The sequence below is a fragment of the Nocardia sp. NPDC005366 genome, assembly GCF_040606855.1.
Classification (GTDB): Bacteria; Actinomycetota; Actinomycetes; order Mycobacteriales; family Mycobacteriaceae; genus Nocardia.
In genome coordinates this window covers 286,559-401,901 of sequence record NZ_JBEXFQ010000001.1, presented here as the reverse complement: position 1 = coordinate 401,901, position 115,343 = coordinate 286,559, and the positions used below count along the sequence as shown (strand labels likewise).

Sequence of the window (115,343 nt, the reverse complement as noted above, 5' to 3'; positions counted from 1 at the left end):
CATACGTTCGATCCTAACGAAAGATAATGCCGTGCAACACAAACGACACGCACACCTCTCCCTCCCCGCCGTGAACGACGGGGTATCCGAGGCGGATTCCTGATGACCGGAACCATCAGCGAACGTTCTCTCGGCATCAGCGATTTCGACACCCTGGCCGCGCTCGAATCCGAATCCATCCATATTTTCCGTGAGGTGGCCGGTGAATTCGAGCGGCCGGTGATCCTGTTCTCCGGCGGCAAGGATTCCACGGTGCTACTGCACCTGGCCCTCAAGGCATTCTGGCCCGCGCCGCTGCCCTTCGCGCTGCTGCACGTCGACACCGGCCACAACCTGCCCGAAGTCCTGGACTTCCGGGACAAGGTGGTCGAGAAGTACGGCCTGCGACTGCATGTCGCCAAGGTCGAGGACTACCTCGCCGACGGCCGGCTCACCGAGCGTCCCGATGGCATTCGCAATCCGCTGCAGACCGTCCCGCTGCTCGACGCCATCTCCGAGCACCGCTTCGACGCGGTCTTCGGCGGTGGCCGCCGCGACGAGGAACGCTCCCGCGCCAAGGAGCGGATCTTCTCGCTGCGCAACGCCTTCGGCCAGTGGGATCCCAAGCGGCAGCGCCCGGAGCTGTGGAATCTGTACAACGGCAGGCACGCGCCCGGTGAGCACGTTCGGGTCTTCCCGCTGAGCAACTGGACCGAACTCGATATCTGGCGCTACATCGCCCGCGAGGATGTCGATCTGGCCAGCATCTATTACGCGCACGAGCGCCCGGTCTACCAGCGCGACGGCATGTGGATGACCCCCGGCGTCTGGGGCGGTCCCGGCGACGGCGAGGAACTCCAGACCCGCTCGGTGCGCTACCGCACCGTCGGCGACGGATCTTCCACCGGCGCCATCCTTTCCGACGCGACGGACAACGAGGCGATTCTCGCCGAGGTCGCCGCGTCCCGACTGACCGAGCGCGGCGCGACCCGTGGTGACGACCGGGTTTCCGAGGCCGCGATGGAAGACCGTAAGCGAGAGGGTTATTTCTGAGATGTCCGACCTATTGAGACTGGCCACCGCCGGTTCTGTCGACGACGGCAAGTCCACCTTGGTCGGACGGCTGCTCTACGACACGAAATCCGTACTCGCCGACCAGATCGACGCCGTCACCCGCGCGTCGGTGGACAAGGGTCTGGCCACCCCGGATCTCTCGTTGCTCGTGGACGGGTTGCGCGCGGAGCGGGAACAGGGCATCACCATCGATGTCGCCTACCGCTACTTCGCTACTCCCGCAAGGTCTTTCGTGCTCGCGGATACTCCGGGGCATGTGCAGTACACCCGCAATACGGTCTCCGGGGCATCCACCGCGCAATTGGTGATCCTGCTCGTCGACGCCCGCAAGGGCGTCATCGAGCAGACCCGCCGCCACGCGGCGGTGCTCGCGCTGCTCGGCGTGCCCAAACTGGTTCTCGCGGTCAACAAGATCGACCTGGTCGACAACCCCGCCGAGGTTTTCGCCGCGATCTCCGCCGAATTCAACACCCTCACCACGGCGCTGGGCTGGGCTCAGGAGGATGTGCTGGAAATCCCGGTCTCGGCGCTGCACGGCGACAATGTCGCCTCGCGTTCGACGAATACCCCGTACTACGACGGGCCCTCGCTGATCGAGCATCTGGAATCGGTGCCCGCCGACGCCGACAGCACCGGCGCGCATTCCATCGGATTGCGTTTCCCGGTGCAGTACGTCATCCGTCCGCGCACCGCCGAATACCCGGATTACCGTGGATACGCCGGGCAGATCGCCGCCGGTTCGGTGTCCCCCGGTGACGAAGTCGTGGTGCTGCCCTCGGGTATTCGCACCACCGTCGAGCGTATCGACACCCCCGACGGCGAGCTGGCGGTGGCCCAGCCCGGTCGCAGTGTCACGCTGATCCTGGCCGACGATGTCGATATCTCCCGTGGCGACGTCATCGCCTCGGTCACCGACGCGCCCGAGCCCATCGACACCTTCGACGCCACGGTCTGCTGGCTCGGGGACAAGCCGCTGCGCCCCGGCGCGCGGCTGCTGCTCAAGCACGGTACCCGGACCACCCAGGCCATCGTCGGCACCTTGGTCGAGCGCTTCGACGAGCAGCGTCTGGCCGCGGAACCGAATCCGGAAGCGTTGTCGCTCAACGATATCGGTCGGATCTCGGTCCGGGTCGCCGAACCGATCGCGGCCGACGACTACCGGGTGAACCGGCACACGGGCAGCTTCCTGCTCATCGATCCCGCGGGCGGCAACACCCTCGGCGCCGGACTCGTCGGTGATGTGCTCAGCGCCGTCGAGGTCGGCGCCGGAGTCTGAGATGACCGCCTCGATCGGCATCTCGGCGCCGACGCCCGCGCGGGCGTCGGGCGGCCCGGCGCTGATCGCGGTGGCGCACGGCAGCCGTGACCCGCGCTCGGCGGCGACGATGGCGGCCGTGGTCGCCGATATCGCCGACGCCCGCCCCGGTGTCGACGTCCGCCCCGCCTTCCTCGACCTGAGCGCGCCTTCGGTCGATCAGGTCATCGATGCCGTTGCCGCACAGGGGCATACACGCGCGATCGTCGCACCGCTGCTTCTCGGGAGCGCTTTCCACGCCCGCGTCGACCTGCCCGGACTGCTGGAAGCGGCCCGCGCACGCCACCCGCGTCTGCGCCTCACCCAGGCCGATGTCCTCGGCCCGGACGCCCGCCTGATCGGCGCGCTGCGCGAACGGGTGCGAGAGGCGCACGCCGCCAGCGATATCACCGAGGGGCCCCGGGTCGGCATCGCCGTCGCGGCGGTGGGATCGTCCAGCGTCACCGCCAATACGCGCACCGCCGAGGTGGCCCGCCGTCTCGCCGCCGCCACCGGCCTGCGCACCGAAATCTGCTTCGCCACCACCGAACCCACACTTCCCGAGGCGGTTTCGCGCCTGCGCGCCCGTGGCAGCGAGCACATCCTCGTCGCCACCTGGTTCCTGGCCCCCGGCCTCCTGACCGACCGCCTGGCCGCCGCCGCACCGGATCTGGTGCACGCCGACGTCATCGGCCCCGATCCGGCCCTCACCGACATCGTCTGGGACCGTTACGACGCGGCGCGGGCGGACATGCTGGCGCTCACCGCCTGAGATGACCGCGCCGACGTAGGCATCTTCAGCCCTCACTCCGGCCGAGCAGGCGATCCGCGATCGAGCGCGCGGTGGCCACCTTGGCATCGGCGCCCAGTTGGCGGGCGAGGTTGGCGGCGCTGACCACGGCATCCAATTCGAACGCGAGGGCGTCCGCGTCACCGGACGGGAGTTCGCCCAGGCCTTGTGCCTTGCGGATTTCCGTGGCCAGGAAGGTGAGCCATTCGTCGTGGTCGGCCGCGAGAGCGTCGCGAACCGGGCCGGGCCTGCTGTCGAATTCGATCAGGGCCGCGCTGCGGAAGCAGCCGCCGGGAAAGGCGGGCTCGGTGATGTGGTCGAACCAGCGGTCGACCAGCGCGCGCAAGCGGGTGACACCGCGCGGCTCGCGGAGGCTGGGGGTGATGATCTGCTCGACGAAGACATCGCGGGCGGCGTGCACCGCCGCCAGTTGCAGGGCCTCCTTGCTGCCGAACAGGGTGGCGATACCGCTTTTGCTGATGCCGAGGTCGGTGGCGAGCCTGCCGATACTCACTCCGTTCAGCCCTTCCACCGACGCCACGTCCGCGGCATGCCTGGCGATGGACGCTCGGGAGCGGGCCCCTTTGACCAGACGCTGATCGGTGAGGTGCGGCGCGGAAGCTGATGTCGTCTCGGCCATGAGCCCCATTGTTCCACCGATCTCTTGCCAATACGAACGAACGGACGTACTTTATTGCACGAACGATCGTACTTTTTGTTAACGGTGCACGAAGGGCAGACCCATGACCGAAGTGTCCACGCGGACCGCTCCCCCGGCGACGAAGGCAGCCAAGACCACGCTGCTGATCGCCTGCGGCGCCGCATTCATCGCCTTCCTCGATCTCTCCGTGGTCAATATCGCCTTCCCCTCGATCGCCCGCGACTATCCCGGCACCGCGACGACCACCCTGACCTGGGTTGTCAGCGGGTACGCCGTGGCCTTCGCGGCACTGCTCACCCCGGCGGGCCGTATCGCCGACACGCTCGGCCGCCGCCGCGTATTCCTCACCGCCCTCGCCGGTTTCGCACTCACCTCCCTGCTGTGCGCGCTCGCTCCCACGGCGGGCTGGCTCATCGCCGGTCGGCTCCTACAGGGGGCGACGGCGGCGCTGATGATGCCGTCGGCACTCGGTCTTGTCCTCGATGTCACCCCTCGGGAACGCATCGGCGCGGCGATCGGGGCGTGGACGGCGGCGGGCGGTTTCGCCGCCGTGGTCGGACCCGCCATCGGCGGCGCACTGGTCGAGGTATTCGGCTGGCGCTCGGTTTTCGTCATCAACGTCCCGGTCGCGTTGGCACTGATCCTGCCCGGCCTGCGCATTCCGGTCTCCGACGCCAGGCAGCCCGGCAGTTCACTACCCGATCCGCTCGGCACCCTCGCGGTGGCGCTCGGCCTCGGCGGACTGGTCGCCGGAGTCACCGAGGGGCAACGCTGGGGCTGGACGTCGGTGGGCACGGTGGCCGCCCTCGGCGTGGGCGCGCTACTGCTGCTCGTCGCCCTTGTCCGTTCCACGCGCCACCGTAACCCGGCCATCGCGGTGGAGTTGTGGCGCAGCAGACCATACGCGCTGGCGAATGCGGCGTCGTTCGTATTCGGCGCGGCGATGTTCGCCTGGCTGCTGACCGGACCGCTGTTCCTGGACGCGATCTGGGGCTATTCGGTACTCGCTTCGGCGGGGGCGCTCACCGTCGGCGCGGTCGCGTCCATGGTCACCGCCACGGTGGCGGGCCGGATCACCGATCCGGGGCCGAGGCGCTGGGTAGGTGTAGTCGGGACGCTGATGTTCGCCGCATCGACGATCTGGATGAGTACCGACGCCCTCGGTCCGGACGCGGCGTTGTGGTCGGCGTGGATACCGGCGGGCCTGCTCGGCGGCGGCGGTGTCGGCATCGTGGTGACCGTCCTCGGCACCGCCGCCGCGAGCGCCCTTCCGCCACAGCAGTTCGCGGCGGGCATCGGCATGAATCTCACCGCACGTCAGGTCGGCGGCGCGCTCGGCGTCGCCGTGCTCGCGGCGATCTTCGCGGCGAATCCGGGCGATCAACTCGCCGCATTCCATGTCGTCTTCGCGGTGTGCGCCGGTATCGCCCTGGCGGCGGCGGTCATCACCGCGATCCCGTCCCGCGTACGCGCCACCACGGAATAAGGAGCACATAATGACCGACAGCACTTTTCCCGCCGAGACCGATGACCCGATGCTGCTGCCCACCGGCACGGCCCGCGATCTGCTCGCGGGAGCACCGTGGCAACGCTTCGCCGTACTCGGCGATTCCGTCGCACTGGGTGTGGGTGATCCCAGCCCGGGCTACGACGCCGCCGGGTGGTCCGATCGGGTAGCGACCGTGCTCGGCTCGGTGAATCCCGATCTGGCCTATCTCAATACCGGCCGCGTAGGCGCCACTATCGAACAGGTCATCGCCGAACAGGTTGGCCCCGTGCTGGATTTCCGGCCCGACCTGGTACACGCGACCTGCGGCGGGAACGATCTGTTCCTTCGTGGCGATATGGACGAGCTGCGGACGAATCTGGATGCCCTCTACGCCGTACTGTCCCGAAGCGGGGCACAGATATTCACATTCGCTCTGGCCGATGTCTGGGAGACCGAGCGGATGGCGCCGATGCGGCCGATGCGAGACCGGATGGCCGAGTTGAACGAGATCGTGCGCGAAACGGCCGCGCGCTACGACGTCCTGGTGGTGGACTTCTGGAATCACCCATTGCGACTGCGCCCGGATCTGATGAGTGCGGATCTGATCCACTTCACCTCGAGTGGACACGCGGTGGTGGCCGTCGAAACAGTGCGTGCGCTGAGCGAGCTCATCCCGGCCCGGACCACCGGAGCATGACGGTCGGGCGGTGCCAGGGGGATTCGCCCCGGACACCGCCCGATCCCGCAGGGCTCAGCCCTCGATCAGGGCAGTACCTGCGGCACCGCGCCCGGTGCCACCAGGCCGACGATGACGCCGATCGCGGTACCCCACAGCGCGCCGTTGATCGCGCCGATGATCGCGCACGGAATCGCCGCCACGATGAAACCCGGCAGGCACGAGACGCCCGAAAGAATGCCCGACCCCGCCGCGCCCGCCATCGCACCCGTCACGGCGCCGTTGGCCACCGGATCGGAGTTCTGCGCCCCCGGATTCGTCGCGACCTCCTGAAGCGGGAGTCCGCCCGCGACCGGCTCAACGACCTGCTGCACCACCGGCGCCGGAGCCTGGGCCACCTGGCCCGGTTCGGCGGCGGCGACCCCCGCGAAGGCGACAGCGGCCGCGATCGGCAGCACTCCCGCGATCAGCTTGCGACCTGCTTTTCTGAAAGTCCCACGGACCATGTTGTTTTCTATCCTCCCCGACCCCCGATACGGAATCCGCGCGCTCGATGAATCATCCGAGCAGTACGGAACGAAACGTTTTCGATTCATACCGAGGAGCCGATTCGATGATGTGTGGAGTGCCCGGACGATGTCCGCGATCGACACTCTATCGCACCGATTTTCCTTTCACCGAGGTATTCGCGTGGCCGGTCGGCCGACTACACGGTCGTCGCATTCACCGGAATTAACTGGCTCGGCCGCAAGGTATTTGAGGATTCCCGTGTCAGCTCTGATAGCGCTCGATCAACTGCGCGCCGAGCATCGCGAGTTCGTCGCGCACCGACTGCGGAGCGAGCACCTCGATCTCGGCGCCCCATCCGGCCAATTGCTGGGCGATCATGCGCGGGGTCGGCGCGGTGACGCGCACCATGATCCGTCCGTCCTCGACCGGTCCGTCGACCTCGCAGTGCCTGCCCTGCTGATTGCGCAGCACCGGAAGCAATTCGGCGGCGATGAGCGCGGTGGCCGAGACGGTGGACCTACGCTGTTCCATCTCGCCGACCACTTCCTCCCACACGGTCGATAGGTCGAAATCAGCGGGGCGAGTGGTAATTTCGTCGGTGAGTGCGGCTTCGACGATGCGGTCGACCCGGAAGGTGCGTCTGCCGCGTTCGGTGCCCGCGATCAGGTACCAGATGGCGTCCTTGTCGACCAGACCCCACGGGTCGCCCAGCCGCTCCGAACGCAGGCCCGCGCGCTCGTAGACCAACCGCACCCGGCGCCGTTCCACCACGGCGCGCTGCAAGAGGGTGACCACACCGGGGCGGGTGCGGTCGTGCTGACCCCAGCGCGCGGGATCGATGACCACCGCGTCGGCCGCGGCCTCGGCATCGGCGCGGAATGTCTGCGGCAGTGCGCGCACCAGTTTGCGCAGCGCCGACTTCACCTCGGGCACCGCACCCGCCGATGATCCGGCCAGCAGGAACAGCGCCCGCGCCTCCGGTTCGTTCAGCCCGGTCAAATCGGTGCGGGCGCCGCCGACCAGCGACCAGCCGCCGCCTCGGCCCTGTTGCGGGTATACCGGGACGCCCGCAGCGGACAACGCCTCGAGGTCGCGGCGGGCGGTGGCCACGGAGATCTCCAATTCGGCGGCGACTTCCGCGGCCGTCACCCGGCCGCGCGCCTGCATCAACAACAGGGTCGCCACCAATCGGTCTGCTCGCACAGGTCGATTCTTCCGGTAAAAGTGCTCATTCGGTGAGCACTTTGGATGGGATCGTTATCTCACCAGCAGGAACACATCGACCGAAGGAGCACGACATGCTTCGTGGAATGGCTACCACCACCTACTACGCCGACGATCTCGAGGCCGCCAAGGAGTGGTACAGCGAATTCCTCGGCACCGCGCCCTACTACCACGTCCCGAACGGGTACTACGAATTCCGCATCGGCGACTACCAGCACGAATTCGGCATCATCAATCGCGCCTACGCGCCGCCGAGCGCCCGCAACGAGCCGGGCGCGGGCGGGATCGTGTACTGGCACGTCGACGATCTGGCGGCTACTTTCGCGCGTTTGCTCGCCATGGGCGCGAAGGAATACCAGCCGATCACCGCCCAGGGCGACGGCGAAGGTTTCGTCACCGCCTGCGTGGTCGATCCGTTCGGCAACACGCTCGGCATCATGACCAATCCGCACTACCTGGAGGTGGTCGCGAAAACCGGCGGGGTGTAGCGGCGCCCGCCGCGGCGGATCCGGGGCGGGATCAGCTCGGGAACCAGCGCTCCAGCACCTTCGCGACGCCGTCGTCGAGTACGTCGTCGGCGACTTCGTCCGCCAATTCCTTGATCTCGTCGGACGCGTTGCCCATCGCGACCGAATGTCGGGCCCAGCCCAGCATGTCGCGATCGTTGTAACCGTCACCGATGGCGAGGGTGGCCTCGTGCGGGACGCCGAGGGCGGTGCGCAACCGTTCCAGCGCCCAGCCTTTGGAGACACCGCGGCGCGAAACCGTCAGCCACGGACCGAATTCACCGTGTACCCAGCTCGCTCCGGGGACGTAGAGCGTTTTCAGCTGTCGCAGCATCTCTTCCAGCGATCCGTCCGGCCACCACCCGTTCAGGCGCGGGGTCGGCTCCCGGCTGAGTTCACCGTGATCGACGAGCAGATAATCGCCGATGGAGAATTCACCGGGGCTGATTCCGGTGGCCCATGTTCCGACGCCGACCTTCTCCACCGCGAAGATCATGTCCGGGAACAACTCCCGCAATGCCGCCACGGCCGGGGCCGGATCGAAGGATTGCACCGCGACCGGCTCACCGCGTGCCACATCGATGTGCACCGCACCGTTCGAACACAGCGCATGCCCTTCGACCAGCCCCAATTCCTTCAGCACCGGACGGGTCGTCAGCAATGTCCGCCCGGTCGTCACCACCACGTGCGCCCCCGCGACCACGGCAGAGCGGACCGCGCGGGCCACCCGCTCGCTGATCGGCGAACCGGTCTCCAGCAGGGTTCCGTCCACGTCCAGTGCGATCAGGCGAGGCCCTCCCCCGAGAACATCCACGAGCCCATTGTGCAACGCCGGTTCCCGTAACGTCACCGATACGACCGCACATCCGGTGACGGCCGAACTCGCGCACCGACGGCGAAGAGCGCCGTCGGCCAGGGGCTCCGACAATCGCCGACGGCCGGTCGATTCGTCCGGATTCGGCGGGCCGCATCAGCCCGCGCCCGGACGTGCCGCCGCGGCGCACCTCTGCGACGCACCTCTGCGGCTCGCGTCACCTCGGCGGTCACCTGCCGCGCGGTCCGCCGCCCATGCCCCCGCCCATCCCGCCGGTTCCGCCCATCCCGCCCCTCGATCCACCGGGGGACGAGGAGGAATGGCCGCCGCCGGCGCCGCCGATGGACGAGTGACTCGAGGGACCACCCGGGGAAGCGCCGCCTCCCGGGATACCGCCGCCGACAGACGTTCCCGGCCTGGAGCCCCCGGTATTCGTGCCGCCCGCCGTCCCTCCGTGTGAAGTGCCCGCGGACGAAGCCCCCGGCGACGATCCGCCGACCGAAGCGCCAGTGCCCGAACCCGCACCGCCCGAACCGGCGCCGTGCGAGCCGCCCGACGCGGAACCACCGCCATGTGGGGAAGCGCCGCCGGAGGATTCACCGCCACCCGGCGTGTCCGTCTTCGAACCACCGCCGACGCCCGCGGACGATCCCCCGGTACCCGATGACGTCGCGCCGCCCGTGGTTTCGTCACCTCCGGTCCCACCGCCCGGTGTGGTCGCACCGCCCGATGTTTCACCGGCCACGCCGCCGGGCGCACTGCCGCCGACGCCTCCGCTCGTCGACGTCCCGGTACCCGTACCGGGGGCCGATGGCAGCGAATGGCCCGGTGCGGCCGGGACATCCGGATTCTCGCCGGACGTGGGCAGACTCACCCGCGGAATCTCGGGCGGGGCAGGCCAGGAGATCGGCTTTCCCGATGTCGAACCCGGTGTGGGCAGGGAAGTGAAGGGCAGCGGATTGATGAAGTGCGCTGGGTCCGCGTACAGCGTGCCGGTGCGCGGGTGTTCACAGCAGGCGCGGGGATCCGGGTGTGCGGTCCGGCCGGATTCGGCGATGGAGGGGCCCATCGTGGCACTACTCGTGATCGGGGCGACCAGGCTGTTGCGTGCGGGCGTCGTGGCCAACGCCGCGGGCATCCCCTGCCTGATGACACGGTCGAGGGCGGATTCGCCCTGCGGGTCGTAGAGCAGATTCTCGGTGAGCGCTTCCGCTCCGGGCACGATCTCGAGTACCGGGGATGGTCCCTGCTCGCCGGTGCCGCCGAAAACCGTCGCCGCCGACATGGCCAGCGCGGATGCCACCGCGGCGCTGGAGAATACCGCGACCCTCGGGGCACGGGCGCCGGTGTCGGCCGGTGCGAACATCCGCGCGGCGAAATGAGCCGCACCCGCCGCGCAGCACTGGCCGGGATCGGCCGACATCACGATCGGCCTGCCGAGTTCGGTGAGGGTCCGGGCGACCTCGGCGGGTCTGGCGGCCCCGCCGACGACGAGGACATGGTCGATATCGGCCAGGGTCCGTCCACTGGAACGGATACACGATCGCACCAGGTCGAAGGATTTCCTGATGTGCGCGATGCGCAGGTTCTCGATATCGCGGGGCGCTACCGAGGAGACCAGCCCGTCCGACGTGGCGCCGCGCGCGTAGCGCGCGATGATCGCGCCGAGCGGACGCCCACCGAATTCATGTGAGCGCAGCGGCTTTCCGACGATCGGGTGGTCGGTCCAGTCCGGTCCGACGCGAGCGACGGCGAGATCGAGACTGTTACCACCGAGGTCGTAGACGAGGACGAATCCGGATTCGAGCGGACCGCGCTCGAATTCCAGCCACTCCGTGGCGGCCACGGCTTCGGGTACGAGGAGTACATCGCGCGCACCGGATAGGTCGAGCGCCTGTCGCAGCAGTGCCACCTGCTTATCGGAATACGCGGCGGGATAGGTCGTCACGACCCCGGCACTCGGTTCCGCCGCCGCGATGAGCTCCGCGGTCACCACCGCGACGAGATTCGCGGGCGAGTAGATACGGCCGACGACGGTCACCGGCTCGGGATCGCGGCTCAGATCCGCGAAGTCGGTGACAGCCGTGCCGGATCCGGAAACGCCCGCCTCGCCGACGTCGTCGTATATCAACGCCGTACGCCGGGTACGGATCGACGGCCGTAGCCCTTCTCCGCTCACCGCAGCGGTTACGGAGTTCACTGAACCAATGCTGAAACCCAGCCCTGTAGTCATCGCTATCCCGTCAACGCACCGTGACCACGTCCAGCACATGTCCAGCCATGTGGCCGCGGTCGTCTTCCAAACAGCCACCACAGATTAGCTGTCACTCGACGGATTCGTATGCGGTTTTGATATGGATTGTGCGAATCATGGTGATGCCATGGCGAAGAAGCTGGTGAATCGACCCGAAGCGGTCATGCCGCCCATCTCGGCGCGAGGCAGAACGGCTGTGGCGTACCGGATTCCGCTATTGTTCAGCGATCAGCGGACCGCCCTCCGCAAGGTTCACCGGCTCGACGGATCAGCCTTCAGAAAAGGGATAGCGCACACCGACTGGTCGGTAACCAGACCATTGCGGCCTGCCAGTTTCGCGCGGGAGCTCGAACGCCTCGTGCTGCGGGCGGCGATCAGGCGCGAGCCAGCGCCAGCAGCCGCCGCAGACCACGTGCGGGGCGAAGGGTCGCGCCGCCCGCGCGCACCGAGGGACGACGCGCACGAACCAAACTGTCGAAATCCGCCGCGCTGCCGATGGGTTCACGCAGCCGCCCGGCATTGAAGTCCTCGGCCAGCCCGCGGACGGTCTCCTGCGCGCAGGACTTGTTGGTGCCGATGAAACCGGTGGGACCGCGCTTGATCCACCCGGTGACGTAATTTCCGGGAAGTACCGCGCCGCCGGGATATTCGAGTACCCGACCGCCCGAATTCGGGATGACGCCCGCCGTGTCGTCGAACGGCAATCCGGCCGACGGCACGCCCCGGTACCCCACCGAGGTCAGGACGAGTCCTGCCGCGATCCGCTCGATGTCGCCGGTGGCGACCGCATTGGGTCGCCCGTCCGCACCGAGGACGAGTTCGTTGCGGCCGACGTCGATACCCGTCACCGCGTCGACGCCGAGGATCTCGATCGGCGAGGACAGGTACCGGAAGACGACCCGCTTGCGCGCGCCGAAGGGCCGGGTTCGCACGCTGTGCAACAGTTTCAGTTTCTGCTCGACCTGGTAGGGCAATTCCGCCCCGTAGTCGGGCAGCTCGCCCTCGATCGCGATATCCACATCGGCGCCGAGCAGACCGACGAATTCCGGCACGGTGAAAGCGGATTCGGCCGGGCCGCGGCGTCCGAGGATCACAACCTCCTCGATCCCGCTCTCCCGCAGGGCCCGCAGCGCGTGGGGCGCGATATCTGTCTCGGCCAGCGCCTCGGGGTCGCTGGTCAGGATCCTGGCCACATCCAGGGCCACATTGCCGTTGCCGATGATGACGGCGCGCGGCTGCGAGAGGTCGAACACGGCGTTCGTGTGGTCCGGGTGACCGTTGTACCAGGCGACGAAATCGGTGGCGGAGACATTGCCGGGCAGTCCTTCACCGGGGATGTCCAGTTTCCGGTCCGAGGACGCGCCGACCGCGTAGATCACCGCGTGGAAATGTCCGAGCAGCTCGTCATGGGAAATATGCTCGCCCACTTCGATATTCAGGTACGACCCGAATCCGGGCTGCGCCGAGATCGTGTCGAAGAGGTCGCTCACCCGACGGGTGTGACCGTGGTCGGGCGCCACACCGAACCTGGCCAGGCCGTACGGCACCGGCAGCCGATCCAAGACGGTCACCGACACGTCGGGCTGGGTCAGCAGTTCGTCGGCGGCGTACATGGCCGACGGCCCTGAGCCGACGATCGCCACCCGCAGCGGTTGCCGCTCGGTCCGGATCTCGGCAGCCGGCACCGGTTTCGCGAGCAGCGGACGCGGGCGCGACTGCCGGTAGAAATCGGCGTTGATCTCGATGAACGGCTTCTGCTCTTCGGTCAGCTTCTTCGACGAGGTGATGGCGTCGACGGGACACGCGCTGGCGCAGGCGCCGCAGTCGACGCATGCCTGCGGATCCACGTACAGCATGTCCGCGGTCAGGAAATCGGGCTCGTCTGGCGTGGGATGGATGCAGTTGACCGGGCACGCGTAGACGCAGGACGCGTCGCTGCAACACGATTGGGTGACGACGTAGGGCATCTTCGGGCGCCGCTCAGGCCGTCTTGCCGCGCTGCGGCTCCGAGCGGTATCGGGTGGTGGGGCCGTCGATCTTCAACAGCTTCCACACACCGCGCGCGATCGGGTTCATGAGGCCGATATCCTTGGCCAGGGTCCGCACATCGCCGAAGAAATCGGCGAATTCCCGCTTCGATTGCTCGCTGCCGTAGAACAGCTCCTTGCGGACGTGATCCGGAATATCGAATTCCTTCCAGAACGACCGCGGCGGAGTGTAGATCGAGCGGCCGAGAATCCACATGACGAGCGGCATCGCGAGGGACAGCACGAATTTATTGGCGGCGTTCTGTTCCGGCACGTGCTGCTCGAGGAATTCGTGCGCGAACGAGATGTGGCGCGCTTCCTCGGCGACATGGATGGCCATCACCCCGCGCATGATGGGATGCACTTCCTCACCCGAACGCAGAATGGCCTTCTGGATGTGGTCGATCGGCTCCTCGCCCGCGAGGACGGCCATGAAGAACAGGTTCGGGAACAGCGCGGCCACCGGAGCGCCGATGTACTTGAATTTCGAGACCAGCGGCCCCATGCCGGGAACGTCGAGCCCGATGCGGTTCACCATCTCCTGGAACATCAGGGTGTGGTTGTGCTCCTCGATCATCTCGTGGGAGCAGTAGCGGAATTCGGGAGAACCGTTGGGCAGGCCGAAATTATGCGTCGCCATGCCGCTGATCAGGATCGACTCGAATTGCAGACCCACCTTGGCGACATTGGCCTGGCGGTATTTGCCGATGGCGATCTTCTGCTCTTGCGGCAGCGCCTGGTACCAGGGGTGGCGGCCGAGCGCGTCACCGGAGACCGGAAGGATCCAGCGCTCCGGTCCGGCATTCACGTCGAAGTCGGGGTGATCCCAGTCGATATCTTCGAAGGGGTCGAAATGCCTGTTGACGGAGCCCTCCGACAACAGCAGCAGTTTGGATGCGTATTCCTGAGCCCTCGCCAGATCGGGATCGATGGCGGACGTCACGGCTGCGGACATCGTCGTCACTGCCTCTCCTCATAGGACCAATTGCCTGTGTCCAATAGTTACACCAATACTGAGTGACGTCAACCCGCCCTCGCGCATCGGCGGCTATCACGAGACATTCCCCGGCCACGGGCGGAATAACCCGTGCTCGCGCGGCGCTCGGAGTCCGGTGCGGACGGTGTGATCGGACGATCGTCACATCGGCGGGCACCCCGACGGCGACCCGAGCCATCGGCACTCCACCGCCGCGGAGATATCGGGGCCATCCAGGCCGTGAATGGATCGAGCCCGCACGCGGGGATTGCGCCGGGCTCGAGTCGACAGCGCGCCGAGGCCGATCTACGGCCCGACGCGCTCCCCCACTACGCGGGCAACTCCGGAATACGGGTGGCGCGCGCGTAGACGGTCTCCCCCTCGGCCAAACGCAATGCCGCGGCGTCACCACGGGTGACCTGGGCCGCGAACAGATCGCCGGTGGCGCCGTTGCGCAGTTCCACGCGCACCTCGAAGCCGAGGTGCACGACCCGTTCCACGGTGGCGCGGGTGACCCCCGCCGAATCCGCGGTGCCCTCGTGTTCGGCCTGCGCCATACTCGGATCGCGGCCGACGCGAATATCGTGCGGGCGCACCAGATGTCCGTTGAGGCGGGCCACCGCCCCGAGGAACGACATCACGAATTCGTTGGCCGGGCGGTCGTAGACATCCTCCGGGCTGCCGACCTGCTCGATGCGGCCCTTGTTCATCACCGCGATCCGGTCGGCGACGTCGAGCGCCTCCTCCTGGTCGTGGGTGACGAGCACGGTGGTCACGTGGACCTCCTCGTGCAGCCTGCGCAGCCAGGTGCGCAGATCCGCGCGCACTTTGGCGTCGAGAGCGCCGAAGGGCTCGTCCAGCAGCAGCACCTGCGGGTCGACCGCCAGCGCCCGCGCCAGGGCCATGCGCTGGCGCTGACCGCCGGAGAGCTGGGCCGGATAGCGGTGCTGGAAACCGTCGAGTCCGACGATGCCGAGCAATTCGTCGACCCTTTTGGCGATCTCGTTCTTGGGCCGCTTACGGATCTTCAGGCCGAACGCGACGTTATCGCGCACGGTCATATGTTTGAACGCGGCGTAATGCTGGAAGACGAAACCGATATCGCGCTTCTGCGGCGACACATGGGTGACATCGCGGTCGGCGATGACGACCGTGCCCGAATCCAGCGACTCGAGGCCTGCGATGGAACGCAGCAGCGTCGACTTGCCCGAACCCGACGGCCCGAGCAGCGCGGTCAGTTCGCCGGAAGGGATCTCCAGGGAGACGTCGTCGAGGGCGGCGAAAGAACCGTAATTCTTCTTCGCGCTTGTCACGGTAATCATTTGGCGCCCCGCTTACGTTCGAGGAGGGTCATGAACAGAAGGACTACGAGTGCGATGGCCATCAGCAAGGTGGCGGCGGCGTAGGCGCCGAAGGTGTTGTGGTCGTTGATGTAGCGGCCGTGCACCAGCAGCGTCAGGGTCTGCGACTGGCCGGGCAGCGCGGAAGAGACCATGATCACCGCGCCGAATTCGCCGAGTGCGCGGGCCACTGTCAGCACAACGCCGTAGGTCAGGCCCCAGCGGATCGCGGGCAGCGTGATCCGCCAGAAGGTCTGCCACCGCGATGCGCCGAGGGTCGCCGCGGCCTGCTCCTGATCGTCGCCGATCTCGTGCAGCACGGGTTCCACCTCGCGCACCACGAACGGCAACGTGACGAAAATAGTCGCGATCACCATGCCTGGCAGGTTGAAGATCACCTTGACGCCGAGATCCTCCAGGCCGCCGAACCAGCCGCCCGCGCCCCACAGCAGGATGAGCGCGACACCCACCACCACCGGTGACACCGCGAACGGCAGGTCGACGATGCCCTGAACCAGAGTGCGGCCCGGGAACCGCCCGCGGACGAGGGCTATCGCGGTGACGATGCCGAACACCACGTTCACCGGAACCACGATCACCACGATGAGCAGTGAGAGCTGGAAGGCGGAAATGGCCGCCGGTGTGGTGATCGAATCGAAGAACGCGACGATACCGTCTTCGAAGGTGCGCCACAGGATGATGACCAGCGGCAGCACCAACAGGATGAACAGGTAGACGAGCGCTACCGTGCGCAGCGAGATACGCGTCAGCGCGGACAGTTTCATCGGCTCGCCTGTTCCTTTCGCGCGCTGCGGTCCGCGAGCAGCCGCAGCGCGAGCAGACTCACGAACGAAATCGCCAGCAGCGCCACCGAAACCGCGGCGGCGTTGATCGGCCGGTCGATCTCGATCTGCTTCTGGATGTACTGCGAGGCCATCTCGGTCTTACGGGGGATGGCGCCGCCGATCAGCACCACCGAGCCGTATTCGCCGATGGCGCGGGCGAAGGCGAGACCGCCGCCGCTGATGATCGCCGGGGTCAGTGTCGGCAGAACGATACGACGGAAGGTCGTCCAATTGTTCGCGCCGAGCGAGAGCGCCGCCTGTTCGACCTCGCGGTCGACCTCGATCAGCACCGGCTGCACCGAGCGCACCACGAACGGCAGCGTGACGAATGCCAGTGCCACCACCAGACCCGGCTGGGTCGCGTTGAGGTGGATGTCGACCGGGCTCTGCGGGCCGTAGAGCGAGAGCAGCACGATGCTCGCCACGATGGTCGGCAGCGCGAAGGGCAGGTCGATCAGCGCGTTGACGATGCTCTTGCCCGGGAATTCGTCACGCACGAGCACCCAGGCGATGAGCGTGCCCATCACCACATTGATGAGCGCGACGATCACGGAAACGAAGATGGTGATGCGCAGCGAGTCCAGTGCCGCGGGTGCGGTGATCGCGTCCCAGAAGCCGGACCAGCCGTCTTCGAAGGAGGTCACGGTCAGCGCGGCCAGCGGCAGCAACACGATGACGCTGAGCCAGAGCACCGCGGTGGCGATGCCGAGCGGACCCACCGAACCGCTGACACGCAGCCAGGACGACAACCGCGACCTGGAACGGCCGGATGAGGCTCTGCCTGCGGCGGATCCGCTCGCTTTCTCGGGGCTGCCTGGACCGGGCGCAGGCTCGGTCGCGGCGGTGCTGCTGTCAGTCACAGTCGTCCAGTATCCCGTGTTCGTCGGTGACGTTCCCGGGGCTCGCGTTCATCACGCGAGCCCCGGTGCGTCACTCACTCCGCTGGTGGCTCGGATCGCCGAGCTACTTGGTCGCCTTGTCGTAGATGACCGCGACGGAGCCGGTGTTGGCCGCGAACAGTTCCTTGTCCACGGTCTTCCAGCCGCCGAGATCGGCGATGGTCCACAACTTCTGCGGGGTGGGGAAATCCTTGGCGAAGTCGGAGGCGACCTTCGGGTCGACCGGACGGAAACCGGCCTCGGCCCATGCCTTCTGGCCGGCCGGGGTGTACAGGAAGTCGCGGAAGGCGACGGCCTTCTCCGGGTTCTTGGCGTTCTTCAGTACCGCGACGGGATTCTCGATCTTGAAGGTCTGCGGCGGGATCACATGTTCGATCTTGTCGCCCTTGCGCTCGGAGAACAGTGCTTCGTTCTCGTAGCTCAACAGCACGTCACCGGTGCCCTGCAGGAAGGTTTCGGTGGCTTCGCGACCCGACTTGGGCTGCACCTTGATGTGCTCGGGCGAGACCAGCTGACCCAGGTAGTCCAGACCGGCCTGTGGGTTCTTGCCGCCTTCGGACTTGGCCGCGTAGGGGGCGAGCAGGTTCCACTTGGCCGAACCCGAGCTGAACGGGTTCGGGGTGACGACCTCGACACCGGGCTTCAGCAGATCGTCCCAGTCCTTGATGCCCTTCGGGTTGCCGGGACGGACCACGATCGCGACGACGGACCCGAACGGAATACCCTTGTTGGCGTCGGCATTCCAGTTCGCGTCGACGAGGCCCGCGTCGACGAGGCGGGTGATGTCCGGCTCGACCGAGAAGTTGACCACGTCGGCCTCGGCGCCGTCCTTGACCTTGCGGGACTGATCGCCCGACGCGCCGTAGGAGCCGTTGACCACGACGCCCTTACCCGCATCGGTCTTGTTGAACTCGGGGACGACCTTGTCGAAGCCGGGCTTCGGCACGGCGTAGGCGTACAGGTTCAGGGTGCCACCGCTGCCGTCGGCCCCACCTCCGCCCACGGTGTCGCTGGCTCCACCGCCGCATGCGGTGAGGGCTACTGCCGCGATCGCGGTGAGCGCGGCGACACCGTAGCGGCGGCGCGAGCGGAGCCAAGATTTGCGAGACATGGGGTGGACCCTTCCTGCGGATCGTCGCCGGGAAAACTGCGGCGACGGACAAAAGATGTGTCGGGTAGACGTTCCGCGCGAACGGCGGCAGTGGCGCGACTCGGCCCCGGCGGGCCGTCGGAAACGAACAGGTCTGCGAAAAGGTGCACGCCAGTCTACGGAGCAGAGGGGCGCAGACCTGCTCGGTCGCCGATCAACGACAGAGAATGTCCGCGACCGCGAGGTTACCGACAGCGATCAACGCCAATTCATGGCGGACCAGCGGGACGGCACTCGGAGACACCGGCTGACTGTAGCAGAGCCTCAGGGTCGAGTTCGAATCGAAAAGATCTCCGCATCAGAGTTCGATTTCATCCCATGACCTGCGCCGCTGTCATTTTTCCTGCAGCGGACGACGCAACTCGGTGACGGCGATTCGAGCGGCCTCGGCGATCGCGGCATCCACCACGGGCAGGACCGGATCCGCCCGCGCCGCACGGGTGAACACGGCGACCGCGACCGGAAATTCTCCTGGAAATTCCACCACGGCAACCTCGTTGCGGATCACCCCGATGGTTCCTGTCTTGCCGGCCACCGATACCCCTCGATGCGGGAATGCCGAAGCGATCCGATGCGACCACGGCTGCCTGCGCATGACGTACCTCACGAAATCGGTTCGCGCGGGCGAGAGCACCGCGCCGGTCCATATCGCGCGCAGCAGCCGCGTCATCTCCTCCGGCGTGGTCGCGCTCGTATACGAAGGGTCGTAGGCCGAGACCGACCACGCCTCGTCGTTATCGGCCAACGCGGCGAACGCCTCGGCGGTGGTGTGCGTATCGGTGTCGCGGACGAGGCCGCGGTACTGGTCGGCCGTGCCGCCGACCACTCGCGTCTCGGTGAGACCGAGCTCGGCGAGCAGATCCTCGACCGCACCGAGGCCGACCTCGCCGAGCAGCACATCCGCGGCCGCGTTATCGGAGACGGTCATCATCGACGTCGCCAGATCGCGACGGCTCATCGTCACCGGATCATGGAGGACGGCGATACCGGTCGGCCCCGGCGTGCAGTCCGACGGCAGCACCGTGAGCCGGGCGGTCGGATCGATCCGCCCCGCGTCGACGCCGCGGCAGAAAGCGACGAACAGCGGCAGTTTGTAGACGGAGGCGGTCACCACCCGCGAGCGTCCTTCGATCGAGACCTCACCGGCGGAGTCGTCGCACCGGCGGGCATGCAGCCAGCCGGAGCAGCCCGCGTCCGCGAAGACCGCGCGAATCCGGTCCTCGGCCCCGCTCACCGCAGACGCTCCCGGTACAGCACCCGATCCACCGCGTCGGCGAGCGCGTCGGCCCCGTGTTTGCGCACCACACGAACCCGCAGCGCGATCGCCTGCGGGGCCATCCGCAGCCAGCTCACCCCCGGTGTGGCCGCGGGCGGTGCGGTCGTGAGCCCGAATGCGGAACCCGCGGCGACGGCGGCGAGCAGGGCGCGATCGTCGCGTACCGTGACGATCGGCGCGTCGAGGCCGCGTTCACGCAGTAGGTCGACCACCGTGTCGAAAGCGGGCGGGTTCGCCGCGCGTGGAGCGTGCGCGAAGGCGAGTCCGGCGAGCATCGGGAAGTTCGGACGTTCGACGAGGGCGCTGCGATGATCAGCGGGCGCGACCAGCCAACGCGGCAGTTTCACCACCGGCCCGACCTCGACGCCTTCCACGAGGGCGGGATGTTCGATCACCGCCACATCGCACAGTCCCCCGCGCACCCGCACGACCAGATCGACCGAGGCATCCACGGTGGTGGCGACCGTCGCGCCCGCACCGACCATCGTGCGAAGCGCCGTCACACCGGCGGTGACCACCCGATCGGGCAGCGCCGCGGTCGCGCCCCAGTGCACGGCGCCGCGCGCGTGGGCGATCCGTTGCGATTCGGCGAGCAACCGCGCCGCGTCGTCCACGAGCAACCGGGCGCGCGGCAGCAATTGCAGTCCCGCCGGGGTGAGTACCGCGCCCTGGCGGGTGCGATGAATGAGGTCGACGCCCAGATGACGTTCCAAGCGCCGCAACCCCTGTGACAGCGGCGGCTGGGTCATCTCGAGTGCCACCGCCGCCCTGCCGAAATGCCTCTCGTCCGCGACGGCGACGAAGAAGCGGAGGTGGCGGATCAGATCCATGCGGCCATTGAACCAAGGCGGCCGGACGCGGCCGGATCATCGCGGCGAGTATCGACCAGCGCGGTGGCCGATCGAGGGGCACGGGCCTGCGACGATAGCGAGGTCGACTCGTACGGACCCGGATGCGATATTGGCCCCGCGTCGCGTCGCGATGGTGTCCTGCGGCGGTGACTTCCTCAGCAACGACCCGAAACCGGCCACACCGTAAACGCCTGTTCGCCGCCGCGCTCGCGGTGTCGGCGATGGCCGTGACCACCGCGTGCGGTTCGGCCGCCGATCCGGCGACACCCGCGAGCACATCCGTGCCGACGGCACCGTCCTTCGCCGAACTCGAATCGAAATCTGTTGCACGACTAGGGGTTTACGCGGTTGACACCGGCGACGGCCGCGTCGTCTCCTACCGCGACGGCGAGCGATTCCCGATGGCATCCACTTTCAAGGGCCTCGCCTGCGGAGCCCTGCTGCGCGACCATCCCCTGTCCTCGGGCTACTTCGACCAGGTGATCCGCTACTCCGCGAATGACATCGTCGACGCCTCACCGGAGACCGCGAAACACGTCGATACCGGCATGACCGTCGCCGCACTGTGCGAGGCGGCCATCACCCTGTCCGACAACACCGCGGGTAACCAATTGCTGAAACTCCTCGGTGGGCCGGAGGGCTTCACCGCGTTCCTGCGCTCCCTCGGCGATTCGACCTCGCGGCTTGATCGCTGGGAGACGGAATTGAATACCGCGATCCCCGGCGACGAACGCGACACCACCACCCCCGCCGCACTCACCGCCGACTATCGCAGGCTCGTGGTGGGCGACACTCTCGCCGAACCAGAACGCGCCCGGTTGACATCGTGGCTCGTCGCCAACACCACCGGCGGCAAACGCATCCGCGCGGGCCTTCCCGCCGACTGGACCGTCGGCGACAAAACCGGTTCTCCCGCCTACGGTTCCGCGCTCGACGTCGCCGTGGCCTGGCCGCCGGGCCGCTCCCCGCTGGTCATCGCGGTGCTGACCACCAAAACCGAGCAGCAGGCCGCGCCCGACAACGCGCTGGTCGCCGAGGCGGCCCGGATCGCCGTACAGACCCTGGGGTATCCGTCGAGCGGCCGATGAACGGAGTCGCTCCGGCGGCCGATGAACGGAGCCGCTCCGGCGGCAGATGAACGGAGTCGCTCCGGCGGCAGATGAGCTGAGCCGCTCCGGCGGCCAGGCCACGGCGACGTCGAGCGCGTAACCCGGCCGCGCGGAGAACTTTCCGGCTCCGCGCGCCAACGGCCTACCGCGACAGCGAGTTCAGATCACCGAGCCGACATCGCGGACCACCAGATTATCCAGCGCCCGTTCGGCCACCGCGGCGATCGTCATCGACGGATTGCAGGCGGCGGTATTACCCGGCATGAGCGCACCGTCGAGGACGTACAGACCGCGCTGGCCGAATACCCGGCCGTCGAGATCGCAGACGGTGCCGATACTCGCGCCGCCCAGCGGGTGCCAGGTGGACGGGAACAGGGCGTTGGTGTCGAGCAGCACACTGCCGGGGCCCGCGATCTTGTGCGCGGCGGGCCCGATGTGCTTTTCCTGGATCTCGTGGTCGCCTTCGTGGGGCCAGTGCAGGACCGCGTCGTCGGCGGCCGAATCGTAGACGAAAGTGCCGCGACCGGTGCTGACGCCGTAGCCGACCATCATCGTGCTCTTCGGATCCACCTGCAACGGCGGGATCGACGCCTGGATGATGGTGTGCGCCGCGTAGGGATCGTCATCCCAGTTCTTGCTGCCGTAGACCACCGGCCCGCCCTGCGCGGTGCCGAAATCCTCGGTGAGGTTGTTCCAGACGTAGATCCGGTCGGCGTTGGAACCCCAGTTCTGTCCGAGCCCGTCGGGTAGATCCGGGATCGCGCCCTTGGCCGAGGCGCGCATCAGCAGTCGGGTGGTGTTCATCGTTCCGGCCGCCATCACCAGCGTGCCCGCGGTGATGATCTTGTTCTCCAGCACCGTTCCGGTGGTGTCGAGCCGTTCCACATGCACGGTCCAGCGGCCGTCTGGTGCGCGTTCGACATCGGTGACCTGATGCAGGGTTTCCACCCGCACCCGTCCCGTCGCCTCGGCGGCGGCGATATAGGTGACGTCGACCGAATGCTTGCCGCCGTTGTTCACACCCATGGCGCCGTCGCCGTTGGTGTAGGACGCCCGCATCTCGCCGCGCAATTCGGCCAGGGCGTAGTTCCAGTCGATGGGCATGGGGATCTTCTCCAGCGGCATCCCCGCCCTGCGCACGTGTTCGGCGAAGATGCGCGCCGCCGCGTACTGCGGGCTGGCGACGAGTTCGTCGGGAGCCACCGCCAAGCCGAGCATCTTCGACACCCGCGGGTAGTGGATCCGGTCCATCCGCTGCCAGTCCAGTTCCTGCGGGAAGTGCGTGTTGAACACCGCTTCGCTCGGTTGCAGCGACATCCCCTGGTAGACCAGCGATCCGCCGCCGACGCCCGAGGCGCACAGCGTGGTCATGTTCTCGCCGGGAACCGCCTCGATCAGCCCGGTGTACGGCTCGAACAACAGCGGCGTGCCGAAGAGATTCGGGCTGGACTTGTACCACAGCAGACGCTTGTCCAGGGCCGATGCGCGCGGGAAGGTATCGGCGTTCGGCCCCGTCGGCCAGCGCATACCGCGTTCGAGCACCAGGACCTGGACACCGGCCTCGGCCAGGCGCAGCGCGGTCACGCCACCGCCGAAGCCCGACCCGATGACGACGACGCGATGCTCCTCGCGCGTGAGCGGGACGCTGTTGACCCGCGCGGCGATCCCGTTCGCCCGATCGGAATTGCGCGAGGCGACCATCAGGACACCGGCTGCGGCGGCCCCGGTCAGCAGTGACCGGCGCGTAATTGAAGGCATAGACACACTTTCGTGAGTGGGGCAGCTGCCCGGAGTGGACAGGCCCGGCCAGACCGGAATCAGTTCCGGCGTCTGAGACCGCACCAGACTGTGCGACTCGGGTCGGCCGACGCGGAATCCGGCACATCTTGTCCGTCATCGCCGTCGGGGGTGACCCGGGGATCTTCGTAGAGCCCGCGGCAGCGGATCCACCAGCGATAACGCGCGGCGAAATCATTGCTGGCCATGCGGATTCCTTCCACACCGACGAATATCCGAACTCCTTACCGGACAGTAATGTCCGGTCGGTTCGGTTAGTCTGCGCGAAGATAACGATTGAGTCAAGAGGGAGACCTACCGGTCCGCACCTCGCGCGGGGCGACGGCGCAGCGGTCCTCGATGCGCCAGCGGCCAGAACTGGGTCCGAAGTATCCAAAATGTCTGTGCGCGTGCACTATCGGCGGTACCGTAAGCCGAGAGAACTTCGGGACAGCGGTGAGGGTATGCCGACCTACTTCCACCTCGACAGAGGAAAGTCCCTGTCCCGGGGAGCCGTACTCGGGCTCGGCCGCCACGCGGCAACGTATAAGGCATTCCCGGCGGGCATCTCCCCGCACGGCGAGCGCTACCTCACCCGGATCTTCCGCGTGGATATCGTCGACCGGACCGGTGTCACCCATGTCGTCGCCGACCGCGACACCGGTCTCGAGCTGATGTGGGATTGGGTTCGCCTGACCGGCTATCCGCACGCGCCCTCCCGGTTCCAGTCGATCTTCGCCTTCGAAACCCTCGACGACGTCGCGGAATTCGTCACCCGGCACGGCGGCGCGGGGGCCCGCCTATGGCTCGTGGAGACGGCCGCCGAAGGTTTCCGCGCCGATATGTCGCTGATGCGCGCCGGGCCGATGCAGAGCTGTCTGCACTGGGCGGATCTGTACTGGTCGCAGCAACCACATCCGCGCACGGCGAAAGCGGGCGAATTCTTCGGGCGCACACTGTGGGAGGTACTGCTGACGCCGCCCGTCACCGTGATCGCCAGGCTGGATCTGTGACAGGCTGTCGCGGTCATTCAGGTTCCTCGGCCCGGACCGCACCCGCGAACGGCGGATGAAAGCCATTTCCTCTGGTGCACACCGTTTTCCGGTCCGAGCCCCTGTCGCCCACCCGCGCGAGCGGGCAGACTGGAGCCGACGATTTCGATGGATAGAGGGGGGAGCCCGAACCCATGATCAACAGCCCAGACCGGGTCCGCACCAGGATGCCGGGAATCAGCACGCGCGCGTGGGAGCATCCGGCCGATCGCACCGCACTGGTGACGCTGCGCTCGCTCACCGGTTTCGACGCGGTATTGCGCACACTGTCGGGACTGTTGCAGGAACGCCAGCACCGACTGATGTATCTGGCGACCGCGGTGCGGGTCGACGAGCGGCAGTTCCGGTCGCTACATCAGCTGCGGCAGGACTGCGTGGAAATCCTCGACGCGCGCACCACACCCGAGATGTTCGTCCTCCAGAGCCCGCAGGTGAACGCATTCACGATCGGCATGGACGCGCCGTTCATCGTGCTCACCACCGGGCTGATCGATCTGATGGATACCGAGGAACTCCGGTTCGTGATCGGCCACGAACTCGGGCACGCGCTGTCCGGACACGCGGTGTACCGGACCATGTTGATGCATCTGCTGCGCATTACGGCCTCCGTCGGCTGGATGCCGGTGGGCGGCTGGGCCTTACGCGCGATCGTCGCGGCGTTGATGGAGTGGAGCCGGAAATCGGAACTGTCCGGCGACCGGGCGGGTCTGCTGTGCGGGCAGGATGTCGAGGCCTCGGTGCGGGTGCACATGAAGACGGCGGGCGGCACCTGGGTCGAGGAGATGAATCACGGGGCCTTCCTGGCCCAGGCCGACGATTACGACCGCTCCGGCGACCTCCGCGACGGTGTGCTCAAACTGTTGAATCTGGAGCTGCAATCGCATCCGTTCTCGGTGCTGCGCGCCGCCGAACTGCGACGCTGGATCCAGTCCGGCGAATACGGGCGCATCGTGGCAGGCGACTATCCGCGCCGCGCACAGGACAAGAACGCCAGGATCGGCGACGAGGTCAGGGCAGCCGCACGCGCCTACAAGCAGAATTTCGACCAGTCGGAGGATCCGCTGATCCGGACCGTGCGCACCCTCGGGCGCGATGTGGGCTCCGTGGTCGACACCGTCGGTCAGGAGGTCGGCGAAACGGTGACCAAGATCGGGAAACGTCTCAACGACTGGCGCTCCGGAACTAACGAGTGATCAACCAGGCCAGGACGACGAAGACGAGCAAGGCGATCAGAGCGAGCTGAACGCGGGAGCGTGGCATCAGCGCGCACCGCTCTTCGCGTGTACGCGGATCGCGACGGCGGCCGGGGCCAGCATGGCCGCTTCGGCGGCGGCGATGGCCTCGGCCTCGGCCCGATCGCGGCCGAGCAGGCGCATGACCTCGCGCAACGCGCGATCGAGCGCGAACGCGATGGCGAAGCTGATCGGGACGATGCCGACCAGAACCACCAGGAACTGCGGGAGGAACGGCAAACCCGCGATCCACAGCTCGAAGCCGTCCCACCAACCTGCAATGCGATGCACGCCATTCAGCCTAGACGGCGAACCTGAGGATCCGGACATGCGTTCGCTTCCGGCTCCCGCGCGGGGGCGCTTCGGCGCACACAGTGGACGGCGGAGCCGCGGGCAAACCAAGATGGGGTATGGCGTCAACCGATGATCTGACAGTCGACGAGCCCGACGACCTGCCCGTGCCGACCGCGCTGACCGGGGCGGGCCACGGCGCCTTCCCTCCGGTCGACGACTACGCGTTCCTGTCCGACTGCGAGACGACCTGCCTGATCGCGAGCAACGGAGCGGTCGAATGGATGTGTGTGCCGCGCCCCGACTCCCCCAGTATCTTCGGCGCGATACTCGATCGCAGCGCGGGCCATTTCCGGATCGGCCCCTACGGGATCAATGTCCCGTCGGCTCGGCGCTACCTGCCGGGCGGAATGATCCTGGAAACCACCTGGCAGACCGCGACCGGCTGGTTGATCGTGCGCGACGCGCTGGTGCTCGGGGGGTGGCACAACAACGACCAGCGCAGCAAGACCCACCGCCGCACCCCGATGGACTGGGATGCCGAACATATGCTGCTGCGCACCGTCAAATGCGTGAACGGCACGGTGGAGCTGGAGATGAGCTGCGAGCCCGCCTTCGACTACCACCGCGCCGCCGCGCGCTGGGAGTACACCGGCAAGGTCTACGAGGAAGCCACCGCGATCCGCGCCAATGATCCGACCGTCGGTCCGACCCTGGTGCTCACCACGGATCTGCGCCTCGGACTGGAAGGCCGTGAGGCCCGCGCTCGCACCCGCATGAAGGAAGGCGACGAGGTCTTCGTCGCACTGACCTGGTCGGAGCTGCCCGCGCCGAAAACCTTCGAGGAGGCCGCCGAGAAGATGTGGGCGACCACGGAATGCTGGAGGCAGTGGATCACCCTCGGCAACTTCCCCGATCATCCGTGGCGCAATTACCTGCAGCGCAGCGCGTTGACCCTCAAGGGCCTCACCTACCGGCCGACCGGCGCGCTGATGGCGGCGGCGACCACGTCGCTCCCGGAAAGCCCCGGCGGCGAGCGCAACTGGGACTACCGCTACACCTGGGTGCGGGATGCCAGTTTCGCGCTGTGGGGTCTGTACACCCTCGGCCTCGACCGCGAAGCCGACGATTTCTTCGCCTTCCTCAACGACGCGACCACCACCGACGACGGGGAAGCGGTGCCGCTCCAGGTGCTGTACGGCATCGGCGGAGAACGTGAACTCACCGAGATCGAACTGCCCCACCTGCGCGGATACGACGGCGCTCGTCCGGTCCGCATCGGCAACGGCGCCTACAACCAGGATCAGCACGATATCTGGGGCACCATGCTCGACGCGGTGTACCTGCACGTGAAATCGCGCGGCCAAGTGCCGGAAACCCTGTGGCCGTTGCTGGAACGTCAGGTGGACGCGGCCATCGCACGGTGGCGCGAACCCGACCGGGGCATCTGGGAGGTCCGCGGGGAACCGCAGCATTTCACCTCATCGAAGGTGATGTGCTGGGTCGCGCTCGACCGTGGCGCGAAACTGGCGGAAATGCACGGTCAGATCGAGCGCGCTACCCAGTGGTACGCCATAGCCGAGGAGATCAAGGAAGACATCCTCGCCAACGGCGTCGACCAGGACGGCGTCTTCACCCAGATCTACGGCGGCGACACCCTCGACGCCTCACTGTTGCTCGTGGTGCTCGTGCGATTCCTCCCGCCCGACGACCATCGGGTGCGCGCCACCGTCCTGTCCATCGCCGACCGGCTCACCGAGCGTGGACTCGTGCTGCGCTATCACACCGAGACCACCGACGACGGGTTGACCGGCCCCGAGGGCACCTTCACCATCTGCTCGTTCTGGTTGGTGTCGGCACTGGTGGAGATCGGCGAGGTGCGCAGGGCGAGGCATCTGTGCGAGCGGCTGCTCGGCTATGCCAGTCCACTGCGCCTCTACGCCGAGGAAATCGATTCGCGCAGCGGACGTCACCTCGGCAACTTCCCGCAGGCGTTCACCCACCTCGCGCTGATCAACGCCGTCACCCATGTCATCAGGGCCGAGGATTCGCGCCCGGCGGGCAATTTCCAGCCCGCCCACACACCGGCGAGCCATTCCCACTGACCGGGAGACGCCGGACTACGCGCCGATCAACTGGTCGGCGCGATCCCTGACGGCGCGCAGCTTGCCAAGTCGGCTGTCGAGTTCGGCGATGCGCTCCTCGCGCCGATCGCCGTACTTGCCGGACGCCTCCTCGGCGGCGCGCAGGGCTTCGTCCGCGGTACGCATGGTCTCGGCGGCGATTTCGGTGAAATGGTCACGCAGCGAACGCTGCATGGCGCGCAGGCGATTACGCGATTCCTTGCTCACCTGGAAGATCACGTCGTCCATCAACCGGGCGACGGCGACCTTGGCCTCGGCCCTGCGGCGCACGATGCGGTTCTTGCGATCGTCCCACAGGGCGTTCACGCCGAGCAGGACGCCCGCGCCCGCCGAATACCAGTTCACCAGCGACATGCCGAGCAGACTGGTGGCGAGGCCGACCATGAGGATGCCGCCGTAGGAGCCCCGCAGACCGGACAGGAACTGCTGGGTCACACCGGCTTTCGCACTCTCCAGCGGTTCCAGCGGGGCCACCGGGCCGAGTGCGTCGCCCGGATTCTCCAGGCGCAGATCGGCCAGCGCGGGGGTGCGATTGTCGGCCGGGAATTTCGAGGCGACCTGCTCGCACAGCTCCACCGCGCGGTAGTGCGCCATCACGAAATTCTCTTCCACCGCCTCGCAGATCCGCGCGTCGAGATCGGTGCCGAATTCCTTCCAGCCGCGCGCCGGATCCGTCTGCGCGATTTCGGCTTCGGCGTCGCGCACCAGACTGCGCAGCCGGTGGCGCAGATCGTGCTCGATATCCGCCATCAGTTCGGTACTGCCGTCGACCAGGGTGACCTGCCAGTTGGCGGTGCGCTGACGGAGCTGTTCGGCCTGGTCGCGGGCTATGCCGAGCTGTTCGGTGATCTGGGCCTTGCGCCGCGGATCACGCAACGCCTCGGCCTCGCTGTGCAAGGTCATGGCCAGGTGATCGCTGACCAGCCGGATATCGCGGACGGCGGATTCCAGCGCGACCGAATCGGCGCGGGCCACTACGTAATCGCGCAGATGGTCGATCAGCTGCGGCATTCCGGATTCGATATCGCGCTGGTAATTCCCGGCCATCTGGTACCCGGACGACGTCGCTTGGCGGTGCAGCAGGGCCGATACAGGGGCTACCGCGAAACTCAGTCCTGCCCCGTCGAGCAGTTCCCGGTCGCGCTGCTGAATATGCGCCCAATGCGGGTAGATATCGATCTTGTTGAGTACACAGATGACCGTCGGGCACAGTTGCCGCACCCGTTCCAGATAGCCGAGCTGCTCGGCGCTGAGCTCACTGCCCGCGTCCACGACGTAGAGCACCGCGTCCGCCGCCGCGATCATCGACCACGTGATGTGCTCGTCGACGGGAGCGCCGGGGGCGTCCATCACGACGATGCCGTCGGCAAGCAGGGGACTCGGCTCGGTGAATTCGGCCCGGATGACACCCTCGGCACGCAGGGCGGGCCCCGGGTCGAGCGGATCGACCGGCAGACGTTCGGTACGTCCGCCGCCGACCGATTTCACCAGGGTCGCCGTCGATCGGGGCCCGTACTCGGCGATCACCGGCACGCTCAGCGCACTGTCGGTAGCACTGACCTGGGCGCCGACCAGGCCGTTGACCAGGGTGCTCATGCCGTTCTTCGGATCGCCGACGACCACAAGGCGCACCCGGGGGTCACCGACGCGCGCGCGGACCATGCCGAGGCGTCCGGTGAGATCGTCGCGTCCAGCCGCCCGGGTCATCTCCCGCAGTTCGTCCAGGATCCGGATGAGAGGCGCCATCGCGTCGGGATGTTTTACCGTCGCGGACTCCAGCCCGGCTGCGGCAGACAAGCCTCCTCCTAATCCTGGTTGACGATCACTGTGAGACGACACCGGATGGCGCGTTCTCCGTTCGCACCGCTGCCGGTCAGATCAGCGTGTGATCCAGCATGCCGTGTACCGCGTGCAGGTCGTGCGACACCGCGTCCGGCATCAGCCCGGTGGACAGGCCGCCCGAGGCGAAGACCGCCATCGAGTGGTCCGCGTCGGGAACGAACTGTATCGAGTGGTCCGCGTCGGGAACGAACTGTGTGGCAGTGTATCCGTGCGACGAATCCAGCTGATCACTGATGGGCCGTCCGTTGGGAGCGACCGGCAGCGGTTTGACCGGGGTGGCCGGAGCCGTGTGCGCCGGGGTCGGAATATCGGCCGTCGGCACCTCCACCGGGGGCAGGTCGATGGTGGGTCCGTCGGTATCCACCGCAGGGGGGATCGGCGCGTGGGTCGGCGCGCTGTGCGTGACGGAGGGTTGGGTCGGCACCGACACGCTCGGCACCTCCGCCGTCGGCGCTTCGACCGACGGCCGTGTCTGGGTGGGCACGCTCGGCTGGGTGGTGCCCGCGCCTGCCCCCGTACCGCTGCCGCCGGTTCCCGGCGTCGTCACGTCGTCGTTCGGGGTGGACGGCTGCGTCGTCGGCCGGGTGGGCTGGGTCGTCACGGTCACGCCGGGCGCGGTGGTCCCCTGGCCGTCGGCATCGGTACCCGGCTTCGGCTTGACGTCCACGCTGGGCGGTGTGGTGATCACCGTTCCCGGCAGGGTGACGGTGCCCGGGTCGGGTGTGCTGTGACCGGGCAGCGTCGGGGTGGGAATGGTGTGGGTGATCGTGGTGGGAACCTTGGTCACCGGCGAGGGGGTGGTGTAGGTCGAATCGATGTGGGTGTCGGCGGGCGTGTGCACCACCGGGCCTGCGGGCGCGGGCCGCACCGGCTCGAAGAGGACGGGAACCGCCGCGGCGGGCGCGGTCAGCGGCGAGGGGCCGGTCGGGGCCGCGATCACATTCGCGATCGGGGAGTTCGCGGCGTCCGGCTGAATGGTGGTCTGCAGTGGGGTCGCCACCACCGGTGCGGCCACCGCGGCGGGGGCCGCGACAGCCACCGGCGCGGGCGCGGGCGCGGACATCCCGACGGGCGCGGGCGATACGGCGATCGGCGCGGGGGCGGGCGCCGGGGACGGCACCGGAGCCGAGGCACCGGGGCCTGTTCCCGAGGACCCGGTGAATCCGGTTGTTCCGGAACCGATTCCGTGCTGCTCGTGACCGGTGCGACCGGCGCCTGTCGTCGGCTTGTTGTCGAGCCAATCGGAGAGGTTGTCGATCTGCTCGCCGACATTGGTGCCCGCCGCGGTCTTGATCGACACCTGGGCCGAAGCCTCGACCTTCATCTCGGTGGTGAGATACGCGCCGTCGGGCCCGATTCCGAAATCGACCTCGAGTTCGGTGTAGAGCGACATGCTCGCGTCGACACCGACGTAGACACCGAAATCACCGATACCGTCGAACAATTCGGCCGCGTCAGCGGCGCTGACCGGCTGGGTGCCCGCCCACGGGTTGAAACCCGAGTGGCCGAAGCCGACCTGATTCGCGTTCTCCTCGACCGTTCCGGCGAGTTCACCCACCCGCGCCGGATCGGAGACGTGGTGCCTGGCGAACCCGAACATATCCGCGCCCGGATTCAGGAAGCCACCGGCATCGGGCTGACCGAAACCGGGACCGAGCGTGGCGGAACTCGCGGCGTAGCCCCCGTCACCGAATTGCCCGCTCTCGTCACCGGAAAGCCAATCCGGCACGGTCGCATCGGATCCGCCCGCGTCGGTACCGAGAAAGCTCGGCGCACCGGGGAAGAAATCGGTCCCGGTCCCGGCGACGGTGTCATCGGCAGGCGCTCCGAACCGCAGAGCCGCCGCCGAATCACCGTTCGCGGCGCCGGGAAGCGGTGCGGCGAGAACACCGTGGTCATGGGAGACGGGCGCGGGACGGGCCGGGAAGACCGGCACCGAATTCGGCTCGGGATCCGGGAAGGTCACCACCGGACTCGGCAGATCCGGCTCCGGATCACGATTTCCGGACCAGCCGGTGCTCCAACTGTCGAGGCGTTGGCCGCCCGGGGTGTCGGGCCCACCGCCGTTGGAGGCGATCAGTGCGCCGCCGGTGACGTAGGCGCCGCCGCGAGCCACACGCGCGACGCCGTTCGCGACGCGATACGCGGTATCTCCGGACGGGTCCATCGCTTCGGCTTCGTCGCCGTCGAAGGGCAGGTCACGCGTCATGCAAGCTCCACATCTCGGTTCGAGCATCCTCACCGTACCGGGCGGACCGAGTGAAGATCACCTAACGATATTTCCGGAAAACCCAGCTGTCATATTCTCGGGCAACCTTGCCATGACACCAAGCCGAACGGTAGCCCTATTTCCACGGGTATCACCAACCGGACATTCACTCGAATAGCGGCTCTCACCTGCCGCGATATCGGCAACCGGGCTCGCCGCCGCGGCCCTGGCTCACACCGCCCGAGTCTGAGAGATCGCTGATGATCCCTCGAGAACGGGCTGAAGACGCGCCTCCCGCAGCCGGTTTCGCCGCGCCGCGCGAGCGGCGCCGACGCGCAGGGGCCTTTCGTCACAGCGTCCCGGTTACGAGTGGGCAACTCGCTCCAACGGTCCCGGCCGGAAGCACGTCGCCGGATCAGGCGATCCGACGACGCGGAGACGGAACCTACTTCTTGTCCTTCGGCTTATCCGAGGCGGCATCGGAGGACAGCGCGGCGACGAAGGCTTCCTGCGGAACCTCCACGCGGCCGATCGTCTTCATCCGCTTCTTGCCTTCCTTCTGCTTCTCGAGCAGTTTGCGCTTACGGCTGATATCGCCGCCGTAGCACTTGGCGAGCACATCCTTGCGGATAGCGCGGATATTCTCGCGGGCAATGATTTTCGAGCCGATGGCGGCCTGGATGGGCACCTCGAACTGCTGGCGCGGAATGAGTTCACGCAGCTTCGTGGTCATCTTGTGGCCGTAGGCCTGCGCGGCGTCCCTGTGCACGATGGCGCTGAACGCGTCCACCGCCTCACCCTGCAACAGGATGTCCACCTTGACCAACTGCGATTCCTGCTCGCCGGACTCCTCGTAGTCCAGCGAGGCGTAACCGCGGGTGCGCGACTTGAGCGAGTCGAAGAAATCGAAAATGATCTCCGCCATCGGCATGGTGTACCGCATCTCGACGCGGGTTTCGGACAGGTAGTCCATGCCGCCGAGTTCGCCGCGCCTGCCCTGGCACAACTCCATGATCGAACCGATGAACTCACTCGGCGAGATGACGGTGCATTTCACGATCGGCTCGAAGACCTTGCGGATCTTGCCCTCCGGCCAATACGACGGATTGGTGACGACATGTTCGGCGCCGTCCTCCATCTCCACCCGGTACACCACGTTGGGCGCTGTGGAGATCAGGTCGAGGTCGAACTCGCGCTGCAACCGCTCGCGGGTGATCTCCATATGCAGCAGCCCGAGGAATCCGCAGCGGAAGCCGAAGCCGAGCGCCACGGACGTTTCCGGCGTGTAGGTGAGCGCGGCGTCGTTGAGCTGCAACTTCTCCAGCGCGTCACGCAGATCCGGGTAGTCGGAACCGTCGACCGGGTAGAGACCCGAGTAGACCATCGGCCGCGGCTCCCGGTAACCGGTGAGCGGTTCGGTCGCGCCGCCACGCGCCGCGGTCACGGTGTCGCCGACCTTCGACTGGCGCACATCCTTCACGCCGGTGATGAGGTAACCGACCTCGCCGACGCCGAGACCCTGCGTCGGCTTGGGCTCCGGGGACACGATGCCGATTTCCAGCAACTCGTGGGTCGCGCCGGTGGACATCATCTTGATCTTCTCGCGCGGAGTGAGTTTGCCGTCCACCACGCGGACATAGGTGACGACGCCGCGGTAGGTGTCGTAGACGGAATCGAAGATCATGGCCCTGGCCGGGGCGTCGGCGTCGCCGACGGGGGCGGGCACCTGCGCGATCACCTGATCCAGTAGCGCGGGCACACCGACACCGGTCTTACCCGAGACCCGCAGCACCTCCTCGGGCTCACAGCCGACCAGACGCGCCAGCTCGGCCGCGTAGCGGTCCGGATCAGCGGCGGGCAGATCGATCTTGTTCAGCACCGGGATGACCGTCAGGTCCTTCTCCATGGCCAGATACAGATTGGCCAGGGTCTGCGCCTCGATCCCCTGCGCGGCGTCGACCAGCAGGATCGCGCCCTCACATGCCTCGAGCGCGCGCGACACCTCGTAGGTGAAGTCGACGTGGCCGGGGGTGTCGATGAGGTGCATCACGTAATCGGTGCCGTCGACCTGCCACGGCAACCGCACGTTCTGCGCCTTGATGGTGATACCGCGTTCGCGCTCGATATCCATCCGGTCCAGGTACTGGGCGCGCATCGCCCGCTCCTCGACCACACCGGTGAGTTGCAGCATCCGGTCGGCCAACGTCGACTTGCCGTGATCGATATGCGCGATGATGCAGAAGTTCCGGATCCGCGACGGATCGGTGAACGTAGTGTCGGCGAAGCTGGCGGGCACTCCACTCCTCATGGGTATCGGCAAACTGCCGTCTATCGTCCCATGCGCACCGGGTCGCGCCCGCCAGCGGTATCGACCTCGCACAGGTCACGGTGGTCCGCCACGGCCGCGATCACCGGCGGCGCAGGTCCTCGACCGGGCCGCGGGAGCGTGAGAATCGTGATCCCCACCGGGGAATCAGGTCCCGGATGAGAAGTCGTGACCGCGCCGTTATCCTGCTTGAATGGCCCGTACCTGGAACACGATCGGCAAGCAGCTCGGCCTCATCGCCAAAGAGCAGGGGCCCAGGATCGTCAAGCAGCAGGGACCCAAGCTCGTCGACAAGCTGGTGGGTAGTTTGACCGCGCGTCGCGGCCCGGCCGTCAAGGTGCGGCCCATCGCGTCACGGCCCGTCCCGACCGCCGAGCGGGCCCGGCAGATCGTCTACTGCCCGCAGATCGACGGTCGCGCGGATCCCGGTGAGATCGTCTGGACCTGGGTGCCCTACGAGGAGGATCCGAACAACGGCAAGGACCGTCCGGTGCTCGTCGTCGGACGTGACCGCAGGACCCTGCTCGGATTGATGCTCTCCTCGAAGCCCGAACGCGCGTACGACAGCAATTGGATCGGTATCGGCAGCGGCAGCTGGGATCACGACGGCAGGCCGAGCTGGGTGCGTTTGGACCGGGTGCTCGACGTGCCGGAGGCGGGTATCCGCCGTGAGGGCGCGATCCTGGAGCGCAAGACCTTCGACTTGGTGGCCCACCGCCTGGTCGCCGAATACCACTGGCGCTGAGCGCCGGCGCGCGAACGCCCGAAGGCCACCCGCGACGGATGGCCCTCGGGACGGAAACGCTCAGCTGACGATGTCGCGGGTGCGGCCGAACAGCATGCCGTACACGAGCGCGCCGAGGACGCCGCCGATCAGCGGGAACACGATGAAGGCCCAGACCTGCCCGCCCGCGCCCTCCTGATAGAAGGCGACACCGAGGCTGCGGGCGGGGTTGACGGAGGTGTTGTCCACCGGAATCGAGACCAGGTGGATGACCGCCAGCGTGAAACCGATCGACAGACCGGCCAGCGGGACATCGGAGATCTGATCGGTGGAGGCGAGTACGACGAAGACCAGCAGCGCGGTCAGCATCACCTCGATGATGATCATCGCGGCGATCCCGTACCCGTTCTGCACCACCACCTCGCCGAGCGGGCCCTTCTGGGCCGAGGGGCTGTGCGCGCCCCAGCCGTTGGCCCCGAGTCCGTCGACCTTGCGGTCGTAGGACGGCAGATTCTTGGCGACGGCGAACAGCACGAGACCGGAAAGGAACGCGCCGACCAGCTGGGCGACCATGTAACCCGCCGCGGTCACGACCCCGACACGACCGAGCAGCAGCTGGCCGAGCGTCACCGCCGGATTGACGTGACACCCCGAGATCGGGCCGATCGCGTAGACCAGGAACAGCAGCGTCAGCCCGAAAGCGAGCGCGACGCCGAGCTGACCGACCCGGTCACCGGATAGAACGGCGGTGCCGACACCGCCCATCACCAGGATGAAAGTGCCGAGTCCCTCGGCAGCCCATTTCTTCGCGTCGGAAACGGGGCCGTCCTCGACCTCTTCGACAAATTCTTGCGCCGTGGGCGACATGGGGTCACCCGATCGTCCCCGCGAGCGCGGGGAAGCCTTCAGTAGGGGTCATGTCGAACAGTCCCTTCGAGATCGGACCCTCTCGGGCCGTGACGAAATCCTGGGTACTGATACCGAAACAACGAATACAGCGGCTACGAATACGGAGGCCCGAATACTGAGGCTCGAATACAGAGGCTCGAATACAGAGGCTCAAATACAGAGGCTACGAGTCGGGCGAGCACCCGAGCCACACCAACACGCTACGCCAGACGCGTGATTTCCACGACGACCTCGAGGTCGGTGGAGCCGCCACCGGAGAAAACTCCCTTCAGCGGCGTGACATCCGCGTAATCGCGGCCGACGCCGACCGACACGTGCTGCTCGTTGATGCCGATATTGTTGGTCGGGTCGTAACCCCACCACGCGCCGGTCCACGCCTCGATCCAGGCGTGCGACTGCCCCGCCACCGTCTCCCCGATCTCGGCGGCCGGATTCGGATGCACATAACCGGAGACGTAACGACTCGGAATTCCCATACTGCGCAGCAGCACCAGGGTCAGATGCGCGTAGTCCTGGCAGACGCCCTCGTGCTCGGCGAACGCCTGTACCGCCGAGGTGTGGACCGAGGTGGTTCCGGCGATGTAGTTCATATTCTCGTGCACCCACTCGGCCGCGCGCACCACCGCCTTCGCCGGCGGCACCCCCTTCGCCAGTCGCTCGGCGACATGGGTGAGTGTGCGATCACGCGGCACGTAGTCGGTCGGCGCCAGCAATTCATCGAAACGATCGACGAGCCGCTCCTCCTGTAGCTGCTCCCACGACAATTCCTCGGCGGGCGGCGTGAACGGCTCGGTCTCCACAACCGAGGAACCGGTGACCTCCAGTTCGGTATGCGGAGCATGCAGATCGAACGCCGTGACCGCGGTGCCCCAGTAATCGGTATAGCGGTAGGAACGGGTCGACGGCACCGTCTCGACCCGGTTCAGGATGACGTTCTGTCTGCTGTCCGCGCGCGGGGTGAGCCTGGCCTCGTTGAAAGACCTGGTGACCGGAGCGTCGTACACATATCCGGTGGTGTGCACCACCCGCATTCGCCAACTCATAACTCGCCTTCCACCTGCACTCGGCTGTCCTGGCTGCTGCGCAGGTCGGTCCACGCGACCCAGGGGGCGGCGTGGAAATATTGCAGCGCGATCGCCTCGCTGACCTCGCGACACGTCTTCTGCAGCGAGAGCAGGCGATTCTGCAGATCTTCCAGAAGTACTCCGGGCGGCAGGAATTCGAGTTCGCTGCGAGCCCGGCCGAGGAGCCGCTGCGCCTCGTGACGAGCACCGACCCGGCTGCTCGGGCGTTGGTCCAGTTCCGCGAGGCAGTTCTCGGCGACCCGCACCGAATGGAATACCGAACGCGGGAAAAGCCGGTCGAGCAGGATGAATTCGGCGACCAGATTCGCGTCGAGCGCGCCGCGGTGGGTCCGCAGATAGGTGTCGTGCGCGCCCGCCGAACGCAGAACGGTCACCCAGGCGGGCGAGGAGGTGCGGTCACCCGCGCGCGAGAGCAGCAGGCGCACGGTCATATCCACGCGTTCGATGGAACGGCCGAGCAGCAGGAAGCGGTAGCCGTCGTCGCGGCTCAGCGTCGAATCGGAGAGTCCGGCGAACATGGCCGCTCGGTCCTTGATGTAGTGGAAGAACTCGTGCGGTCCGAGACTGCGCGCGGCCCGCTCGGTGACCGCGAGCCCGATATACGTTGCGTTCAGGCATTCCCACATCTCGCTGGAGGTGACTTCCCTCGCGCCCCTGGCATTCTCGCGGGCATTGGCGATCGAATCGATGATCGAGCCGCCGTGCTCGTGGCTGAAGGCGACCAGATCGGTCACCGACCACACATCCAGTTCGCCCTCGGGCGGTTCGATGCCGAGCACCCGCAGCAGCACCCGCGAGGTGCGATCGGGATCGACGCTGGCGTCCTCGAGCAATTGGTGGACCGCGACGTCGAGGATGCGGGCGGTGTCGTCGGCGCGCTCCACGTAGCGGCCGATCCAGTACAGGGATTCGGCGTTGCGGGCCAGCATCAGCGCACCTCGTCATTCGGCTCGTGCCGCTGATCCGCGTCGCGCGCCGACGCCCGATCCGCCTGCTGCTGTTGCTGCTGTTGCTGATTGGCCTGGTGGGCGGTGAGTTCACGGCCGAGTTCGAACGCGTCGGATTGCGGCGGATCGCTCACCAGTTCCGCGCCGGCCAATTCCCGTTCCCCGGACGAGGCGCGGCCGGTCAGCACCCAGGTGTCCTTACTGCCGCCGCCCTGGCTGGAATTCACCACCAGCGAACCTTCGGGCAGCGCGACCCTGGTCAGGCCGCCGGGCAGCACCCAGATGTCGTCGCCGTCGTTCACCGCGAACGGGCGCAGGTCGACATGGCGCGGCACCAGTTCGTTGCCGATTTTCGTCGGCACCGTGGACAGCTGCACCACCGGTTGCGCGATCCAGCCGCGCGGATCGGCCTTCACCTTGCGTCGTACCGCGTCCAGTTCGCGCCGGGTCGCGTCGGGTCCGATGACGATGCCGTATCCGCCGGAACCCTCCACCGGCTTGATCACCAGTTCCTCCACGCGGTCGAGCACCTCGGCGCGTTCGTCGTCGAGCCAGCACCGATAGGTGTCGACATTCGGCAGCACCGGTTTCTCGTTGAGGTAGTACTCGATGATCGTCGGGACGTAGGCGTAGGTGAGTTTGTCGTCGCCGACGCCGTTGCCGACCGCACTGGAGATCACGACATTGCCCGCGCGGGCGGCGTTGACGACACCGGCGACGCCGAGTACCGAGTCGGGTCGGAAATGCATCGGGTCGAGGTAGATGTCGTCGATCCTGCGGTAGATCACGTCGACCTGACGTTCGCCCTCGGTGGTGCGCATGTACACGAAATTGTCCCGGCAGAACAGGTCGCGCCCCTCCACCAACTCCACGCCCATCTGCCTGGCGAGCAGTGAGTGTTCGAAATAGGCGGCGTTGTAGACGCCGGGGGTCAGCACCACCACGGTCGGATCGGCCTCGTTCGGCGCCGCCGACGCCCGCAGCGCCCGTAACAAATAGGCCGGATAGTCGCCGACCGCTCGCACCCGGTGCGAGAAGAACAGGTCGGGGAAAACCCTGGCCATGGTGCGTCGGTTCTCCATCACATAGGAGACGCCCGACGGGGAACGCAGATTGTCCTCGAGGACGCGGAAATCACCGCGTTCGTCGCGGATCAGGTCGATTCCCGCCACGTGGATGCGTACCCCGTTCGGCGGCACCAGCCCGGCCGCTTCCCTGTGGAAGTGCTCGCACGAGGTGACCAGGCGTTTGGGTATCACCTCGTCACGCAGGATGTTCTGCTCGCCGTAGACGTCGGCGAGGAACAATTCGAGCGCCACCACACGCTGCTTGATCCCGCGCTCGAGTTTGTTCCACTCGGCGGCGGCGATCACCCTCGGCACCAGGTCGAGCGGGAAGGGCCGTTCCTGGCCCGATAGCGAGAAGGTGATGCCCTGATCGATGAACGCGCGGTCGAGTGCGTCCGAGCGACGCTCCAGATCGGCCACATCGAGTGGCGCGAGCGCTTCGAAGATGCCCCGATAGGGCTGGCGCACGCGTCCCGAGCCGTCGAACATCTCGTCGAACGCACCTGCGTATCGACCCGGTTTATAGCCATCGAACAGGCCTGATGTCTGTGGTTTACCGTTGCCGTTCGCCTTCCCGTTGGACCCGTTCGGGTTCGGTGGGGCGGATCGGACCGAACGTAGCGGGGAGGCGGAAGTCATGGGAAAAATCGTGCAACACCCAGCTGCAATGCTGTGTGTGACACAGGTAAATTTCTTGCATCGCCTGGGCGGCACACGTTGAAAGTTCGGTTGACAGACCGATTGGTCGTGAGCTGCGGAACCCCGCGCGGGCCGCCGACATCCCGGTGCGAAAGGCGCCGATTTCTTCTGCCGGACGGCTGCTGGTACCCTCGATCTTCGGCGTTGCGTTACCTGAATCTCCGGGTGTGTCGCACGCGAAAAGCTTAGTCGGAACACATTCTGCCCAGCACACCACTCAGCGACAGGAACACGAGGAAACAGGCGTGGCCAACATCAAGTCCCAGATGAAGCGGATCCGTACCAACGAGGAGGCGCGCAAGCGCAACCAGTCGGTCAAGTCCGCGCTGCGCACCGCGATCCGTAGCTTCCGCGAAGCTGCCGCCTCGGGTGACAAGGAAGTCGCCACCGAGCGTCTGCAGTTCGCCAGCCGCAAGCTGGACAAGGCCGCCTCGAAGGGCGTTATCCACGCCAACCAGGCCGCCAACAAGAAGTCGGCCCTCGCGCTGGCCCTCAACAAGATCTGATTCCCGGTATCGCTTCGATACCGACCGCGCTGGCGTAACCGCCGTGGCCTCGACGACCACGGCGGTTTTTGTCGTGCCCGAGCTCACCGCCGCATAGCGCGTCGACCTCGGACGAGTTCACCCGGTAGTAGCCAGTATGTCGGTGCGGGCGGCTACGATTCCGCGCATGGTAACCGTGTACGCGAATCAGACTGTGGTCAGAGCCGAGGATCTGCCGGATATCATCCGGGCAGCCGAGGTGTTGGGGTTCGGGCTGAGAATCGAGAATGTCATGGTCCCGGACGAGGACGGCGGCTACTCGCTGGAGTGGATCGTCACCCGGGACGAGGACGTGCCCGCGTATGAGGAATGGGACGGCCGGTACGACGCCGACGACGATGCCGATACCGATGCCGACGAGGAGCTAGTGCTCAGCGCCGCCGAATGAGCCATGCCTTCGGCGCTGGATCAGCTCCGGGTGCGGTCCCGAGCCGATCCAGCGCCGTCTGGGAATCCGGATCGGCCGCGCGGTAGATGATGATCCGCTGATCGGGGTCCTGCAACGGCATCGACACGTCGTAGGTGACTGCGAGGGGCCCCACTATCGATGCCGCGGCGGTTCGCGGCCCCGCCCGTGCAGGCTCTGGGCGTCAGCGGCGCGAGGCGCGCGGATCGAAAACCCCGTTGCGCAAGACTGATTCGGTAGTCCGCAGCGTTTGGCGCGCTGGCCGCAGTTGCCATAGAGTCGCCGACGTCGATATTTTGATCGCTCAACTGGGGGGCGTATGACTGCCGAAGCCGCGGCGGCGGAGTCGGTGGACGAACCGATCGAAGATGTCCAGTCGCGAGACCGGCGGTGGTGGCCGTTGGTCCTGGTCTTCGTGGTGGCGATGGTTGTCACCACCACGGCCGCGGTGGGATGGATCTTGCTGCGGGAGCCACCCAAATCCCCAGAGGCGCTGGCCCGCGCGGAATTGCGATCCGCGCAATTGGCGTTGGTCAACGCAGCCGGCGCGCATTACACCGGCCGTCTCACCGCCGACGATGGCACGAGCGTGGCTCTCGATCTGCGCATCACGAATGTCGGTGACGCGACAGGGACCCTGGAATTCGGTCCGGGGAAGGTGCTGACCTATCTGCGCGTCGACGAGAAGACCTTCCTGCGCGGCGATCGTGACGCCTGGATGGCGGACGGCAGCAGTGAGACCTCCGCCGCCGCGGTGGCCGGGCTGCAGATTCTGCGGCCATCGAGGTTCCACGGCATCGACCTGGCCCACACGCTCAAACCCGCCGGCCTCGGGTTCAGCCTCGACCCTCGGGCGGATGCGGGCAAGCCGGTCCAGCTCGGCGCCTCCGGCGACAACCGATCCACCGTCATCAGCGATACGGTGACGACCTACCTCGCCTCGGGCCGTGCCGATCGGATCGTTCGACCTGATCTGGACATCCGTGTCGCCCTGCTCAGCGCGGAGGATGTGGCAGGGTTCTACCGGGAGATCCGGGCGGCCGTGGCCGCGCTGGACGAGGCGTGGGACAGCGAGACGACGCTGAGTTCGGAGATGAGCTGGGACGGTCCCTGCGGGGCATCCTGCACTGTGACCGCGGCAATGACCACTACTCCAGACCCATTCACGAAGATCACTGTCCCCGGGGTGACGCCGCCTGTCGCGAATGCCTTCGTGTGGTATCGGATGGAATTCGTGATCGGAGGTGTGGTGGTGCCGGAGTCCGGCTGTTCCGGCATTCTCGAGATGCCAGGTAACGGAACATCAACCATCACATGCGATTTCACCAGATCTCCCAGCTCGAGCGTGACCGTGAATTTGAAGGGCCGCCCGGTGCTGGGCCGAGCTCGCGCCGACGCGCTGCTCCAAGCTACGGACGGCCGCGCCGAGCGCAGTCGCGCGAAATCCGACTGCCCGATCGACTCGCTGACCGGCTCTCCGAAGAAATCCGGCTGCTAGCGAAACAGGTTCGCGGCGTGCGGTTCTGGCCGATGTCTCTGCCTTTGCCCGGGACGTCACGGATGCGGTCCCCGTTCCACGGCGGGGCCTGCGGCGCACCGACCAGGCCACCGAGGTGAGGAATGCCCGCTGCCAGTCCGGCACAGCGCATGCTGCCGACGGTTTGCCCTGTGCCGAGGACCGCGTGGGTCAGCCTGCCCCGCGCAAATCGAGAATTCTGGTCAGCGCGGACTCCAAGGCGTAGCTCGAATCCGCCGCGCCACCCTTCACGTCCGCGTTCAACGTCGCGACCACCTGCAGGGCGGTGCCGATGGTGTCCGGCGTCCAGCCGCGGGCCTGGGCCTGCGCCTTCTTCACCTTCCAAGGCGGCATACCGAGCTGCTGAGCCAGGGCGAACGGGTCGCCGCGACCGGCCGATCCGACCCTCGCGATGGTGTGGACCGAATCGGCGAGCGCGTCCGCGAGAAGTACATGCGGAACGCCCCGGTCGTTGGCCCAGCGCAATGCCTCCATCGCGGCCGGTCGATCCCCCGCCACCGCGAGCTCGGCGACATCGAATCCGGAAACCTCCGCCTTACCCGAGTAGTAGCGGCGTACGGCGGCCACGTCGATCTTTCCTCCGGTATCGGATGCCAACTGCGAGCAGGCGGCGGCCAACTCGCGCAGTTCCGACCCGACTGTTTCCAGCAACACCTGCACGACGTCCCCGGAGACGCGCACGCCCGCCGCCCTGAATTCCCCGCGCACGAACTCGGTTCGCTCGGCCGGTTTGGTCAGTTTGGCGCAATCGTGTGTCGTCGCACCGGCCTTCTGCAGGGTGGGCGCCAGCGCCTTGGCCCGGCCGCCCCCGGAATGCACGACGACGAGCACCACACCGTCCGGCGGATCCGATGCCGCCGCGGTGATGACCGCGACCGCGTCCTTACCCGCCTCGGCGGCGGATTCCAGCACGATCACGCGGTCCTCGGCGAACAGCGACGGACTCAACAGTTCAGCCAACTCCGCGGAATTCGCGTCACCGGCGCGTAGCCGGTCGACCGGCACCGCGTCGCCATCCGGCGCCACCGCCCGTACCTGCGCGACAATGCCCGCGATCGCGCGTTCGATCAACAGTTCTTCATCACCGAGCACCAGTTGGACCGCCGAGGGACGTTGGCTCACGGCTGCGATCCTACGGTCTGGCACCGACACTTCCGCGACCCGACTCGGCTCGTCTTCGTCGCGGGCGCGGTATCGGCACACGATGTACGTCCCACGATTGCCGAGACATTGCCCCATGGCACTGCGGGTACCGGATCGGCGAGAAGTCATCGCACCCGGACTTGTGCCGCGCGCAGGCGCAGTACTCTCCGACACCGAGTAGTCGTCGGTCAGCGAAAAGAGAACAGATGTCGTCCCGTGTCCGCGCCCGTGAGGTTCGCGAAGCCAGCAAGTCCGAGATCGCACGAATTTCCACTGTGCTAGCCGACATCCTGCAGGACGACCCGTTGTCGCTGTGGCTGCATACGAACCCGGCCACTCGGCACGAAGAGATGCGCAAAGGCTTTCAGTTGACCGCATCGCAGATGTGTTGGAAGGCCGGCGGCGTACACGTCGCCGTCGATACCGAGGGCACACTGCTCGGTGCCGCGCTCTGGACTCCGATCCCCGGCCTCCTCTCACGGATCGAACGCGCCGTCCTCGGCTACCGGTACTCCCGTCTCAACGGACCGAGGAATCGACTCATGAAGGAGGTCAGCCTGGCGGCGTTCACGGTGGCCCCCTTGCGACCGCATTGGCATCTGCTGGCGATCGCCACGACCGCCGAGGCGCGCGGAAAGGGCCACGGCCGCGCACTACTCGATTTCGGCATAGCCTGCGCCGACACCTACCGTCTGCCTACCCACCTGGAAACGACCAACGCGGTGAATGTCGATTTCTACCGTCATGCCGGTTACGAGTTGGTCGCCGAACTCGACCTGCCCGGTGGCGGTCCCCGGTCCTATGTGATGTGTCGCGAGACCACCGCGCGGCGTTAGGCAGAGCTGCGCCGATCCACCTCGGGCGGTCCGGTACGTGCCCGCGATCGCCACGATGTTGCCGAACGGCAGCGCCGATAGCCGATCGCCGGGAGGTCATCACCCCTGGGCTCGAAGCGGAGCCGACGACGAGGATATCGCCATCGCGGTCGGTTCTGACCACTGTCGCGCCGAGGTTCTCCAGCTCGGCCAGGATCTCCGGGTTCGGATGGCCGAAGGTGTTCTCGGCTCCGACCGAGACCACGGCCAGGCGCGGCCGGACCGCCGCGAGGAATTCCTTCGTGGTGGTGCGCGACCCGTGATGCGGAACCTTGAGGATGTCCGCCCGCACCGCATCGGCGTCGCGCACCAGAAGGCGATGCTGTGCGGGCGCCTCGATATCGCCAGTCAGCAGAATTCGCCCCACCGGGGTGCTGGCGGCGATGACGAGAGAGCGATCGTTGGCGCCCTCGGCGCCGCGCGCACGCGGCTGGGCCGAAGCGACGGGAGCCAGCACCTCCAGCCGCACCTCCCCGAAGTCCAGCAGCTGTCCCGCTGAGAGTTCGAGCACGGTGATCGCCGCACGCGCAGCGACCGCACCGACCCGGGCCGCGTCCTCGACCACACCCCGCGTATCCCGTTCGGACGCAGCGTCTCTGCCCGGCGAGGCGGCGTCTCTGCCCGGCGAGGCGACGTCGTCGCCCGTCGGGGTGGCGGCGCGGCGGGGGGAATCCGTTACCGGCGCGTCCAATTCGTGCGGGGCGACCGCGATGGCCGCCACCGACCGGCCGTGGAGTGCGCCGTTGAGGCCCGCGATGTGGTCGGCGTGCGGGTGGGTGAGGACGAGCAGGGCGATACGTTCGACGCGCAGTCGGTCCAGGCAGGCGCCGACCGTGCGCGGGTCTGGGCCTACGTCGATCACTATGGCAGTGCCGTCGCCGAGAGACAGGGCGAGTGCGTCCCCCTGGCCCACATCGCAGGCCGCCAGTATCCAGTCGCTCGGGGGCCAGCCCGGATGCCGGATTCGGACCGGGATCAGGATCACCGCACAACCCAGCACGATGACGCCGATGAGTTTTCGCAATGGCGCCGAACGCAATCCGCACACCAGGGCGGTGACGAGTGCGGCAGCGAGGAAGCCACCCGCGGAACCGCCGGGGACGACGACCGTCGCTCCGGGGAGCGCGGCCGAACGTTCCGCGACGGCCAACAGCCACCACAGCGGAGGTCCGGCGGCGCGCAGGACGATTTCGGCGAGTGACGGCCAGCAGGACGCGGTCGCCGCGCCGACCGCACCGATCACGGTGATCAGCGCGACGACGGGCGCGACAAGGATATTCGCGAGAATCGCAACGAGGCTGACCCGTCCGGACAACGCCACCATGATCGGCACGGTGACCACGAAAGCGCCCGCCGAGACCGCCACGAGTTCAGCGGGCAGCCGCCACCACCCGCGGGCGCACAGCCAGTCGGCCCAACTCGGCGCCAACAGGATCAGGGCCGCCGTCGCCAGCACCGACAGCGCGAACCCGGCGCTCACCGCGAGTTCCGGCCAGAAGGCCAGCAATCCAATGACGGCGGCGCACAACGCGGGCAGCGCCTGCTTCCTGCGTCCGGTGACCAATGCCAGCAGGGTGATCGCACCCATCGCGCCCGCCCGCAGCACGCTCGGATCGGGTCGGGCGATCACGACGAACATGAGCAATGTCACCGCGGCGATCGCGGCGCTCGGGCGCGGGCCGAGGGTCAGCAGCCGGACCACCAAGAGCACCACCGATAGCACGATCGTGAAATTCGCCCCGCTGACCACCGTCAGATGTTGCAGACCCGCCAGTTCGAAATCCGTGCGCACCGACTCGTGCAGTGCCGAGGTATCGCCGACGACCAGGGCGGGTAGCAGTCCGGCCGGTGCGGCGGGCAGTGCCTCCGCCGCCGCGTCCACCAGATCCGAACGCGCGTGAGCCGCCGCCCGCTGCCACCATGGCAATGTCCCGACCGGACGCGGCGACCCCAGTGCGTGCAGTGCCGCCACGGTCAGGTCGCGGTGTCGCGGTGATTCGACGCGCGCACGGAATTCGATCCGCTGCCCGGGGAGCACCCGCTTCCAGTCGTCTCCCCCACCCAGGATGACCACCGACCCACCCGCCCGGTAGGTCACATCCCCCCGGCGGAACTCCGCCAGCCCCGCCCGCACCATCCACAATCGCTGACCGCCGAACGAACTGCCGCGCACAGCTTTCGGATCATCCTCCGGTGTCACCACCACCCGCACCGAACTGCCCACCGCGGCGCGCAGCGGATGCGTCTGCACCCGGTGCTCCCGCCAAGCCGTCGCCACCGCGAACCCCGACCCGAGCAGCATCGACGCCAGCACCACCGCCGCGACCGAGCGCCGCCGATCCACCCCCACCCACAGCTCCGACGCCTCGTGCCACCGTCCGTGCTCACGTCGGTACCGCCACCGGTCCGATCCCGTCCACCGACCCGATATTCCCACCCCGACAACCAGCCCCGCGACCACCACGCCGACCGCGATCCCGAGCGCCCAGCCGCCGGTCAGCGCCGCGATGGTCGCGCCCCAGCAGCACACCGCGGCGGGCAGCAGCCTGGCGTCGAGTACATCCGGTTCGGCTTGGCCGTGGTCGCCATCCGCTGCTTCTGGACCGAAGCCGCGAGCTCGTATCCCGGCCGCCATCGATTCGCGGACGCGGCGCATCCGATCGAACAGCCGAGTCCGGTTGTGGGAAGAAGACTCTCGCTCGCCGCGATATCGGACCGGCCGCCCCGGGCTCATATCGTCACAAGTTCCCGGAGACGACCGAGGCGGGTGGGGCCGATGCCATCGATATCGCCGAGTTGTTCGATATCGGTGAAACGGCCGTTCGCGCTGCGCCAGGCGATGATGGCGCGGGCGGTGACCGGTCCGACTCCGGGGAGTGCGTCGAGGTCGGCTTCGGTGGCCGTATTGAGGTTCACACGTCCGGTGGGGCCCGTGGAGCCGGACGGGGGTTTCGGCGCGGTCGATACTCGCCCGCCCGCGGTGATCGTCGTGCTGCCGAGCGGTGCCGGACCCGGATCGGGTGATGCGGACCCGACAAGTACCTGGTCGCCGTCACCGAGACGCTGGGCGAGGTTCAGCGTGGTCAGATCGGCGCCCTCGCGGACGCCGCCCGCCGCGGCGATCGCATCCGCCACCCGCGATCCAGCGGGCAATCGGACCAGTCCGGTGCTGTGGACGAGACCGACCACACTGACGATCAGCTCACCCGTGACAGCCTCCGACCCCGGTGCGGCGACCGCATCGACACCGGCCGCTGTCGCCTTTCCGGTCGCGGAACCGTCCGGCGGCACGCCGACCCCGACCGAGGTGGCGCTCGCGCGCACCGACACGACCGGCGGCACGGCCTGCGCGACCGGCCGCTCCCGGAACACCACGACCGTGGCCACCACCACCGTGATCAACCCGACCAGCGCCAGCGTCATCACACCGCGACGCCCCGGATCCACCCTCGCTCCCCGAAACCGATCCGGCACCATCCGCCCCCACCACCCCATCCCCCGCCCGGATTCCTCCAGCCAATGCGGGGCACGCACCGCTTCCCCACCGTCGACCGCTGCGGCATCCCGGTCGCCGACCGGGGCCAACAGCCCCTCACCTACGCCCGAAACCCATGCGACCGAATCTGTTTCCTCCGGTGAGGCCCCGACATTCGACGAGTCCGGCAACTGTTCGAGATCCCACTTTCCCGAAGGCGATTCGGGACGCTCGGGCCAGGACTCGCGCCGATGTGGTGCGGCGGTGCGACCCGCCTGGCCCCCGCCGTCGAGTCCACTCGACCCGGCAGGCACGTATCCGGCTGCGGCCGAATCACTCCGAAGCCCGCCTGGCCGCACATGACCCGGCCCCGGTCCCCTCGCGGGCGTTGGCAGGCCGATACCGGTCGTTCGGCCCGCTCCGACGCGGGCCGTGAGGGCGCCCAGTCTCCGGCGGATGCGCTCGCGCTCGTCATGTCGTGGCATGGGGCGACCGTAAGCGTCCGAGCTCCCGGAACACGGCGGCCGACCTGGGCTTCAGGAAATTCTGTGGATAACCCTGAGGCTGTGGAGAACCGGGCTAGATACGGCGCATCACCGAGACGACTTTGCCGAGGACGACGGCCTCGTCACCGTCGATGACCTCGTAGGCCGGGTTGCGAGGTTCGAGGTAGATGTGGCCGTTGCGGCGGCGATAGACCTTGACGGTGGCTTCGCCATCGATCATGGCGGCGACGATCTCCCCGGAATGCGCTTCGTGCTGCTGGCGCACGACCACGATATCGCCATCGCAGATCGCGGCCTCCACCATGGAATCGCCGCGCACGCGCAGACCGAAAACCGTTCCACGGCCGACGAGTTCGCGCGGCAACGTCATACTGTCGTCGGCATGTTCTTCGGCGAGGATCGGGGTGCCCGCCGCGATATCGCCGAGGACGGGCACGGCCACCACTGCATCATCGGCTTCCGCGCGGGGTTCCCGCAGGAACATGCGGACATCGATCGGACGTGACACGGTAGCGCTGCGGCGCAGAAAACCCCTCTCCTCGAGGCTCTTCAGATGTTTCGACACCGACGACGCGGAGCGCAACCCCACCGCGTCACCGATCTCGCGCGTATTCGGCGCGTATCCGTACCGCTGCACCCAGTCACGAATGGTCGCGAGGATGCGCTGCTGACGCGGCGGCAGAGTCGAAGTGTCGAGGTGCTCGAAGGCGTGGTCATATCCGGTCACCCGGAAAGGTTAGAGGTGCGCGCCCGTCCGTCCCCGAGCGCCGCACCCGGAAACGCGGATGCGCCCCGCAGGTGCGCCCTGCTAGGGTTGCCGCCATGAAGCGCGCTGCCATGACGACGCCGGAAACCGTCCCGGCGCGCTGACCTCTGTATTTCCGAAGCCCCGGGCGAGTGCCCGGGGCTTCGTCGCGTGGGCACTCGTCTGAAATCAGCGAGGAGAACTCATGTTCGACCACCGCACCCTCGGCCGTGAACTCGGCCTGTTCGATACCGATCCGCTCATCGGCGCGGGCCTGCCCTATTGGCTCCCCGACGGCGCGGCGATCCGGCACTGCCTCGAGGACTACATTCGCGGAGTCGAGCGGCGGGCGGGCTACCGGCACGTCTGTTCGCCGGTCCTCGGCAAACGCGAACTCTACGAGATATCCGGGCACTGGGCCCATTACCGTGACGACATGTTCCCGCCGATGTCATCGGGTGGCGAGCAGGTGGTGCTGCGGCCGAGTCTGTGCCCGCATCACGCCTTGATCTACCGATCCCGATCCCACAGCTATCGCGAATTGCCGCTGCGCATGGCCGAATTGGGTGGTATGTACAGGTCAGAACTGTCGGGCGTTCTCGGCGGGCTGAGCCGCGTACGCGCCATCCAACTCAACGACGCCCATCTGTTCTGCACCCCGGAGCAAGTGGCCTCGGAGGTGAGTGCCGCACTGGACATGATTCGCGGGGCGCACCGGGCACTCGGCATAGTCCCGGCTCGATATCGGCTGTCCCTGCCCGGTCCGGGCGGCAAATACATTGCCGCGCCCGATATGTGGCGACGCGCGATCGCGGTACTCACCGAGGTGCTCGACGACTCGGGGCTGCCCTACGAACGGGCCGAGGGCGAGGCCGCGTTCTACGGACCGAAAATCGACGTGCAGTTCACCGATTACGCCGGACGTGAGTTCACCCTCTCCACCGTCCAGGTCGATTTCCACCAGCCCGCGCAGTTCGACCTGCACTATATCGGCCCCGATGGGGCCAGGCACCGGCCGATCATGGTGCATCGCAGCATGATCGGCAGCGTCGAGCGAGCGGTGGCACACCTGGTGGAGGTGCACGGTGGCGCGTTCCCTCCCTGGTTGGCGCCCACCCAGGTGGTGGTATTACCGATCGCCGAGCAGCAGCTACCCGAGGCGATCGCGCTCACCGAGTACTGCGCCGATCGGGGCCTGCGCGCCGAAATGCGACCACCGGAACTGGGTAGTCTCGGCGCTCGCGTCCGGCAGTCTCGCCTGGTGCCGTATCAGGCGATCATCGGCGGCGAGGAAGCCGCGCACAATACCGTTGCGCCGCGCCTGCGCGATGGACGCCGCGTCGATCCGCTACCGGCCGCCGAATTCGTCGAACGTATCGCCGAACTCGTCGGCGCGCACCACACCCAACTCTGGGACGAGAAGGAATGACACCGCTACGCGCAACCGCCGGGGACCACGACGACCCCGACCGCCCCAACACCGAGGTGCACGCCCATCGTCGGCCCGAATTCGGCGACGATGAGTTCGCGAATTCCCGGGGCCAGGTCGCGGAGCTGCCCGGCGATGGTCTCCGCCGCTTCCGGTGCGCCGAGGTGCTGAACGGCCACCGCCGCACCATCGTCGCCCGCGGCCTCCACGGCCGCCGCGACGAGTCTCGCGTAGGCCTTGGACCTGGTGCGGACCTTCTCGCGCAGTTCGAGCCGTCCCTCCACGATCTGCAACAGCGGCTTGGTCACCAACTCGCTGCCGAAGAATGACGCCGCGGTGCTGAGCCTGCCGCCGCGGCGCAGCTGCTCGGTGCGGTTGACCAGGACGAAGGTGCGCGCCCGGCTAGCCGCCGCGACAGCGGCGTCGACAACGATGTCGAGCGCGGCGCCCGCTCGCGCGCGACGGGCCGCCGCCAGCGTAGGCAACCCGGTGGCGAGACCTGCGCCGAGCGAATCGACCAATCGCACATTGTCCGAAGCCATATCGCGGGCGGCCTGCCTGCCCGCCTCCCACGTTCCGGAGAGCTGTCGTGAAATGTGCACGGCGACGACACCGTCTCCGCCGCTGCGTGCCAGCGCCCGCTCGTAGACCTCGCGCAACTCTCCCGGCGAGGCAGCCGAGGTGGTGACGGTATCGGCGGTGTAGTCGATCTCGATCGGGTCGACGCCCTCCCGCACGGTCCGGTCACCGACCAGGACGTGCAGGGGGACGACGGCGATATCCAGCTCGTCGGTGAGTTCGGCGGGGAGGCCGGCGGACGAATCGGTGACGACCACGACGGCCACGGACTACCGAACCTCCTGCAGGGTCTTCACCATCGCATTGGCCACCGCGGCATGCCCGGCCCAGCCCCAGTGGATGCCGTCCGGATTCGCTTCACCGGAGAAGATATTGTCGCGCACCGCTTCTCCGAGATCGACCAGCGGCACCGAGGTGCGCGACGACCATGCCTGCAGCGCCTTCACCGCGCGCGGACGACCGCGATGCACCCGCCCGTAGGCGTCGCAATTGTGCACCGACGGCAGTACCGCGACGAAGGGCAGTTCCGGGCGCAGTTGCGTGAGCGCTTCCCTGGACTGCTCCAGGTAGTCGACGCTGATCCTTGGCGGCAATGCCACCGGTCGGCCGAGTTTCGACAATTTCGGCTGCAACCAGTTGTAGGTGCCGCGCACCACCCGTCGCAGCCACGCGGGCCGCACGTAACGGATCAGTTCCCGCAATGCGGTGGGCAACGGCGAGGGCAGCGTGTCCATCCCGCCGACCGCGAAGACCACCGCGCCCGCTTTCGGGACGGTGGCCCAGATCCGAGGGTCACCGATCAGCGCCCAATAGGCGTCACGACAGGTCCAGCCGATCCGCCCGACCAGTTCGACATCCCAATCCAGTTCGGCGGCAACCAGATTCGGCCAGATCTGCGGATGGTCGGCGGGCAGGCCGCCCTTCGGGCCGAAATAGGACAGCGAATCGGCGACGACCAGCAGCACCGGACGCGGGGATTCCTCGGCCACCGCGGTGGACTGCTCACCCTCGACCGTCACGGCGGCCGCGAGTTCGGCATCGACGGCGGCGGGCGGAGTCGTCGCGGGCGTGGCGAGGGCCGCGAGGCCGGTGGCCTCGACGGGGGCGAGCGTATCGATGACGACCGCGCTCGACGACTGCTCGGCGGACGCGGCAACCACCCCGGCGGGGACGGCTGGTGCGGCAGAATCCGAGTCCGCCGCGACAGGCGCGGTATCGACGGGCGGTGTGGTGGCGTCCGCACCGGCCGAATCGGCGGAGGCGGCATTGTCGGCGTCCTCGGGCGCGACCGAAGCGGCGGTTTCGGAGTGTTCCGACGAGACGTCGGCGGCGGCTGGCCCAGCATCCGCACCCTGCGGCGCGCTCACCGGAGTCGACGGCACCGTCTTGGCCTCCGGCGACTCGGCTTCCGCACCCGGCGGGCTGGTTTCCACACCCGATGCGGCGTCCACATCCGACGACGCGGAATCGCCATCGGCGGTGACCGGCCCGTCCGGCGAGGTATCGGCCGGAGCCTCCACCACGGTCTGCGCCACAGATCCGGCGTCGGCCCGAACATCGGCGGCGCCGGTACCGTCCACCGCAGCGGAGCCGGAGCCGGCCTCGACCTCGGACGTCGAGGAATCCGCGATCCGAGCGGCATCGTCGCCGGACTCGGCCACCACCGGACCGTCACCGTCGGACTCGTCCACCGGGGCAGCCGGTTTCGGCGCGGGCGGACCCCCGAACAGCGCGTCCGGCAGTTGCCGCTCAGGTTTGGCGGTCACCTGCTTGAACAGTTCGTCGGGGACCGACCTGATCGGCTCCTCCGAACGCGATGAGGACGCCGATCGCTTCGGTTCCTCGGCCCGCGGTGCGGGCGCTGGACCGAATAGGGCGTCGGGCAGTTGTCGTTCCGGTTTGGCCGTAACCTGCCGGAACATTTCGTCCGGCACCGACCGGATCGGCTCTTCAGAGGACATCGGGAGCTACCTTCGCCGCTGCGTTCCACACATCGAGGCGCCATCCGGGCTGTTCGATACCTGGACCGTGGCTGCTCAGCTGCACCCAGCTGGTGTTGGCCAGCCCTCCGAGGGCGGGCCAATTCTGCGGCGGCAGGTCGAGCAGCGCAGCCGTCAAGGCGGCGATCAGCCCGCCGTGCGCAACCAGGATGATAGTCCGCCCTGGCCAATCCTGCCGGTCGGTGAACAATTCCCGCACCAGCGGCAGCGAACGCGCGCCGACCTCGAGTTTGCTCTCCCCGTTCGGCGGGCGATAGTTCGCGTCCAGCCGCCATGCCACGCGCGCGCCGGGATAGTCGGCGTCGACCTCGAGGTGGGTCAGGCCCTCCCAATCGCCGAGACCGGTTTCACGCAGCCGCGGATCGAGGACGACGGGCACCTGGGTGTGCTCGGCCAGGGCGAGCGCGGTGTCGTGCGCCCGCTTCAGATCCGAGGAGACGATGGCGATGGCATTGCGCGAAACCAGCTCGCGCGCGGCCTCTTTGGCCTGCCGTCGGCCCAGTTCGGTGAGATCGGTGTCGATCTGTCCCTGCATCCGGTCGGCGGCGTTCCATTCGGTCTGCCCGTGGCGCAGCAGGATCAGCGTGCGCACGCCGGCATTCTTACTCACAGCTGTGCCTCCGTGGTGAACGAGCTGATGGATCCGTAGGCTCGCACACTCACTCCGCGCTGTCCTCCACGGTCGATTCGGCGTTCACGCGCGGATCGCCGATACCGTCCACCGGGACCACGGGGCAGTCTTTCCAGAGCCGCTCGAGCGCATAGAAATTGCGCTCGTCGTTGTGCTGGATGTGCACGACCACGTCGACATAGTCGAGCAGCGCCCAGCGACCCTCGCGGGTGCCCTCGCGGCGCACCGGCTTGTGCCCGGCTTCGCGCAGCCGCTCCTCGACATTGTCGACGATGGCGTTGACCTGGCGCTCGTTCGGCGCGGAGGCGATCACGAAGCAGTCGGTGATGACCAACTGCTCGGAGACATCGAGCACCACGACATCGGAAGCCAGCTTCTCGTCCGCCGCGCGCGCGGCGACCTGCGCGATCTCGACCGACTCGACAGACGCTGTCATTGCGCTACCTTCCGCTCTGCGGACACGTACAGGTGCCGCTTCGATATGTACTGCACCACGCCATCGGGGACGAGGTACCACACCGGCCGGTTCTCGGCGGCGCGGCGACGGCATTCGCTCGACGAGATCGCCAGTGCCGGGATTTCGATCATGGTCACCGCGTCGCCGGGAAGATCGCGTAGATGTTCCTGGAGATGATCGGTGTTCAGCTCGTACCCCGGTCGGCTCACCCCGACGAACTTGGCCAGTTCGAACAGTTCGGCCCAATCCTGCCATGTGAGGATGTTGGCCAGTGCGTCCGCTCCGGTGATGAAGTACAGCTCGGCGTCGGGATGCTGGGCGCGCATCTCCCGCAGGGTGTCGACGGTATAGGTGACCTTGCCCCGGTCGACATCGGCTCGGCTGACCGTGAAACGCGGGTTGGACGCCGTCGCGATGACCGTCATCAGATAGCGATCCTCGGCCGGGCTGACCTGCTTGTCCGCCTTCTGCCACGGCTGCCCGGTGGGGACGAAGATCACTTCGTCCAGGTCGAACCGGTTGGCGACTTCGCTGGCGGCGACCAGGTGACCGTGGTGGATGGGGTCGAACGTGCCGCCCATGACGCCCAGCTTGCGGCCGGACCGCCCTGTCTCTCGCATGAGTGTCGAGCTTAATCGGTGCCCGCGACGGCGGCTCGGGGCGGCGGCGGCGCTACCTCAGCCGCTGACGATATCGCGCAGGCCGGGATTCAAGACCGAATCGAGTTTCGACCAGGGGACGGTGATGACGATATCGCCCGCCGCGTGGCTGGAGATCTCGCCGAAGTGGATTTCCATCCCTCCGGGGGTGGCCAGCCAGAGCCGGTAGTTGTACTCGGTCGCCTCGATGCCGCTCTTGGAGTACTGGTCGCCCGCGCGGGTCCTTGGCACCTCGACGGCGGCCTGGTCGGCGAGGACGCTCAGGCCCTGTCGCACGTCGATGAACAGATCGCGCAGAGTGATCTCGCGGCCGGTCCGCGCATCGATCACGTGGGTCCCGTAGGCGTTGTTGGGGTGGGCCGCACCCTCGCCGTACACGCTGACCACGAACAGCCCGCTGATGGCACGGGTGCCGAGGTAGGTGACCTGACCCGCGCCCGGGCTCAGCGTCGTCGTGCCGTCTACCTGATCGATCCATTTCTGCGCCAGCGCGCGCATCACCGCGTTGTATTCGTTTCTCGCGGCCTCCGCTCCGCCCGCCACCTGCGGCACGTCGACCTCGTATCCGGGCCCCGTGAGCCGCACCGTGGTCGCGGAGTAGCCACCCGGCGCGGTCGGCGCACCGGCCGGCGGCACCGCGGCGGCGCCGGACTCCACCCCCGCCGCGCAAGCGGTCATCATCGCGGTCATCACGGCCGCGACAGCGAGCGCGGCGGCCAGTTTCCTCATTTTCGAAACCCCGAATTCTCGACGCGCCGAGTCCGTCCCGACGACAGTTCGACAATGCGGGGCACCGCCAACAACTCTCTTACGAAAAGCCAACGGTCAGTCCCTGGCTTCCATATCCGCGAGTTGGCGACGGGTATGGGTGAGTTCGACGGCTACTTCGGGGGTCGGATCGAGCGCTTCGAGTTCGGCGAGGAGTTCGTACATGGCGGTGAGGCCGCGCGGGTGATCGGCGTCAGCGGGTTCGGCGCAGTGCTGGAGCCAGGCTGCCGCGCGCAGGCAGCGGAAACGGGGTCCGACACGGTCGAGTTCGCCCCACAGATCGGCGGCGTGACGGTAGGCCGCGCGCGCCCTGTCGTCCTCGCCGCAGGTGTCGAGCGCGGACGCGGCGGACCAGGCCAGTTCGGCGCGGAATTCCGCGCGTCCGGGGATATCCCGAACCAGGCGCGCGGCCTCGAGGAATTGCGCTGCCGCGCCGCGGTGCCTGCCGAGCAGTTTCAGAGATTTTCCGTATTGGGCTCGCAGCACGGCCATTTCGGTATCCGGATACGGCGCCGCGCCCGCAGCCAGGGGCTGATCGAACAGGGTCGCGGCCTGCTCGTGTCTGCCCGCGCGGTGCAGGGCACGGGCGGCGACGAGGGTCAGATGGGTAGCGTCGGCCTCGGAGATCCCGTCCCAGGCCGCGGCGGCGCGCAGCGCGACATCGGCGAGTTCCAGTTCGCGCCCCGCCTGCCCGGATATCACCATGACCAGCTGCGATCCCAGCCGTGCCAGATATTCGGCGGGGAGTGTCGCCGCACCGATCGCCAATGCACGGCGGAGATGTTCTTCGGCGGGCCCCGGTTCGTCGAGCAGGTGGGTGGCGGCGAGTTCGGCGAGTGCGAGCGCTTCGCACGGGTCGTCCCCGGCGGCGCTGTCACCGGGAGCGTTGTCTCCGGCAGCATCGCCTCCGGCAGCTGTTGTCTGCACCATGGGGGGAGCGTGGTGAGCCAGGCCAACGATTTTCTTAACGAATGCTTACGGACCGAGCGTCGAATGACCTCGGTTCGTGACGGCCCGGGCGACGCTGTCGGCGGAAGCGCGCAGACCTCGTCCGGTTATCGCACCGCGACGCGGTAGCGCAACAAGTCCGGCAAAGATGGATGCCGGAGAGTTCGAGCACGACCGCCTCATACCGGCAGCAGTCGCGACACCACCTCGGTCAATTGTCTCGCCGAACGGCATTCGTGCATCTCGATCACCTGCCGGTACCGGTCGGCGGCCGAATCGCCCGACCCCCACTGGTTGACCGGTTCCGGATTGAGCCAGTGCGCGTGTTTGGCGACATCGACCAGTTCCTGCAAGGTCAGCAGCTCCGGATCGCGGTAATTGGTCCTGGCGTCACCGAGGATGAGCAACGAGCTGCGACTGGTGACCGCCTCGGGGAATTCGGCGACGAAACTGCGTAGCGCGCTGCCGTAATCGGAATGTCCGTCGTATCCGACGACACCCGATTCGCTGAAGATCTTGGCCATCGCCTTGTCCAGCTGGGTATTCGGATCGAAGAACCGGGTCACCTCATCGGTCTGATCGACGAAGGCGAAGATCCGCACCCGAGAGAACTGTTCACGCAGCGCGCTCACCAGCAGCAGGGTGAAATTGCTGAAACCGGCGACCGAGCCCGAGACGTCGCACAGCAGCACCAACTCGGGGCGGCCGGGGCGCGGTTTGCGATTGACAAGGTCGATCGGCACCCCGCCGGTGGACATCGATTTGCGCAGCGTCTTGCGCAGATCGATTTCACCGCGCCGGGAATGCCTGCGCCGCACCGCGAGGCGCGAGGCGAGGATGCGGGCCAGACGTTGGCTGCTGCGGCGCAGCTCGACCAACTCCCGCTCCGAGGCGCGCAGGAAATCGACGTCTTCGGCCTGGCGTGCGACACCGTATCCGGCGACGCGCTCGCGACCGATCCGTTCGGCGACGCGCCTGCGGGTTTCGGCCTCGACCTTCCCCCGGAAACCCTCGATGCGCCCGCGCACGACGCGGCGGGCGACCTCGGCGTCGAATTCGCTCAGGTCGGGTCCGGCGGCGAGTCCGGCCATGATCTTGGCGAGCAGTGTCTGCGGCTGCACCTCGCGCAGCGCCTGGTACGACGAGAAGGACGGCCCGCGCGCGGATTGGTACTGTCCGAGCTGTTCGACGAGGAGCACGGCCAGCTGTTCGAGTTGCTGATCCGCGTTATCCATGGTCAGCAGTTCGGCGAGCATTTCGCGCAATGCCGCGATATCGATATCGCCGCTGGGGGTGTGCGGCATCTCGATATCGTCGAGTCCGGCGACGCGCTCACCGATGGCTACCGGGAACCACAGGTCGAACATGCCGTCGAAGGTCGGCCGGTGGGTGGTACGGCGCAGCAGCGCGCAGGCCAAGCCCTCGCGCAGCACCTCGCGGTCCATCAGATCCAGCACGGTCAGCACCCGGCCCGCGTCCACCGTCTCCGACGGCCCGACCGGGATGCCTCGGGTCCGCAGCGCCTCCACGAATCCGACGAGATGACCGGGCAGCCCGTGTGGCGCCCGCGCCGTCACGACCTCCTGGCCCGATCCGTCGACCATCGCTCAGGCCAGCTTCAGCTCGGCCAGCGCGCGCTGGTGGTCACTGCGATGTTTCAGGACGACACCGAGTGTGGCGCGCACGGTGTTGTCGTCGAGGTCGTTCATGCCGAGGGCGAGCAGCGTGCGGCCCCAGTCGATGGATTCGGCGACCGACGGCAGTTTCTTCAGCTGCATGCCGCGCAGGACGTGCACGATACGCACCAGTTGCGCCGACATCGCGGCGGACAACTCGGGCACCCGGCTGGCCAGGATGCGGCGTTCCAATTCCTCGTCGGGGAAGTCGAGGTGCAGATACAGGCAGCGGCGCTTGAGCGCCTCGGATAGTTCGCGGGTGGCGTTGGAGGTGAGCACAACGAACGGTTTACGGCTGGCGGTGATGGTGCCGAGTTCGGGAACGGTGACCGCGAAATCGCTGAGCACCTCGAGCAGCAGGCCCTCGATCTCGACGTCGGCCTTATCGGTCTCATCGATGAGCAGCACGGTGGGGTCGGCACGGCGGATCGCGGTCAGCAGCGGCCGGGAAAGCAGGAATTCCTCGGTGAACACGTCGGCTTTGGTTTCCTCCCAGTCATTTTCGCTGGAAGCCTGGATGCGCAGGATCTGCTTGGCGTGATTCCACTCGTACAGTGCGCGGGCCTCGTCCACCCCCTCATAGCACTGCAACCGCACCAGTTCCGCGTTCGAGGTCTGGGCCACCGCGCGGGCCAGCTCTGTTTTGCCGACCCCGGCCGGTCCCTCGATCAGCAGCGGCTTACCGAGCCGATCGGCGAGGAACACCGACGTGGCGGTGCCCTTGTCGGCCAGGTAGCCGGTAGTGGCCAGCCGCTCGATCACATCATCGACCGAGCTGAAGATCGGCTCCTGGGTCACGCTCTCCTGCGAAGCCACGCGATGTCCTTCCATTCAAAGCAAGCGGGAGGACGGGCCTCCCGGGTTCGGAGGCCGGAACCCCCGGAACCTCCGCCTCATCCGGCGGTTGCCGAATGGATCCGCTCACACCGGCCGGATCTGACCGTCGCCCCACACAATCCACTTGGTCGAGGTCAATTCCGGCAGCGCCATGGGGCCGCGGGCGTGCAATTTCTGGGTCGAGATACCGATCTCCGCGCCGAAACCGAACTGCTCGCCGTCGGTGAACGCGGTGGAGGCGTTCACCATGACGGCGGCGGCGTCGACGCGGCTGGTGAATTCGCGCGCGGCGGCCAGTTCGCCGGTCACGATGGCCTCGGTATGCCCGGTTCCCCACTTGTTGATGTGCTCGACGGCGGCATCGAGATCGGCGACGACCCGCAGCGCGATATCGAGGGACAGGTACTCCTCGCCCCAGTCCTCGTCCTTGGCCGGCACGAGTCCGGGCAGATCACCGTGCACGGTGACGCCGTGACGTTCCAGCGCCTCGATCAGGCGCGGCACCGCCGTGGTGGCGATGGCGTCATCGATCAGCACCGTCTCGGCGGCATTGCAGACACTCGGCCTGCGGGTCTTGGCGTTGATCAGGATCTGCTCGGCCATCGCCAGATCGGCCGCGGCGTGGACGTAGACGTGGCAGTTGCCGGTGCCGGTCTCGATGGTCGGCACCCGGGCGTCGCGGACAACGGCATTGATCAGACCGGCGCCGCCGCGCGGGATCACCACGTCGACCAGACCTCGGGCCTGGATCAGATGGGTCACGCTCGAGCGGTCCTCGCTCGGCAGCAGTTGCACCGCGTCGGCCGGGATGTCCTGCGCGGACAGCGCTTTCCGCAGTACCGCGACCAACGCGGCATTGGAATGCGCGGCCGAGGAGGAGCCGCGCAGCAACGCCGCGTTCCCGGATTTGAGGGCGAGACCGAAGGCGTCGACGGTCACGTTGGGCCGCGCCTCGTACACCATCCCGACCACGCCGAGGGGCACCCTGACCTGCTTGATCTCCAGACCGTTCGGCAGCGTCGAACCGCGCACGACGGTGCCGACCGGATCCGGCAACGACGCCACCTGGCGCAGACCGGAGGCGATGCCGTCCACGCGGGCCTTGGTCAGCCGCAGCCGGTCGAGCAGAGACTCTTCTGTACCCGCTGCCTGAGCGACGGCGATATCCTCGGCGTTGGCGGCGAGCACGGTGTCGGCCTCGGCCAGTAGCGCGTCGGCAGCCGCGTGCAGCGCGTCGTTCTTCCGCGCGGTGGTGAGCTGGGCGAGCACCCTGGACGCGACACGAGCCTTTCGCGCGGCGTCGTGCACTACCTCGCGGGTATCGAGCTCGGTCGTCGTTCCTGCCGTCATGGCTTACAGCCTACTGATGCCGCCTGCCGACGATTCCACCGCTGCACCCTTTGACGTGGGGGTCTCGGCCCCGCGACGCGGCGCTTCGCGATCGGCACGCCCCGCGCGCCGATCGGCGACTAGCGTCGGCGCCATGACCACCGGAGCCCGCACGCCCGCGATCGCCGTGCTCGGCAGCATCAATATGGATCTGGTGACCACCACCGGGCGGCTACCCGCGCCGGGTGAGACCGTGCTCGGCACCGGATTCGCCATGGTGCCCGGCGGCAAAGGCGCCAATCAGGCCATCGCGGCGCGACGGGCAGGTGCGACGGTGGAATTCGTCGGCGCGGTCGGCGACGACGTCTTCGCACCCCGGCTGCGCGCGGCGCTGACCGATTGCGGCGTCGGCGTCGACCGACTGCGGACGGTATCGGGGCCGAGCGGGGTGGCGGCCATCGTCGTCGACGCGGACGGCGAGAACAGCATCATCGTGGTCGGCGGCGCGAACGCCGGACTGACGGCGATGGACGACGACGATCTCGCGGTGCTGGCGAAGGCCGATATCCTGCTGTGCCAGTTGGAGATTCCGATCCGGACCGTCGCGATCGCGGCCTCGCACGCGAGAGCGCACGGAACGACCGTGGTGCTCAATCCGTCGCCGGTGACCGATCTGCCCGCCGAGTTGTGGGCGCATATCGATGTGGCCGTGGTCAATTCGGGTGAAGCCGCGCGCCTCGGCGCGGCGCTGAGTTCGGTGCCGCACGTCATCACCACCCGCGGCGCGGACGGCGCGGAATACCGGGGGCCCGACGACCGCTCGCACCGCTGCGCGAGCCCGGTGGTCGAGGTGGTCGACACTACCGGGGCGGGCGACAGCTTCACCGGCGCGTTCGCCGCCGCCTGGCACCGCGGCCCACGCGCGGCGCTGGCCTACGCGTGCGCCGCGGGCGCGCTGGCGACAACGACTCTCGGTGCCAGCGTGTCGATTCCCACCGCGGCGGATATCGAAGCCGCCCTCGCCGAACAGACGCCCCCGCAGTCTTCCGGCAAACCATAACCCTTTGCGCATATACCCCACTTGGCGCGGGTGATCGCGATATCCGCGATTTCTTCGGCAGAAGCGACCGCACGGATCGGCGCACGGTGGTTGAATCACACCAAATGTGTGCTCTCGAGTAGCTATTTCCAGGTGAAGGGAGTTCAGCGTGATTCCCACTGTCGCGGAGCAGGTGCAGTCCCGCGTCGATCGATTCCAGTACGGCCGGGTGGTCGGCGACTGGGGCGGTCGGCACATCGCACACGGCCGTCAGCCGGGACCGGACGACATCCTGCTGAACAGAGCCGACTACCTCGCCATCGCGGGCAACGCCAGAATCGCGGAAGCGATCTGCGAATCCATGGCGGCGCCGGAGCGCGGCGACCGACAGCACGCGCTCGAACTGTCATTAGCCGAACATATGCGGGCACCCGCTGGCGTCCTGTGCCAATCCGGGTGGGAAGCGAATATCGGCCTGCTGCAGACGATCGCGACCCCGCGCACGCCCGTCTATATCGATAGCCTCGCGCATATGTCGCTATGGCACGGCGCGAAAGCCGCAGGGGCGCCGCTACATCCGTTCCGGCATAATTTCCCCGGCCATCTGCGCGAGGAGATCCGCACCTACGGGCCGGGCATCATCGCGGTCGACGCGATGTACAGCACCACGGGCAGCCGTAGTCCGCTGGCCCAGTTGTGCGATCTCGCCGAACAAACCGGAAGCCTGCTGATGGTGGACGAATCCCACACGCTCGGCACCGATGGTCCGCTCGGCGCGGGCGCCGTGGTGGCGCTCGGCCTCGCCGAACGGGTGCCTTTCCGCACCGCGAGCCTGTCCGCGGCCTTCGCCGGTCGCGCCGGATTCGTCTGCCTGAACGGCGTCGACTTCGTCGACTATTTCAAGATGGAGGCGTACCCGGCGGTATTCTCCTCCGGCCTGCTACCTCACGAGATCGCCGGTCTCGCGGCGGCCCTCGACGTGGTCCGCGCCGACGACTGGCGACGTGAGCGCTTGCGCCAGATCTCCGTGCGCATCCGTGAGGCGTTGAACGCCTACGGATTCGACGTCGGCGGTGCCGCCTCGCATATCGTGTCGCTGCCGGGCGGTCCGGACCTGCGCGCCATCGCGATCCGTGATTTCCTGGAGGAGCGGGGCATATTCGGCGCGGTGCTCTGCCCGCCGGTCACCCCGCGCAACCGCACCCTCGTCCGCTTCGCCATGCACGCCGACCTGACCGATACCCAGGTCGACCGGATCATCCAGGCATGCGGCGAGGTGCGCGACACCTTCGGAACGCTGCCGCCCGCTCCGAAACACGCCCGTCCGACCGGTCCGGTCCCGGTGCAGGCCAGCGAGTCGACCTGATCACCGGTCCGCCGCCTCGGGCGAAACTCCCGACAGCGGGTTGTGCCGTGCCGCAAATACCGGACGACGCAGGAAGCGACCCTTATCGTTGACGATCATGCCCACCATGCCGGAGCGCATACCCGCGGACGGCGATCCGACCGCATCCATCCCCGACATCGATGCCGACATGGTCGCCCTGTCGTTCGTCGACAACGCGGGCATCACCCGGGTCAAATCGGTGCCCGCCGCGCGGTTCGCGCATGCCGCCCGGTTCGGCGTCGGTGTGTCACCGTGTTTCGAGACCGCCGCCTTCGACGATCTGATGACGATGGGCCGGTACCTGGGCGGCCCCGACGGCGACCTGCGCTTGATCCCGGATCTGGGCGCACTCACCGACCTCGCCTGTCAACCCGGCTGGGCGTGGGCGCCCGCCGAGAAGTACACCCAGGACGGCGGTAAATTCGCCGCCTGTCAGCGCGGGTACGCGGCACGGCAGGTCGCGGCGGCGCGGGCCGAGGGACTGCGGCTGTCGATGTCGTTCGAGACCGAATGGGCGCTGGGCGACGCCGGCGAGCCGGGGTTCGTCCCCGCTTTCGACGGGCCCGCCTACGGAATGGTCCGGCTGGGCAGCCTCGGCGCGTACGCGCGCGAACTGGTCGCGACAGTGCAAAGACAGGGTATGTCGGTCGACCAATTCCATCCGGAATACGCCGTGGCGCAAGTCGAATTGTCTATCGCCCCGAATGATCCGGTCGCCGCGGCCGATGACGCGGTCCTGCTGCGCCACACCATCCGGCAGGTGAGCGCGGATTTCGGGTGGCGTGCGACATTGGCGCCCTGTATTGACCCCGACGGCGCGGGTTCCGGTGCGCACCTGCACTTCTCCCTGCACTCCGAGGGCGGGCCGCTGTTCGCGGGCGGGCCCGAGCCCTACGGTATGCACACGACCGGCGCGGCCTTCCTGGCCGGGGTACTGCGGGAGTTGCCCGCGTTGGTCGCGGTCGGCGCGGGTAATCCGGCGAGTTTCCTGCGGCTGCGACCGTCGCGATGGGCGGGGATCTGGCAGTGCTGGGGTCGTGAAACACGGGAGGCGGCACTGCGTTTCGTCACCGGTATACGCGGAACCGAGCACTGGGCGGCCAACGCCGAGGTGAAATGTTTCGATGCGACGGGAAATCCGTATCTGATCGTCGGGTCGGTGATCGCCGCCGGACTGGCGGGCGTCGCCGAGAATCTGACGCTACCGCCCGAAATCACCGGTGACCCGGCGACATCCGGTCCCGATCGCGATATCGCCCGGCTGCCCTCCGATCCGGACGAAGCGGCGCGGCGGCTCGCCGAGTCGACGGTACTGGCCGCCGCGATGGGTCCCGAACTGCACGACGCGCTGCTCACCGTGCGGCGCGCGGAGGCCGAACGCTATCGCGAGGCCACCGCGCTGGAGTTGGTCGAGCTGACTCGCTGGCGGTTCTGACATGCTCACCGACGCGATCCCACTCACCGACCACCACTGCCACGGCATACTCGGCGCGGATCTGGACCGTCCACATTTCGAGCGATTCCTCGGCGAGGGGCCGCGCGGCACCTTCGACTCGGCGCTCGGTCTGGCAGTGCGCAGATACTGCGCGCCGCTGCTGGACCTGCCCGCACACGCCAGCCCCGACGAATATCTCGATCGTCGCGTCGAACTCGGCTGGCGGGAGGTGACGGCCCGGCTGCTGCGGGGCGCGGGCGTGACCCGGTGGCTGGTGGATACCGGATTCTGGCCCGAACTCGACGACGGCGCCGCGCAACCGCATTCGACGTTCACGGTGCCGGTGCACCCGGGAGTGCGTCACCGCATTCGCGATAACGGCCCCGCGTCCGATCCCGGACTGCGGTTCGTCGCACGACGCGATGCTCAACTCGCCGAATTCCGCGATCTGTCCGGCGGCGCGGTCGAGGAAGTGGTGCGCCTGGAGCAGGTGGCCGAATACGTGATCGCGCAGCGGCGCACCTCCCCCACCCTCTTCGCGGAAATCGAGAACGCGCTGCGCGAACGCGCCAGACACGCGGTCGCCTTCAAGACCATCGTCGCCTATCGCTGCGGCCTGAACTTTCCGCTCGTGGACTCCCCGCCCGCCACCGTCTCTTCCGAAACCCGCCTGTCCGATCCCCATCTGATCGGCTGGCTGGTCGGACTCGGTGCGCGTCTCGGCGCCGAACTCGGTCTGCCGCTGCAATTCCATACCGGTTTCGGCGATCACGACCTGCGACTCGACCACGCCGACCCGCTCCTGCTCACCGATTTCCTTCGCACCACCTCGGGCAGCGGATTGACCGTCATGCTGCTGCACTGCTGGCCGTTCCATCGTCAGGCGAGCTATCTGGCGCATATCTTCGACCACGTCCGCATCGACCTCGGACTGGCGATTCCGCATATCGGATCGCGCGCGGGATCGGTGCTGGCCGAAACGCTCGAACTCGCGCCGTTCCGGTCCCTGTGCTATTCGTCCGACGGATTCGGCCTGCCCGAACTGCACTATCTCGGCGCGGTGCTGTGGCGGCGTGGACTCGCTCGCCTGCTCGACGAATGGATCGCCGACGACGCGATCACCACCGCCGACGCGGAGGCGTTGGTACTCGCCATAGCCGAAGGGAACGCGCACCGGGTGTATCCGCGTTCGGAAGAATGCGGCGCGAGCACCCGGACCTGAATGCCGCCACAGTAATTCACATCATGCCGACCGATACCGCACTCCTCCGAACGCTGCTGATTCGGCCCCTACGCTCAGGTGGTCACGGTCGCCAGAACACGTGATGTACCACTCCGCTCGGGCTCGGGATCCGCTCGAGGTGGAAGCGGTCGACGAGTTCGTCGGGACTCGTCCACAATCTTTCGCCGCGACCGAGTTCTACCGGTGCGACGGCGATATGCATCGTATCGATGAGATCGGCGTCGAGGAATTCGCGGACCGTGGCGATGCCACCGCCGATTCGCACGTCCTGGCCGTCGGCGGCGGCGAATGCCTGCGCCAGCGCCTCCTTCGGCGTCGCGGTGATGAAGTGGAACGTGGTGTCCCCCAGGGTGATCGATGGTCGCGGATAATGCGTGAGGACGAACACCGGTGTGCGGAAGGGGGGTTCGTCGCCCCACCATCCCTGCCAGTCGTAGTTCTCCCACGGTCCGCGCTGCGGACCGAATTTGTTGCGCCCCATGATCTCGGCGCCGATGTTGTTGCGGTAGTCGCGGGTGAAGTAGTCGTCCAGGCCGTAGCTGCCACCGGGGTCGGTGCGGTTGGGCCAGTGCGCGGTGGCGCCTGCCCATGACCAGAGTGGCCCGGGATCGGCGTGGCCGAACGGACGCTCGAGGCTTTGCCCCTCTCCTGTGCCGTATCCATCGCTGGACACATTGAAGTTGTGAACGCGGACCAATTGCGCCATTCGATATCCCTATCCGGTTGCACTATGCAATCAGATAGCGACCTTAGCCATACTGATCTCATGTTGCAACCAGTTGCGCCATGGCAAGCCGTAGGCAGCCAATGGCCCCGGTATTAATCGGATGCGGTATCGACACCGGATCTCTAGCGTTGAATCGGTCATAGAGTGAGAGGACCGAGACGATGTTTCCCGTCGAGTTGCCCGGTGCGCGGGCGCAGACGCTGATGTGGGCCCCCGAGCACGAGATCGACCAGGCCGCGCTGCGGCAACTGCGGAATATCGCGCAATTGCGGTGGGTGCACGGCGTGCGCGTGATGCCGGATGTGCACCTCGGCAAGGGGGCGACGGTCGGCTCGGTCATCGCGATGCGCGACGCCGTGTGCCCGGCGGCGGTCGGCGTCGATATCGGATGCGGGATGGAGAGCGTGAAGACCGATCTCACCGCCGCCGATCTGCCCGATGATCTGCGGTCGCTGCGCAGCCGGATCGAGGCCGCTGTGCCCGTCGGTTTCCAGTCGCACCGCGACCCGGTCGACGTGACGAAGGTGGGCGCTCGGTTCGCGGCGTCGCATGGTGAACTCGCCCGCGCCAGCAATGCCTGGCAGCGTTTCTGGGGTGCTTTCGGCACGCTCGACGCGGGCGTGCGGAATCTGGAGGGCAGGGCTCATAAGCAGCTGGGTTCGCTCGGCGGCGGCAACCACTTCATCGAGGTGTGCCTGGACGAGACGGACGCGGTCTGGATTCTGCTGCACTCGGGAAGCCGCAATATCGGCAAGGAACTCGCCGAGCGGCATATGGCCGTGGCCCGCACGCTCCCGCACAATGCCGACCTGCCCGATCGCGATCTGGCCGTCTTCGTTTCCGGGACTCCGGAAATGCAGGCCTACCGACGCGATCTGACGTGGGCGCAGGAGTACGCCGCGCGTAACCGCGCGGTCATGCTCGCACTGGTCTGCGGCGCGGTCAGCGACGAATTCGCCGGTCGGACCGTGCGTTTCGACGACCCGATCTCCTGCCACCACAACTATGTGGCGGAGGAGACGATCGACGGCGTCCCGATGCTGGTGACCCGCAAGGGCGCGGTGCGGGCGGGCGCGGGCGAGCTCGCGCTGATCCCGGGCTCCATGGGTACCCGTTCCTATGTGGTGCGCGGTAAGGGGAATCCGGCCTCCTACCAGTCCGCGTCGCACGGTGCAGGCCGCCGGATGAGCCGTAATGCCGCCAAGCGCCAGTTCACCGTCGCCGACCTGATCGCCCAGACCGAGGACGTCGAGTCGCGCAAGGACGCGGGCGTCGTCGACGAGATCCCGGCAGCGTACAAGGATATCGACGCCGTGATCGAGGCCCAGCGCGATCTGGTCGATGTCGTGGCGACCCTGCGCCAGGTGCTCTGCGTCAAGGGCTGAAGTCCGCGTGGCACGCGAGGCGATCCGCGTGCCACGTGGAGGGCTCCGGCCGCAACGTTCAGCGGCGGCGCAAGGTCGCCGCGAGACCCGCGCCGACCAACAGCACGCCGACGAGGAAGACGCTGCCGTTGATTACCCACGCGTGCACCGCGAGCCGGGTTTCCTGGGACAGCAACGGCAGATCCTGGATGAGACGGAAAGTGTCGTCGGGGAACAGGAAATAGACGACCCCCGGGAATACGCCCCACACCAGGCCCGCCATGACCGTGCCCGCCGGGGAGTACGCGGCCAGGGCGGCGACCAACAGCAGAAGTAGCGCGCCGAGGACGACCTGCAGGGTGGAGCTCAGCCGGTCGGCGGTATCGCCGAGGATGACCCACCGGCTGGTGGTCGCCGCGCCGTAGGCGGCGAGTCCGATACCGATAGGGGTCACCGCGAGTCCGATCACGATTCCGCCCAGGGTTCGGCCGAAACCACCGCTGGTGCGGAACTGCGCACCCGGCGGTGACCAATTCGGCGGCGGCTGATACTGATTCGACATATTCGCCTCCTGCGCGGTCCCGCCGATATCCGGGATCCCTCGGCGCCCATTCTCCCGCGTGGACGCGAAGTTCGCGGCCCGATGCGGGCTGTCGGTGCGGTGGGGCACGATGGGGGCCATGACTTCGGCGAGCGAGACCACCGTGATCGATACCGCCGCGCCCGACCTGCGGGAACGGGCGGAACATCTGCTACGCGAACTGGCCGGTCCCGGCGCCCGGTTACGCGAGGACCAGTGGACCGCGATCGAGGCGCTGGTGGTGCACAGGCGACGGGCGCTGGTGGTGCAGCGCACCGGCTGGGGTAAATCGGCGGTGTACTTCATCGCGGCGAAATTGCTGCGCGGCGCGGGCCGCGGCCCGACGGTGATCGTCTCCCCGCTGCTCGCGCTGATGCGCAACCAGGTGGCCGCCGCCGAACGGGCCGGAGTCGTCGCGGCCACGATCAATTCGGGCAATGTCACCGAGTGGGACGATATTCACGAGCGGGTCGCGCGCGGCGATATCGACGTACTGCTGGTCAGTCCCGAGCGGCTGAACAATCCCGATTTCCGCGATCAGGTACTGCCGCGGCTGGCCGCCGACGCGGGACTCGTCGTCATCGATGAGGCGCATTGCGTCTCGGATTGGGGCCACGATTTCCGCCCCGACTACCGCCGCATCCGCACGCTGATCGCCGACCTCGGCTCGGACGTGCCGGTTCTGGCGACCACCGCCACCGCCAACGACCGGGTGGTCACCGATGTCGCCACCCAGATCGGCGCGGAATTCGACCCGTCGTACGCGGGATCGGCCGAGGTCACCCGGCCCAGCGACCGGACCCTGGTGCTGCGCGGCACCCTGGACCGGGAATCGTTGCACCTGTCGGTTGTCCGTTTCGCCGACGCGGTGGAACGCACCGCATGGCTCGCCGACCACCTGAACACCCTGAACGGTTCCGGCATCGTCTACACCCTCACCGTCGCCGCCGCCCACGACCTGGCCGACGTATTGAACGAACACGGTCACACCGTCGCCGCCTACACCGGCCAGACCGATCCCGCCGAGCGCGAAGCGCTGGAATCGGCGCTGCTGAACAACGAGGTCAAAGCGTTGATCGCGACCTCGGCGCTCGGTATGGGATTCGACAAACCCGATCTGGGGTTCGTGGTGCACGTGGGGGCTCCGTCCTCCCCCATCGCCTACTACCAGCAGGTCGGACGCGCGGGACGCGGCACCGAACGCGCCGAGGTTGTGCTGCTGCCCGGTCCCGAGGACGCGCGGATCTGGAGTTATTTCGCCTCCGTCGCCTTCCCGCGCGAGCACATCGTGCGCTCGGTCCTCGACGCGCTCGAATTCGACCGCCCGCTGTCGACCGCCGCGCTGGAACCGCTGGTCGAATTGAACCGCTCCCGCCTGGAAATGGTGCTCAAGGTGCTCGACGTGGACGGCGCGGTCCGCCGGGTGCGCGGCGGCTGGATCTCGACCGGGCAGCAATGGTCCTACGACACCGAACGTTACGAACGTCTCGCCGCCGCCCGCGAGGTGGAACAGCAGGCGATGATCGACTATCAGGCCACCACCGGGTGCCGGATGAATTTCCTGCGCCGCCAGCTCGATGATCCCGGACTGCCCGCACTCGACGCCGAGACGCCGGGGTGCGGGCGCTGCGACAACTGCACGGGCACCCGCCTCGACGCCACGGTCGACGCCGCCGCGCTCGCCTCGACCCGCGCCCGGCTCGACCGTCCCGGACTCGACCTCGCGCCGCGCAAGCAATGGCCGACCGGCCTCGGCAAACTCGGTATCCCGTTGTCGGGCAAGATTACCGGCGGCGCCGACACCGGCAGGGCGCTGGGCAGGCTCACCGACCTGGGCTGGGGCCAGCGCCTGCGTTCCCTGCTCGACGCCCCCGACGACCCGATACCGGATTCCGTCTTCGACGCCTGCGTCACGGTGCTGCGCGAATGGAAATGGACCACCCGCCCCGTCGCGGTCCTCGCCCTGGAATCACCGACGCATCCGGTGCTCACCGCGACGCTGGCCGCGCGCCTGGCCGAGGTCGGACGCCTGCGCGATCTCGGCACCGTCCCGACCCGCCCCGGCCGCCCGCCGGTGTCGGCCGCTAATTCCGCGCACCGCGTCGCGGCGCTCTTCGACTCGTGGGAGGTGCCCGATCTCACCGCGATCGACGGGCCGATCCTGCTGGTCGACGCCCTCACCGACACCGGCTGGACACTCACCCTCGCGGCGCACGCCCTGCGCACCGCCGGCGCGGACGCCGTACTCCCGTTCGCCCTCGCGACGGTGACGTAAGCGCGCCGGGGGCATCACCGGGCGGTTCGGCCGGGAACATCACCGGCGCGCGAACCGCCCGGTGATGTCCGGCTCGAATCCACGGCAACCGCTATCGTCGGACGGGTGGCAGGTAAGTCGGCGACGCCCGCGATCGAGCTGGATATCGGCGATCGGACGGTGCGGATCTCGAATCCGGATCGGGTGTATTTCCCCGAGAGCGGGGCGACCAAACTCGACCTGGTGCAGTACTACCTGAGTGTGGGCGACGGAATCGTCAACGCACTGCGGGAGCGCCCGTGCATGCTGCACCGGTTCCCGAAGGGGCTGGCGGGCGGCAAGGTGCATCAGAAACGGTTGCCCGCCGGTGCGCCGGACTGGATTCCGACCGTGCGCGTGTACTTTCCGCGTTACGGCAGACATGCCGACGAACTGTGTGTGACCGAATTGGCCGACGTGATCTGGGCGGTTCAGATGTCGACGGTGGAGTTCCACCCGTGGAATTCACGGCGCGCCGATACCGAGCGGCCAGACGAGTGGCGCATCGATCTCGACCCGATGCCGGATTGCCCGTGGTCGCGGGTGCGGCGGGTGGCAGGCGTCGTCCACGAGGTGCTCGACGATCTCGGCGCGGTGGGCTGGCCGAAAACCTCCGGCGGTAAGGGCCTGCACATCTACGTGCGGATCGCGCCGGAGTGGGGTTTCGCCGAGGTGCGAAGGGCCGCACTGGCTTTCGCACACGAGGTCGAGCGGCGCGCACCCGGCGACGTCACCACCACCTGGTGGCGCAAGGATCGCGATCCGAAGCTGCTTTTCGTCGATTACAACCAGAACGCGCGCGACCACACCATCGCCGCCGCCTATTCGGTACGCGGCGTCCCCGAGGCGACGGTGTCGACGCCGGTCCGTTGGGAGGAGATCCCGAATATTGATCCGCGTGATTTCACCATGAAGACCGTTCCGGCCCGATACGCGGAATTGGGCGATCTGCACGCGGGTATCGACGACGCGGTATTCGCCATCGACCCGCTGCTGGCCTGGGCCGATCGTGATCGTCTGGTGGATCCGCCCGACGATCGGACCTGACCGATCGCCGAATCCGATCCGGCGGCCGAGTCGCACGCACGGCCGTCACGGGTGCGGCCGACCAGCGACGCACCCGGCTTGCGCGCGCCGCGTAATGCTAGATTTCCGGTGGCGGGTATCGGCCCGTCCAGGCCGGTGGGGGGCGATCTGACCGGCTGCGATCGGTGTTCAGCGAGGAGGTCCGCAGAATGAGCGAGCCAGTTGTCCCGGTGGCGATCTGCCCCGCCGAGCCCGCGCCGACCCTGCTGGAGAAAGCCGTGGTCGAGGGCGGCGCTGTCGTGGCCGATCTCGCGGAGGCCAGGGCGCTGATCTGGGTGGGCAAGCCGGGTGAATTCCCGCGACTGCCCGACACCGTCGAGTGGGTGCAACTTCCGGCGGCCGGGGTGGAAGACTGGTTCACCGCGGGCGTTTTCGACCGTTATCCGGATATTCGATTCACCTCCGCGGCAGGCGCTTTCGCCGCCAGCGTGGCCGAGCACGCGCTGATGTTGCTCCTTGCCGGGGTGCGGTACCTGCCCGAGCACCTGCGGGCCGACAGCTGGCGGCAACAGGATTTCTTCCCGCATATCGGGTCGTTGCGCGGCAAGACCGTCACCATCGTCGGCGCGGGCGGAATCGGCCGCGCCCTCATCCCCATGCTGGCCCCGCTCGGCGCGCATGTGATCGCGGTGAACCGTTCGGGGCGTCCGGTCACCGGCCCCGGTATCCCCGACGCCGTCGAGACGGTCTCGGCCGACCAACTCGGGAAGGTCTGGTCCCGGACCGATCACGTCGTGGTCGCCGCCCCGGCCACCCCCGAAACCCGCCACCTGATCGGCGCCGACGCGCTATCGCGGTTGAAGCCGTCGTCGTGGGTGATCAATATCGCCCGCGGCCCGCTGATCGACACCGACGCGCTGGTGGCCGCGCTGTCCTCGGGAGCCATCGGCGGCGCGGGCCTCGACGTCACCGACCCCGAGCCGCTGCCGGACGGGCATCCGCTCTGGACCTTGCCCAATGTCATCATCACACCGCATGATTCGAATCCGCCGCAGCTGCGCCTGGCCGCCTTCGCCGACCATGTCGCCGCGAATGTGACTCGTTTCGTGGCGGGGCGCGAGCTGCTCGCGCCGATCGATCCGGCGCGCGGGTACTGATTCGCCGCGCGCGGCGCACCGCTCGCCGGAGGCTAGGCCGCCGACCTCCCGATTCCCGGTCGGCCGAGCAGTTCGTCCTGCAATGCCATGTGTTCGGCGCACAGGTATCGGAATCCCGGCCGGATGAATGCCGGGTCCAATCGCTGCGCGAACGTCAGATTCTCCTGTCGCCAGCAGTCGCCGCACACCAACGTGTTCATGGGGCACCTCATTCCGCTCGCATGGCGCGATCATCTCTACTTTCCCAATTCCTAGCTCCCCCATCCCGATAGCGGCCCAACCGTTATCAACTTCGTGTCATATCCGCCTGGAACACGGCTGCGGGGATGATCCCGATCGGGGGCGAACGCGGCTCGCCGACCAGGGCGAAAGCCTTACCCGGCGGCCTCGGCGACGTACGCTGCGTGGTGACCGCTGTCTCCGCAGGACGGATGGAGTCACCATGGACCGAATCAAACAACCACCCATGCCACTCGTGCGCGTCGTGGAATTCGTTCGCGGGGCACTGGTCGTGCTCCATCGCCGACTGGTGCCGGGCCCCATCGCTCTGATGGAGATGATCACGGCGGGCTGGCTCACCCAGGCGATCTACGCGGCCGCGAATCTCGGTATCGCCGACGCACTGGTCGGGGGTCCGCGTACCGGCGCGCAGTTGGCGCGCGCGGTCGGCGCGCAGGAGGACGCGCTGCACCGGCTGATGCGTCTACTGATCAGCCACGGCATCTTCACCAGGGATGCGCGCGGACGCTACGCGCTGACGCCGATCGCCCGTCCGCTGTGCGGCGGCAGCGAGGTATCGCTGCGGGATACGGTGCTGTTCTTCGGTTCCGAGATACACCGACGGCACTGGACGCATATCACCGACGCGGTGCGCACCGGCGAAGCGGTCGGCGCGACGCTCGACGGCAAGTCGTTCTTCGAGTACGTCGAGGACGACCGCGAAACCGGCGAGATCTTCGATCGCGCGATGACGAGTATCAGCACCCTCACCATGGGACCGCTGCTCGCCTCCTACGATTTCGGCCGCTACCGCACCATCGTCGACATCGGCGGCGGCGAGGGCCTGCTGCTCGGCGAAATCCTGCGTGGCGCACCGCGATCCCGTGGCATCCTGTTCGACCTGCCCGAGGTGGTCGCGAACGCCCCGGCCCGGCTCGCCGAAGCGGGTGTGGCCGATCGGTGCGCCGTCGCGAGCGGATCGTTCTTCGACGGGGTTCCCCCCGGCGGCGACGCCTATCTGCTCAAGCACATCGTGCACGACTGGGACGACGAGCGGATCGGCGTCATTCTGCGGGTGCTGCGCACCGCGATGACCAGGGATTCCCGCCTACTGCTCGTGGAACTCGTCCTGCCCGAGAACAACCGGCCCCATCCCGGTAAGTACATCGACCTCGAGATGCTGGTCAATACCGGCGGGCGGGAACGCACCGAATCCGAATACCGGGATCTGCTGGCCCGCGCGGGTTTCACACTGGTGCGATGCGTCCCGACGGCCTCCCCCGACACCATTCTCGAGGCCAGGCTGACCTAGCGTCGCGTCAGGAGCAGCGCTTGCGCGATGAGCGCGAGATACAGGGTGAGGATGAACAGGACCGCGGGCACGACCGGGTAGTCCGGATCGTTCGAGCGGACGAATTTCCCCGCACCCGCGAGGGGGAGCGGCAACAGCGCCACCGGAATCCAGGCGAGTAGAGCCTGCGCCGTGCCGTAGTCCCACGGCCGCACCAGCGCGATATCGCCGACCACCGCGACGCCTGCGCACAGCAGGGCGGCGGCGACACTGCCCACCGCGCCGAGCGGGTTCGAGTAGAACAGTTCACCGGGTCGCCGCGAACGCGAGGTTTTGCGAGCGAATTCGAAGTGCAGGAACGCCCCGGCGAAAATCACGGCGACGGCGGCGGATTGCCACCGGGCGGCCACTTCGCCGGTGTCGATGGCCGACAGCACGATGTAGGCGGTGACGAGCAACTGCACGGGATAGGTGAGGACCAGATTCAGCAGGATATTCGCGCGCACCGGGTCCGAGAGCCGTTCCAGCGCCCACAGCAGCAGACCGTAGGCCAGCACCGCCGCGATCATGAGGGCGGAAACGCGAGAAAGCGTCAGACTCGCCGCGATGGCGACGACGGCGATCACGGCCATCGCCGCCCGCAGTTCGCGCGCGCTGACGGCCCCGGTCACCAGCGGCCGGTCCGGATTGTGGACGCGGTCGTAGTCGAGATCCTTCTGTTCGTCGACCATGCGCAGGTAGAGCAGCACGACGGCGACGATCGCGATACGCAGGACCGTCGCGCCCGTGGGATGCCACCGCGCCTGCGGTCGCGAGACCAGTGCCGCGGTACCTTCCAGGGCGAGCACCCACAGGATGCCGTAGAGCAGGTAGTGCGGTTTGTACATCACGCGCGTGAAGTGCGCGAGGCGCGATACGGATGCGAGAAGGCCACGGGCCGAGGGGTTTTCGACGGCAGCGGGGGTCACAGGGTCCATCGGTCCCAGCTGGTGAGTTCGGCCGCGGGAATACGGCGGGGGGCCGCGGCGGTCGGGCCGGGGCGCAGATGGGCGACCGGGAGCATCGCCACCTGGGCGACCTCGTCGAACGGAATGCCGAGTAATTCGGCGATTTCGCGTTCGTAGGCCAGGTGCGCGGTGGTCATGGTCGCGCCGAGGCCACGGTCGTGCAGGGCCAGTAGGAAATTCCACACGGCCGGGTAGATCGACCCGTAATAGCTCGCGCCCCGCAGCGGCGACGGGTCGGCGGGCGGGCGGCCCAGCGAGCAGACCACGACAAGCGCCGGAATCTCGTGCAGGTGGTCGGCGAGGTAGCGGCCGGAGGCCAGATCGGCGAGTTGGTCGGGGCGGGGCGCGCGGGCGGAGAGGTAGGCGCCGAACCCTTTCCGGTAGTACTCGGCGATCCGCGCTTTGACGGCCGGCTCCTGGATCACCACGAAACGCCAGGGCTGGCGATTGGTGCCGCTGGGCGCGTGCACCGCGATATCGAGGCAGTCCAGCAGATCCCGCCGGTCCACCGGGCGCGTCAGGTCGAGTCTGCGTCGGAAGGCCCTGGTGGTGGTCAGCAGATCGATGCCGTTCATCCGCCCGCCTCGTCGGGAACGAGCGCGTCCTCGGCGAATTCGAGGTCGATCCGGGCCGCCACCGCTCCGGCCTGATGGATTTCGCACCGGACCACGGTCGCGTCGACCCCGCCGTCGGTGATCTCGGCGCGGCATTCCACGGGCCGGTCCAACTCGACGAACTGGTCGAAAGCGCTTGCTACGCAGACCAGCCGCGGCGTCTGCGCCAGCACCATGCTGAGGGCGGTCTGCCGTGCGGCCTCGATGAGCAGGCTGCCGGGGACGTGATCGAGTTGGTGGTCGAACAGGAACGGATGGGCGAGGTCGGCGACCACCGCCGCCCTCGCGCGACGAGCGTCGGACTCCGGCGGCCCGATCACGACATTGCGCCAGTTCTCCCGGCCGACCAGCGTCGCGGGCGCCCGATCCCCCAGTGCCGACGCGCCCAGGTAAGGGCCGAGCCCGAGACTGTCGCGAAAGCCGGTGCGCAAGGCCGACCAGTGGCTCGCGGTGGTCCAGGAGAAGGAACCGTCGACGGTCGCCATGGGTATGTCGCCGCAGGCGATGTCGAGCACCATGTCCAGGCCGTGCAGAATCCCGCCGCGCTGGTGTTTGCGCGGCACCCGCACCGTCATCACCAGATCCGCGGGCGCGATGCCGACCTCCCACGCGACGGTATCGGCGCCGGTGCCGTTGAAGGTGCGCACCAGGAACGCCGCCTCGGTTGGCACCCCGTAGAACTCGTGGGTGAGCGCGATGGCCGCCTGTCTGGCCGCCTCCATCACCAGCAGCGGGTCATGGCGCAGGGCAAGGGCGCCCGAGTGGTCGCCGTAGTACGCGTGCATCCTCGGTAGCTGGGCGCCCACTACGAATTCGTCGTCGGCGACGGCGTCCATCGAGGTGACGAACACCTCGGCGACGGCGCAACGGTGCGCGAGCACCCGCGAGATGGTGCGGACATGCGTTGCCGCCACGGCAGCGGTATGCGTCATGGTCGAGCCTCCAACCAGTCGTTCGCGGCCACCGGCCGCAGCGTCTGCGACCGCGTCCCCGACCGCATGGGAAGCACATACGATCCGAGCACGATCACCGACCACGGATCGAGGTCACGACCCGCGTCCCACGCCGAATACAGCAGCCGCGCGCAATCCTCGTCGGATACCGGCTCCTCGGCGCCGAGGTCGCGCGCGATACGCGCCAGCGCCGACGCCCGATCGAAACTGCCCGCCGGTGTGCGCTCGTACAGTTCGGCCGCGATACGCGCCACCTCCCCGGCCTGGTCGACGCCCGCGCCGAGTCGGGTCAGCAGCCCGGCCCGAGTCGGCTCGTCGAAGTAGATGGCGAGTTCGCGCAGCACATCGGCGGGATCGTCGGGTGAATGCACCAGATTCAGCAGGTAGTTGTGCCGTCCGAGCAGATACCTGAGTTCCCCTCGACGTCGTTTGCGCGGATCGGTCGCCCCCTTGGCCTCGGTGAGCCGCACCGGCGCGGGCAACGCGCCATCGGTGTCGCGCACCACCAGCACCAGCGCGTCGGAGATGTCGACGAGCAGATCGGCGAGGCGGCGGCGTTCGGGTGAGGCGATATTCCAGGCGAAATACCACAGGGCGCGGGCCAGATGCCGGTCCACCGCGACACGATACGCGCCGACTACCTCGAATCCGTTCGCGCCGAGCCATTCCAGGGTCGGCGCGACGGCGCGGGCGACGATCGCGTCGGGTTTGAGCAACAGCAGAGAATGCCGCCTGGCGAATGTCGCGGGGTCGATGCCGAGCCGCGTCAGGTGCTCGACCGATTCCAGGACGTAGGTGTCGCCGAGGTAGGCCTCGACCTTGTCCGGCGACGGGGTGAGCTGTGACAGCAATGCCCGCGACGAGTCCGACGTCATACGACGCCGCCGATCTCGTTCGCTGCCAGCACATCCTCGATGGTAGGCAGCGGCATCCCGAGATAGCCGGTTTCGAGGCAGTAATCCAGCAGCAGACGCAGATATTCCTTGCCGGTCGGCGGCGACGGCCTGCCGAGCATGATCTGCGCGCGCGAGGTGTCGAAAGCCAGGCGGCGTGTGAAATAGCTGGTGTAGAGCGAACCGATGCGCCGGTAGTACTCGCGCTCGATCGGATCCAGATCCGCCTCGTCGAAGGTCGCCTCGGGGACGAAGGTCGCCACCTCGAAGGACGGATATTCCGCCAGCACGTCGGAGATCTCGCGCAGCGAGAGCGTATCCCGGCCGACAGCGTGCAACGTGCGGCCGACCGCGGATTCGAAATCGAGTACAGCGGCGGCGATCACATCCGCGACATGATCGACCGGCGCCAGCGAAAGGGTCGCGTCGTAGCGGCCGGGCAATGTCCGCAATTTGCCCTCGACCATGAGTTTCACGACGGTGTAGAGATTCTTGTACTCGCGGATCGCGCCGGTGGCGGCGTCGCCGGTGACGATGCCCGGCCTGACGATCGCCCATTCCAGGCCGCGTTCGCCCGCCGCGCGCACCAATTGTTCGGCGCGGAACTTGCTCTGCTCGTAGCGGTTTCCGAAGCGACGGTCGGCGTCGAGTTCCTCCTCGGCGACAGTGCCGCCGCGCATACCGCAGACATAGGCGGTACTGACGTGCACGAGGGGCACATCCCACGCCGAGGCCAATTCGATCGCGTGCATCGTGCCACGCACATTGAGTTCCTCGTAGGCGCTGGGGGCGGCGTCGAACGCGGTGGTCGCCGCGGAGTGCACGATGATGCCGACCCGCTCGGCGAGATCCTCGACATCGCGTCGCGACATCCCGAAACCCGGCGCGCGGATATCACCGGCCACCGCGGTGCCCGCCTCCAGCACCGTGCCGTCGTTGCGGACGATCTCCGAATTGCTGTGCAGCACCGCGGCGACCGGACGGCTCGCGGCCGACAGCCTGGCCACCGCCTCGGACCCGACCAGACCGCTGGCACCGGTCACCAGCACCGTGTCCTGCCTGCTCACGGCCGCACCCGCGCTGCCATGGCACCGGTGACCAGGGTGACGACCTCGCCGACGCGGCGAACGCCGATCAATTCCTCCGGCCGATAGCGTGGCAGGTCGAACGTGCGCTCGAGCACCACGGTCAGTTCCATCAACCGCAGCGATTCGAAACCGAGATCCTCCACCAGTCGCTGCCCATCGACGATTTCGGCGGGCGGCTCGGGGGCCATGGCGACGACGATGCGACGGACCTTCTCGGCGATCGCGGAATCGGAGGTGTCGGGCGTGGTCATCTCGCCTCGCTTTCCCTGAGGTGGGGCTGTCGGCCGCCGGAGGTCAGCAGGTCGCGGGCTTCATCGAGGGGTAGATCGGTATTCAGATAGCCCGCGATGCGCAGCCAGTCGTATCCGATGGCCAGGGTGCGTTGCCATTGCTCGCGGGAATCGAAGGAGGCGGGGAATCCGGTGTCGGAGTCCGATCCCCCCGCGACCCTGCGCACCAGGGCGACGAAATCGTCGAGGACCGTCAGGCCCGCGACGGTGTCGTCACCGACCGCGATGAGATCGCAGAAGCGCACCCGTCGCGCGGCCTCGAGTCCGGCGAGGATCTCCTCACGGTGCGCGGCATGTGCGGGCAGCATCGCGCGCACCGTCTCGACCGGTGCGACATCGGCGGGCAGCGGATGAATGCCGAAGGAGGACAACAGCACTCGCACACCCATCGCGATGAGTCGATGCGCCGCGATATCGGCGACGGACCCCTGCCCGTCCTTGACCGCGCCGGCGAGATCCTCCCGCGCGTTCTCCAGAACGACGTTGGACCACACCAGATTCAGCGCGCATTCGGTGAATCGCCGGGCGGGCAGCGGCGCGAGGGTGGCGATCGCGGTGTCGCGGGCGGCCCCGGTCAGCCCGAGTACCGGCGCGTGCGCGCTCGGGACGGGGGTGTACGGACGCACTGTCTTGCACATCGCCAGGGCCGGCTCGATGAGTTCGCCTCGACGCCACTGGAGGCCGACGAATCCGAGCCGCACGAATTCGGCCAGTTCGGCGCCGATCGCCGGATGCCGGGCGAGGATGTCGCGCACCGAATGCCGGAACACCACCGACCGCCAGGCGCGCGCCGCGTCGTCGCGAAGCGCGAAGACCTCGTGATCGTCACGCAGTACGTGCACGCGTCCGCCGATCGACCAGGTGGTCACCCCCGGTCGGCGGGCGAAGACGACCTGGTGCGGGTCGTCGCTCACGCCCTCCACACCGAGATCGGTGGCGAGTTCCCACACCTGATCCCAGGCCGCCGCCGGATCGGTGAGAGCGCGATAACGGTCGACCAGTGGATGCGCACCGATCCGATCGAGTTGCCGCGGAAGCCATTTGGTCTCCAGATAGGTCTCGCCCCGACCGGCGGCCCAGCCCTTGACGGCCTGGGTCAAACCGTCGCGCGCCCATTCGGCTGCTTCGGCATGCGCCCCGAAGGCCCGCAGCGCGACGGCGAAACGCAGCGCCTGCACGGCGCGGGCGGTCCACCAGTCGGCGATCAGCGTGGTGAAATCGGGGTAGGCGATGATCGCACGCAGGTCGTCCAGATCCACCGCGCCCGGGCGGATCACCGTCGCGCACAGGAAACGCTGACAGCGATTGAGCAGATCCTCGTCGGGGCGCAGCGCCACCTGCTCGAGTTGGCTCCGCAGTTGCGCCACCGACCTGGTGCGCACCTCCACCCGTCGTCCGTCGATGAACAGCACCGTCGGCAGGGTGGGCAGATCCTCATCGCCGGGAACCACCGCGAGGAAGTCCACATCCGAGCCCTCGTTGCCGAAACCCTCGGCGAGCGAACCCTCGAAGACCACGGCCGAATCCACCGGAACCGTGACACTTTCCAGCGCCTTGTCGAGCAGTCGCCGGACACGCTCGGCGGGCAAGGCCGGTTGTCGCGCCGAGGAGGCGGATGCCGCCGCGCGATCTTCGGCCCGGTGCACGACTGCGCCGTCGAGACCGCCGTCGCGATAGAGCTGCCACATATGCCGTCTGCGTGGTTTGCCGCTGGAGGTGCGGCGGATGATGCCGCGGGGTCCTGTGATGATCTCGACGGTCTGTGCGGGACCGAGTTCACCGCGGATCACCTTGCGGGCCTCCGCGATCCAGTCCCCCGTCCCCGCTTCGGCGAACAGGGCGACGCCGTGGGAGCCCGCGTCGGTGATGGCGACCGCGGCGAGTTTGCCCTTGGTGAGCCCGGTTTCCTGAGCGACGCGGGATTCGATGTCCTCCATGAAGACCGACCGGCCGCGCACCTTGAGACTCGATCCCATCCGGCCGAGCACGAAAACCTCACCGCGGTACAGAAATCCGGCGTCACCGGAATAGAGGGAGCCCTCGGCGATGCGGGTCGACGAACCCGCGCCCGGTTCACCCGAATAGCCAAGTGCGACGGAATCACCCGTCACGACCAGTTCGCCCAGGGTGCCGTCGGGCAGCGGGCGGCCCTGGTCGTCGACCACGGTGACCGTCGATTCCGGCGTCGAGTAGCCGAGTCCGGTGATCCAGCCCGCGCCGTCCACCCGGTGCGTGTCGTCGAGCAGAGCGTGGGCGAGCACCGGGACCGGCCGCCCGAAGCGCAGATTCGGGTTATCGATGCGCAGCGCGGTGATCGGCTGCCGCCGCGCCGACGAGGTCACCATGAGCGTCGCCTCCGCCAGCCCGTAGGCCAGTGTGTAGGCGTCGGTGGAGAAACCGAGTGGCCGGGTGAGATCGGCGAACGATTGCAGGTCGGCCACCTCCACCGGTTCCGATCCGACCGCGAGGGTGCGCCAGCCGGACAGATCCAGCTCGGCGATCTCCTCGGGCCGCACACGATGGGCCACATAGCCGAGCGCGAACGACGGCGACGGCGAATGCTGTGCGCGCGCCATGGCCCGCAGCCAGCGCGCCGGATCGCGGACGAACTGGTCGGGGCGCATGAGGAAGAGATCGCCCTGATTGGTCACCGTGGTGAGGAAGGCGCCGACCAATCCCATATCGTGGTATAGCGGCAGCCATGACACCATGGCCTCGCCGGGCCGCCAGTCGATCAGCGCCGAGATCATCGCGATATTGTTCGCCAGATTCCGCCAGCTCACCCTGACCCCGCGCGGCGTTCCCGTGGATCCGGAGGTGAACTGCAACAGCGCGCATTCGGCGGGTTCGCCGAACTCGCGGCTCTCGGGGGCGGGCGGCAGCGACCTGGCGTCGATCACCAGCGGTTCGTCGGCGCGTCCGGCCTGCGTCGCGGCCTCGCGCACGAACGACTCGAATTCCGGCGATGTCACCACCAGACGCGGATCCGCCGCGGTGATGATGCCAGCGATATGCGCGACGATCTGCTCGAGATCACCGAACATGGGCGGCGCGACCGGGGTGAACACACCGCCGCACGCCCACACGGCATAGAAGGCCGCCACGCACGGAAACCCGGTCGGCATGATGACACAGGCGCCGTCACCGCTGCCCAATCCGGCGGAGCGCATCAGCGCGGCGATGGACCAGGTCTGTTCGGCGATGTCGGCGTAGGTGCGAAATTCCCACCCGTCCGCCTCGTCGGCCAGGTGGATTCCGGCCTCGTATGCGGGAGCGGATAGCCAATCCCTTACTACCGCAACATCTTTGTCAGGCATCATCGCGCCGGTCTCCTTCGGACAGCACAGTAACCGTTCCGTTGGCCCCGTCGACCCGAATTCGCATACTGGTCCGTATCTTCTTTGTGACGTCCTTGATCTGCACCACCGTCGGCACCCCCAACTCCCGCGCGACGATCGCCACGTGTGTCAATGGACTGCCCCGCTCGATCACCAGAGCCGAGGCCGAGGGCAACGCCGCCACCCACCCCGGATCGGTCCGGTAGGCGACCAGGATGCCGCCTGCCACGTCGCGCGGCTCGTCGACCACCACCGCCTCGCCCTCCACGACGCCGGACGACGACGGCGTGCCCGCCAGTACCGTACCGACGGTGGCCGCCGGAGTGTCGGTGACCGGCACCCAGCCCTGTTCGGCCAGGGCCACCCGGCCGAAATCACCGCCGACGGTGCGAAAACGCGCGGGCGCGACCAGTTCGGCGTCCCTGGCACGCTGCGCCTTGCGCGCGCCGACCAGAGCGCGCAGACCATCGGTATCCGCGCCGTCGTAGCAGCCGCGCAATTCCTGGACGGTCAGGAAGAACACATCGGCGAAATCGTCCAGCACACCGCGCGCAACCAGATCCCGGCCCATCACCCGGATCATCCGCTTGACCATGCCGAATGCCCTGGTGCGGCAGAAGCGCAGCCGCTCGCGATGCGCCGCGCACCGCGAAGTCTTGGCACGCAGCCCCTCGTAGATCCTGCGTCGCGGCCCGCCCAGACGCGCGTCGAGGTAGGCGTCGGCCTCCTCGGCACGACCAACCGGTGTCGCCTCCGACACCCGCCCCAGCGCGCTGCGCAACATGATGAACAGGCTCGACGGATCTTCGCGCAGATCCGGGGTTTCCAGTTTCAATTCGTCCAGGCTGCGATACCCGTACCGATCCAGATAGTCCGCCACCGCGGCGAGCAACTCCACCCGGCCCGACTCCCGCAATGCCGGATAGATCTGTTCCGGCGGTGTCGAATTCACCAGCGCGGTCGCCTCCGGATCGGCGCGCACCAGCCGGGCCAGCTCCGTCATCGCGCGGGCGGGCTCGGCCGATTCCACATCCGCGCCCGGCCCGACGACCGCGTAGAGGAACCATTCCGGCGCCTTGGGCACGAACAGCTTGGTCAGCAGATACATCAGGCCGGTGCAGGTGAGCAGGATCGCGTCGAGCACCATCAGTGGTCCCCAGCGTGCGACCAGATCCCGGTCCACCGCACGGTAGGCGGTGTATGCCTGCTCGCCGGTCAGTGTCCGATAGTCCACGGCGTCGTATTCGTCGTAGACGCGGTAGAAATCACTCATGAACCGCTCGACCATCACGTCGATGCCGAACAGCCGCCGCAGATAGGTCACCGTGGTCACCGCGCGCGACCGCCACCGCGCCAGCGGATTGCCGAATGTGTAGGGGCGCAGGGTTTTCGCGATATCGTCCGGCAGCGGCTCGTCGACGCCGAGCGCGGCCTCCAGCACCTTGCGGTTCAAGGGATATCCCGGCGCGATACCGACCATCCGATACCAGTGCAGCAGGTTGTAGTACACGCGCCCGTGGAAGTAGCCGAGCAGCACCGGGGTCCACGCGTCGGTCTGGCGAAGTTGGGCCGGCGGCACCCGCAACGATTTCGCGTACCCGTGGTAGACGCGCCCGTAGATATCGGCGGCGGTGGTGAAGGTGAGCGGCGAGGTGATACCGCTGAAACTCTCGATGATGTTGGAGTTGTCCCAGATTCGCGTCTCCCCTTCGGGAACCGCCTCGCCCGCGCCGCGCAGTTCGGCGGCCCGCGCCACGCCCGATTCGGCGACCATGGTGGTGATCGGACGCGATTGCAGCAGCCACACCCCGGTGTCATCGATCGCCCATTCGATGTCCTGCGGCGTACCCCGCTCCTTTTCCACCGTCCGCCCGAGCGCGGTCAGTTCGGCGATGTCGTCTGCGGTCAGTACGGCGCGCTCGCGATCGGCCTGATCGACCGCGCGCATCTCGCAGCCCTGCTCGCCCGCGGGCGCGTAGCTGCGGTCCTTGTCCCCGAGCACGGTATCCAGCACGACGCCGGTGGCTTTGTCCACGATGACCGAATCCGCGTCGACCGCACCGGATACCAGGCCCTCACCGAGACCGTAGACCGCGCTGATCACCAGTTCCCCGAGTGCGCCCGTCATCGGATCGGCGGTGAAAACCACCCCGCTCGCCCGCGCCGTCACCAGCCGTTGCAGCACGACGGCAGGGGCGCTCGACGGCGGCAGATCCCGCGCGTAGGCGTAGCGGATGGCGCGCTCGGAGAACGCCGAGGCCCAGCAGTCGCGGACACGGGCGAGCACGGCCGCGTCACCGCGCACATTCAGATAGGAATCGAACTGCCCCGCGTAGGAATGATCCGCGCCGTCCTCGGCGCGCACCGAGGAGCGGACCGCGACCGGGCCGTCGATTCTCGCGCACGCGTCGGCGATCAGCGCGCGGACCTCCTCGGGCATCGGGGCGGCGGCGATACCAGCGCGCACGGCGGCGCCCCCGGCCAGCGCGGCCTCCAGATCCGCCGCGGCGGCGAAATCCGCCACCAGCGCGGCCACCTCGCCATCGGTCGCGAATCGGTCGAAGACGTCGGTGCCGAGCGCGACCCATTCGGGGATGCGGAACCCCCCGTCGCGCAACCCGTACAGCCCGAGCGCCTTACCGCCCGCGAGCGCGTCGACCAGCGCCGCGTCGGACCATGGACCGAGTACCTGCACGGCGCATCTCCCATCATCCCCGATCACGGGTTCCGAACACGTCGTCGCGACCGGGTGGGGTCGAACGAGAACCGGGGGTTGTTGGTATATATCCGATAATCCGCCATGGCGTTAGCCCGCGATTCTGGGGTGTGCCGCTTCACAACTCTCGCCGAGCACTCGGCGAGACCCGATATGCTCGTTCCGGCTCGGTGGGCGGGCGTAGTGAGGATGTGATCTGACGTGGGCTGGACGTTCACTCCGGACGAGTTCGCCCATGTCTGGCGCGAAACCGAAGTGGACCGGCATCCGTACCCGTTACGTGTTCTGGAGACGCCGCGCACCGAAGACGCGGCCGAGAAACTGCGTATCCGGCTCGCCGAACGACTACCCCGCGGCGGCGACCCGGATCTGACCGCGTGCCTGCGCATTCTCGCCGTCCCCCAGACCAGGATCGTCGCCATCGGCGGCGCGCACACACCCGGCAGCGAGATCCGGCTGCTGGCCTGCGTGGTCTTCGACCGGGCCGTACTCGCCGTGCAGGAGCCCGGTGTCCGGCCGGATTTCGGTGGCGCCGTACGCATCTCGATCGGCCACAGCAACAAACTCGGCGCGCGCGTCGCCGCGCTGCTGCCGAAGGCTCCCGCGGGCAGGCAACCCGCGCGCACCGCGGCCACGGCGGCCGTGCGCGACAGCGAGGCCGTCACACCGCACCCCTCGGTCACACCCATCCGCAGATTACTGCTGAAACCGCATACCGCCGAAGGCCATATCCGTATCGAACCCCGGCTCGACCGGCCCGAGCCGGCCCCACCGATCCACTACACCTGGATCGATGTGGCCGGTGACGGGCGATACCTGATAAAAGCGGGCGATATGGTGCATATCGTGCCCGCCTCGCCGGAGCAGATCGGCGCCCAATTGCAGAAACGCATTCCCGCACAAGCCCGCTGAACTCCACGCGAGCACCACTATTGCTGACCCCGCGCACACCTTCCGGTTAGTCTGAGGCGGACCGACCGATCCCCGGGGGTGTGCGCATGACGATCGAGACAAGCCGTGCCGATATCGCGCGGTTCAAGCAGAACGCGCAGGCGGGCACCGTCACCTTCGATCCGGACGCCGCGCGGCGCTGTGCCGAGATGTACGAGCACCAGGCCGACCGGCTCATCCATCTACAGCAGCGCCTGGAATCGGTCGCCGATACGCAGGGTTTCGGCGGATTCGTCTCCGCCCAGCAGCTACAGGCCGGATTCGGGCACAAGGCCCGCGACGCCGCCGCACTGCTCGACCACTACATCGAGGCCGCTTACCGCATGAAAGAGGCCTTCCTCATCAGCGCGGGCCTCTACGACGAGGCCGATGCCGCGAATGCCGCCGCCTTGCGGGCGATCGAAACACGGGTGCCGCGATGAACGCGCGGACGATCACGCGGGAGGAGCGGCGATGAGCGGGAACGACCCCACCTACATCAACTCGATGGAACATTTCGAGTCGATGCCGCACGAGGAGATCTACGCCGAAACCCGCAAGATCGACGCCGCGGCGATTCTGCGCGCCTCCGGCACCTGGCTGGAGGCGGCGGGCACGCTCGCCACCTCCTTCCCGCTCACCCGAGGCAGCGCCGACCGGGTGATGAACGCGATGGCGTGGGAGGGCGCGGCGGCCGAGGCCGCCTACGCGAGCACCAGGAGCTTCGCCGCGTCCGTCGACGAACTCTGCGCCGTCATGGGCCAGGTCGGGGCTCGCCTCGGCGCGGTGGCCGCGGCGGCGGAGGCGGTGAAGCTGGCGGTGGTGCCACCAGGCGGCAGCGGACCGGTCGGGGCCATCGCCCGGCTGCTGGAAGCGGCGCATGTCATCGATGCGCAGGCGGCGCAGGAGGCGCTGCGGCAAGAGGCCGTGATGGCGATGAACATGATCTACAAGCCCGCCTACAGCACCGCGGGCACCGGTGTGCCCGCCCTGCCCGCCCCGCCGCAGCTGCCCGGCAAGGCGGACCCGTCGCAACCGCACTACCGGGCCGACCCGCCGCGGTCGCCTGTCGACCCGGATGACGTTCCCCCGCAGCAGGTTCCGTGGGACGAGTCGCCGCCGCCCGACGGTTCCGCGCCGGAGTCGTCCGGCCCCGAAGCCGGAGCGCCCGAAACCGCGCCGGTGCGACCCTCACCCGAGCCGTCCGGTCCGCAATCGGAGACCACGCCCGCACCGACCGAGCCCTCGCCGCCGCCTACGACGGCTCCAGCACCGTCCACCGAAGCTCCACCGACATCGGAGGCCCCACCGACTTCAGAGGCCCCGCCGACATCGGAAGCGCCGCGGCCGACTCCACGGGAGACGCCGATACCGACGCCGGAGGCATCACCCGCGCCCCCGACTCAGCAAGCCCCTCCGCCTACCACGTCGGAAGCGCCCGCTCCGCCACCCACCACCCAGGAAACACCCCCTCCCTCCACCCAGGAAGTACCGCGTACCACTCAGGAAGTACCGCCGCCTACCTCCCAGGAAGCGCCGCCTCCGCCTACCCGGGAAGAAGCGCCGCCCCCGCCTCCGGCACAGCAGACGCCCGCACCGCACGCACCCGCACCCGCACCCGCACCCGAGGGTGCCGCGCCCCTGCCCGATCCCGGTGGTCAGCCGGGGGTCACCGGTCCGATTCCGGACAATCAAGGCCAGACGCCCCCGGCCGAATCGACGAGCAATCAACCGGGTGTGGTGCCGCCGGCGAATCCCGGCGGCTAGATCCCGCGCACGGACTTGACCTGGAGTGCACTCCAACCCTTAGCGTGATGGTTCAGGGTTGTCGATAGAAGGAGCTCACTCGATGGAACTCGGCATTCACATACCCATCTTCGACATCGACGGCGGCACCACCGCTATCGCCGGTGAACTGGCCAGGGTCGGGGTCGCGGCGGAGGCGGCGGGAGCGACCTGGCTGTCGTTCATGGACCACTTCTTCCAGATCGCGCCGACCGGGCTTCCCGCGGAGGCGAACATGCTCGAGGGCTACACCGCGCTCGGCTTCCTCGCCGCGCACACCACCACGATCGAACTCGGCCTGCTCGTCACCGGGGTGACCTACCGGCACCCCGGCCTGCTCGCGAAAACTGTCACGACACTCGACGTGCTGTCCGGCGGGCGAGCCGCCCTCGGTATCGGGGCCGCGTGGTTCGAACGCGAACATCGCGGGCTCGGCGTACCGTTCCCGCCGCTCTCCGAACGATTCGAGCGGCTGGAGGAAGCTCTGCGCATCTGCGGGCAGATGTGGGACCCGCAGAACAACGGACCGTTCGACGGCACGTACTACCAACTGGCCGAAACACTGTGCTCACCCCAGCCGATCCGCCGTCCCACGGTGCTCATCGGCGGCAGCGGGGAACGCAAGACCTTGCGTCTGGTCGCGCAGTACGGCGACGCGTGCAACCTGTTCGGCGCCTCCCCCGCGGAGGTCGAGCACAAACTCGACGTTCTGCGCCGCCACTGCGACGACGTCGGCCGCGACTACGCCGACATCCGCAAAACCATTCTCGCCAACAACCCGCGTCCGACGCCCGACACCCGCGACGAATTCGTCCGCTCCATGGCCGATTACGCGAAACTCGGCATCGACGCCGTCATCATCAACCCCACCACCGGAGCCCCCGCCGCCTGGATCGACGCCATGGCCCCCGTCGTCGCCCAGCTGGCCGAACTCGGCTGAATCGGGCGAGCCGGGCCCGCGCGGCTATGCCGATTCCGTGCGCCCGGCGGTGACGATCCAGGTGGCGTCGACCGGTGCGATGACCCGGCCGGTATGCGCTACCAGCACCGGACCGGTGTACTCGCCTACCGCCGCGAACTCGCGTCCACGCTGACCAGGTCGTCGGCGTGGATCACCGGACGTCGCATGGTTTCCGGGAGTTCGGCGGTGGAACGGCCGAACATGCCGGACAGCTCGGTACTGTCGTATTCGACGACGCCGCGGGCGACGACTCGGTCATCGGGCGAGATCAGGTCGACCACGTCACCGCCGTAGAAACGGCCGCGCACCCCGACGATGCCCGCGGCGAGCAGCGAGTGGCGGCGGTGGGCCACCGCGTGCACGGCGCCCTCGTCGATGAGCACGGCGCCGCGACTGTCGGCGGCGTGCCTGACCCAGAACTTCCTGGCGGACAGGCGAACCGGGCGCGCGGCGAAGGCGGTGCCGACCGATCCCGAGGCGAGTGCGTCGGCGGCGTCGGCGGCAGCGGCCAGCAGCACAGGAACTCCGGCGTCGGCCGCGAGGCGGGCGGCGGACAGTTTGGAGGCCATACCGCCGGTGCCGAGTGCGCCGCCGCTGCCCGCGATCACACCGTCCAGATCGGCGCTACCGCGCACCTCGGGAATGAAGGTGGCCGCGCCCTTGCGCGGATCGCCGTCGTAGAGACCGTCGACGTCGGAGAGCAGCACCAGGGCATCGGCGCCGACCAGATGCGCCACCAGGGCCGCGAGCCGATCGTTGTCGCCGAAGCGGATCTCTTCGGTTGCGACCGTGTCGTTTTCGTTGACCACCGCGATCGCGCCGAGCGAACGCAAGCGGTCCAGGGTGCGCTGAGCGTTGCGATGATGCTCACGACGGGAGAAGTCGTCGGCACTCAACAGCACCTGGCCCACCGTGCGGCTGTACCGCGCGAACGAGGTGCCCCATGCGTGCGCGAGGGCCAGCTGCCCGACACTGGCCGCGGCCTGTTTTGTCGCCAGATCCCGTGGACGAGCGGACAATCCGAGCGGCGCGATCCCCGCGCCGATCGCACCCGAGGACACCACCACCACATCGGACCCGGCGCGCATACGCGCCTCGACCGCGTCGGCGAGCCGATCCAGCCGAGAGGTATCGAGTCCGCCTTTCATGCTGGTCAATGCCGACGAGCCGATTTTCACCACGACACTGCGCGCCGTCGCGATCGCATGGCGCGCCGCACTCGTGTCGGTCGAACCGGGTTCCACCGATTCCGAATTCACCTGTGTCATTACCGAACTCCCTGCACCCCAACCGAATCCGCCGTCGAGACACCGAACCCCGCCGGAGGGGGTTCGCGGAACGCCGCTGCCGGTACGGCTATTCCTCGTCCTCTTTCACCAGGCCGCGACGCACCCGCGACGCGTGTTTGCGCTCGGCCGCGCTGACCCGATCGCTCTGTTCCAGACGAATATCGGTACCGCGCCCGGTGGGCACCATATCGATGCCCGCGGAAATCTGCGGCTCCCATTCGAAGGTGACATCGCCGATGGTGACCGGAGCTCCGGGTTCGGCGCCCTGTTTGACCAGTTCGTCCTCGACACCGAGCCGAGCCAGCCGGTCGGCGAGGAAGCCGACGGCCTCGTCGTTGTCGAACTGGGTCTGACGCACCCAGCGCTCGGGCCTGGTGCCGCGCACGATGAAGCCGCCGGGCTCCTGCGGATCGGCGATCACGCTGAAACCGGTCTCGTCCACCGCGATCGGGCGGATGACCGGACGCTTGGGCGCCGCCTTCGGATTGTCCTCGCGGTACTGGTGAACCATCTCGGCGAGGGCGAAGGTCAGGGGCCGAAGGCCCGCGCGGCTCACCGCCGAGATCTCGAATACCGGCCAGCCGCGCGCGGTGAATTCGGGGGTGACCATCTCGGCCAGCTCCGCCGCATCCGGCACATCGGTCTTGTTGAGAATGACAACGCGCGGCCGATCGGCCAGATCGCCCAGTCCGGCATCGGCGCTCAGCGCGGGTTTGTAGGCGGCGAGTTCGGCTTCCAACGCGTCCACATCCGACACCGGATCCCGGCCGGGATCCAGCGTCGCGCAGTCGACCACGTGGGCGAGTACCGCGCAGCGCTCGAGGTGGCGCAGGAAATCGAGCCCGAGACCGCGGCCTTCGCTGGCGCCCGGAATCAGACCGGGGACGTCGGCGACGGTGAAGGTGGTGTCACCGCTGGCCACGACGCCGAGATTGGGCACGAGGGTGGTGAAGGGATAGTCCGCGATCTTCGGTTTGGCGGCCGACAGCACCGAGACCAGCGAGGATTTACCCGCGGAAGGGAAACCGACGAGGCCGACGTCGGCGACCGACTTCAGTTCGAGGACGAGTTCGCGTTCGTCGCCGTCCTCACCGAGCAGCGCGAAGCCGGGCGCCTTGCGCGCCTTCGAGGCCAGCGCGGCATTGCCGAGGCCGCCGCGTCCGCCACGCGCGGCGATGTACTGGTTACCCGCGCCGACCAGATCGGCGACGATCTCGCCGTTCTTGTCCACGACGACGGTGCCGTCGGGGACCTTCAGCAGCAGGGGTTCGCCCTGTTTGCCGTCACGGTTGCTGCCCTCGCCCGGTTTGCCGTTACCCGCCTTGGCGTGCGGATGGAAGTGGAAGTCCAGCAGCGTGTGCACATTCGGGTCGACCTCGAGGATCACATCCCCGCCGTTGCCGCCGTTGCCGCCGTTGGGTCCGCCCAGCGGTTTGAACTTCTCCCTGAGCACCGACGCGCAGCCGTGGCCGCCCTTACCCGCGCGCACGTGAAGCACGACACGGTCGATGAATTTGGACATACGCCGAATCATCCTCCTTCTTGGCTTGGCGCTGCGCGAGGCAGGGTCGATCGAATACGCGGGGCGAAACGCCCCGTGGCTGAAAACGCGAAAGCGGGCCAGGGTTCTGCGACCCTGACCCGCTCTACGCTGTCGAAGTGGTTAGGCGGTCAGGCCTGAACCGGCTCCGGGACGACGATGTTGACGGTCTTGCGTCCACGCTTGGTGCCGAACGCCACCGCGCCCGCCGCGAGGGCGAACAGGGTGTCGTCACCGCCACGGCCGACGTTGACGCCGGGGTGGAAGTGGGTGCCGCGCTGGCGAACCAGGATCTCGCCCGCCTGGACGGCCTGGCCGCCGAAGCGCTTGACGCCGAGTCGCTGGGCGTTGGAATCGCGACCGTTCCGCGAGCTGGACGCGCCCTTCTTATGTGCCATAGCTGTTTCTCCTCGGATGTCTTACTTGATGCCGGTGACCTTGATGACCGTCAGCGGCTGACGGTGACCCTGGCGCTTGTGGTAGCCGGTCTTGTTCTTGAACTTGTGGATGCGGATCTTCGGGCCCTTGGTCTGCTCGACGACCTCGGCCGCCACGGAGACCTTGGCCAGATCGGCCGCATCCGTAGTCAGCTCCGCGCCGTTCACGACGAGAACCGGGGACAGCGCCACGGACGAACCGGGCGCACCCTCGATCTTCTCGACCTTCACCAGGTCACCGACCGCGACCTTGTACTGCTTTCCGCCGGTCTTGACGATTGCGTACGTTGCCATCGGTCGGCTTCCTCCACTCGATGTCCACTCGTGCTTAGTCACGTCGCAGGGGGCGACGTGACCGTGTCTTGGCTGGTTGCTGCACAGGGGGCGTGACGTAACGCCCATCGTCAGGCAGCGACCGTCAAAGGTTACCAGACCCCTGGTCCACAACCCAATTCGACCTTCGGCAACTGTCAGGCAACCGCGATGTGAACACCGCGGCACCCGAAAGCCCCGCGTCGAACCGGGCGATCACCAACGGTCGCCCTAGTCGTCGACGGGCGGTCCAGCGGGCCGTCCGACGGCCCGGCGACGCGGCTTGCGCGCCACCAGTTCCTCGGGAACGGTCTCGGCGAAATCGATGACAGGGGCCGCGGGTTGTTCACTGCCCGACACCACGAATACCGCACCGCTGCTGTCGGCGGCGGGCGCCGCGGCCGACCGGGCGACCCGGCGACGACGCGACGGCCGCGCCGCCGGTTCGTGCGCACCGTTGGGTTCCGCACCGTTGGTCTCCGCACGGGTGGTCTCCGCACGGGTGGTCTCCGCGCGAGCCTCCGCGTCGGCGGTCTCGGTGGATGCCGATTGCTCGATGACGACGGCGTCCGCGCCCTTGTTCAGCGCGTTCGCGGCGACTTCGGCCACCGTGGCGTCCTCGGTCTCGGCCGACGTCTCGACGACCGCGATGACTTCGGGCTCCTCGACCTGGGCGACCTCGGCCGCCGCGTCGACCGCTTCGACGATCTCCGCCGGTGACGCGACGGTCTCGGCCACCTCGGCCGAAGACTCGGCCGACTCATCCGTCTCGTCGTCGCCGTGGTGTGCCGCCATCGCCAGGGCGACCGGATGCGCCCGCTTCACGGCCGCGTCCTCCTCGACAACGGCTTCGGTTCCATTGACGGCGGGGGCGGCGGCGAGCGCTTGGGCGCTCTTGTCCCGGCCCCGACGCCTGCGGGAACCCGTTTCCTTACGCCCGGCGCCGTCGTCGGACGGCGACGGCTCCACCGGGTAGGCGTGCACGAGGATGCCACGGCCGTGGCAGTGCTCGCAGGTGGTGGAGAAGGCTTCGACCAGTCCGGTGCCCAGTTTCTTACGGGTCATCTGGACCAGGCCGAGCGAGGTCACCTCGGAGACCTGATGACGGGTCCGGTCGCGCCCGAGCGCCTCGGTGAGGCGGCGCAGCACCAGATCCCGGTTGGATTCCAGCACCATATCGATGAAGTCGACGACGATCATGCCGCCGATATCGCGCAGCCGCATCTGGCGCACGATCTCCTCGGCCGCCTCCAGGTTGTTCCTGGTGACCGTCTCCTCCAGATTGCTGCCGCCGGAACCCGTGAATTTGCCGGTGTTGACGTCGATGACCGTCATCGCCTCGGTGCGGTCGATCACCAGGGTGCCGCCCGAGGGCAGCCACACCTTGCGATCGAGCGCCTTGGCCAGTTGCTCATCGATCCGGTAGGTCTCGAAGACATCGAGGTTCACGCCTTCGTGCCGGGCGACGCGGGCGAGCAGATCCGGCGCGACGGTGCCGATGTACTTCTCGACCGTGCTCCACGCGCGATCACCCTCGATGACCAGCTTGGAGAAATCCTCGTTGAACAGATCCCTGATGACCTTGACCAGGAGATCGGGCTCCTCGTACAGGGTCTTGGGCGCACCGCTCTCCTTGGCGGCCTGCTCCTCGATGGTGCGCCACGTGGCCTGCAAACGCTCAACGTCGCGGGCCAGTTCGGCCTCGGCGACGCCCTCGGACGCGGTCCGGATGATCACGCCCGCGTCGGCGGGGACGATATCGCGCAGGATCTCCTTGAGACGTTTGCGCTCGGTATCGGGCAGCTTGCGGCTGATACCGGTGGACGTCCCGCCCGGCACGTACACGAGGAAACGCCCGGCGAGGCTGATCTGGGTGGTGAGGCGCGCGCCCTTGTGGCCGACCGGATCCTTGGAGACCTGGACGAGTACCTGATCGCCCGGCTTGAGCGCCTGCTCGATCTTGCGTTCCTTGCCGCCGAGACCCGCGGCCTCCCAGTTGACCTCACCGGCGTAGAGGACGCCGTTGCGCCCGCGGCCGATATCGACGAACGCCGCCTCCATGCTCGGCAGCACGTTCTGCACCTTGCCGAGGTAGACATTGCCCGCCATCGACGCCGAACCGGTGCTGGTGACGAAATGCTCGACCAGGATGTTGTCCTCGAGCACCGCGACCTGCGTGGCGGTCGGATGATCCGGGAACGCCTTCTCGCGCACCACCATCACCCGATCCACGGCTTCGCGGCGGGCGAGGAATTCCGACTCGGTCAGAATCGGCGGGCGACGACGACCGGCCTCACGACCGTCGCGGCGGCGCTGGCGCTTGGCCTCGAGCCGGGTGGATCCGGTGATGCCCTGCACTTCGTCGGAGACGACGGCGCGGCCACGGCTCTTGTTCCGCGGTTCGCGCTCGTGCACGACGGTATTCGGGGGATCGTCCTCGGATACCGGCTCGGTGTCCGCGCCGTCACCACCGACCTTGCGGCGGCGGCGACGACGGCGACGACGGCTCGAACCCTCCGGCACGTCCTCGTCCTCGTCCGAGTCGGCTTCGTCGGCCCCCCGCTCGGCGGCGTCGGGGTGCTCGGCGGCTACCTCGTCGTCCTCGGTGTCGACATCGGCGTGATCCTCGTCACCATCGCCGTCGGCGTTCTGTTCACCACGGCCACGGCCACGGCCGCGACGACCGCGACGCCTGCGGCGCGGCTGACCGTCGGCGTCACCGGATTGGTCGGCGTTGTCGGCCTCGTCCTCGGCGGTCTCCGCCTCGTCCTCGACCTCGACCGGCGGCTCTTCGGTCTTGCGGGCATCCCGCGCTGCCCTGCGCTGCTTGCGCACTTGCTCGACCGCCGAAGCGTCCGGCGGCAGGAACAGCGGCATGGCCACCGCGGGGGATTCGAAGACCGGGGGCGCCGTGACGTGCGGCTCCTCGGTGACGGCATGGGTGAACAGTTGCACCGACGGCTGGTGGGCCGGTGTCTGCTGCTCGGTCTCGGCCTGGCCCGCGTGCACCGGATCGGGTCGGGAGAACATGAGTCCCGGCGCGGCGGCCGGAGCCGCCTCCGGTGCCTCGGTCTCCGCCACCTCGGCGGTGTCGGGAGCGAGCGCCTCGGTCTCCGGAGATTCGAGGGCGTCGCGGACTGATTCCGCGACGGCTCGATCCACGTTCGACTGCGCACTACGCGCGTCGGCACCCAACTCGGTGAGCTTGGCCAGGATTCTCTTGCTCGTCACTCCCAGCCGCTTGGCAAGCGCGTGAACTCGGATTCGCTCCGGCAATTGATCGGCATCCTGTGATGTTGTTTCCAGCGGCTCTTGATCGGCCACGAAGTCTCCTCGGGCCCCCGGGCGCGTCCCTCCCGGTACGGAGTGACGCGGCCGACGCGGGGGCGCTGTCCGTTCACCTCGCGCCGGCGGCGCAAGGTCCTGTGGTCTCGCCCCGCGTGCCCGGTCAACACCATATTTCTCGTCTGTCGGGCTGACTGGTCACGCGGCGCCTGGCTTTGGCTGAACTCCGCGGGCCGAGCGTTCATCCAGCGTGCCGACGCGAACAGCCTCGCCCCGAGAGCAGGCGTGGATATCCGTAGCAGCGATGATCGGCATCGAACCGCGGTGTCATCCGGTTACCTCGGTCACCGATAGTCCGCGTACCTGCGCGAACAGTCGGAACCGTTGGTAACCACCTCCAGTATCCCACATCGTGCGCCGACGACTCGCCATCGGCGCACGACTACACCCGGGATAACACCGCCCGCACTCGGTTCTGCGGCGCGGTGGAAGTGCGGTGATCCCCGGCCGGCTCCGGTGCGTTCACCGGCGGCCGGGGCGGTGGTGCCGGTGGCGGATCAGACCGGAAACTGCGGGAACCAGAGGCTGATCTCGCGCTTGGCGGATTCGGGGGAATCGGAGCCGTGAACCAGGTTGTACTGGGTCTCGAGGCCGAAATCGCCGCGGACGCTGCCGGGGGCGGCCTTCTCGACCGGATCGGTGCCACCGGCGAGCTGACGGAAGGCGGCGATGGCGCGGGGACCTTCGAGGACGGCCGCGACGACCGGACCGGAGGTGATGAACTCGATCAAGGAACCGAAGAACGGCTTCTCGGCATGCTCGGCGTAATGCTCTTCGGCCAGCTCCTGGGATACCTGCTTCAGCTCGAGAGCCGCGATCTTCAGGCCCTTGCGCTCGATCCGGGCCAGCACCTCGCCGACCAGGCCACGGGCCACGCCGTCCGGCTTGATGAGTACCAACGTCTGCTCAGTCACGGCGCACAGCCTAGCCGCCGCCCGCGCCGGGTACCGAACCAGCGCCGTCGACGGTCCGCTACCGCGGTCGACGGACGCGCTGACTCGGCAGCAATCCGGCGTCCATCCGCCGCTGCACATCGTGGCGCAACACCAGGATGAAACCCCAGACGACGGCGAACACGATGCCGATGACACCGATGGACACGTGGATGACCGCGCCCGCGATGAGCAGCACCTGCAACCCCAGATCGAACGCCAGCGCCCACGGCCTGCGCTGCAGACCCGCGCCGAGGAACATCACCAGGGCCAACGCCACCAAGTAGCCGCCGGAGGCCCAGGTCACGCCGCCCCCGACATCGGCGACCACCGGTAGCGCGAGCAGCACGACGATGGCCTCGAGAACCAGGGTTCCCGCCATCACGCCGCGCAGTCCCTTCCACGGGTCGGTGGCCGGTGGCGCCGCCGCCTGCTCGCCTTCGGGCTGCTCACTCACGTTCGGGTTCCTTTCCGCCGCGGCGTGGAATCACTCCGGGTTCTTTCCGAACAGGGCACGGGCGGCGCCCGCGGTGACGACCGATCCGGTCACCACCACGCCCGCGCCGGAGACCATCTCGCCCGCCTCTCCGACCTCCTCGGCGATGGCGATCGCGGTCTCCACCGCGTCGGGCAGGGTTTCCGCGGTCACCACGCGTTCGTCGCCGAAGCGCTGGACCGCCAGATTCGCCAGGCTGTCGACATCCATGGCACGCGGGGAGCCGTTATCGGTGACGACGATCTCGTCGAAGACCGGTTCCAGTGCGTCCAGAATGCCCGCCGCGTCCTTGTCCGCGAGTACGCCGACCACGCCGACCAATTTGCGGAAATCGAATTCCGCGGTCAGCGTGGCGGCCAGCGCACGGGCGCCCGCCGGATTGTGCGCGGCGTCGATGAAGATGGTGGGCGCGCTGCGCATCCGTTCCATCCGGCCCGGACTCGCCACGCTCGCGAAACCGGCGCGCACCGCCTCGATATCGAGCTGACGCTCCGCGCCCGCGCCGAAGAACGCCTCGACCGCGGCCAGCGCGAGCGCGGCGTTGCGGGCCTGGTGTTCGCCGTGCAGCGGCAGGAAGATCTCGTCGTAGACCCCGCCGAGCCCCTGCAATTCGAGTTGCTGACCGCCGACCGCGACCTGGCGGGCGAGGACACGGAACTCCGCGCCCTCGCGGGCTACCGCCGCGTCGACCTCGACGGCGCGCCGCAGCAGCACCTCCATCGCCTCGGGCTCCTGCTGGGCGATCACCGCGACGGTGTCGCGCGGAATCAGGCTCTCCGGCGCGCGTTTGATGATCCCGGCCTTCTCCCCCGCGATGGTCGCGAGGTCGTCACCGAGGTAATCGGTGTGGTCCAACCCGATCGGCGTGATCACCGCGACCTGGCCGTCGACCACATTGGTCGCGTCCCAGGTGCCGCCCATCCCGGTCTCCACCACCGCGACGTCGACCGGAGCCTCCGCGAACGCGGCGAAGGCCATCCCGGTCAACACCTCGAATTTGCTCATGGCCGGACCGCCCGCGTCGGCGGACTGCCTATCGATCAGCTCGATATAGGGCTGGAGTTCGCGATAGACCTCCACGTACGCGGCCGGGCTGATCGGGCGGTTATCGATACTGATCCGCTCGGTCGCCAGTTGCAGATGCGGGCTGGTGACGCGGCCGGTGCGCCGGTGCAATGCGGTGAGCAAGGCGTCGATCATCCTGGTCACCGAGGTCTTGCCATTGGTGCCGGCGACGTGGATCGACGGGTAGTTCTGCTGCGGTGAACCGAGCAGATCCATCAGGGCCGCGATCCTGGTCAGCGACGGCTCGATCTTCGTCTCCGGCCAGCGCCGGTCGAGTTCGGCCTCGACCAGCGCCATCTCGGCGAGATCCACCGGAGACGGCCCGGCGCCGAGCCGGGTGGCCCCGTTCTCGTCGCGGTACTGGCGCTCCGGCTCGTCGTTCACTTGGCTGCCAGTTCCGCGAGCCTCGCCCCGATCCGCGTCACCTCGGCGGAGGCGATGTCGCGACGGGACCTGATCTTCTCGACCACCGGTTCGGGGGCCTTGGCCAGGAATGCCTCGTTTCCGAGTTTGGCCGCGGCGACCGCGAACTCCTTCTCGGCGGCGGCGAGATCCTTCTCCAGGCGGCGGCGCTCGGCCTCGAGATCGATGGAGCCCTCGGTATTCAGCCCGACCGCGACGGTGGTCGTGCTGAGCCGCACCTCGACCGAGGCGGTGGCCTCCTGGCCGTCCTCCAATTCGGTGAGACGCGCCAGCGTGGTCACGGCCTCGCGCAGATCGGTGAGCCCCGCCACGTCCAGACCGGTCAACCGGGCGCGCACCTTCTGCTTGTCGGCCAATCCCTGGTCGCTGCGGAACCGGCGAACCTCGGTGATCAACTGCTGCGCGTCGGCGACGCGCTGTGCCGCCACGGTGTCCGCGGGCACCCCGGAGGCCTGCGGCCACGGCGCGATCACGATGGATTCGCCGCCGGTCAGCGCCTGCCACAGCGATTCGGTGATGAACGGGATCACCGGATGCAGCAGTCGCAGCACCGAGTCGAGCACGGTGCCGAGCACGACGCTCGTCGATTCGGCGCGCGCGTCGCCCGCCGCGAACTGGACCTTCGCCAGTTCCAGGTACCAGTCGCACAATTCGTCCCAGGCGAAGTGGTACAGCGCCTCACACGCCTTGCCGAATTCGTAGGCGTCGAACGCCGAATCCACCTCGACGAGCACCCGTTCGAAGCGGTCGAGAATCCACCGGTCGGCATCGGTGAGGGTGGCGCGATCGGGCAGCTCACCCGGGCGCGCGCCGTTCATCAGCGCGAATTTGGTTGCGTTGAACAGTTTGGTCACGAAGCTGCGCGAAGCCAGCGCGTGCGATTCGCCGACCGAGAGGTCACCACCCGGCTGCGCGCCGCGGGCCAGGGTGAAGCGCAACGCGTCGGCGCCGTAGGAGTTGATCCAGTCCAGCGGATTGATGCCGTTACCGCGCGACTTCGACATCTTCTTGCCGTGCTCATCGCGAATCAGCCCGTGCAGGAACACATCCGTGAACGGCACCTGCACCGCACCGGTCTGCTTACCCGCGGTGATCGCCGAATCCTCGGAGACGAACATGCCGAACATCATCATCCTGGCCACCCAGAAGAACAGGATGTCGTAGCCGGTGACGAGAACGCTTGTCGGATAGAACTTTTCCAGTTCCGCCGTATTCGCCGGCCACCCCATGGTGGAGAACGGCCACAGCCCGGAGGAGAACCAGGTGTCGAGCACGTCGGGATCCTGCACCCAGCCCTCGGGCGCGGTCTCGTCCGGACCGACGCACATCACTTCGCCCTCGGGGCCGTACCAGATCGGGATGCGATGGCCCCACCACAGCTGCCGCGAAATGGTCCAGTCGTGCATATTGTCGACCCAGTCGAACCAGCGCGGTTCCTGGCTCGGCGGATGAATCACCGTGTCGCCGTTGCGCACCGCGTCGCCCGCGGCCTTGGCCAGCGATTCGACCTTCACCCACCACTGCATGGACAGTCGCGGCTCGATCGACTCGCCGCTGCGCTCGGAATGGCCGACACTGTGCAGGTACGGCCGCTTCTCCGCGACCACCCGCCCGAGTTCGGCCAGCCGCTCGCGCACCGCGACCCTCGCCTCGAAGCGGTCCATCCCGTCGAATTCGGTTCCGGTGTCGACGATTCGGCCGCGCTCGTCCATGATGCTCGGCATCGGCAGGTTGTGACGAAGGCCCATCTCGAAATCGTTCGGATCGTGGGCCGGGGTGATCTTCACCGCGCCTGTACCGAATTCGGGATCGACGTAGTCGTCGGCGATGATCGGGATCTGCCGACCGGTGATCGGATGTTCGATGGTGGTGCCGATCAGGGCCTTGTACCGGGAATCCTCCGGGTGCACCGCGACGGCGGTATCGCCGAGCATGGTCTCCACCCGGGTGGTGGCGACGATCACATGCGGTTCGGCGTCGTCGAGCGAGCCGTAGCGCAGGGAGACGAGTTCGCCCTCGATATCCTCGAACTTCACCTCGATATCGGAGATGGCGGTGCGCAACTCGGGCGACCAGTTGACCAGTCGCTCAGCGCGGTAGATCAGGCCCGCGTCGTAGAGACGTTTGAAGATCGTCTGCACGGCACGCGAGAGGCCGTCGTCCATGGTGAACCGGTCACGGCTCCAGTCGACGCCATCGCCGAGCGCGCGCATCTGCCACTGGATCTGCCCGCCGGATTCGCGCTTCCAGTCCCAGACCTTGTCGACGAACAGCTCGCGGCCGAAATCCTCCTTCGTCTTCCCGTCCACCGCGAGTTGCTTCTCGACGATGGTCTGGGTGGCGATTCCGGCGTGGTCCATACCCGGCAGCCACAGCACCTCGTAGCCCTGCATGCGCTTGCGGCGGGACAGGGCGTCCATCAGCGTGTGGTCGAGCGCGTGGCCCATATGCAGGCTGCCGGTGACATTGGGCGGCGGCAGCACAATGGAGTAACCGGGCTTGTCACTCGCGGCATCGGCGACGAAGTACCCCGCGGATACCCAGCGCTCGTACATCTCGGCCTCCACCTCGCTGGGGTTCCAGCTCTTGGGGAGGGCATCGGCACGATTACGCGAGTTGTCAGGGGCTGCGCTGGTCACCCCGGCATTCTAGTTGCCGTGCTGACCGAGCTCCTAAAAGGCCCTCGGACGGAAAAGGCGGAGTCTTCGGTGGATGAGGGACACCGAAGACTCCGCCTACACCCCAAAGCTTACCGGGGATAGCGGCGTCGGCCGCGAATCCATAAGTAATTCTCAGCTTCTGGCGATTCGCCATGCCGTCGACAACCCGGGTCATCCGCTTCGCGGCAGTCCTCGTTGCCGCGCGATCAGCGTCGAGGGCCGTCGCCGTGGCCGGGCGCGGCGGGTCGTCGTGCGATTTCGGCGACAATCGTCGCGGAGAGAACCGGCACGCGGGCGCGCACCGGTCGGCCCCACGCGCGGCCCGACCAGTGCCATCCCGGTGCTCGCCGATCTCCGCAGCGCCCGTTACCGCGCCGGCGGGCGCCAGGGCGCCATCCCCGCCGGATCCGATTGCGCGACTTGCCGAATCCGCGACGGACGGAAACGGCGCGACGAGCCCATCCGCCGCCGGAGACGGGGCCGACAATTCAGGGATTTCCCTGTTGCCGAATCGCACCGGACTGGGGACGCTGGGAAAGATGAGCCCCCCGTTGGACGCCATGCCCGCCTATTCACCGGAACCGTTGCCGGTCGCCCCCGAACGGATACTCACGCCGAATTCGTTTCACGATCTCCGGGGAGATCCGGTCGAGGAATTGCGCTACCCGATCACCGCGGCACTGGTTTTCGCCGGTGTGCCCGGCGCGGGGAAGAGTACGGCGCTGCGCCTGTTCTTCGGGACGACCGCCGAGGCCGAAACCCCGCCGCACGGACCGGGAGGTCTACTCGTCCTCGATTCGCATCACGCGCGAAATCGGTGGCGGCGCAAGCTCGGCTGGCTGCCGTACCCGCTGTGGCGACCGGTCGTGCACGTCGCGCACTACGCGGGGATCAAGGCGGCGTTGCGCGATGCGACCGGACCGGTGGTGATTCACGACTGCGCGACCTTCGGGTGGGCGCGCGCCATGATCCGCCGGTGGACGGTCGGCTACGAGCGCGAACTGCACGTGGTGATGCTGGATGTGCCCGCGACGGACGCCATGGCCGGACAGCGGGACCGAGGGCGGAGGGTGAACGGGGTGTCCTTCCGCCTGCATGTGCGTCGCTGGCAGCATCTGATCGATTCGGTGGCGGCCATGGATCCGGGCGCGGTGCGGGCGGCGTCGGTCGTCGTCGTCGACCGGTCGGCCGTGAACGACATCCGGCGCGTCACTTTCGGCGGATAGTCGCCGAAAGGATGGCAGTGGCGAAGCCGTCCCACGCCCGCGCCCGCCTGTTCACCGGACCAGGACGGTGAGCGCGCCGGGCACCGCGCGCAGGGTCGCGGGCAGCATGCCCGCGGGCTCACCATCCGCGGTCGCGGGGGCGGAGGGAGCCGTCAGCGTGACCTGCGCCACCCGGTAGTGCTTGGTGGCGGGATGGTCGATCCGCTTACCCGCCGACAGCGCGGGAAGCAGTCTGAGCATCTCGAGTCGCGACACCTTGCCGACCACGGTCACATCGAGGAATCCGTCGTCCATCTCGGCGTCCGGGCAGATCAGCATGCCGCCGCCGTAGGTTCTGGAGTTGCCGACCGCGACCATCACCGCCTCGGTCTCGATGACGCAGTCACCGGCCGGATTGTCCAGCGCACCCGGGGCGAGGCCCGACAGTTCGATCCGGTAGGGCACCGCCAGCCCGCCCGCGAGTTCGGCCAGCGCGGCGAGACTGTAGCGCGAGGGCCCCTTCGGCCATCGCATCTCGTTGGCGCGCAGGGTGACTCGCGCGTCGAATCCGGTACCGGTGACGGTGGCGAACCACATCGGCTGTGCACCGGTGGATTCGATACGCCCCAGGTCGACCACCCTGGTGCGCCCCGCCAGCGCCAGATCCGCCGCGGCCACCGGATCGTCGGTCGGCACGCCGAGCGCGCGGGCCAGATCGTTGCCGGTGCCGCTCGGTATCAGACCGAGGGGAACCCCCGTCTGGGCGAGAGCCTCCAACATCACCGACACCAGCCCGTCGCCGCCGACGCAGATCACCGCGTCGGGGCGGTCGCCGGAATCACCGCCGCTCAGCGAATCATGCACCAGGCGTACGGATTCGGCCGCCGAAGGGGCACGGATCTCGGTGATCTCGACGCCGCGCTCGGCGAATCTGGCGACGGCGGCGGACGCGGCGTCGTGGCCCTTGCCCAGCCCGGAGAGCCGATTGGTCACGACGAGGGCGCGGCGCAGGGCGCGAGGCGACTCCGGCGTCATCGGATCAGTTTCCCAGGGTTGAGGATGCCCGCGGGGTCCAATTCCTGTTTCACCGCGCGCAGCACCCGCACGCCCAGCTCACCGATTTCGGCGGACAGCCAGGGTTGATGATCGGTGCCGACGGCGTGGTGGTGGGTGATGGTCCCCCCGCCCGCGATGATCGCGTCGCCGACGGCCTGTTTGGCGATCCGCCACTGGGCGATCGGATCCTCCAACTGCTTGGCGACGATGGTGAAATACAGCGACGCTCCGGTCGGATAGGTGTGCGAGATATGGCACATCACCAGCGGCGGGGTGCCCTGAGCGCTCAGCGAATCCGTCAGCGCCGCAGTCACTTTCGACTTCAGTTCGGCGAGATTCGACCAGCTGGTCGCGGTCTCGAGCGTCTCGCACAGCACCGCGACATCCAGGAGCGCGTCGCGCGTATAGGGGGCGGCGAAGCGGCCGTGTTCCCACTGCCGCGCGGGGGCCTGTCCGAGCGCGGTCCCGCCCGCCGCACTGAGCAGCGCTTCGGCCTCGGCGCGGCGCGCCGCGACGTGGGCGGCGGAACCCTCGTAGGTGGTGATCGCCAGGCAGCCGGATACGGCATTGCCGCCGATATCGCCGGAGCGGGCCAGGTTGAGTCCTGTTTCCGCCTCGTCCGAGAGCCGGAGCACGGTCGGCGCGGCGCCCGCCTGCACCACGGTGCGCAAGGCGGCGGCCCCGGTCGCGAAATCCGGGAACGACCAGGCCTGATAGTCGATGGTTTCGGGTGTGGGATGCACCCGCACGGTGACCTCGGTGATGACGCCGAGGGCGCCCTCCGAGCCGAGGAATAACTCGCGCAGATCCGGGCCAGCGGCGGAGGCGGGCGCGCGGCCGAGCACGAGAGAGCCGCTCGGCGTGGCGATGGTCAGCCGCTGAACCATATCGTCGAAACGGCCGTAACCCGCCGACGCCTGTCCCGAGGAGCGGGTGGCCGCGAAGCCGCCGATACTGGCGAATTCGAAACTCTGCGGGAAGTGTCCGAGCGAGAGTCCGTGCGCGCCCAGCAACTCTTCGGCCCTGGGACCGGTGAGCCCGGCGCCGAGCGTCGCCGTGCCGCTGACGGGATCGATCTCGGACAGCCCGTCGAGGCGACGCAGATCGAGCGCGATCACGGTGTCGAAGCGACCGCGTACCGGGTCCACGCCGCCGACCACACTCGTGCCGCCGCCGAAGGGCACCACCGCGATGGCGTGCTCGGCACAGTAGGCCAGCACCGCGAGCACGTGCTCGTGATCGGCGGGTATCACCACGGCGTCGGGGGCGTCCTGGGGCCCGTCCGCGCGGCGACGAAGCAGGTCGGGGGTACTTTTTCCACCCGCGTGCAGGAGACGGTCGCGATGGTCGGTCGACACATTGTCCGCACCGACCACCGCGACCAGCCCGTCTCGTTGCGTCGGTGTGAGCACCGACTCGCGGAGCGGCACGTCGCCCTCATCGCGGCGCGCCACCGGGTCGCCGGACACCCCGAAAACCTGCGTGAGCAGGCCACGGATCTGCGCCGAGAGCGGCTGATGTCCGGCCTGAATTCCCCAGGCGTCCCACACCATACTCGCTGCCGGTGTCACCGCGCCCGGGATTGTCACCGGAACCGATTCCTCGCCGGTGGGCTTGTTCTCGACCATGCGTTACAGTTTGACATAGAATGTCAAGCAGTAATGATCCGACACTCACTTCCGGCGCCACCGGGCGCCACCGATATCCGGCGGTGAACATGCCAACCCCCGATGCGGCCGAGACCGAAACCGCGCTCTCGGCCGTCGATCTCGCGATATTCGACGCGGCACGCGCCTGCGTCGAGGAGTTCGGCGTCCGCCGGACCACACTCACCGAGGTCGCGCGACGCGCCGGAGTGAGCAGGCCCACCGTCTATCGGCGCTGGCCCGATACCGGCGCGCTCGTCGCCGAACTCCTGGTCCGCGAGCTGCGCTCGATCCTCACCGCCACCATGCCCACCACCGGAACGGCCAGGGCAAGGCTGGTGGGCGGCATCGTCGCCGGGGCCGCGACGATCCGATCGAATCCATTGTTCGGCAAAATCTTTCGTACCGATACCGATCTCATGCTCACCTATGTGTTCGGACGACTCGGACGCAATCAGCGCACCCTCATCGACCTGTTCGCCTCGGGAATCCGCGACGGCCAGGCCGACGGTTCGATTCGCGCGGGCGATCCCACACAACTGGCCACCATGCTGTTGCTCATCACGCAGTCCGCGGTCCAGTCGGCCAATACCGTCGCCGCACTCCTGCCCGGCGCCGAACTCGATGCCGAACTGACGCACGCGATCGAAGGTTATCTGCGCCCGCAACTCCCGCGCCGCCCATGACGGCGCGGCGACCGCACCGACCACAACCGCCGCACGATCGGCACGGAAAGGACCTGCGATGACCGCGAATTCGGTGATCGATGGTGATTTCGCACTGAATGCCGACCGGCGTGCCCGTGAGCTGCGGCGACTCGGCGACGACGGCGAGATCGACCTGCTCGTCATCGGCGGCGGCGTCACCGGGGCGGGCACGGCGCTCGACGCCGCGGCGCGCGGGCTTCGGACGGTGCTGGTCGAGCGACACGATCTCGCGTTCGGGACGAGCCGGTGGAGTTCCAAACTCGTACACGGCGGGCTGCGCTACCTCGCGGGTGGCCATATCGGCATCGCGCACGAGAGCGCGGTGGAACGCGGCATCCTGATCTGTTGCACCGCACCGCATCTGGTGCGTCCGCTACCGCAGCTCGTACCGCTGCTGCCCGGCCTCGGATACGCCGAGCAGGCCCTGATCCGCGCGGGTTTCCTCGCGGGCGACGTGCTGCGCCGGGGCGCGGGCACCCCGGCCGCGACACTGCCCAGATCGCGCCGGGTCGCCGCCGCCGAAGCGCTGCGGCTGGCCCCGACCGTCCGCCGCGCCGGACTGCGCGGCGGTCTCCAGGCCTGGGATGGACAACTCGTCGACGACGCCCGGCTCGTGGTCGCGCTGGCCCGCACCGCCGCGGGCCATGGCGCGACGATCCTCACCCGCGTCGAAGCGATCGACGTGACAGGTGATGCGGCCACGCTGCGCGATACGCGGACCGGGGAAACCCTGGCGGTGCGGGCTCGCGCGGTCGTCAATGCCACCGGCGTCTGGGCCGATCAGGTCGATCCGAGTATCGAATTACGCCCCTCGCGCGGTACCCACCTGGTCTTCGACGCCGCCGCCTTCGGCGGTCTCAGCGCCTCGCTCACGGTTCCCGTACCCGGTAGTACCGGCCGTTTCGTCTTCGCCTTCCCCGCGGCGCACGGGAGGGTGTATCTCGGCCTCACCGACGAGGACGCGCCCGGCCCCGTCCCCGACGAGCCGCGACCCACCGAATCCGAGATCGACTTCCTGCTCGACACCATCAATACCGCGCTACGAGAGCCGTTGACCCGAGCCGATATTCGTGGCAGCTACGCGGGCCTGCGTCCGCTGTTGCGAACCGGCGACGGCAGCACCGCCGATATCTCCCGCGAACACGCGGTGCTGCGTTCACCCATCGGCGTCATCACCATCGTCGGCGGCAAACTCACCACCTACCGCCGAATGGCCGAAGATGTTGTCGACGCGGCCGTCACCGCGGCGGGATTGACCGCGCGGCCGTGCCGGACCGCGCGATTGCCCCTGGTCGGCGCGGTCTCCGGCGCCGCACGCGACCGCGTCGACGCACCGCCGGTGCTGATCGACCGCTACGGCAGCGAGGCGCGCGCGATCAGGTCCGCGATCACCGACAACCCGGCTCTCGGCGCACCGGTAGCACCCGGAATCGATGTCAGCGCGGCCGAATTCGCCTTCGGTGTCACCCACGAGGGCGCTCTCGACGCCGATGATCTACTCGACCGCCGGACCCGCATCGGCCTGATCGCCACCGACCGGGCCGCCGCGCGGGCCGCCGCCGAGGCCGCTTTCGACGGGCCGTCACGGTAACCGGGCGCGGATTCAGCTCCAGTTGGTCAGTTCGGCGCGCATCGCGGTGCGGGGCCAGCGCTCCAGGCCGTGTTCGGCTTCGGCCGCGCGCACGGCCCGCATCTCCGGGGCCTCGGCGGTCACCGGTATGTAGCGGAAGCCGAGGCGCTCGTAGTACGGACCGTTCCACGGCACGTCGGTGAAGGTGGTGAGGGTTATCGCACGCATACCCTGCGCCTTGGCCCACCGCGCGGCGCATTCTATCAACTGTTTGCCGATGCGCCTTCCCGCATGGTCGGGATGTACCGAGACCTGCTCGATGTGGGCGTTGCCGTCGATGATGCCGAGGACGAGGTAGCCGATCGGCCGGTCGGCGTCGTCGGCCCAGACCCAGGCTCGCCCGGCGTCGAGGAATTCGCGCAGGCGTTCCAGGGTCGGCGGGTCGTCATCGGCGACGGCTGTCATCCCGATGGTCGCGAACGGTTGCCCGGCGGCACGCTCGATCTCCTGCAAAGCGGGCAGATCGGCTTCGGCGGCCGGTCGAATCATCTGCATGCGGGAAGTATCGTCCCTTCACCCGGCCGATGTCCCAAGGATTCCGTCGATCAGCACCTGCAATGCCCAGGCAGCGCGGCTGTCGCCGTCACCGGCGAGCAACTCGGCCCGCATGGCGGTGACCATCGGATAGCGATCGGCGGGCAGTTCTGCGAGTCGTAGCTCGGCCGCGGCCACAGTGTCCGATTCCGAGGACCGCGCGGCGGCGGAGGCGCTGTGTTCGGCGGCGGAGGCGGTGATGTGCAGATACAGCAGATCCACCGCCCAGCTGTTGGTCCGGTCGTCCACCCCCGCTTCGGCGAGCAGTCCGAGCATCCGGTCGATGAGCCGCAACGCGTTGGCGCCGGTGGGAATCGCGCCGAGCGCGAAGACGGCCAACCCCTCGTGCCTGCCCATGACGGCCACGGTCGACTCGATCAGCGTGACCAGCCGCTCACGCCAGGTGTCGCCCTCCGGCTCGGGGACCGAACCGAGTACGTGATCAAGCATCGCCGCCATCAGATCGTCGCGGTTGGCGACGTAGACGTAAAGCGAGGCCGCGCCGGTATCCAGCTCCTGCGCTACCCGCCGCATCGTGAGCGCGCCGAGGCCATCGGCGTCGAGGACGCGCAGGCCGGTCTCGATGATCACCTCACGGCTGAGGGGAGCTTTCGACGGACGGGCTCTGCGGCTCACCGGCGCGGCCCTCACGCCGGTGCCCCGCGTAGGTTCGGCGGCGCGATGACCGCGATGGCATCCGGGCTCTTCATCAGGTCGGTCCACTTCGCCATGGGCCCGAGCCTACGCCCGAGCGAACACTGTTTGATACGAACAACGTTCGGCATGTCGGGGTGGCCCGTGTCGTCGCGATCCATGTCGGAGTCTTTATTGCCCCATCGCGCTTCCCCGCAAACCTCCGGTCGCCCGATCGGCGAGCCCGGCTGTCCACAGAGTCCCGGCACTATGCTGGACGCCGATAAGTGCGCGGGAAGGAGGCGCGGGTGCGCAAGAGTCCCTCGACCGTAGGTATCGCGCCGGGCGATGGTCTGATTGCTCGCTTCGGCGCGGTCCTCGTCTATCTCGCGGGTGAAACCGCCTCTACCGACCGGATTCTCGGGGCGATCGAAGCTGTCGCGAACACCGATCATCCGGGGGCCGCTATCGCCCAGCGACTCGCCGCCGTGGTATTCGGCAGCGGCTCGGAGCCACCGCCGTTCGGGGTGGTCGCACCCACCTCCGACGGTACGGTGATCCTGCTCCGCGGCCCGGTGATCGCCGAAATCCAAGGGGCCGAGGGGGTGCGCAGGATCTCCGGAGCACGGGCGTTCACCTGGGTTGACGAAATAGTGCGCGAGCCGGTGCGCCGCATCACCGTCTGCTCCGATTCCGGTGGGCTGCCCTCGGTGCATCCCCGCACCGATCTGCGCTCGGGCGTGGTGCCCGGCGGCGGTTTCGAATTACGGGTCGGCCTGCGGCGCGCGAACAAGCCGGTCTCGGCGCGCGCCGATACGAGCGAGCCGGACCACCGAACGGGAAGACCCGGCCAGGAAATCCGTACCGAGGAACCGGCGCATACCGCGCCCGCGGGTTTCGACCCGCACGACGAGCCCGACCAGCGTGGCGATCGCCGCGCTCGCGCCTGCGTCGAACGAAACGAGACGAACCACACCTCCACCTCCGCCGAACGGCCCGGGCCCGGCGGAAATTCGACAGCGGAGCCGGTGCGTCCACGGCGGCTCAGCGAAGTGGTCGGCGAATCGACCCCGGTCGCGACCGCTCCGCCCACCCCAGAGCATATCGGTACGCAGGCCATGCCCGGCGGGTGGTCGCACACGCTGCGTTCCGGCGCGACCGCTCCCCCCGTCACCGGGCACGACGAGGTGCCACCTGACGATTCCAGGACCCGCCCCGCGCGACCGGGCACCACCCCCACCCCGGTCGGCGCACTGGTCTTCGATGACACCGCCTACCCCCTCGACCGCCCCTACGTCATCGGACGCAGCCCGATGTCCGACGACTCGGTGCGCAACGCCGCGGCCTCGCCGCTCTCGGTGCCACGGGACCGGCATGTCTCGCGCATCCACGCCTACGTCACCGTCGAGCGCGGCAAGGTTTTCGTGCGCGACGCGGGGACGCCGGCGGGCACGTTCATCGCGGCCCCCGGCGCCGAGTCGTGGACGCGCATCGGGACAACGACGACCGAGCTCGCACCGGGCTGGAGTATTCGCATCGGCGAGAAGATCCTGACCTACCGTGCCGATGAGCCACGCGTGCGACTGCTGAAGTAGGGCCATCGCCGCCATCGCTGGCGTGGAGAGGACTATAGGGGCTATGCACCGCAACGGGCCGACCCAGGATATCGATGAATCCGCGCTGACCGTCACGCCCCCGAAGAAGCAGGCCGCGGGCGTCACCGCGGTGGCCGTCGCGCTGAAACGCTCGGTCGAGGAGATGGGTGTCGTGCGCACCGCGCGAACGCTCGCCCGGGTCAACCAGGTCCACGGTTTCGACTGCCCCGGCTGCGCCTGGCCGGAACCCTCCGGACGCCGCCGCCCCGCCGAATTCTGCGAGAACGGCGCGAAGGCCGTGGCAGAGGAGGCGACGCTGCGCACCGTCACCCCTGAATTCTTCGCGCGGCATTCGGTCGAGGAACTATCCGGCCGGTCCGGCTATTGGCTCGGCCAGCAGGGACGCCTCACCCACCCGATGGTGCTGCGTCCCGGCGACACCCACTACACGCCGATCGAATGGGACGACGCCTACCGCCTGATCGCCGACGAACTGCGCCGGCTCGATTCCCCGGACCGCGCCCTGTTCTACACCTCGGGACGCACCGCGAACGAAACGGCATTCCTCTACCAGCTGCTGGTCCGCAGTTACGGGACGAACAATCTCCCTGATTGCTCGAACATGTGCCACGAATCCTCGGGCGCGGCGCTGCTCGGGTCGATCGGCATCGGCAAGGGTTCGGTGACGATCGATGATTTCGACGCCGCGGATCTGATCATCGTCGCGGGCCAGAACCCCGGTACCAACCATCCGCGCATGCTGAGCGCGCTCGCGGGCGCCAAAGCGTCGGGCGCGAAGATCATCGCGGTGAATCCGCTGCCGGAGACCGGATTGCTCGGTTTCCGTGATCCGCAGACCGTCAGGGGCGTCACCTCCGGTGTACCCATCGCCGATGACTTCCTGCAGATCCGGCTCGGCGGCGATATGGCGCTGTTCCGTGGACTGGGCCGCCTGCTCCTCGAAGCCGAGGACCGCGCGCCCGGCACGGTGCTCGACCGCGCCTTCCTCGACGAGCACTGCGCGGGATTCGACGACTACGAGAAGCAGACCCGCGCGGTCGATTTCGATACCGTGGTGGCGGCGACCGGCCTGTCCCTCGCCGACATCGAGCGCACCGCGCAGCTGTTCGCCGAATCGAAGAACATCATCATCTGCTGGGCGATGGGCCTGACCCAGCAGCAACACGGCGTCGCCACCATCGAGGAGGCCACCAATCTGCTGTTGCTGCGCGGCATGATCGGTAAACCCGGCGCGGGTGTGTGCCCGGTGCGCGGGCATTCGAATGTGCAGGGCGACCGCACCATGGGGATCTGGGAGCGGATGCCCGATACCTTCCTCGACGCGCTGGATCGCGAATTCGGTATCACCAGCCCGCGCGCCCACGGCTACGACACCGTGGACGGTATCCGCGCCATGCGGGAAGGCAAGGCTTCGGTATTCATCGGCATGGGAGGCAATTTCGTCTCCGCCACCCCCGACACCGAGGTGACCGAGGCCGCGTTGCGCAGCTGCGACCTCACGGTGCAGATCTCCACCAAACTCAACAGAAGCCACGTGGTGCACGGACGCACCGCGCTCATCCTCCCGACGCTGGGACGCACCGACAAGGATCTGCGCGGCGGGGTGAAACAGCAGGTATCGGTGGAGGATTCGATGTCGATGGTGCATCTGTCCACCGGGCGGCTCGATCCGGTCAGCGACGACCTGCGCAGTGAGGTCGCCATCGTCTGCGAACTCGCGCTCGAACTGCTCGGCCCCGACCATCCGGTCCCCTGGGCGCGATACCGCGACGACTACGACACGATCCGCGACGCCATCGCCCGGGTGGTCCCCGGCTGCGCCGACTACAACACGCGTGTGCGCGACCGCAATGGTTTCGTCCTGCCGCATCCACCGCGCGATTCCCGCGAATTCCGCACCAGCACCGGCAAAGCCAATTTCGGGGTGAACGAATTGAGCTGGGTTCCAGTGCCGCCGGGGCGGTTGATCCTGCAGACGATGCGCAGCCACGACCAGTACAACACCACCATCTACGGCCTGGACGATCGCTACCGCGGTGTGCGCGGTGGCCGCCGCGTGGTGCTGGTCAACACCGCCGATATCGCCGAGATGGGTTTCGCCGAAGGCGATCTGGTAGATCTGATCTCGGAATGGACCGACGGCGTCGATCGCCGGGTCGAGGGTTTCCGCCTCGTCGGCTATCCGACCCCGCGCGGTAACGCCGCCGCGTACTACCCGGAGACCAACCCGCTCGTTCCGCTGGATCACGTTGCCGCACGGTCGAATACGCCGGTCTCCAAAGCGGTGACGATCCGGCTCGAACCGCACGTACACATCGGGGCGCGCTCGTGATCGTTCATCTCCGGTCGGCCACGACACCGGCACCGGCCACGTCACCGTCACCGTCGCACGGAACCGGGACTCGGCCGTGAGCAGGGTGACCGCGCGACGCCCGACCCTGCGGATCACACCGAACGGCGAGATCCGCAGACCGGACACCCTCGCCGTCGAGGAGCCGCTCGAGATTCGCATCGGCGGGCAATCGCTGACTGTCACGATGCGAACGCCGGGCGCGGATATCGACCTGGTCCACGGATTCCTGTTGAGCGAGAACATCATCGGCTCGGCCGACGATATCGTCAGCGCACGCTATTGCGCCGGCGTCGATCAGGACGGCCACAACACCTACAACGTCCTGGATATCGAGCTGCGCGGCCCCGTCCCGCTGCGACCCCGCAATTTCCTCACCACCGGGGCCTGCGGCGTCTGCGGGAAAACCGCGCTCGACGAGGTCCGCACCCACACCAGATATCCGGTGCCCGCCCACGGCCCCGCTATCGACGCCACCGTCTTGGCGGGTATGCCCGAAACCCTGCGCGCCCGCCAGTCGGTCTTCGACGCCACCGGCGGACTGCACGCCGCGGGCCTGTTCACCTCAGGCGGCGAGGCGCTCGCGGTCCGCGAGGATATCGGCCGCCACAATGCCGTCGACAAGGTCATCGGCTGGGCATTGCGGGTAAGCCGTATCCCCGCACACGATCTCATTCTGATCGTCAGCGGGCGGGCCTCCTTCGAACTGGTCCAGAAGGCGGTCATGGCCGGCATCCCCGTGCTCGGCGCGGTCTCGGCTCCCAGTTCCCTCGCGGTCGACCTCGCCGCCGAATCAGGACTGACCTTGGTCGGCTTCCTGCGTGGCGACACCATGAATGTCTACAGCGGCTCCGAACGCCTGGTGATCCCCCACGCCTCCGCAGTCGGCACCGCGTGAACCCGACGAACCGTTGTCTGTGGGCGGCGTCGGAATTACCGTGAACGCACCGATCGAACTCAGTCCGGAGGAACGGAGCGACCGATGCGGATCTCGCTGGAAGGCAAGTCGGGGGGCATACGCGTGCGCATGCGTTTCGAACAGGATCGCCGACGGTGGCTTGCGGTGCGAATCATCCTGGGGGTGCTGGCATTCCAGGGTATCGTCGTCGGCCTGTGGGCGGTGTTCGCTCCGCATTCGTGGTACTCGAGTTTTCCCGGTTTCGGAATGCACTGGGTCGCGGTCGACGGGCCGTACAACCATCATCTGGCCGCCGATGTCGGCGCGTTCTTCCTCGCACTCGGCGCGGTGTCACTGTTCGCGCTGATTCGCACGGGCGCGGCGACAGCCTGGGCCGCCGGAATCGGGTGGGCGGTGATGGCGCTGCCGCATCTGATCTACCACGCCTTCCACAAACCCGAGGCGATGGGCACCGCGAGTTTCACCCTCAGCCTGATCGCGGCCGCCGCGCTGCTCGTTCTCGGCGTTGCGCTGCTTGTGGTCACACCGCGTGGTCCCAGGGTCATCGATCCTGATCCGATCGACGTCCGCTTCCCGCGCCGCAGCCGACAGGGGTAACGGTCAGCGCCAGCCTCCGACGGAGGTCAGGTGGTGCAGTGTTCGCACTACGGCCGGGGCGCACAGGTGGCCGTCTCCCGGTCCGAGCCATGCCATTTCGGCGATTTCCGCGGCCGGGGCCGGATTTCCCCGGCCCGGGGCGCGGAAGCAATGCATTTCGACGAGGGTGCCCGGGCGACCGTGGGCCGGAGCCGTGATGGTCACCTCGGGCGTGATGCCCTGTTCATCGATCTCGACGCCGAGCTCCTCGCGGACCTCGCGGACGAGCGCTCGCGCCAGGGTCTCCCCCGGCTCGGGTTTGCCGCCTGGCAGGTAGAAGGCATCGCGACCTTCGGTACGGACCGCGAGCAACCTGCCATCCTCGACGCATAACCAAGCAACCGACGTGAGCGTTCGTTCCGCGGTCATGATCTGCAGACGCTACCCGGTAATCAGGCTTCGAGCGCCTCGAGCAACGCCGCCCGCTGACGGGCACCCAGACCACCGATGCGGCGATCCTCCGGAATCTCGGCCTGATCCATCAGCTTGGCCGCCTTGACCGGGCCCACGCCGGGCAGAGCCTTGATCACCGCCGCGACCTTGGTCTTCTTGACCAGATCGTCGGACTCCGACTTCTTCAGCAAGTCCGCGACCGAAACCTTGCCCTCTTTCACCTGGCCGATCAGTTCGGAGCGCGCCTTGCGCACCGCGGCCGCTTTGGCCAACGCCTCGGTGCGTTGCTCGGCGGTCATTGTGGGCAGTGCCATGTCTCCTCCGCTTTCACTCGTCACTCGAACATCTGGTTGACCGGACCGAGTAAACAGCACCATGTCGACTGCACCCCGCCGACACACCGGGTGAATGTTGCGATGAGTTTTCCGAGCCGACGCCGTCGTAATCGGTGAGGCAGTCGCCCGAGGCGGGTGAATCGGACGAAAGGAATTCAGGCGTAACGCCTGGACCTCGGGATACGACAGGATTATCGATAGCACTTCGCTACCGGACGCAAGGTTCAACGGCGAACCATGAGGGATCAACGAGGAT

Annotated in this window: 100 protein-coding genes and 1 pseudogene; 36 read left to right on the top strand and 65 right to left on the bottom strand. The window is 67.9% G+C overall.

Annotated features, from left to right (window positions below):
* The first annotated feature begins 102 nt into the window (after window positions 1–102).
* Genes cysD through ABZS43_RS01740 form a run of 3 tightly spaced genes read left to right on the top strand, consistent with a single transcriptional unit; the run spans window position 103 to window position 3,119 of the window.
* Window positions 103–1,032 (top strand): sulfate adenylyltransferase subunit CysD, encoded by a 930-nt coding sequence (cysD, locus tag ABZS43_RS01750; RefSeq protein ID WP_355033872.1) that lies wholly within the window; start codon window positions 103–105, stop codon window positions 1,030–1,032.
* A gap of 1 nt (window position 1,033) precedes the next feature.
* Window positions 1,034–2,329: a GTP-binding protein gene (locus ABZS43_RS01745; protein WP_355033871.1), complete on the top strand. Its 1,296-nt coding sequence runs from the start codon at window positions 1,034–1,036 to the stop codon at window positions 2,327–2,329.
* A gap of 1 nt (window position 2,330) precedes the next feature.
* Window positions 2,331–3,119, top strand: a complete 789-nt coding sequence (locus ABZS43_RS01740; RefSeq protein ID WP_355033870.1) for a sirohydrochlorin chelatase — start codon at window positions 2,331–2,333, stop codon at window positions 3,117–3,119.
* 25 nt (window positions 3,120–3,144) lie between these two features.
* On the opposite strand, the gene ABZS43_RS01735 is transcribed toward ABZS43_RS01740, so the two are convergent.
* The gene (locus ABZS43_RS01735; RefSeq protein WP_355033869.1) at window positions 3,145–3,786 is read right to left on the bottom strand and encodes a TetR/AcrR family transcriptional regulator; all 642 of its coding nucleotides are present in this window, start codon (window positions 3,784–3,786) and stop codon (window positions 3,145–3,147) included.
* A 94-nt stretch (window positions 3,787–3,880) separates the two neighbouring features.
* Between ABZS43_RS01735 and ABZS43_RS01730 the strand changes: the two genes are divergently transcribed.
* Together ABZS43_RS01730 and ABZS43_RS01725 are read left to right on the top strand one after the other, a co-directional pair.
* Window positions 3,881–5,284 (top strand): MFS transporter, encoded by a 1,404-nt coding sequence (locus ABZS43_RS01730; protein ID WP_355033868.1) that lies wholly within the window; start codon window positions 3,881–3,883, stop codon window positions 5,282–5,284.
* Window positions 5,285–5,294: 10 nt separating this feature from the next.
* Window positions 5,295–5,984 carry an SGNH/GDSL hydrolase family protein gene (locus tag ABZS43_RS01725; RefSeq protein WP_355033867.1) on the top strand — a complete coding sequence of 230 codons (690 nt, stop codon included), beginning with the start codon at window positions 5,295–5,297 and terminating at the stop codon, window positions 5,982–5,984.
* 65 nt (window positions 5,985–6,049) lie between these two features.
* Here ABZS43_RS01725 and ABZS43_RS01720 read toward each other — a convergent pair whose 3' ends face one another.
* Window positions 6,050–6,469, bottom strand: a complete 420-nt coding sequence (locus ABZS43_RS01720) for a hypothetical protein (RefSeq protein ID WP_355033866.1) — start codon at window positions 6,467–6,469, stop codon at window positions 6,050–6,052.
* A gap of 265 nt (window positions 6,470–6,734) precedes the next feature.
* Window positions 6,735–7,676, bottom strand: a complete 942-nt coding sequence (locus tag ABZS43_RS01715; RefSeq protein ID WP_355033865.1) for a WYL domain-containing protein — start codon at window positions 7,674–7,676, stop codon at window positions 6,735–6,737.
* Window positions 7,677–7,771: 95 nt separating this feature from the next.
* Here ABZS43_RS01715 and ABZS43_RS01710 point away from each other — a divergent pair, with 95 nt between their 5' ends.
* Window positions 7,772–8,185 carry a VOC family protein gene (locus ABZS43_RS01710; protein WP_355033864.1) on the top strand — a complete coding sequence of 138 codons (414 nt, stop codon included), beginning with the start codon at window positions 7,772–7,774 and terminating at the stop codon, window positions 8,183–8,185.
* A gap of 31 nt (window positions 8,186–8,216) precedes the next feature.
* Here ABZS43_RS01710 and ABZS43_RS01705 read toward each other — a convergent pair whose 3' ends face one another.
* The 11 genes from ABZS43_RS01705 to ABZS43_RS01655 all read right to left on the bottom strand — a co-directional run bounded on the left by ABZS43_RS01705 (window position 8,217) and on the right by ABZS43_RS01655 (window position 20,614).
* Window positions 8,217–9,017 carry an HAD family hydrolase gene (locus tag ABZS43_RS01705; RefSeq protein WP_355033863.1) on the bottom strand — a complete coding sequence of 267 codons (801 nt, stop codon included), beginning with the start codon at window positions 9,015–9,017 and terminating at the stop codon, window positions 8,217–8,219.
* A 229-nt stretch (window positions 9,018–9,246) separates the two neighbouring features.
* Window positions 9,247–11,217: a hypothetical protein gene (locus ABZS43_RS01700; protein WP_355033862.1), complete on the bottom strand. Its 1,971-nt coding sequence runs from the start codon at window positions 11,215–11,217 to the stop codon at window positions 9,247–9,249.
* A 428-nt stretch (window positions 11,218–11,645) separates the two neighbouring features.
* Window positions 11,646–13,238, bottom strand: coding sequence for an FAD-dependent oxidoreductase (locus ABZS43_RS01695; protein WP_355033861.1), 1,593 nt, complete (start codon window positions 13,236–13,238; stop codon window positions 11,646–11,648).
* A 13-nt stretch (window positions 13,239–13,251) separates the two neighbouring features.
* Window positions 13,252–14,253 (bottom strand): diiron oxygenase, encoded by a 1,002-nt coding sequence (locus ABZS43_RS01690; RefSeq protein WP_355033975.1) that lies wholly within the window; start codon window positions 14,251–14,253, stop codon window positions 13,252–13,254.
* Window positions 14,254–14,603: 350 nt separating this feature from the next.
* On the bottom strand, window positions 14,604–15,596 hold the full coding sequence (locus ABZS43_RS01685; protein WP_355033860.1) for a sulfate ABC transporter ATP-binding protein: 993 nt from the start codon (window positions 15,594–15,596) through the stop codon (window positions 14,604–14,606).
* A complete protein-coding gene (gene cysW / locus ABZS43_RS01680) occupies window positions 15,593–16,399 on the bottom strand; it encodes a sulfate ABC transporter permease subunit CysW (RefSeq protein WP_355033859.1) in 807 nt (268 codons plus the stop codon). The genes ABZS43_RS01685 and cysW overlap by 4 nt, the downstream gene beginning before the upstream one ends.
* Entirely contained in the window at window positions 16,396–17,208 is an 813-nt protein-coding gene (gene cysT, locus ABZS43_RS01675; protein WP_355033974.1) for a sulfate ABC transporter permease subunit CysT, read from the bottom strand. The genes cysW and cysT overlap by 4 nt, the downstream gene beginning before the upstream one ends.
* 214 nt (window positions 17,209–17,422) lie before the next feature.
* Window positions 17,423–18,469 (bottom strand): sulfate ABC transporter substrate-binding protein, encoded by a 1,047-nt coding sequence (locus ABZS43_RS01670; RefSeq protein ID WP_355033858.1) that lies wholly within the window; start codon window positions 18,467–18,469, stop codon window positions 17,423–17,425.
* A gap of 193 nt (window positions 18,470–18,662) precedes the next feature.
* Window positions 18,663–18,752, bottom strand: a complete 90-nt coding sequence (locus ABZS43_RS01665; RefSeq protein ID WP_332909208.1) for an Ms4533A family Cys-rich leader peptide — start codon at window positions 18,750–18,752, stop codon at window positions 18,663–18,665.
* A gap of 90 nt (window positions 18,753–18,842) precedes the next feature.
* The gene (locus ABZS43_RS01660) at window positions 18,843–19,742 is read right to left on the bottom strand and encodes a serine hydrolase (RefSeq protein ID WP_355033857.1); all 900 of its coding nucleotides are present in this window, start codon (window positions 19,740–19,742) and stop codon (window positions 18,843–18,845) included.
* Window positions 19,739–20,614, bottom strand: a complete 876-nt coding sequence (locus ABZS43_RS01655; RefSeq protein ID WP_355033856.1) for a LysR family transcriptional regulator — start codon at window positions 20,612–20,614, stop codon at window positions 19,739–19,741. The genes ABZS43_RS01660 and ABZS43_RS01655 overlap by 4 nt, the downstream gene beginning before the upstream one ends.
* Before the next feature lie 167 nt (window positions 20,615–20,781).
* Here ABZS43_RS01655 and bla point away from each other — a divergent pair, with 167 nt between their 5' ends.
* Entirely contained in the window at window positions 20,782–21,723 is a 942-nt protein-coding gene (gene bla / locus ABZS43_RS01650) for a class A beta-lactamase (RefSeq protein WP_355033855.1), read from the top strand.
* 180 nt (window positions 21,724–21,903) lie between these two features.
* Here bla and ABZS43_RS01645 read toward each other — a convergent pair whose 3' ends face one another.
* Window positions 21,904–23,502, bottom strand: coding sequence for a GMC oxidoreductase (locus ABZS43_RS01645; RefSeq protein ID WP_355033854.1), 1,599 nt, complete (start codon window positions 23,500–23,502; stop codon window positions 21,904–21,906).
* Window positions 23,503–23,918: 416 nt separating this feature from the next.
* Between ABZS43_RS01645 and ABZS43_RS01640 the strand changes: the two genes are divergently transcribed.
* Both ABZS43_RS01640 and ABZS43_RS01635 read left to right on the top strand, forming a co-directional pair.
* A complete protein-coding gene (locus ABZS43_RS01640) occupies window positions 23,919–24,533 on the top strand; it encodes a hypothetical protein (protein WP_355033853.1) in 615 nt (204 codons plus the stop codon).
* 173 nt (window positions 24,534–24,706) lie between these two features.
* A complete protein-coding gene (locus tag ABZS43_RS01635) occupies window positions 24,707–25,765 on the top strand; it encodes a M48 family metallopeptidase (protein ID WP_355033852.1) in 1,059 nt (352 codons plus the stop codon).
* A 66-nt stretch (window positions 25,766–25,831) separates the two neighbouring features.
* On the opposite strand, the gene ABZS43_RS01630 is transcribed toward ABZS43_RS01635, so the two are convergent.
* Window positions 25,832–26,095, bottom strand: a complete 264-nt coding sequence (locus ABZS43_RS01630; RefSeq protein WP_355033851.1) for a hypothetical protein — start codon at window positions 26,093–26,095, stop codon at window positions 25,832–25,834.
* Window positions 26,096–26,214: 119 nt separating this feature from the next.
* Here ABZS43_RS01630 and ABZS43_RS01625 point away from each other — a divergent pair, with 119 nt between their 5' ends.
* The gene (locus ABZS43_RS01625; RefSeq protein ID WP_355033850.1) at window positions 26,215–28,200 is read left to right on the top strand and encodes a glycoside hydrolase family 15 protein; all 1,986 of its coding nucleotides are present in this window, start codon (window positions 26,215–26,217) and stop codon (window positions 28,198–28,200) included.
* 15 nt (window positions 28,201–28,215) lie between these two features.
* Here ABZS43_RS01625 and ABZS43_RS01620 read toward each other — a convergent pair whose 3' ends face one another.
* The 3 genes from ABZS43_RS01620 to lepA form a co-directional block, all read right to left on the bottom strand.
* Window positions 28,216–30,036 carry a hypothetical protein gene (locus ABZS43_RS01620; RefSeq protein WP_355033849.1) on the bottom strand — a complete coding sequence of 607 codons (1,821 nt, stop codon included), beginning with the start codon at window positions 30,034–30,036 and terminating at the stop codon, window positions 28,216–28,218.
* A gap of 76 nt (window positions 30,037–30,112) precedes the next feature.
* Complete coding sequence (locus tag ABZS43_RS01615; RefSeq protein ID WP_355033848.1) at window positions 30,113–32,290, bottom strand: hypothetical protein; 2,178 nt, start codon at window positions 32,288–32,290, stop codon at window positions 30,113–30,115.
* Window positions 32,291–32,735: 445 nt separating this feature from the next.
* The gene (gene lepA, locus ABZS43_RS01610; protein WP_355033847.1) at window positions 32,736–34,598 is read right to left on the bottom strand and encodes a translation elongation factor 4; all 1,863 of its coding nucleotides are present in this window, start codon (window positions 34,596–34,598) and stop codon (window positions 32,736–32,738) included.
* Window positions 34,599–34,809: 211 nt separating this feature from the next.
* On the opposite strand from lepA, the gene ABZS43_RS01605 reads away from it, so the two are divergent.
* On the top strand, window positions 34,810–35,361 hold the full coding sequence (locus ABZS43_RS01605; RefSeq protein ID WP_355033846.1) for a type II toxin-antitoxin system PemK/MazF family toxin: 552 nt from the start codon (window positions 34,810–34,812) through the stop codon (window positions 35,359–35,361).
* A gap of 60 nt (window positions 35,362–35,421) precedes the next feature.
* Here ABZS43_RS01605 and ABZS43_RS01600 read toward each other — a convergent pair whose 3' ends face one another.
* From ABZS43_RS01600 to ABZS43_RS01585, 4 genes are all read right to left on the bottom strand, one after another.
* Window positions 35,422–36,207, bottom strand: a complete 786-nt coding sequence (locus ABZS43_RS01600) for an aquaporin (RefSeq protein ID WP_355033845.1) — start codon at window positions 36,205–36,207, stop codon at window positions 35,422–35,424.
* A gap of 242 nt (window positions 36,208–36,449) precedes the next feature.
* Window positions 36,450–37,292, bottom strand: coding sequence for a transglutaminase family protein (locus tag ABZS43_RS01595; protein ID WP_355033844.1), 843 nt, complete (start codon window positions 37,290–37,292; stop codon window positions 36,450–36,452).
* The gene (locus tag ABZS43_RS01590; protein WP_355033843.1) at window positions 37,289–38,263 is read right to left on the bottom strand and encodes an alpha-E domain-containing protein; all 975 of its coding nucleotides are present in this window, start codon (window positions 38,261–38,263) and stop codon (window positions 37,289–37,291) included. The genes ABZS43_RS01595 and ABZS43_RS01590 overlap by 4 nt, the downstream gene beginning before the upstream one ends.
* Window positions 38,263–39,837, bottom strand: a complete 1,575-nt coding sequence (locus ABZS43_RS01585) for a circularly permuted type 2 ATP-grasp protein (protein WP_355033973.1) — start codon at window positions 39,835–39,837, stop codon at window positions 38,263–38,265. Before ABZS43_RS01585 ends, ABZS43_RS01590 begins: the two co-directional genes overlap by 1 nt.
* A gap of 455 nt (window positions 39,838–40,292) precedes the next feature.
* Between ABZS43_RS01585 and rpsT the strand changes: the two genes are divergently transcribed.
* Both rpsT and ABZS43_RS01575 read left to right on the top strand, forming a co-directional pair.
* Window positions 40,293–40,553 (top strand): 30S ribosomal protein S20, encoded by a 261-nt coding sequence (gene rpsT, locus ABZS43_RS01580; RefSeq protein ID WP_355033842.1) that lies wholly within the window; start codon window positions 40,293–40,295, stop codon window positions 40,551–40,553.
* A gap of 136 nt (window positions 40,554–40,689) precedes the next feature.
* Window positions 40,690–40,980: a hypothetical protein gene (locus ABZS43_RS01575; RefSeq protein WP_355033841.1), complete on the top strand. Its 291-nt coding sequence runs from the start codon at window positions 40,690–40,692 to the stop codon at window positions 40,978–40,980.
* Here the strand turns inward: ABZS43_RS01575 and ABZS43_RS01570 are convergent.
* A complete protein-coding gene (locus tag ABZS43_RS01570) occupies window positions 40,964–41,101 on the bottom strand; it encodes a hypothetical protein (protein ID WP_355033840.1) in 138 nt (45 codons plus the stop codon). The genes ABZS43_RS01575 and ABZS43_RS01570 overlap by 17 nt on opposite strands.
* Window positions 41,102–41,317: 216 nt before the next feature.
* Between ABZS43_RS01570 and ABZS43_RS01565 the strand changes: the two genes are divergently transcribed.
* On the top strand, window positions 41,318–42,496 hold the full coding sequence (locus ABZS43_RS01565; RefSeq protein ID WP_355033839.1) for a hypothetical protein: 1,179 nt from the start codon (window positions 41,318–41,320) through the stop codon (window positions 42,494–42,496).
* 189 nt (window positions 42,497–42,685) lie between these two features.
* Here the strand turns inward: ABZS43_RS01565 and holA are convergent, their stop codons facing one another.
* Window positions 42,686–43,657 carry a DNA polymerase III subunit delta gene (gene holA, locus ABZS43_RS01560; RefSeq protein ID WP_355033838.1) on the bottom strand — a complete coding sequence of 324 codons (972 nt, stop codon included), beginning with the start codon at window positions 43,655–43,657 and terminating at the stop codon, window positions 42,686–42,688.
* Between the two features lie 227 nt (window positions 43,658–43,884).
* Here holA and ABZS43_RS01555 point away from each other — a divergent pair.
* Window positions 43,885–44,373, top strand: a pseudogene (locus ABZS43_RS01555) (hypothetical protein); the annotation flags it as partial.
* Between the two features lies 1 nt (window position 44,374).
* On the opposite strand, the gene ABZS43_RS01550 reads toward ABZS43_RS01555, so the two are convergent.
* The 3 genes from ABZS43_RS01550 to lexA all read right to left on the bottom strand — a co-directional run bounded on the left by ABZS43_RS01550 (window position 44,375) and on the right by lexA (window position 49,261).
* On the bottom strand, window positions 44,375–47,209 hold the full coding sequence (locus ABZS43_RS01550) for a ComEC/Rec2 family competence protein (protein ID WP_355033837.1): 2,835 nt from the start codon (window positions 47,207–47,209) through the stop codon (window positions 44,375–44,377).
* A gap of 74 nt (window positions 47,210–47,283) precedes the next feature.
* Entirely contained in the window at window positions 47,284–48,342 is a 1,059-nt protein-coding gene (locus tag ABZS43_RS01545) for a ComEA family DNA-binding protein (protein ID WP_355033836.1), read from the bottom strand.
* 265 nt (window positions 48,343–48,607) lie between these two features.
* Window positions 48,608–49,261: a transcriptional repressor LexA gene (gene lexA / locus ABZS43_RS01540; protein ID WP_355033835.1), complete on the bottom strand. Its 654-nt coding sequence runs from the start codon at window positions 49,259–49,261 to the stop codon at window positions 48,608–48,610.
* A gap of 223 nt (window positions 49,262–49,484) precedes the next feature.
* Between lexA and thrS the strand changes: the two genes are divergently transcribed.
* On the top strand, window positions 49,485–50,708 hold the full coding sequence (gene thrS / locus ABZS43_RS01535; RefSeq protein ID WP_355033834.1) for a threonine--tRNA ligase: 1,224 nt from the start codon (window positions 49,485–49,487) through the stop codon (window positions 50,706–50,708).
* Between the two features lie 5 nt (window positions 50,709–50,713).
* On the opposite strand, the gene ABZS43_RS01530 is transcribed toward thrS, so the two are convergent.
* The 10 genes from ABZS43_RS01530 to ABZS43_RS01485 form a co-directional block, all read right to left on the bottom strand.
* A complete protein-coding gene (locus ABZS43_RS01530) occupies window positions 50,714–51,553 on the bottom strand; it encodes a DegV family protein (RefSeq protein ID WP_355033833.1) in 840 nt (279 codons plus the stop codon).
* 3 nt (window positions 51,554–51,556) lie between these two features.
* Window positions 51,557–52,276, bottom strand: a complete 720-nt coding sequence (gene octT, locus ABZS43_RS01525) for a diglucosylglycerate octanoyltransferase (RefSeq protein ID WP_355033972.1) — start codon at window positions 52,274–52,276, stop codon at window positions 51,557–51,559.
* Window positions 52,277–53,237: 961 nt separating this feature from the next.
* A complete protein-coding gene (locus tag ABZS43_RS01520; RefSeq protein WP_355033832.1) occupies window positions 53,238–53,897 on the bottom strand; it encodes a histidine phosphatase family protein in 660 nt (219 codons plus the stop codon).
* Window positions 53,898–53,946: 49 nt separating this feature from the next.
* A complete protein-coding gene (gene rsfS / locus ABZS43_RS01515) occupies window positions 53,947–54,354 on the bottom strand; it encodes a ribosome silencing factor (RefSeq protein ID WP_355033831.1) in 408 nt (135 codons plus the stop codon).
* Window positions 54,351–54,995: a nicotinate-nucleotide adenylyltransferase gene (gene nadD, locus ABZS43_RS01510; protein WP_355033830.1), complete on the bottom strand. Its 645-nt coding sequence runs from the start codon at window positions 54,993–54,995 to the stop codon at window positions 54,351–54,353. The genes rsfS and nadD overlap by 4 nt, the downstream gene beginning before the upstream one ends.
* A 57-nt stretch (window positions 54,996–55,052) precedes the next feature.
* Entirely contained in the window at window positions 55,053–55,763 is a 711-nt protein-coding gene (locus ABZS43_RS01505; RefSeq protein WP_355033829.1) for an RsiV family protein, read from the bottom strand.
* A gap of 96 nt (window positions 55,764–55,859) precedes the next feature.
* Window positions 55,860–56,732 (bottom strand): hypothetical protein, encoded by an 873-nt coding sequence (locus ABZS43_RS01500; protein WP_355033828.1) that lies wholly within the window; start codon window positions 56,730–56,732, stop codon window positions 55,860–55,862.
* 197 nt (window positions 56,733–56,929) lie between these two features.
* Window positions 56,930–58,354 carry a VWA domain-containing protein gene (locus tag ABZS43_RS01495; protein ID WP_355033827.1) on the bottom strand — a complete coding sequence of 475 codons (1,425 nt, stop codon included), beginning with the start codon at window positions 58,352–58,354 and terminating at the stop codon, window positions 56,930–56,932.
* A gap of 3 nt (window positions 58,355–58,357) precedes the next feature.
* Entirely contained in the window at window positions 58,358–59,242 is an 885-nt protein-coding gene (locus tag ABZS43_RS01490; RefSeq protein ID WP_355033826.1) for a MoxR family ATPase, read from the bottom strand.
* A gap of 105 nt (window positions 59,243–59,347) precedes the next feature.
* Window positions 59,348–60,613 carry a glutamate-5-semialdehyde dehydrogenase gene (locus ABZS43_RS01485; protein WP_355033825.1) on the bottom strand — a complete coding sequence of 422 codons (1,266 nt, stop codon included), beginning with the start codon at window positions 60,611–60,613 and terminating at the stop codon, window positions 59,348–59,350.
* Window positions 60,614–60,746: 133 nt separating this feature from the next.
* Here ABZS43_RS01485 and ABZS43_RS01480 point away from each other — a divergent pair, with 133 nt between their 5' ends.
* The 4 genes from ABZS43_RS01480 to ABZS43_RS01465 all read left to right on the top strand — a co-directional run bounded on the left by ABZS43_RS01480 (window position 60,747) and on the right by ABZS43_RS01465 (window position 65,675).
* A complete protein-coding gene (locus ABZS43_RS01480; RefSeq protein ID WP_355033824.1) occupies window positions 60,747–61,652 on the top strand; it encodes a ribokinase in 906 nt (301 codons plus the stop codon).
* A gap of 148 nt (window positions 61,653–61,800) precedes the next feature.
* Entirely contained in the window at window positions 61,801–62,997 is a 1,197-nt protein-coding gene (gene cqsA / locus ABZS43_RS01475; protein WP_355033823.1) for an alpha-hydroxyketone-type quorum-sensing autoinducer synthase, read from the top strand.
* A gap of 97 nt (window positions 62,998–63,094) precedes the next feature.
* Window positions 63,095–64,453, top strand: coding sequence for a glutamine synthetase family protein (locus ABZS43_RS01470; protein ID WP_355033822.1), 1,359 nt, complete (start codon window positions 63,095–63,097; stop codon window positions 64,451–64,453).
* A gap of 1 nt (window position 64,454) precedes the next feature.
* Window positions 64,455–65,675 (top strand): amidohydrolase family protein, encoded by a 1,221-nt coding sequence (locus ABZS43_RS01465; protein ID WP_355033821.1) that lies wholly within the window; start codon window positions 64,455–64,457, stop codon window positions 65,673–65,675.
* A gap of 82 nt (window positions 65,676–65,757) precedes the next feature.
* On the opposite strand, the gene ABZS43_RS01460 is transcribed toward ABZS43_RS01465, so the two are convergent.
* On the bottom strand, window positions 65,758–66,402 hold the full coding sequence (locus tag ABZS43_RS01460) for a dihydrofolate reductase family protein (RefSeq protein WP_355033820.1): 645 nt from the start codon (window positions 66,400–66,402) through the stop codon (window positions 65,758–65,760).
* 182 nt (window positions 66,403–66,584) lie between these two features.
* On the opposite strand from ABZS43_RS01460, the gene ABZS43_RS01455 reads away from it, so the two are divergent.
* Window positions 66,585–67,808: an RtcB family protein gene (locus ABZS43_RS01455; protein ID WP_355033819.1), complete on the top strand. Its 1,224-nt coding sequence runs from the start codon at window positions 66,585–66,587 to the stop codon at window positions 67,806–67,808.
* 58 nt (window positions 67,809–67,866) lie between these two features.
* On the opposite strand, the gene ABZS43_RS01450 is transcribed toward ABZS43_RS01455, so the two are convergent.
* On the bottom strand, window positions 67,867–68,349 hold the full coding sequence (locus ABZS43_RS01450; protein WP_355033818.1) for a hypothetical protein: 483 nt from the start codon (window positions 68,347–68,349) through the stop codon (window positions 67,867–67,869).
* A gap of 118 nt (window positions 68,350–68,467) precedes the next feature.
* Here ABZS43_RS01450 and ABZS43_RS01445 point away from each other — a divergent pair, with 118 nt between their 5' ends.
* The 3 genes from ABZS43_RS01445 (at window position 68,468) to ABZS43_RS01435 (ending at window position 72,843) form a co-directional block, all read left to right on the top strand.
* Window positions 68,468–70,642 carry a DEAD/DEAH box helicase gene (locus tag ABZS43_RS01445; RefSeq protein WP_355033817.1) on the top strand — a complete coding sequence of 725 codons (2,175 nt, stop codon included), beginning with the start codon at window positions 68,468–68,470 and terminating at the stop codon, window positions 70,640–70,642.
* Between the two features lie 105 nt (window positions 70,643–70,747).
* Entirely contained in the window at window positions 70,748–71,707 is a 960-nt protein-coding gene (gene ligD, locus ABZS43_RS01440) for a non-homologous end-joining DNA ligase (RefSeq protein WP_355033816.1), read from the top strand.
* A 188-nt stretch (window positions 71,708–71,895) separates the two neighbouring features.
* Window positions 71,896–72,843, top strand: coding sequence for a D-isomer specific 2-hydroxyacid dehydrogenase family protein (locus ABZS43_RS01435; protein WP_355033815.1), 948 nt, complete (start codon window positions 71,896–71,898; stop codon window positions 72,841–72,843).
* Between the two features lie 32 nt (window positions 72,844–72,875).
* Here ABZS43_RS01435 and ABZS43_RS01430 read toward each other — a convergent pair whose 3' ends face one another.
* A complete protein-coding gene (locus tag ABZS43_RS01430) occupies window positions 72,876–73,043 on the bottom strand; it encodes a hypothetical protein (RefSeq protein WP_355033814.1) in 168 nt (55 codons plus the stop codon).
* 242 nt (window positions 73,044–73,285) lie between these two features.
* Here ABZS43_RS01430 and ABZS43_RS01425 point away from each other — a divergent pair, with 242 nt between their 5' ends.
* On the top strand, window positions 73,286–74,374 hold the full coding sequence (locus ABZS43_RS01425) for a methyltransferase (RefSeq protein WP_355033813.1): 1,089 nt from the start codon (window positions 73,286–73,288) through the stop codon (window positions 74,372–74,374).
* Here ABZS43_RS01425 and ABZS43_RS01420 read toward each other — a convergent pair.
* Genes ABZS43_RS01420 through ABZS43_RS01385 form a run of 8 tightly spaced genes read right to left on the bottom strand, consistent with a single transcriptional unit; the run spans window position 74,371 to window position 85,231 of the window.
* The gene (locus ABZS43_RS01420) at window positions 74,371–75,330 is read right to left on the bottom strand and encodes a hypothetical protein (RefSeq protein WP_355033812.1); all 960 of its coding nucleotides are present in this window, start codon (window positions 75,328–75,330) and stop codon (window positions 74,371–74,373) included. The two genes, ABZS43_RS01425 and ABZS43_RS01420, sit on opposite strands and share 4 nt — an antisense overlap.
* Complete coding sequence (locus tag ABZS43_RS01415; protein ID WP_355033811.1) at window positions 75,318–75,935, bottom strand: nitroreductase family protein; 618 nt, start codon at window positions 75,933–75,935, stop codon at window positions 75,318–75,320. Before ABZS43_RS01415 ends, ABZS43_RS01420 begins: the two co-directional genes overlap by 13 nt.
* Window positions 75,932–76,906, bottom strand: a complete 975-nt coding sequence (locus ABZS43_RS01410; protein WP_355033810.1) for a ScbA/BarX family gamma-butyrolactone biosynthesis protein — start codon at window positions 76,904–76,906, stop codon at window positions 75,932–75,934. The genes ABZS43_RS01415 and ABZS43_RS01410 overlap by 4 nt, the downstream gene beginning before the upstream one ends.
* Window positions 76,903–77,802, bottom strand: a complete 900-nt coding sequence (locus ABZS43_RS01405; RefSeq protein WP_355033809.1) for a nucleoside-diphosphate kinase — start codon at window positions 77,800–77,802, stop codon at window positions 76,903–76,905. The genes ABZS43_RS01410 and ABZS43_RS01405 overlap by 4 nt, the downstream gene beginning before the upstream one ends.
* The gene (locus tag ABZS43_RS01400) at window positions 77,799–78,887 is read right to left on the bottom strand and encodes an SDR family oxidoreductase (protein WP_355033808.1); all 1,089 of its coding nucleotides are present in this window, start codon (window positions 78,885–78,887) and stop codon (window positions 77,799–77,801) included. Before ABZS43_RS01400 ends, ABZS43_RS01405 begins: the two co-directional genes overlap by 4 nt.
* Window positions 78,884–79,159 (bottom strand): acyl carrier protein, encoded by a 276-nt coding sequence (locus ABZS43_RS01395; protein WP_355033807.1) that lies wholly within the window; start codon window positions 79,157–79,159, stop codon window positions 78,884–78,886. The genes ABZS43_RS01400 and ABZS43_RS01395 overlap by 4 nt, the downstream gene beginning before the upstream one ends.
* A complete protein-coding gene (locus ABZS43_RS01390) occupies window positions 79,156–82,518 on the bottom strand; it encodes an AMP-binding protein (RefSeq protein ID WP_355033806.1) in 3,363 nt (1,120 codons plus the stop codon). Before ABZS43_RS01390 ends, ABZS43_RS01395 begins: the two co-directional genes overlap by 4 nt.
* A complete protein-coding gene (locus tag ABZS43_RS01385; RefSeq protein ID WP_355033805.1) occupies window positions 82,508–85,231 on the bottom strand; it encodes a phosphoenolpyruvate synthase in 2,724 nt (907 codons plus the stop codon). The genes ABZS43_RS01390 and ABZS43_RS01385 overlap by 11 nt, the downstream gene beginning before the upstream one ends.
* Before the next feature lie 222 nt (window positions 85,232–85,453).
* On the opposite strand from ABZS43_RS01385, the gene ABZS43_RS01380 reads away from it, so the two are divergent.
* From ABZS43_RS01380 to ABZS43_RS01365, 4 genes are all read left to right on the top strand, one after another.
* Complete coding sequence (locus ABZS43_RS01380) at window positions 85,454–86,164, top strand: ESX secretion-associated protein EspG (RefSeq protein ID WP_355033804.1); 711 nt, start codon at window positions 85,454–85,456, stop codon at window positions 86,162–86,164.
* Between the two features lie 86 nt (window positions 86,165–86,250).
* On the top strand, window positions 86,251–86,625 hold the full coding sequence (locus ABZS43_RS01375; RefSeq protein ID WP_355033803.1) for a hypothetical protein: 375 nt from the start codon (window positions 86,251–86,253) through the stop codon (window positions 86,623–86,625).
* Between the two features lie 31 nt (window positions 86,626–86,656).
* Complete coding sequence (locus ABZS43_RS01370) at window positions 86,657–87,949, top strand: hypothetical protein (RefSeq protein WP_355033802.1); 1,293 nt, start codon at window positions 86,657–86,659, stop codon at window positions 87,947–87,949.
* A gap of 82 nt (window positions 87,950–88,031) precedes the next feature.
* Window positions 88,032–88,907 carry an LLM class F420-dependent oxidoreductase gene (locus ABZS43_RS01365; protein WP_355033801.1) on the top strand — a complete coding sequence of 292 codons (876 nt, stop codon included), beginning with the start codon at window positions 88,032–88,034 and terminating at the stop codon, window positions 88,905–88,907.
* Window positions 88,908–89,032: 125 nt separating this feature from the next.
* Here the strand turns inward: ABZS43_RS01365 and proB are convergent, their stop codons facing one another.
* From proB to ABZS43_RS01320, 9 genes are all read right to left on the bottom strand, one after another.
* Window positions 89,033–90,196 (bottom strand): glutamate 5-kinase, encoded by a 1,164-nt coding sequence (proB, locus tag ABZS43_RS01360; RefSeq protein ID WP_355033800.1) that lies wholly within the window; start codon window positions 90,194–90,196, stop codon window positions 89,033–89,035.
* 88 nt (window positions 90,197–90,284) lie between these two features.
* Window positions 90,285–91,739, bottom strand: coding sequence for a GTPase ObgE (gene obgE / locus ABZS43_RS01355; protein WP_355033799.1), 1,455 nt, complete (start codon window positions 91,737–91,739; stop codon window positions 90,285–90,287).
* Window positions 91,740–91,888: 149 nt separating this feature from the next.
* Window positions 91,889–92,155: a 50S ribosomal protein L27 gene (gene rpmA / locus ABZS43_RS01350; protein ID WP_355033798.1), complete on the bottom strand. Its 267-nt coding sequence runs from the start codon at window positions 92,153–92,155 to the stop codon at window positions 91,889–91,891.
* 21 nt (window positions 92,156–92,176) lie between these two features.
* Window positions 92,177–92,488 carry a 50S ribosomal protein L21 gene (rplU, locus tag ABZS43_RS01345; protein ID WP_355033797.1) on the bottom strand — a complete coding sequence of 104 codons (312 nt, stop codon included), beginning with the start codon at window positions 92,486–92,488 and terminating at the stop codon, window positions 92,177–92,179.
* 249 nt (window positions 92,489–92,737) lie between these two features.
* Window positions 92,738–95,830, bottom strand: a complete 3,093-nt coding sequence (locus tag ABZS43_RS01340; protein WP_355033796.1) for a translation initiation factor IF-2 N-terminal domain-containing protein — start codon at window positions 95,828–95,830, stop codon at window positions 92,738–92,740.
* Between the two features lie 518 nt (window positions 95,831–96,348).
* Window positions 96,349–96,765 (bottom strand): nucleoside-diphosphate kinase, encoded by a 417-nt coding sequence (gene ndk, locus ABZS43_RS01335; RefSeq protein WP_355033795.1) that lies wholly within the window; start codon window positions 96,763–96,765, stop codon window positions 96,349–96,351.
* Between the two features lie 58 nt (window positions 96,766–96,823).
* Complete coding sequence (locus ABZS43_RS01330) at window positions 96,824–97,165, bottom strand: DUF4233 domain-containing protein (RefSeq protein ID WP_355033971.1); 342 nt, start codon at window positions 97,163–97,165, stop codon at window positions 96,824–96,826.
* A 105-nt stretch (window positions 97,166–97,270) separates the two neighbouring features.
* A complete protein-coding gene (locus tag ABZS43_RS01325; RefSeq protein WP_355033970.1) occupies window positions 97,271–98,641 on the bottom strand; it encodes a folylpolyglutamate synthase/dihydrofolate synthase family protein in 1,371 nt (456 codons plus the stop codon).
* Window positions 98,642–98,724: 83 nt separating this feature from the next.
* Window positions 98,725–101,406 carry a valine--tRNA ligase gene (locus tag ABZS43_RS01320; protein ID WP_355033794.1) on the bottom strand — a complete coding sequence of 894 codons (2,682 nt, stop codon included), beginning with the start codon at window positions 101,404–101,406 and terminating at the stop codon, window positions 98,725–98,727.
* A 560-nt stretch (window positions 101,407–101,966) separates the two neighbouring features.
* Here ABZS43_RS01320 and ABZS43_RS01315 point away from each other — a divergent pair.
* Complete coding sequence (locus tag ABZS43_RS01315) at window positions 101,967–102,653, top strand: hypothetical protein (RefSeq protein WP_355033793.1); 687 nt, start codon at window positions 101,967–101,969, stop codon at window positions 102,651–102,653.
* A gap of 51 nt (window positions 102,654–102,704) precedes the next feature.
* On the opposite strand, the gene ABZS43_RS01310 is transcribed toward ABZS43_RS01315, so the two are convergent.
* Together ABZS43_RS01310 and ABZS43_RS01305 are read right to left on the bottom strand one after the other, a co-directional pair.
* Window positions 102,705–103,667 carry a YegS/Rv2252/BmrU family lipid kinase gene (locus ABZS43_RS01310; protein ID WP_355033792.1) on the bottom strand — a complete coding sequence of 321 codons (963 nt, stop codon included), beginning with the start codon at window positions 103,665–103,667 and terminating at the stop codon, window positions 102,705–102,707.
* The gene (locus ABZS43_RS01305) at window positions 103,664–105,241 is read right to left on the bottom strand and encodes an FAD-binding oxidoreductase (protein WP_355033969.1); all 1,578 of its coding nucleotides are present in this window, start codon (window positions 105,239–105,241) and stop codon (window positions 103,664–103,666) included. The genes ABZS43_RS01310 and ABZS43_RS01305 overlap by 4 nt, the downstream gene beginning before the upstream one ends.
* A 164-nt stretch (window positions 105,242–105,405) precedes the next feature.
* On the opposite strand from ABZS43_RS01305, the gene ABZS43_RS01300 reads away from it, so the two are divergent.
* Together ABZS43_RS01300 and ABZS43_RS01295 are read left to right on the top strand one after the other, a co-directional pair.
* Complete coding sequence (locus tag ABZS43_RS01300) at window positions 105,406–106,020, top strand: helix-turn-helix domain-containing protein (protein WP_355033791.1); 615 nt, start codon at window positions 105,406–105,408, stop codon at window positions 106,018–106,020.
* Between the two features lie 58 nt (window positions 106,021–106,078).
* The gene (locus ABZS43_RS01295) at window positions 106,079–107,632 is read left to right on the top strand and encodes a glycerol-3-phosphate dehydrogenase/oxidase (protein WP_355033790.1); all 1,554 of its coding nucleotides are present in this window, start codon (window positions 106,079–106,081) and stop codon (window positions 107,630–107,632) included.
* Window positions 107,633–107,644: 12 nt separating this feature from the next.
* Here ABZS43_RS01295 and ABZS43_RS01290 read toward each other — a convergent pair whose 3' ends face one another.
* Genes ABZS43_RS01290 through ABZS43_RS01280 form a run of 3 tightly spaced genes read right to left on the bottom strand, consistent with a single transcriptional unit; the run spans window position 107,645 to window position 109,020 of the window.
* Window positions 107,645–108,166, bottom strand: coding sequence for a GNAT family N-acetyltransferase (locus ABZS43_RS01290; protein WP_355033789.1), 522 nt, complete (start codon window positions 108,164–108,166; stop codon window positions 107,645–107,647).
* A gap of 18 nt (window positions 108,167–108,184) precedes the next feature.
* A complete protein-coding gene (locus ABZS43_RS01285) occupies window positions 108,185–108,841 on the bottom strand; it encodes a TetR/AcrR family transcriptional regulator C-terminal domain-containing protein (protein ID WP_355033788.1) in 657 nt (218 codons plus the stop codon).
* 11 nt (window positions 108,842–108,852) lie between these two features.
* A complete protein-coding gene (locus ABZS43_RS01280; RefSeq protein WP_355033787.1) occupies window positions 108,853–109,020 on the bottom strand; it encodes a hypothetical protein in 168 nt (55 codons plus the stop codon).
* A gap of 126 nt (window positions 109,021–109,146) precedes the next feature.
* Here ABZS43_RS01280 and ABZS43_RS01275 point away from each other — a divergent pair, with 126 nt between their 5' ends.
* The 4 genes from ABZS43_RS01275 (at window position 109,147) to ABZS43_RS01260 (ending at window position 114,320) form a co-directional block, all read left to right on the top strand.
* Entirely contained in the window at window positions 109,147–110,433 is a 1,287-nt protein-coding gene (locus ABZS43_RS01275; RefSeq protein WP_355033786.1) for an FHA domain-containing protein, read from the top strand.
* A 43-nt stretch (window positions 110,434–110,476) separates the two neighbouring features.
* Window positions 110,477–112,786 (top strand): FdhF/YdeP family oxidoreductase, encoded by a 2,310-nt coding sequence (locus tag ABZS43_RS01270; protein WP_355033785.1) that lies wholly within the window; start codon window positions 110,477–110,479, stop codon window positions 112,784–112,786.
* 76 nt (window positions 112,787–112,862) lie between these two features.
* The gene (gene fdhD / locus ABZS43_RS01265; protein ID WP_355033784.1) at window positions 112,863–113,702 is read left to right on the top strand and encodes a formate dehydrogenase accessory sulfurtransferase FdhD; all 840 of its coding nucleotides are present in this window, start codon (window positions 112,863–112,865) and stop codon (window positions 113,700–113,702) included.
* Between the two features lie 84 nt (window positions 113,703–113,786).
* Complete coding sequence (locus ABZS43_RS01260; RefSeq protein ID WP_355033783.1) at window positions 113,787–114,320, top strand: hypothetical protein; 534 nt, start codon at window positions 113,787–113,789, stop codon at window positions 114,318–114,320.
* Window positions 114,321–114,323: 3 nt separating this feature from the next.
* Here the strand turns inward: ABZS43_RS01260 and ABZS43_RS01255 are convergent, their stop codons facing one another.
* Together ABZS43_RS01255 and mihF are read right to left on the bottom strand one after the other, a co-directional pair.
* Window positions 114,324–114,728, bottom strand: a complete 405-nt coding sequence (locus ABZS43_RS01255) for an NUDIX domain-containing protein (RefSeq protein ID WP_355033782.1) — start codon at window positions 114,726–114,728, stop codon at window positions 114,324–114,326.
* 23 nt (window positions 114,729–114,751) lie between these two features.
* The gene (gene mihF, locus ABZS43_RS01250) at window positions 114,752–115,066 is read right to left on the bottom strand and encodes an integration host factor, actinobacterial type (protein ID WP_109523852.1); all 315 of its coding nucleotides are present in this window, start codon (window positions 115,064–115,066) and stop codon (window positions 114,752–114,754) included.
* Window positions 115,067–115,343 lie beyond the last annotated feature (277 nt).

Bases quoted from the DNA above. Each gene is read 5' to 3' on its own strand.
- ABZS43_RS01600 (WP_355033845.1), bottom strand. From the start codon at position 36,207: ATGTCGCCCACGGCGCAAGAATTTGTCGAAGAGGTCGAGGACGGCCCC.
- ABZS43_RS01655 (WP_355033856.1), bottom strand. From the start codon at position 20,614: ATGGATCTGATCCGCCACCTCCGCTTCTTCGTCGCCGTCGCGGACGAG.
- ABZS43_RS01570 (WP_355033840.1), bottom strand. From the start codon at position 41,101: ATGCCGTTGCAGGACCCCGATCAGCGGATCATCATCTACCGCGCGGCC.
- ABZS43_RS01465 (WP_355033821.1), top strand. From the start codon at position 64,455: ATGCTCACCGACGCGATCCCACTCACCGACCACCACTGCCACGGCATA.
- rplU (WP_355033797.1), bottom strand. From the start codon at position 92,488: ATGGCAACGTACGCAATCGTCAAGACCGGCGGAAAGCAGTACAAGGTC.
- ABZS43_RS01325 (WP_355033970.1), bottom strand. From the start codon at position 98,641: ATGGCGCTGGTCGAGGCCGAACTCGACCGGCGCTGGCCGGAGACGAAG.
- ABZS43_RS01575 (WP_355033841.1), top strand. From the start codon at position 40,690: ATGTCGGTGCGGGCGGCTACGATTCCGCGCATGGTAACCGTGTACGCG.
- ABZS43_RS01405 (WP_355033809.1), bottom strand. From the start codon at position 77,802: ATGACGTCGGACTCGTCGCGGGCATTGCTGTCACAGCTCACCCCGTCG.
- ABZS43_RS01495 (WP_355033827.1), bottom strand. From the start codon at position 58,354: ATGGTCGACGGATCGGGCCAGGAGGTCGTGACGGCGCGGGCGCCACAC.
- ABZS43_RS01330 (WP_355033971.1), bottom strand. From the start codon at position 97,165: ATGGCGGGAACCCTGGTTCTCGAGGCCATCGTCGTGCTGCTCGCGCTA.
- ABZS43_RS01315 (WP_355033793.1), top strand. From the start codon at position 101,967: ATGAGCCCCCCGTTGGACGCCATGCCCGCCTATTCACCGGAACCGTTG.
- ABZS43_RS01280 (WP_355033787.1), bottom strand. From the start codon at position 109,020: ATGGATCGCGACGACACGGGCCACCCCGACATGCCGAACGTTGTTCGT.
- ABZS43_RS01740 (WP_355033870.1), top strand. From the start codon at position 2,331: ATGACCGCCTCGATCGGCATCTCGGCGCCGACGCCCGCGCGGGCGTCG.
- nadD (WP_355033830.1), bottom strand. From the start codon at position 54,995: ATGCGAGAGACAGGGCGGTCCGGCCGCAAGCTGGGCGTCATGGGCGGC.
- ABZS43_RS01695 (WP_355033861.1), bottom strand. From the start codon at position 13,238: ATGCCCTACGTCGTCACCCAATCGTGTTGCAGCGACGCGTCCTGCGTC.
- ABZS43_RS01435 (WP_355033815.1), top strand. From the start codon at position 71,896: ATGAGCGAGCCAGTTGTCCCGGTGGCGATCTGCCCCGCCGAGCCCGCG.
- ABZS43_RS01685 (WP_355033860.1), bottom strand. From the start codon at position 15,596: ATGATTACCGTGACAAGCGCGAAGAAGAATTACGGTTCTTTCGCCGCC.
- ABZS43_RS01485 (WP_355033825.1), bottom strand. From the start codon at position 60,613: ATGACGGCAGGAACGACGACCGAGCTCGATACCCGCGAGGTAGTGCAC.
- ABZS43_RS01470 (WP_355033822.1), top strand. From the start codon at position 63,095: ATGCCCACCATGCCGGAGCGCATACCCGCGGACGGCGATCCGACCGCA.
- ABZS43_RS01670 (WP_355033858.1), bottom strand. From the start codon at position 18,469: ATGTCTCGCAAATCTTGGCTCCGCTCGCGCCGCCGCTACGGTGTCGCC.
- ABZS43_RS01370 (WP_355033802.1), top strand. From the start codon at position 86,657: ATGAGCGGGAACGACCCCACCTACATCAACTCGATGGAACATTTCGAG.
- mihF (WP_109523852.1), bottom strand. From the start codon at position 115,066: ATGGCACTGCCCACAATGACCGCCGAGCAACGCACCGAGGCGTTGGCC.
- rsfS (WP_355033831.1), bottom strand. From the start codon at position 54,354: ATGACAGCGTCTGTCGAGTCGGTCGAGATCGCGCAGGTCGCCGCGCGC.
- ABZS43_RS01640 (WP_355033853.1), top strand. From the start codon at position 23,919: ATGTCTGTGCGCGTGCACTATCGGCGGTACCGTAAGCCGAGAGAACTT.
- ABZS43_RS01450 (WP_355033818.1), bottom strand. From the start codon at position 68,349: ATGTCGAATCAGTATCAGCCGCCGCCGAATTGGTCACCGCCGGGTGCG.
- ABZS43_RS01255 (WP_355033782.1), bottom strand. From the start codon at position 114,728: ATGACCGCGGAACGAACGCTCACGTCGGTTGCTTGGTTATGCGTCGAG.
- ABZS43_RS01605 (WP_355033846.1), top strand. From the start codon at position 34,810: ATGGCCCGTACCTGGAACACGATCGGCAAGCAGCTCGGCCTCATCGCC.
- ABZS43_RS01260 (WP_355033783.1), top strand. From the start codon at position 113,787: ATGCGGATCTCGCTGGAAGGCAAGTCGGGGGGCATACGCGTGCGCATG.
- ABZS43_RS01625 (WP_355033850.1), top strand. From the start codon at position 26,215: ATGGCGTCAACCGATGATCTGACAGTCGACGAGCCCGACGACCTGCCC.
- ABZS43_RS01295 (WP_355033790.1), top strand. From the start codon at position 106,079: ATGACCGCGAATTCGGTGATCGATGGTGATTTCGCACTGAATGCCGAC.
- ABZS43_RS01445 (WP_355033817.1), top strand. From the start codon at position 68,468: ATGACTTCGGCGAGCGAGACCACCGTGATCGATACCGCCGCGCCCGAC.
- ABZS43_RS01395 (WP_355033807.1), bottom strand. From the start codon at position 79,159: ATGACCACGCCCGACACCTCCGATTCCGCGATCGCCGAGAAGGTCCGT.
- ABZS43_RS01420 (WP_355033812.1), bottom strand. From the start codon at position 75,330: ATGGACCCTGTGACCCCCGCTGCCGTCGAAAACCCCTCGGCCCGTGGC.
- lepA (WP_355033847.1), bottom strand. From the start codon at position 34,598: ATGAGGAGTGGAGTGCCCGCCAGCTTCGCCGACACTACGTTCACCGAT.
- ABZS43_RS01410 (WP_355033810.1), bottom strand. From the start codon at position 76,906: ATGACGCATACCGCTGCCGTGGCGGCAACGCATGTCCGCACCATCTCG.
- ABZS43_RS01725 (WP_355033867.1), top strand. From the start codon at position 5,295: ATGACCGACAGCACTTTTCCCGCCGAGACCGATGACCCGATGCTGCTG.
- ABZS43_RS01270 (WP_355033785.1), top strand. From the start codon at position 110,477: ATGCACCGCAACGGGCCGACCCAGGATATCGATGAATCCGCGCTGACC.
- ABZS43_RS01430 (WP_355033814.1), bottom strand. From the start codon at position 73,043: ATGAACACGTTGGTGTGCGGCGACTGCTGGCGACAGGAGAATCTGACG.
- ABZS43_RS01310 (WP_355033792.1), bottom strand. From the start codon at position 103,667: ATGACGCCGGAGTCGCCTCGCGCCCTGCGCCGCGCCCTCGTCGTGACC.
- ABZS43_RS01300 (WP_355033791.1), top strand. From the start codon at position 105,406: ATGCCAACCCCCGATGCGGCCGAGACCGAAACCGCGCTCTCGGCCGTC.
- ABZS43_RS01565 (WP_355033839.1), top strand. From the start codon at position 41,318: ATGACTGCCGAAGCCGCGGCGGCGGAGTCGGTGGACGAACCGATCGAA.
- ABZS43_RS01635 (WP_355033852.1), top strand. From the start codon at position 24,707: ATGATCAACAGCCCAGACCGGGTCCGCACCAGGATGCCGGGAATCAGC.
- ABZS43_RS01595 (WP_355033844.1), bottom strand. From the start codon at position 37,292: ATGAGTTGGCGAATGCGGGTGGTGCACACCACCGGATATGTGTACGAC.
- ABZS43_RS01305 (WP_355033969.1), bottom strand. From the start codon at position 105,241: ATGGTGTGGGACGCCTGGGGAATTCAGGCCGGACATCAGCCGCTCTCG.
- ABZS43_RS01735 (WP_355033869.1), bottom strand. From the start codon at position 3,786: ATGGGGCTCATGGCCGAGACGACATCAGCTTCCGCGCCGCACCTCACC.
- ABZS43_RS01550 (WP_355033837.1), bottom strand. From the start codon at position 47,209: ATGCGCCGCGTCCGCGAATCGATGGCGGCCGGGATACGAGCTCGCGGC.
- obgE (WP_355033799.1), bottom strand. From the start codon at position 91,739: ATGTCCAAATTCATCGACCGTGTCGTGCTTCACGTGCGCGCGGGTAAG.
- ABZS43_RS01415 (WP_355033811.1), bottom strand. From the start codon at position 75,935: ATGAACGGCATCGATCTGCTGACCACCACCAGGGCCTTCCGACGCAGA.
- cysW (WP_355033859.1), bottom strand. From the start codon at position 16,399: ATGAAACTGTCCGCGCTGACGCGTATCTCGCTGCGCACGGTAGCGCTC.
- ABZS43_RS01390 (WP_355033806.1), bottom strand. From the start codon at position 82,518: ATGATGCCTGACAAAGATGTTGCGGTAGTAAGGGATTGGCTATCCGCT.
- cysD (WP_355033872.1), top strand. From the start codon at position 103: ATGACCGGAACCATCAGCGAACGTTCTCTCGGCATCAGCGATTTCGAC.
- ABZS43_RS01505 (WP_355033829.1), bottom strand. From the start codon at position 55,763: ATGAGGAAACTGGCCGCCGCGCTCGCTGTCGCGGCCGTGATGACCGCG.
- rpmA (WP_355033798.1), bottom strand. From the start codon at position 92,155: ATGGCACATAAGAAGGGCGCGTCCAGCTCGCGGAACGGTCGCGATTCC.
- proB (WP_355033800.1), bottom strand. From the start codon at position 90,196: ATGACACAGGTGAATTCGGAATCGGTGGAACCCGGTTCGACCGACACG.
- thrS (WP_355033834.1), top strand. From the start codon at position 49,485: ATGTTCGACCACCGCACCCTCGGCCGTGAACTCGGCCTGTTCGATACC.
- ABZS43_RS01730 (WP_355033868.1), top strand. From the start codon at position 3,881: ATGACCGAAGTGTCCACGCGGACCGCTCCCCCGGCGACGAAGGCAGCC.
- ABZS43_RS01690 (WP_355033975.1), bottom strand. From the start codon at position 14,253: ATGTCCGCAGCCGTGACGTCCGCCATCGATCCCGATCTGGCGAGGGCT.
- ABZS43_RS01425 (WP_355033813.1), top strand. From the start codon at position 73,286: ATGGACCGAATCAAACAACCACCCATGCCACTCGTGCGCGTCGTGGAA.
- ABZS43_RS01745 (WP_355033871.1), top strand. From the start codon at position 1,034: ATGTCCGACCTATTGAGACTGGCCACCGCCGGTTCTGTCGACGACGGC.
- ABZS43_RS01500 (WP_355033828.1), bottom strand. From the start codon at position 56,732: ATGGTGCAGACAACAGCTGCCGGAGGCGATGCTGCCGGAGACAACGCT.
- ABZS43_RS01480 (WP_355033824.1), top strand. From the start codon at position 60,747: ATGACCACCGGAGCCCGCACGCCCGCGATCGCCGTGCTCGGCAGCATC.
- ABZS43_RS01460 (WP_355033820.1), bottom strand. From the start codon at position 66,402: ATGGCGCAATTGGTCCGCGTTCACAACTTCAATGTGTCCAGCGATGGA.
- ABZS43_RS01645 (WP_355033854.1), bottom strand. From the start codon at position 23,502: ATGCCTTCAATTACGCGCCGGTCACTGCTGACCGGGGCCGCCGCAGCC.
- ABZS43_RS01365 (WP_355033801.1), top strand. From the start codon at position 88,032: ATGGAACTCGGCATTCACATACCCATCTTCGACATCGACGGCGGCACC.
- ABZS43_RS01455 (WP_355033819.1), top strand. From the start codon at position 66,585: ATGTTTCCCGTCGAGTTGCCCGGTGCGCGGGCGCAGACGCTGATGTGG.
- ABZS43_RS01585 (WP_355033973.1), bottom strand. From the start codon at position 39,837: ATGTTCGACGGCTCGGGACGCGTGCGCCAGCCCTATCGGGGCATCTTC.
- ABZS43_RS01710 (WP_355033864.1), top strand. From the start codon at position 7,772: ATGCTTCGTGGAATGGCTACCACCACCTACTACGCCGACGATCTCGAG.
- ABZS43_RS01290 (WP_355033789.1), bottom strand. From the start codon at position 108,166: ATGCAGATGATTCGACCGGCCGCCGAAGCCGATCTGCCCGCTTTGCAG.
- ABZS43_RS01615 (WP_355033848.1), bottom strand. From the start codon at position 32,290: ATGACGCGTGACCTGCCCTTCGACGGCGACGAAGCCGAAGCGATGGAC.
- ABZS43_RS01375 (WP_355033803.1), top strand. From the start codon at position 86,251: ATGACGATCGAGACAAGCCGTGCCGATATCGCGCGGTTCAAGCAGAAC.
- ABZS43_RS01590 (WP_355033843.1), bottom strand. From the start codon at position 38,263: ATGCTGGCCCGCAACGCCGAATCCCTGTACTGGATCGGCCGCTACGTG.
- ABZS43_RS01720 (WP_355033866.1), bottom strand. From the start codon at position 6,469: ATGGTCCGTGGGACTTTCAGAAAAGCAGGTCGCAAGCTGATCGCGGGA.